The following is a 115,343-nucleotide window of genomic DNA, read 5'->3' on the forward strand; positions in this document are numbered from 1 at the left end:
GTGGGTGGACGTGCTGGACTTTACGTTAACGGAAGCAAAGAAACTGGGCCTCACCTGCGATCTGATCGTAGGCTCCGGATGGCCCTTTGGTGCCGAATACCTCCAGGGCGATGAATGCGCGGATATCATGACCATTGGTGTAAAGAAGGTAACCGGGTTAATGGATTTCGAAGCACCGATACTGGACTTTATCAAAGAAGCCGACCCGGCAACCACAAGCCCCTATGCCCACCGGAAGCTGGAAATGCAAAAGGTATTTATGGTTCCGGATCCTATGAAATCATTGGATGAAGTGGTGGATCTTTCCGATCAAATCGCCTCGGGTTTTATTAAAACAAAAGTTCCCCAGGGCAATTATGCGATCTATGCCCTCCTGAAAACACGGGCATTCCTGGAGGTGATCAACGGCGCTCCGGGCGCAAACGGACAGGTACTGAACCACTTTAATAAAGCGGCGGTGGAAAAGTACCTGAATCATATGAGTGATGCGATCCAGAAAAAGATCGGTCCGTTAAAAAACCGGGTACGTGCACTATTTGTAGACAGCATGGAGCTGGAAGGTGCCAACTGGACGAATGACATGGCGGAAGAATTTAAAAAACGCAGGGGCTACGACATTATGCCCTACCTCCCCCTGATCTTTTCCAGGATCGGTGCCATGGGAAATATATACGACTATAATTATGGCACCCGCTTCACTCCGGAGTTCCAGGATGTCATCGAACGGGTACGCTGCGACTTCGACCGTACAAAAATAGAGCTCTTAAAAGAGCGTTTTGTGGAGCCCTTTCAGCAATGGTGCAAAAGCAACGGAATGCTATCGCGGGCACAGGCTTACGGACGGGGCTATCATCCGCTCGAAGCCAGCATGGGTATGGATCTGCCGGAAGGCGAAACCTGGATCAAATACGGGATCGGGGAAGAAATGCCGGAAACGGATTACCGCATCGGGCGGGGCTATACCATGGTCAACAAATTTGTTTCTTCTGGAGCGCATCTTGCCGGAAAACGGGTGATCTCCTGCGAGGAAGCAACCAATACCGATATGGTGTTTAATGCATCCCTTCAAACCCTGAAGCTGGCCTCGGATCAAAGCCTGATTACAGGAATTACGCATTCCGTTTACCACGGGTTTAATTATTCGCCCAAAAATGCACCCTTCCCCGGCTGGATCCGGTATGGGAATTTTATGAACGAGCGCAATACCTACTGGCCGTTCTTTAAACGGATCAATGACTATAAGGCCCGTGTATCTGCACTCCTGCAGCATGCAGATATGTTTGCTGATATTGCCATACTGCCACCGTTGTTTGATGCCTGGGGTAAATTCGGAGCCCCCAATGAACCCTTCCCCTCACTTACCTATCCGGCCAACCTGTCCCTGATCTGGGAGGCCATACAGCAGCACGGGCATGGATGCGATTATGTATCGGATGCGATCATTAATAAAGCAGTTGTAAAGGAGGGATTCCTGGAGTATGGTCCGCGTAAATATCATACCCTGTTCCTGGTGCACGTGCAAAGCCTGGAACCGGTTACTGCCCGTAAACTGCTGCAGTTTGTGCAATCCGGCGGAAAGGTGATCTGTGTACAGAATATGCCGGATAAATCGGTAGGGCTGCTCAATGCAACAGAGCAAACCAAACTCGTCCTTAGTATTCTTGAGGAACTGAAAACCTTTAAAGACCGGTTTATTTTTACAGAACATCCGGAAGAAAATTATCCGGCCTGGTATAAAGCGCTGCAACAGAAATACCAGATAAAACCCTATGTAAGCATTACGGATGGCAACCCTTTTATTCAGCAGGTGCGGTATACCAACGATACGGTAGATCTGCTGCTGGTGTTCAATTCCAGCGCCAACTATCCTTTTAAAGTAACCTTCCGGCCGGACGCAGCCATTTACGAAGGGCGGTTCGGGCATTACTGGGACGCCGTTACGGGGGATTGTTACCGCCTTGAGAACGACCGGGAGATCACGGTGACCCTTTATCCCGCAGACATGCGGATCTTTGTTTTTGAAAAGGACCAGCGGAAAAAACTTCCCCTGTATAAAGAAGTGCCGGAGTCGGAAGGACAATACCCGGAGATCACCACGCCCTGGAGCGCCGAATTCCGTCATATCGACGGTTCGGTGAAAACAGCCTCGCTTTCCGGCTTAAAAGATCTGAAAGAGCTGCCCGAGTACCAGTATTTTGCAGGTACCGTTATTTACCGGAATACATTTTCAAAAACCGCGAACGGCCCGTCTTACATCGACCTGGGTACCGTACAGGGTATTGCACAATTAACATTAAATGGAAAAGACCTGGGCGTGCGGTGGTTTGGCCGTTACCTGTACCATGTGCAGCCCTGGATGCGGCCGGGTGAAAATACCATCGAGATCGCGGTTACCACCACCATGGGCAACTATATGAAGTCGCTTACGGACAACCCGGTAGCGCAGTACTGGACAAACGGAAAAAGAAAGCCGCAGCCCATGCGTTCTATGGGCTTGCTGGGACCTGTTACTGTATTTTAAAAAATGAATGATGCGAAGAAAAAATGTTTTTTTAGCCATACTCCTTTCCGGCCTTTCATTGATGGCTGCGGCAAAAGATTATAGTGCTGTTAGTTTTGGCGCAAAAAAAGATGGCATGAGCCTGAACAGTGCCATTATACAGGGGGCCATTGACTATATTCACGAGCAGGGCGGCGGCCGGCTGGTATTTGATGAAGGAAAATATCTTACCGGCACCATCTTTTTGAAGTCGAATGTAACCCTTCACCTCAAAAAGGGGGCCGTGCTGCTGGGTTCCGTAAATCCCTTCGACTATGAAAAAAATAAGTACATCGGCTGGACGTCCATGATCTTTGCCATAAAACAGGACAATATCGGCATTACCGGTGAAGGCATGATCGATGGACGTGGCTTTCTTACTGCGGTCAATATGGTAGGCAATATTCAGAAAGGATTGGTAACGGATCCGTTGAAATACGACCGGCCCAATGAAACCAACCGCCCGCAGAACATCTATTTCCGTGAATGCACCAATGTGCGTATTACGGGTGTAACACTGAAAGATCCGGCCAGCTGGAACCAAACCTACGACCAGTGCCGGAACCTGTATGTAGACAGCATTCATGTTGATAGTAAGAGTTACTGGAACAATGACGGCATTGATGTGGTAGACTGTGACAGTGTGGTGATCAAAAACTCTTATTTTGATGCGGCGGATGATGTGATCTGCTTCAAATCGCACGACGCCACAAAGATCTGTCAGAATGTGATCGTGGATAACTGTACCGGCAGGTCCAGTGCAAACGGGCTGAAATTTGGAACGGTTTCCCGTGGCGGGTTCCGGAATTTTAAAGTAACCAACCTGAAGATCATTGACACCTACCGTTCGGCCATTACGTTTGCCGCAGTAGACGGCGGATTTGTAGAAAACATAGAAGTGGATGGTGTGCGTTCGATCAATACCGGTAATGTCATTTACCTCCGCATTGGCGACCGCTGGAGCAACGGCAAACAGCCGTATATGAAAAACGTTCGTATCTCCAATGTATATGCAGAAGTGCCGGCTACCAAACCGGATGCGGGGTATAGCTACGAGGGCCCTATCGAAGACCTGCCGCGGAATATTTCACCGGCCAGCATCATCGGGCTGCCGCAGTATAAGATACAGGATGTAACGCTCAAAAATATCGAAATCGTTTATCCCGGCGGCGGCAACCCGCACTATGCCCGGCGTGGATTAACCAGGGCGGAGCTGGAAAGCATTCCGGAAATGCCCACAGCTTACCCGGAGTTTTCGCAGTTTAAGGAACTGCCGGCCTGGGGATTTTATGTGCGGCATGCCACCGGTATCCGTTTTGAGAATATTACGCTAAGAGCAAAAGAAAGCGATTACCGCCCGGCCATCGTATTTGATGATGTACAGCAGGCCTCTTTTAACAAAGTGAATGTAGCGGAGCCGGCTGCCAAAAGCAAGAAGCAGGTGTTCCTGCACAATACTACAAGATCCAAATAATTTCATTTTTAAAGTTGTTATCATATGCGCGTATTAAAACTGATCCTGTTTACGGCGTTATTACCAGTGTTTGCGGCTGCCAAAGAATATAAAGCTTCCCTGTTCGGCATCCTGTCGGATGGTGTTACCAACAATACCCGTTCGATACAGAAAGCCATCGATTTCATTCATGAGCAAGGCGGCGGTCAGCTGGTGTTCTATGTAGGGCGCTATGTAACCGGGGGCGTGCAGCTCAAATCCAATGTAACCATAAAGCTGGAAGAAGGTGCGGTGCTGGTAGGTGCGCCATCTGTTTATGATTATAACAGCTCCGGCCGTATCAGGGCCATCATCAGCGCCGACGGGCAGCAAAACATCGGTATTTCCGGGAAAGGGGTGATCGAAGGCAATGCCTTAAGCCTAATGGCAAATGTTGCGGTATTACAGCAGAACGGCTATCTGCGTTCACAGGATTTTGTGCGGCCGGCACTTATGGGGTTTACCAATTGCTCCAATATAAAAATCGATTCGGTGAACCTCTGGAACGGTAGCGGAAAAGCCCAGGTATTTGATGCCTGCAGCGATGTGGTGGTGGAAACGGTAAACATCAGTAGTAAGCAGGTTGGCGGTACCGGGGGCATCCGCTTGTTGGCATCAAAAAATGTACTGATAAAGGATACGTTTATTGATGTAGCATTGCAGCCATATATTGAAGGATCAAAAAACAATCAATCCATCCGGGTTGACCGGGCAATTGATCCCGCCGGGAAACTGCTCAGTGTTTCGGAGTAAACCGGATTCAATATACATTCAACAAAATAAACCACATAACTCACGCGTTTTTTTCGGCCTGTAAGGACATAATAAACATACTTATGGTCGCCCTGAACCGTGTCATCCTGGGTTGTTTATTCGCGTTGCAAAATCAATAAGATGAGGACAATCGTTCCCAGGAATCATCCCGAATATATCACCCGGTTCCGGTGTGCCGGAATATTTCAGGGTCTGTATGGACGTCTGTTAATCCAGTTTCTTTAAGAGTCGCACCGCATTTTTATGATACAAGTTGTTTGATGGAACGGCGGTGGCATATTTTTTAGCCAGTTCCTGGTGCCCCGTTTTGTAAGCACACAGGGCCGCAAAAAAATAGCTGTCTTCCTGGTAGGCCGAACTGCTTTGTAACAGTTTTTCAAAAACAGGCAGGGCGGTTCCCGGCTGTTCCGTTTTCAGCAGGCAAACCCCATAATAAAAGGCAGCCATTACATCTTCCGGGTTACCATCCGCCGCGGCTTTTAAATGCGGCAGGGCTGCCTGGTATTGCTGATCGTTAAACAATTGTCCGCCCTCTTTGCCATGATCTGTGGCGCCTCTCACCACAACATTAGGCATAGGTGTTACCGGGTATCGGTCGATACTGGCCGGCGTCAATACAAACAACAACAGTACGGCGGCTACCGCTACGGCGGCAAACACCAGTTTACGCACGCGGCCTGTACGAGGTGCGGCGGCAGCCTTTTCACGGAAATGCTCCCGGGTAAGCGGCTCCAATACGGCTCTTAATTGGGCTGCGCCTGCTGCAGCGGCTTCGTGTTTCTGAACAACGGCCTCCGTATACAGCCAGTCTTCATAAGCCTTCCTTACATCTGGCTCCTGCGCTAGCCGGCGCTCAAAATCGCTGCGTTCTTCCGGTGACAGGGTATCTGAAATATATGCTTCTATTTGTTCGTAAAGATTCATGACTGGTGACGGTTGTGATTGACTAATTCGATTAATTCAGACATACAGATGGATTTCTTTTTCCGCAGGTAGGCATAGCTTACACCCAGCTGTTCCGCCAGTTTCTGCTGCGAATCGCTGAGGTAGGATGCCCGGATGATTTCCCGGCAACGCTCACTGAGCTGTTCCAGCAGTTCCATTACCAGGGCTTCCTGCTCCATTTGCTGCGCATGTGCCGATGCTTCTGCGTCTGTGTTGTCCTTCAGGTATTGATATCCATCATCCAGACTTTTTGTTACCCCCGACCGGGATTTTTTCTTCAGCAGATTGATCCATTTCCGTTTACAAATCAGTAACAGAAAGGCTTCAAAAGGGCAGGTCAGCACAAATTTTCCATCGGCCGCCAGCTTAAAAATATCGATCAGCGATTCCTGGAAAATATCCCCGCATTCTTCGGTATCGGCCCCTTTCGATTTCAGGTAGGCAGTAATGGACGGGGCATATTTACGGTAGATTTCGGAAAGCAGCACTGAATCATTCTTCCGTAATGCTTCAATATATCGTTGGTCTGTATGCAATCTTATAAAAATTAAATAGAATAAACGGTACCTCTTACAGCAGCAGCGTTACCTCCAGGGTTCCCGCTCCCGAATCTCAAAAATATTGAATATATTTACCATAGCGAACATTTTGGATGTATAACATATGGTGCGGGGCACAGATTCATTCCAGCACATGCCGCTTTGCCTTATAAATCAATGACACGGGCATGGCAATGGAATAGACCCGTATTTTTCAGGTAACAATTTTTGCAACCGGCTGATCTGCATATATGGGACAATTAAAACGGAAGCCACTATTTTTTTTAACAGGGTTATTGCTTGCTGCAGTTGCGGCGCATGCCCAGGTGCAAAAAGCGGCATTGGAGGACAGTACGATACAAACCGCTCCGGATAGTGGCGGACTTCGTTTTTCGGCCCCATTGCCCGCGCTGACGCAGATCCCCGGTGCTCCCGAACCCTTCTATACCCATTTATGGGATTTTGGCGATGGGCATTTCAGTACCGAAGCTGCTCCGGTACATAATTATACCGCGGAAAAGGATTACGATGTATACCTCTACGCGGTAAATAACTATGATGACGGCAAAAAGCCCGAACGGAAGAAAATAAAAGTGGCGGCAAAGGGCAATAACAATAATGTGGCATCGGTATCAACCGCTGAAAAAGACTTCTTTAAAGCGAACGGTGTTTTCGAACTAAAGTACAACTGTATGGCTAAACCCAATGATACCATGGTATTGCTGGTGGGCTGGAAAAACACTGGTACACAGGATGACCAGGGGAAGCTGTACCTGTTTTTAAATGAGAAGATTTTTGACCAGACCTGTTTTGAAAGTGCGGGCGATAATAAAGGATTCCGCTTTTTTAACAGCGGAGATAGCCTGGTTGCCGGCCCCCCGGCGTTGATGGCCGGCTTGGAACCGGGCAAACAACTGAAAATTACGGAAAGCGGTAGTCCGCCTTCCTCGGTGGTGCAGGTGCTGAACTATGCGGAGGCGGCCAATACCTTTTCGAGCACCATGCTGCTGTACAAAAACAGCTTTATGATCGAGCTGGGAAATACGGCACCCGGAGCTGCACATTTTGCCCTGGCCGAGTTAAAAGTAACGCCGGAAATGATCAAAGACACCAATGCCACTGTAACGGTTACCGGTGTATATGTTCCAAAGAAAGGAAACCCCGTTCTGCACCGCCTCAATATACCGGTGGTGAATTCGCACGACCCGAATAAAATGAATTTAAAAGGCGGCAGGCTCAGCTACCGTTTTTTAAGCAAGCATAAAGAACTGACCTATAAGGTTCGTTTTCAGAATACGGGTAAGGGGCCCGCACGTAAGATTGCACTGGATGTTGCAACGCCAGGATCCCTCGATCCGCAAACCGTACAGATCAAGGATCTGTCGCCATTTTGTGCGCCCTGTCAGGCAGGTGCAGAGAAGCGGGGCTGCTGGGAGCTGGAAAAAAAAGAAAACGGTCTGTTGTTTACGCTGCACGGGATCTATTTACCCGGCACCAACCAGAAAGGAGTGGATGATAAAGACAGCACCAAGGGGTTTATGGAGTTTTCTATCGTAACAAAGAAAAAGCTGGATCCGGTTCCCTTTAAAGCGCGGACCGCCATTTATTTTGATAAAAATGAACCCATATACACCAATAATGCTACAGGCCGGTTTAAGAAAAGTATCTCGCCCATTGTAATGGCCGGCTTTGAAAAGGCCACAGGTAAGGGAATGGTCAGCGATGGAATTGTAACCGGTTTGGGTCTTGCTCCGCTGGCACCCTACCGCCCTTTTTTCCAGTTTGAGCTGTATTATAAACAAGGGCTCAAAACAAGTGCGGGCAGCTATACGGTAGAGCGGAATGGCTTTATATCCATCGACGGGCGAAAAGAGTTCCCCTACAACAAAATGGATTCCTCGGTAGCCCACACCCTTTCACAGATAAAGCTGATCCCCCTCCAGCTGCGGCATAACTTCGGAAATTATTTTTCGGCAGGTGCAGGTATCAGCGTTACGGCTAACCTGGGCGGCAGTACGGAAACGACCCTAACCTATCACGGTGTTTCTGCCAATGGGGTGGCCGGGCAGATCTATGAACAACCGCTGTCCGAAAAGATAAAGGCCTTTTCCGGTATACGCGTACAACCCTTTATTGATATCCAACTGGGAAAAGTAAAGCTGGGCCCCCAGTTGGGCATCCGGTATTATTATAACGAAAAAAAGAATGGGTATACATTCCTTTATGCGGGATGGAAGTTTTAAGTAAACAAAGATCCCGGGAACAGGCTCTGTTCCGTAGCCATACAGTGCCCGCTGTTTCACTGGCCGGTGACCGGCGGAAAACCGCCTGGCATAAAAAAAAGCCGGCGGGTACCGGTCGCTTGCGGGTGCTGCTGATGGTAATAGCTTTTACCTTTTTCTCAGGTGTGCCGCCAGCCGACCCGCTGGAGAGCCGGTACCGGCACATGAAACAGAACGATTCCCTGGAAGCATGGGCCGATTTTCTTTTTGACCAGCTCGATCTGGATCCGGGGCTGGCCGTAAACCGGGAAGAATTTCTGAAAAAAGCCTTATGGAGGCCACCCCGCACGAGAGAAGAGAAGCTGGCCTGTTACCAGTTTTTTATCAATACCGGCTGGCATTTACTAACGCAGCGGCAGGTTCCGACCTCCATCACCTGGTACGAACAGGCTTATGCGTTTTATGAGCGTAACAAACAGGACACAGCGCTAAAGCAGGAAATGGATTTTGAGGAATATATTGCCAAACCACTGGGAAATAATTATACGAGGGTGGGCGATTTTTCCAAGGCGGTTTACATCCAGCAACGGGCCATTAACGAGGCATTAACCGCGCACCGGAGTGCAATTATTCCCGGCTTGTATTTAAACCTGGCCACCACTTATTTCCGTATGCACGATGATGCGGCACTCCGTAACACCATTGCACTCGGACTTCAGAGTGCCAGGCCCGGAAGTTCCGATGCCCTGCCCCTGTATAATTTAAAAGCAGAAGCTTATTTAGAAGCCGGAAATACCGACAGCGCCGACATCTGGAACCAACGGGCGCTGCTACTGGGCCGGCAACTTGCCGGTGCTTCCAGTGCATTACAAACAACCCTTTTAGCCCGTGCCCGTATATTAAACCTCTCCGGCAAACACCGGGAATCGCTGTATTATCTTGAAGAGATCCGAAAACAGGTAGCCGCAGACAATATTGAACTGAAAGTGGAAACGGCTATTGAAGCGGGAAATGCCTACCTGCTGATGCAGCAGCCGGATAGTGCAGCAGCCTGGCATCAACGGGCTTTGGCGTATTTCAGGAGGGATGCACAGGGCCTGTTCCCCGATTTTAAAGTAACCACCGCGCTCTTTGGTGTGGCCACTGCGTTGTTATATAAAGACCCGGTAGCGGCAGCCCGGTGGTTCGAAAAAGCCGTGCTGAATGATTATTATACGGAGCAGTTATTACCGGCATCCCTCAACAGCAGTACGGCTGCCTATGCCAATAAAAAATATTCAGAAACGGCAATTGCCTTATATCACCAGCTATTTGATCAGCACCAGGATCCGGAATACCTTCTGAAAGCGCTTTGGCTAACAGAATTATCCAAGGGCCGGGTATTGATCAATGAGCAACGGAGAACGGCCTCCTGGAAACAGGATGCGCTGCTTTCCAGCAATAAAAAATGGGTCGATCAGCTGCGCTCCCTGTACGTGCTCCTGGCCGAAACACCCGAGGGTAGTTACCGGCAGCAGATCCGGCAAAATATCCAGCGCCTGGAATTTGAACTGAACTTAAAAGAACGGGAAAGTGTAGCCCTGCTCAGGCTGCCTTCTTATGAAGTGTTCCGCAAATGGGTACAAACGGCCGGCAGGAATAAAGTGTTGCTTAGCTATTACCTGGGAGATAGTTATTCCTATATCATCCAGGTACAGAACGGGCTATTCCGGCACCGGCTCGATACCGCCACAGCAACTCATGTAAAGGAGATCGGCGATTTTATGCACCGGTATTTTTATGCAGGACCGGCTGCTTTTAACAGGGATCCGCGGGCATACTATGCACGTGCAGCCAAATTGCTGTATACCTGGAATCCCTGGTTTTCCGGGCCCGCACCGGCGGTATTGATCTCGCCCGACCGCGAATTGCACAACCTGCCGTTTGAAGCACTTTGCATCGCTGCCGATACCCCGGCATACTGGGGCGCCAGCACATCCATCGGGTATAGTTTTACCTTCTTACAGAATGCGTTTGCCGGAACAGGCAGCAATAATGCCCGGCCTGTAACTGTTTTCAGTTTTGAAAAACCACACCTGGGATTTCCGGGGCTTCCGCAATCTCTAAAAGAAGGATCTTTTCTTGCAAAGCATTTTGTAACGCAGCAATATTCAGCGGCGGGCACGTCCGATTCCGCTTTTATGGCGGCGCTCAATACCGGTAATATCATTCACCTGGCATCGCACGCCGTTGCAGATCCTGCGGAAAAACAACCCTACCTGGTTTTAAAAAATAAACTGTACCTGGGCGAGCTTCAGTATATCACTACGCGATCACCACTGGTTGTGCTGGCGGCCTGCGAAACGGGATCCGGTCTTTTGCAGCAGGGTGAAGGCATGCAGAGCCTGGGCCGCATCCTGCTGAGCAAGGGTGTAGACGGGGTACTGTCTTCCCGTTGGGAGATCGATGATGCAGCTTCCGGTGAACTGATCCGGGAATTCTATCAGGCATTGGCTACCGATCCCGATCCGGCCTCCGCATTAAAAAAAGCGAGGGTCGCCTATCTGAAAAAACATCAAACCGCAGCCGCACAAAACCCGTTGTTCTGGGCCGCCTATTTTTACCAGGGCAACGATACGCCGTTGTGGATCCGGCAAAAGCGCTCTTCTGCGCTGATGCTTTCCCTCTTCTGTATTGCCGGCGCTGTGCTGGTTACCACCCTGTTCTTCCGGTATAAGAAATTACTATAACCGGCAGATCCGTTCCTGTATACAAACAATGCATGATACTTGTGGGGCTAAGGGACTCCCAAATGAATGCGTCAATCATCGGCAGCACCCCGCTATTGAATGAGCAACCCTATCGCTGCAACTGAAAGGGCAATAACGGATGCTTAAAGGAATGCCGCACCAATCCGATCCGACATATATTTTTTGCTTTTTTTTCTCCAACCAGGTAACAAACGATTCCCGCTATTGATATACCGGTAGAATCCTTTTTGTAAAATTTAAAAAACAATGTTTATGAAAAAGAATATTTTACTCCAGACCCTCACGGTATTATCGTTAGCCACGGTTTTTTATGCGTGCAAGAAAGACAATACCCCCATCGATCCGCGAAGTGCCTATCAGAAAGATGTGGAAAAGATGATCCGCTTTTTTAAAGATCATGAACCTGCTGTTGAAAAATTTACGGTGGATGCCGCAGCAGGTAGCACCATTACGTTGCAGAATGGCACAAAGATCACGTTTGGCCCCAATGCTTTTGTAAAACCCGGTGGTACCGTGGTTACCGGCAATGTTAACGTATCAGCCCGGGTTTTTATCAAGGCAAGTGAAATGATCCTGGGCGATAAGCCTACATTGACCAGTGACGGAAAGATCCTCGAAACCTTTGGAGAAGCAATGGTTACGGCTGAACAAAACGGTCAGCAACTGGCGCTGAATCCTCAGCAAAAACCTCCGGGCGTTGTAGCGCCTGTTGGAGTGGCCAATGCAAATGGCGCCAATCGTGATATTGCAATGTGGGACGGCGATACAACGGTGCACACCGAAACCAGCGGATACAACCACGAAAATGCGCTGACCACGATCACCGAAACCTATACCATTAAAAAAGGAATGCAATGGACACAGATTCCGGGCTCCTTTGGTTCTGCGGGCGCAGCTACTACCTATTTCCCGCTGGATAACCTCGGCGATTGGCGGAACTGTGATGCGCTCTATGGCATTGCTGCACCCAAAACCACGGTGCTGGGTTATTTTGGCGATAAGTTCAATATTCAAACCGGTAACAATTATTCCGGCCAGGATCCCACAGAATTGTTCTTTAAAGTGGCCGGCGTAAATACCATGGTGAAACTGTACAATCCTATTTTTCACCCCATCGCCGGAAAAGAAGGATTGCTGAGTTACCAGAACAGCATACCTGTTGGTGCAAACGGAACCTTCCTGGCCATGAGTACCCTGAATGGTAAATTCTATGCAGAAATGCGGGATGTAACCATCACACCTGATGCCGGAAAGAATTTCATGGGCATCACATTCAATCTGCAGGAGGTTTCCGAGGCCCAATTGCTGCAGCTGATTCAACAAATGAATACCAAATAAAGGTCTACAATACCAGGCAACCCTTTCAATAAATACCTCCATCGTTACCGGGAACTGCGTTTGCAGCTTCCCGGTTCTTTTTGAAGTTTTCCGGATCGCTTCCGCAGATGAGTTAACGAATAAGCTCCGTAGCCCATATTTACAGGAATAACTGCAGGCCGGAGCAACGCTTTTCGTAACAGATGACAGGCCCGCTCTATTATGGGTCAGCTACCGCATGCCTGCCGGTAAAGCGAACCGGATTCCCATAAGAAAATTGTTAAGTCAGCCGCAGATCGGCGCCCTGAGGCCAAAAAAAAAGGTCTTTCTGTAGAAACAGACCGACCTCTAACGATTGCTTGCCATATGAAAAAGTTAATGAATAACTTCTAATACAAAGATAGTCATAATTCATGCCACTTTGATATACTGTCATTTTTACAGAAATTCATTTAAACCAAAATGTTTAATGAAGGCTGTAATTTAATTCGGAAATCATTGATGCTTAACAATCAGCATTGAAAATAAATTAATAAACAAGCAAAAAATTTTCAATTTTTGAAAAAAACAGTTGTTAGTTAATTTATTGTTAAGAGAATCCCTTATTTTAGTGTCCAGTAACCATTGAAACAAACTATTATGACCTCTAACGATTGTCTTTGCCAGAAATGAACAAAAGCGGATTTTATAAATTCGCTTTTTTATTGCCCATACCTGAAGGTACCGGAAACAAAAAAGGTCCTTCCGTAGAAACGGACTGACCTCTAACGATTGCTTGCCATATGAAAAAACTTAAAAAACTTCTTCGGTTTGCTGCCTACAGCTTTTGTCTCACTTTTCTTATCCCCTCATTTGTTACACAAAGTTAGGTAGCTTTTATACACTTCAAAACACAATGTACCGGCGATTCTATCATATTCAATGGATGTTTGATCCGCTGAAAGGCTTGTAAATACTGGCTTTTGCAAAAAAATATGCCGGATATCCAACGCCTAAAAGGGGAACGAAAAAAACATTGAAAATTGTATAAATAAAGACCCAAATAATGGGAAAAATCAAAAAGTTTAAAAAAATGTTGACAAAAAGAAGTTCCAATTCAGAAAATACTGTTATTTTAGTTGCCTGTAGTCAATTAACTTTTTATTAACCGGTATAAAGGAGTTGATTGCAGGGTAAATAAAGTTTGTTTTATTTACATGAATATGACCTCTAAGTTTGATTGCCTCTGACGGTTGCTTTCTTTTTTTCTCCGATGAATACACCGAATAGCCCGCATTATAGATTGTAAAAAATTGGCCGCAGCTTGCCGTGGTTTGTAAAGTACTGGAAACAAAAAAGGTCCTTCCGTAGAAACGGACTGACCTCTAACGATTGCTTGCCATATGAAAAAACTTAAAAAACTTCTTCGGTTTGCTGCCTACAGCTTTTGTCTCACTTTCCCTATCTCCTCATTTGTTACACAAAGATAGCTTGTTTTTATAGGGTACTCCAAACCAACTATTGATGGAATATGGTATGTCTAAGCTGTTATAAAAACTTTAAAATGCCCGTCCTTACTGGATTACAGCGTATTTTCGCGGAGATGTCCAAGGGTATTTTGGGCGTTTTTATGTTTTTGGAGGGATAGCATTTAACTTTGTAACTTATGCCGAATAAGCCGGGAGATATATTGTTTCAGTTGATAAAATCGTTGGAAAAGTCTGAGAAACGACATTTTAAGCTCTATATTACACGTAGTTCTGGTAATGAGGATCTTAAGGTGATCAAACTATTTGATGCGCTGGATAAGCTGCAGCAGTACGACGAGAAACTGGTACTGAAAAAACTGAAGGATGTAACCAAACCCCAGCTGTCTAACTTAAAATCGCATTTATATAAGGAAATCCTTGCGGGGCTGCGACTGCTGAAAAGCAGCGAAAGTCTTGATCTTCAATTGAATGAGTTATTCGATTCGGCACATATCCTGTACAAGAAGGGCTTGTTTTACCAGAGCCTGCGGGTGATTGACAAGGCTAAGGAAGTGGCCAAGCTTAACCAGAAATTCTTCTTTTTGCCACAATTGTTGTCGCTGGAAAAGCGCATCGAGGCTCTCAACGTTACGGATAGTTTTGTAAGCCGGATGGATGAACTGGCCGAGGAGTCGAACGAGGTGAACACCAAACTGAACATGATCACGCGGCTATCCAACCTCTCGCTTCAGGTATATGGATTTTATATTGCCAATGGTCATGCCCGGAATGAGGCGGAGGAAGACAAGGTGAAGAAGTTTTTCAAACAAAACCTGCCCTCCGGTTCTGCCCAGCAGGAAGGATTTTATGAGCGGCTTTATTACTATCAAAGCTATACCTGGTTTGCCTTTATACGCCAGGATTTTCTTTTATACTACCGCTATGTGCAAAAATGGGTAGATCTTTTTTATGAAAAGCCCAATATGCAGCGTACGGAAACAGGGCATTTTATTAAGGGCTATCATAACCTGCTGAATGCGCATTTCGACCTGCGGAATTATGAACAATTCAGTGTTGATCTGCAAAAATTTGAGGAATTTAGTCACAGCAAGCGGGTTCAGAGCAACGAGAACTTCCGCGTGCAGTCATTTATATACATTGCCAGCGCCAAAATCAATTACTTTACCATTACCGGGCAAACCACTGCCGGGTTAAAGGAAGTGCCGTTCATTGAAGATAAGCTGGCCGAATATACCTTGTTCCTGGACCGGCACCGGGTGATGGTGATTACCTATAAGATCGCAATGCTGTATTTCCTTTCAGGCGATTACAGCACCTGTATTGATTATCTTCAGAAGATCATCAACGACTCCTCCGGTTTAAGAACGGATCTGCAGTGTTATGCCCGTCTGGTGCATTTGCTGGCACATTACGAACTGGGCAACCTGGAATTGATGGATTCGCTTACGCGTTCGGTATTCCGCTATATGTCGAAAATGAAGAATTTAACCGTGATCGAACAGGAAATATTCCGGTTCTTCCGCGGATCCTTCCGTTTCACCAGCAGGGAGCTGATTCCGGAGTTTGAGCGCTTCCTGGAAAAAGTAAAACACCTGGAGAAAAACCGGTTCGAGACCCGCTCCTTTGCTTACCTGGATATTATATCCTGGCTGGAAAGCAAAGTAGCGCGTAAACCCATGCGGGTGATCATCGAACAAAAATTCCTTCAAAGCAAACGCAGCCGGAACGTGGTTCCGGTGCTTGCCGATCAATAAAACGATTGGGTTAAACGAGGGGGATGACCCGCCGTTCGCGGCTGCTTTCCAGTGCCGCATCAATCACTTTCATTGTAAGGATGGCATCTGAAGCCGGTACCGGGTTGGGCTGGCCATTCCGGATGGCATTGTATACATCCTCGTAATAGTCCATATAATTGCCCATCTCCGAGCGGGTTTGTTTTCTAACATCTTCTCCATTGATAGTAGTATGCAATACCCCGTCAAATCCTTCCGGCGTTGCGATCCAGCTTTCAACAGACGGTACTACGCCTTCCAGCAACTTTGTTTCCTGCAGGTCTGAGCGTTGCTGCAGAAAGGTACCGTTCTCTCCCTGTAAAATAAAGGGGTAGGGCGATTCTTTTGCAAACACAGTGCCCTTGATCCGTACCCGGAACGGACGGGGATAATACAACAGTACTTCAAAGTAGTCGTTTGCTTCCATGTTCTTGCGCATGGTAAATACATCGGCAAAAACGGCCTCAGGAAATCCGAACAGCTGAATGGCCTGGTCGATGAGGTGGGCACCCAGATCATGCAGGTTACCGGCTCCCGGTTTGTTGCCTTCCTTATGATCCTTGCCACTGTGCCCGGTGCGGTAGCGGTCATAACGCAGCTCCACTTCCTTTAACTCGCCCAGCATGTTTTCTGTAACCACATCCCGGATAGCGCGGAAATCGCCGTCGTAACGGCGGTTTTGGTAAACGCAGAGGAACCGGTTCTTTTCTTTGGCCAGGCGGTCCACCGCTTCTGCTTCTGCTGCATTCACCATAAACGGCTTTTCCACTACAATATGTTTGCCGGCTTCCAGCGCTTTTACGGCATATTCAAAATGGGTTTGCACCGGGGTGTTTATGATCACCAGTTCAATTTCCGGGTCGGCGATCAGTTCTTCAAATGAACGGTACAGTTTGGAACCGGAGTAGCGTTCCCGGGAGTCTTCTTTATGCCGCTCTACAATAGCCCTCAGCTCATAATGAGGGTTGGCATTAATAAACGGGGCATGAAACAGCTTGCCGCTCATGCCAAACGATGCGATTCCCGTGATAATTGGTTGACTCATTGTTTTTGATTTTGTTGCGATACTACTTTTTTTGTATATACACTTGTTTTAACTTGTTGTTGAACCAATAGGATACGAGCATTTTTCCATCGGTACAGGGCATTGCCGATTCAAACGAGGGTTCAATTACCCAATGCCCCTGTTTGTTGATATAACCATACAGCGTTGCTCTTTTATTGTTTTTTATAGTGTCGACCGCTGCGGCGGCCACGCCTTCAGAAAAATCACCGGCATCTTTAAACCGGAAACCGATCACCAGGTCGCCCTTTTTATTAATAAACCCTGTTTTATGTTCCTGATTTACTACATACGCCAGTCCTTCATGAAAATCGCCTGCATATTCATAAATCGCCGGCACTATTTCTTTGCCCTCTAAATTAATAAATCCCCATTGATTGCTTTTTTCCGTTTGAAAAGCGCACATGCCCTCCCGCACATCACTCAATACCTCGTACTGTGGCGGCACTATAAATTTTCCCGTTTTATCGATGATGCCCACGCCTCCGTTCCGTTCCCGGCCGGCAATGGCATAGCCTTCATTAAATTCGGCAATACGGTCAAACTCAAGCGGAACCACTATCGCTCCCTTTTTGTTAATAACCCCAAACTTCATATCATCCGAAAGGGTGCTGCCGGTATTATACACCACCGCTACACCGTTCTTAAAAGGTGTAAGGATATCGTATTTATTTGTAAAAGATAATACTTCTTTTCCTTCAATATTGATATAGCCCCAAAAACCATTCCGCCGTACCACGGCCAGTGAATCGGAAAAGGGCCGGGCATCGGTGTAAACGGTATCAATCACCAGCAAACCCTCCGGATCAATATATCCGTATTTCCCGGAGGGCGTATAAACCAGCGCTCTCCCGTTCTCAAAAAAACCGGGATGTTCCGATGTGCGCCTGAATTGAAAGGGGAGTAACGAGCCCTTATCGGTAAGATAGCGATAACGGTCGCCCATCACAACAAGGGCTCTTTGTTCATGAAATGGATAGGCCGTCTCCAATTCAAGCGTACTGAAAAGAACCGTATACGGTGCGCTATTTTGTGAAAAGAGCCCGCAGGGCAAGAAGATGCAAAGCCATAATGTATAACGAAGTATGGATAACATGTTTTGATTACCGCGTTATCGCTGCTGGGCCCGGAACCAGCGGTCGGGAATCTCATCCTGCGAAGCCAGCAGGTAATCTTTATAGCTGCAGGGTACCAGCTGGTTGCCGGGAAGCTGCATCCACCAGCGCCCGGTTTTTTTACTTTGATAGAACGTAGTTTCTATTTCTGAAAAGATCATCTGGTATTCATTAAAGGCTTCTTTGTCGGTAAGTTCGGCTTCTTTTTTCCGGCGGTAGATGCCATCCAATGCGTACCATAACATGTGGCTGATCTGTTTGGCGGTTAGTTCTTCCCGGTCTTTTTTTACATCGTAGCCGTAAATGCCGATGGTATTTACCGCCGTACTCATGCCCGCATACTGCATCAGGATACAGGCTTCTTCCCCGTTAAAACCGTTGGGCGTAAGCTGATTGGCCGGGGCATATGCGTTCGCAACGGCGTTGATGTCAAAAGAGAACAGCTGACTGCTCCGGATAGCCGGTTCAATCTGTTCCATATCTTCTTTTACATGTCCTACCCGGTAGAAATCAAATTTTAGTTTATCCAGGGTTTGCAGCATTCCCGGGTGTACCAGGTAGCTTTGAAAACCGATATGGTTATAATGCCGGATATAATTGGGTTCGCCGGTAAGCATTTCCATCAAAAAATGATCATTGGCAAAGGGCGACTCCATGTCAAGGTCAATTACGGCATCAACAATGGAGGCCTCAATAAGGGTTTGCTGCGTGGCATAAGCGCCATACTGTGCCATGGTAAGATCATGCGACCCGCCCAGGATGATGACGGTTTTTCCCTCTTCGATCAGGGCCGCGATAACGGTTCTCAAAGCCGCTACGGTATCGGTATACGAAGCCCCCTGCCGGATATCGCCAATATCTGCGATCCGGATGCCTTCGTGCCAGAAGAAGAGGGAATAGAAATGCCTGCGGATGGCATCCGGCGCCGCGCTGGGAGCTCCCAGTATGCCATTGCCGCGTTGTTCGCCACAGCCGATCAGCACTACATCGGCCTGTTCCAGATCCGGAAAAAATTCTTCATGAAGATCGATGCTGCTACCCATCTGATTGGGCTTATAACTTTCATCGCCGGCGATTTCCCGGAGGTTAACCGGTAATAAGAATGCTTCAATATTCATGTGGTCTGACATGCCTGCAAGATAATATAAACAGGGAAAGATCCGAAGTACCGCTTATAAAGTTTTTGGGCGGTTTGAAGAAGATGCCTGCCTGAGTTGGCTTCATATAAAAAAGGAACACTTATTTTTGGGGGCAAAATCAATCACTATGAGGAAACTTTTATGGATCGCCCTGCTTTTAAATGCCGGGCTCTGTTTGCACGCACAGGATCAAACCGTAAAGAAACTGCAATCAGATTCCGACCGGAAAATTGCCAAGGATGCTACTGATACGGCACAGATGACCTGGAAAACAGGCGGTGTGTTTAATTTGAATATTGCACAGGGATCGCTGAGCAACTGGTCGGCAGGTGGTGATAAATTTTCGCTGGCACTAAACTCATTGCTAAGCGCGTATGCCTTTTATCAAAAAGGAAAGAATCACTGGGACAATACGCTGGATCTGAACCTGGGCTATATGAATACAACATCGCTTGGTACACGGAAAAACGATGACCGGATCGACCTGGTATCTAAATATGCCTATGACCTGGGCAAAAAATGGGATGCCGGTGTTTTGTTCAATTTCCGTTCACAAATACTGAAGGGATACGACTATACCGATTCTTCAAAAACGCTTACCTCCCAGTTCCTGTCGCCCGCCTACGTATTGCTGAGCCCGGGTGCCACCTACAAGCCCACCAAGAGTTTCTCCATATTTGTTTCACCGGTAACAGCTCGCTGGACCGTTGTAATGAATGATTCGCTTTCTGCCCGGGGCGCATACGGGGTGGATACCGGAAAACATGTAAAAACGGAGTTCGGTGCATTTGCTACCGTAAACTTTTTCAAAGAGTTTTCTAAATCGATCTCTTTTAAAAGTCGCGCCGATTTTTATTCCAATTACCTGAGCAATCCACAGAACATTGATGTATACTGGACCAACCTGCTGAGTATGAAGCTGGGCAAGCTCTTTGCGATCAACTATGCGTTTGATCTCATTTATGATGATGATGCCCGTCTTTTTGGCCCCAACGGTGAATCGGCGCGGCCGCAGATACGATCGATGTTAGGGATCGGACTTTCTTATCGCTTTAGCAACAGATAATGGCACAAAAAAAACTGGTACGTTTTGCAGAATTGGACACATTTAAAAATGTGTTGCAGTTTCCCCAGGACATAAAGGGGAAATGGAAGGATTATTTTAAAAATGAACAGCCCATTACCCTGGAACTCGCCTGTGGAAAAGGTGAATATGCCTTAGGGCTGGGACGCCTGCATCCTGGCCGCAATTTTATCGGTGTGGATATCAAAGGCAACCGGCTATGGGCGGGGGCAAAAAAGGCCACCCGGGAAAACCTGGATAATGTGGCCTTTTTACGGGTGCAGATCGAACAGCTGCATCAATACTTTGCCCCGGGTGAAATAAGCGAAATATGGATCACTTTTCCCGATCCGCAATTGCGGTTTTCAAAAGCCAAAAAAAGGCTTACGCATCCGCGTTTTTTACGGATCTACCAGCAGGTGTTGGCTCCGGGGGGCATCATCCATCTGAAAACGGATAGTCCCAACCTGCACCGGTTTACAAAAGACGTACTGGAAATGTACCAATGCACCGTATTAAACGATACCGATGATCTTTATAAAGAAGCAGCGCTTCCCGAAGAGCTTAAAATAAAAACCTATTACGAAAGCCTGGATATTGCCGAAAGCAACCGGATCCATTACCTGGCTTTCCAGTTGCCACCGGTACTGGCCGGTGAAGAAAAGGACCGGGAATTAAAGGAGGCGATCCGGTATGAGCTTGATTGAAGGGGAAGACTACTATGTAAATGAGGAAGGTAAGATGGTGCTTACGGAGCAATATCATTTACAACGAGGATACTGCTGCAGCAACGGTTGCCGGCATTGTCCGTATAATTATGAAAATGTTCCTGAACCTAAAAAAACGCAATTATTAAATGAGCGTAAAAAAAGGCAGCAGCAACCCGGAGACACTAAAAACGGTGCGCCCTTCGGGTAAAACGGACGATAGCATTTTTGACCTGATCTATGCGATTGCCCGGCAGATCCCCAAAGGAAGAGTAACTTCCTACGGTGCCATTGCAAAAGCCATCGGCTCCGGTAAATCGGCGCGACTGGTAGGCTGGGCTATGAGTGCTGCCGGGAAGGTAAAGCCCAAAGTGCCGGCGCACCGGGTAGTAAACAGTACCGGTTTGCTTTCCGGAAAGCATGCGTTTAAAACACCCACCCAAATGCAGGAGCTGCTGGAAAAAGAAGGCACAAAAATCAAGAACGATAAGGTAGCAGATTTTAAGACCCGGTTCTGGGACCCGTCATCGGAGCTGATTTAGGCGTTCGGTATATGAGGGATTAACTGTCGATATTGAACCACATAGAAACATAGGGTTTATTCGCTTTCGGGGAAGGTTAGATGGAAGTGAAAATGCAATGTTATATGTTGCAATCGTAATCCGAAAGAAACGCCGACCTATATGTCTATGTGGTTTGTTTTGTTGAACGTGCCTTACTTTTAAGATCCTTCCCTAACGATAACGATTTCGAGGTCTGTTCGCGCTACAAGGGGTAAAATACATAAATTCGCTGCTACCTAAACGTGCAGCATATGAATGGCTGTTGTTTACAAAAATGATGGCTGTCTATTTTTTTAAACGAATTGTTTGACAAATTAATTTTCAGGAATGGCTACAACAAGAAGAACTTTTATACAGCAAACCACTTTGGCCACAACCGGTGTGGCGCTGAGCGGATTATTTACAAAGGTGAATGCTTCCAGTTACAACCGCATCATGGGTGCAAACGGTAAAGTAAACCTGGCACATATCGGTATTGGTAACCGGGGAGCAGAGATCATCGGTGATTTTGCAAAAACCGAGCTGGCAAATGTAGTAGCGTTATGCGATGTGGACATGGGTGCCAAACATACACAGGCCACTATTGCTAAATTTCCCAATGCTACCCAGTTCCAGGATTTCCGGAAGATGTATGATAAAATGGCAAAATCCATCGACGCTGTAACCATCGCCGTACCAGATTTTGCGCATTTTCCCATAACGGTGCATTCGATGGCATTGGGCAAACATGTATATGTGGAAAAGCCAATGGCCCGCACCTTTAACGAGGTAGAGCTGATGATCCGGGCTGCAAAAAAGTATCCGAATGTGGTTACGCAAATGGGTAACCAGGGACATTCCGAAGCCAATTATTTCCAGTTTAAAACCTGGGTGGAAGCCGGAATCATTAAAGATGTTACCGCCATTACCGCGCACATGAACAGTCCGCGGCGCTGGCATGGCTGGGACCCGAACATAAAAAAATTCCCTGCTGCAGAACCGGTTCCTGAAACCCTGGATTGGGATACCTGGCTTTCGGCACAGATGTATCACGACTTTAATAAGGATTTTCATTATGGACAGTGGCGCTGCTGGTACGACTTTGGGATGGGCGCACTTGGCGATTGGGGCGCACATATCCTGGATACGGCCCACCAGTTCCTGGATCTTGGTTTGCCGGAAGAAGTAAACCCGCTGAAGCTGGAAGGGCATAACGATTATTTTTACCCGATGTCCAGTACGATTGAGTTTAAGTTTCCCAAACGGAAAAAAATGCCGCCGGTGGTGATCACCTGGTATGATGGTATCAATAACCAACCCAAGCTTCCCGAAGGATTTGGAAAATCGGAACTGGATTCCAGCATTCCTACGGTAAATGGTCAAAAGGCGCAGGCGGTAAAGCTAAATCCTGGTAAAGAAATCTACAGCAAAACGCTCACCTTTAAAGGCGGATCGCATGCCAGCACACTGAGCATCATTCCTTCAGAAAAGGCCAAGGAAATGGAGTCCAAACTTCCGGAAGTGCCTAAGAGCCCTTCCAATCACTTTGCTAATTTTTTACGGTCTTGCCAGGGAATTGAGAAAACCCGTTCACCATTTGAAATTGCCGGTCCGTTGAGCCAGGTATTTTGCCTGGGTGTAATGGCCCAGCGTTTGAATCAGCCGATCAAATTTGACCGGACTACAAAAAGGATCACCAACAATAAATTTGCAGATGCATTTTTAACCGGGGCGCCGCCGCGTAAAGGATGGGAAGATTATTATAAAATATAGCAACCGGGGGACTACAGGTCCCCCGAAGCATTAGTACAAGTGTGGTACCTGTTTCACGCGCCGGTACGAACAAAAGAAACCGTATTTTTACAAATGCAATTTCAGAAAATGACAGGAAAACCGTTTCTGATACTGGCCTTTGTAACGTGCTGCAGTTTTTCGGCTGCAGGGCAGGTAAACGATGCGGGCACTGCTATGAAAAAAGACAGCGTAATTAACCGCGCTCCGCTACTACTCAAAACAGGTGCTTTTTCTGTAAGACCGGTGGCACTTCACACGGCGTACTATAACCAACTGGGATTTATGTGCCGGCAGGAGCTCAAACTGGAAAAGGCAACAAAAACAAGTTTTCGCTTCCGGCTGGGCAGTGTAGACTATACCGACCGTATGGAGGGAAAAACAAAAACGGTATTGCCGCAATAAATAAAAAAAGTCGCAGGTATAAAACGTTACCGGTTTGCTACAGGGCGATCTCCGATGCTGCTGCTGTTTTTAATTGCATTAAAACATTGCTGGCTTCTGCAAGGGTAAAGTTGCCAAATCCCAGCCGCATGGCACTTAGTTCGCGGGTTTGATACAATAGGAACCGGGGAAGCTGTAACCCTTGCGCTGCGCAGGCTTTACTCATCCGTAATAAATTCATGCCCTGTTTCCACTGCGTCCATACGGCAAGCCCTCCGGGTGGTGTGGTAAAAGAAACGCTGTCTCCCAGTTCCGTGCTCAGCATTTTGCAGAAATGGTTGCGCCGTTCATGGTAGATCTTTTGCACTTTCTTTAAATGACGGTGAATCTCGCCTTCGGCGATCAGTTCCCCCAGTACCTGTTCCATAATGGTATCGCCCTGGCGGTCGATGATCGCCTGTACTTTTTCCATTTCATCGATCAGGCTGGCGGGTGCTACCAAAAAACCGGCCCGGAAACCCGGGGCAAGGGTTTTGCCAAAGGAGCCCAGGTATACCACCATACCTTCCGTATCGGCACTGGCCAGCGGAAGGATCGGGCTGCTTTGATAGTGGAAATCATATTCGTAATCGTCTTCCAGGATAATAAAGCCATAGGTAGCGGACAGCTTTAACAATGCTACCCGGCGCTGGGCGCTTAATGTAGCGGTAGTGGGATAATGGTGATGGGGCGTAAGGTACAGCATGCGTACCGCCTGTTTTTTGCAGATGCGCTCCACCGCTTCCACGCTGATCCCGTCCTGGTCTACCGGGATGGTTTTTAACCGTGCTCCCGATTGCTGAAAGGTCATATTGGCGGTGTAATAACCCGGGTTGCCCACCAGGATGGTATCTCCGGGGTTGATGAGGGTTCGGGCAGAAACGTACATCCCCATTTCCACCCCCCTGGTTACCAGGATGTTACGGGGTGTAATATGCAATCCCCGCGTACTGTTGAGAAAGTTCGAAAGCTGGGTTTTAAAAAAAACATTACCAGGCAGGGTATTGTACCCCAGGTGTTTCCGGTTAACTTTTCGTCTTAACGCTGCGGTGTAATAGCGCGCCAGCTGGTCGGTGGGCGATAAACGGTAGTCCGGTTGCCCGTCTGTAACCCTAAGCGGCAGGCCGGGCAGTTCCTCCGGTACATCCAGGATATTGCTCCTTTTAAAATGGAAGCCGGTGGTTGCCGGATACTCCGTCAGCTGCTGCATATCCAGCTTTTTGGTTCTGCGGTTATGAGCAACCGGCTTTATAAAGCTACCCTTGTTGGGCCGACTGGTGATCCACCCCTGGGCATCCAGCTCTTCATAAGCGGCAACCACGGTTTTGCGGTGTACTTCCAGCAACAGGCTCATGGCACGGGTTCCGGGCAATTGCTGCCCCCCGGAAAGGAACCCCCGCTGGATGGCATTAATAACATGGTGCACGATCTGCAGGTAAACAGCCGTGGCACTTTGCCGGTCGATGGGCAGGATGGTTTTATATGGTAATTGAACCGGACTACTCACTATATATAAACCGGACTATCCGGATGATCCGGCAAGGTAATAGTTTTGACCGAAATCAGGAAGAAATGCCTGGACCTCAAGGGTAAAAGGCATCAGGATCTATAAATATGAAGAAGAAAAAAATGAGAAAAGAAATGAAGCCAAAACGGGCAGCAGACGCAAAAAGAGGATTTATATTGTTTTTAACGGCCGGTATCACCCTTATTATACTGGGGGGCACAAAGCGGGCACAGGCACAGGATACGCTGCTGGACCCCGTTACGGTAACCTCATCTGTAATTGAAAAAAGAAGTTCGGAAACCGGGAGAAATATTACGATCATCAGCGGAGCTGCTATTGCCCAGCTGCCGGTACACTCGGTGGATGAGCTGTTAAAGTATATTCCGGGCGTAGAGGCTCAAATGCGGGGACCGCAGGGTGCGCAAACGGATATTTCAATACGGGGTGGTACTTTTCAGCAGGTGTTGGTTATTTTAGACGGACTGCGGCTGAATGATCCGAATACCGGGCACTTCACGGGTTATATTCCCATCAGTCCGGCGGAAATCGACCGGATTGAAGTTCTTAAAGGGGCTTCTTCGGCTGTTTATGGCTCCGATGCGGTGGGCGGAGTGATCAATATCATCACCAAGGCGTTTAATAAAAACAAACAGGCCCGGCAAAAACAGGCGGCTGCCATGGTAAGCGCCGGTGAATATGGATTGCTCAATGCCAGTGCCGGCGGGTTTTATCAGAATGAAAAAATAAACGTCGGCGCGGGATTTTTGACCAATAATGCCAGCGGGGTACAGCAACGCGGCATCCGGGGTTATTTTCATAATACGGCGGCTTCTGCGGGGCTCATGGTCAAATTCAACCCGTACTGGAACCTGGCATTGCGCACGGCCTACGATAACCGGGATTTTTCCGCACAAAATTTTTATACCACGTACGCGTCGGATACGGCATCGGAAACCATCCGCTCCTGGTGGAACCAGGCAAGGCTGCAATACCAGAAAGGAACCACGCAGGTAAGCATCGATGCGGGATATAAAAGTATGGAAGACCGGTATGCATTCAATCCGTCGTCCATCGCCAATAACAACCGGTCGCATTTGCTTCAGGCGCAGGCAGTGTTACAACAACAGTTTTCGGAACAAACCAGCCTGGTGGCGGGGTTCAATTTTCAGAACCGGGATATCCGCTCCAACGACCGGGGCAATCATGATTTGAACACCATGGCACCCTTTGTTTCGGTTATACAGAAATTTGGTCCGCATTTTATGATCAACCCGTCTTTACGGATGGAGGTTTACGGAACCCTGCCGGCCGAATGGGTGCCCCAGTTGACGGCATCGTACAAAACGGGCAATATCCAACTGCGCGCCAGCGGTGGTAAAACCATACGGAACGCCGATTTTACAGAACTGTACAATAACTATAACAAAGCAACGGTAAAGAGCGGAAGTGTGGGCAACCCGGATCTGGCTGCCGAACAGTCCTGGACCTATGAAGCGGGGCTTGACTGGTTTTGCAGATCGAACCTGAAACTGTCGACCGGCTTTTTCCAGCGGTTTCATAGCCAGCTGATCGACTGGGTGAATACACCTTATGCAGATATGCCACGGAAAGATAACCTGGTAGCAGGCAGCAATTATGCACTTGCCAAGAACGTGGCAGAAGTAACCACAACCGGCTGGGAAACGGATGCCGCTTATACGCAGCATTTTAACAGCCGGCAATCGGTAATGTTGAACGGTGGTTTTATCTGGCTGTATAGTAAAAGCAGTGAGCCGAACCCTTCTTTTTATATCTTATCCCATGCGCGGTTTCTGGCCAATGCCAGCGTTACCTACCGCCAGGGGCCGGTATCGCTGGGGTTGACGGGGATCTACAAAACGCGCAATCCTCAAACGGCACCCGGAATTAACGCAGTGATTACAAAGGATTATTTTTTATTGAACGGGAAACTGTCTTATGGATTCTTAAAGAACAAGCTGGGCATTTTTGTACAGGTGGATAATATCTTTGACCGGCAATACAGCGATCTGCTGGGGGCGCCAATGCCAGGCCGCTGGGTACAGGGAGGATTAAGCTGCAACCTATTTTAAAGCCGCATAGGTTTGGCAGGCGTTGCGGATTGTTTCCTCCAACGGGCGGTATTCAAAGCCCGGCAATGCTTTCACCAGTTTTGAGCCGTCAAAAAGCGTTTCGCTATTGGCCACTTTGGCACTTTCCTTTGTAATAAGCGGTTTGGCCCCGGTGAAGAAGGATTTCAAGAGCTCCAGGCGCCAGGCCAGGCCCGAGATAAAGGGAGAAGCTTCCCTGCCGGGCTGTTTTTTACCAAAGGCATCTGCCATGGTATTTAATAACTTCCGGAAGCGCCAGTTGTCATTGCATACGATAAACCGCTCTTCGGTAATGGGTGCATGTGCGAGCAGTACGGCAGCTTTGGCCACGTCTTCCACATCTGTAAAGCCGTTGATGCCATTGGTGTACCAGCCAAATTCCTTGTACACATTTTTAAAGATCGCGCAGCTGCCTTCGTTCCAGTTGCCATAACCCAGTATAGTGGCGGGGTTCAGCACTATGCCCTCAAGGCCTTCTGCAAATCCGCGCCATGCTTCAAGCTCTGCCCGGAATTTGCTGATGGCATAGTGGGTATTGTTTTTATTGTCTTCCCATTTCGCCGTTTCATCCACCGTGCTGCTTTCCTTTTTTCGGCCGAGGGCTGCCACCGAACTGATATGAACCAGCCGCCGGACGCCGGTTTGCAGGGCCATGTTCACTACATTGGCCGTGCCTTCCACATTTACCTGGTACATGTGCCGGCGTTCTTTTTTAGCAAAGGAAACAATTGCGGCACTGTGAATTACCGTATCAATGCCTTCCATGGCTTCTTCCAGTGACAGTACATCCAGAATATCGCCTTCCACCCATTCTACCTTACTGAGTATTTCCGGATCAATAAAAGCGGGGAGTATTGACGCAGACCGTTTTATAGCTCTTACGGGTATACCCTGCAATACCAGGGTTTTGAGGATATAAGCACCCAAAAAGCCCGTGCCGCCGGTAACCAGTATATCTGCCGTTTTTTGTTTAATGTCCTTGACGTTTTGGCGAAAATAGCTATTTATTTTTCAAGAATCCAATTTGCAGCGGCTTCCATATCGGCATCCTTATCTTTTGATGGTGCTACCACCGTATCCGGAGTGATGCGCCCTATATGGTTCTTTTTTTTGCGGTCTGCGGCATAGGTAGTTGCCAGCAACAGGCTGGAACCGTTTGAAAGCTTAAAGGTTGAATTGGCGGTAGTGTATCCTGCTGTGGGCTGACCAAATAACCGGGTATTGGCCTGCCCGATAAAAGAGATGGTGGTAAATTCCCCGCTGCTGGCAGTCATGGGACCAACTAACAACGCGATCTTATTTTTCCGTTGTGTTACCGTGTAGGCGTCGGGCACAACAGCGCTTCCGCTCCACGCTTTGTTGCCCCTTCCTGAAAAGAACCAGGGGTTTTTACTGCGCCCCCGTACAAAATATCCCAGGGGGCCTTTGTCTAAAAAAGAACCCAGGCCGGCAATCATCGGGTACATATTGCCGCCAGTGTTTTTGCGCAAGTCAATGATCCATCCGCGGATCGTATGTTCGGTATCCAGCTTTTTTACCAGGTGCTGGATATTTTGTGCAAACACCGTCATGGCCGAATCGTTCGTTGACCCAAATCCCGGAACGGAAATATAACCGATATCACCTGGCAATAACCGGCCGGTGGCGTCTTCCAGTTTAGCGGCGGGTTGAGCATAATTTTTTGTTGCGCTGGCCGACATCAGAAAGGAGTGATAATCGCCTGCTTTCCGTAACTGCCCTAACAGGTAATGGATCACGGGTTTGGCATCTTCGGTGGTTTTTAACCCGCAGGAGATCACCTCCACCGTTTCATCGATCTGTTTCCAATTCAGTGAATCGGAATAAAGGGCATTTTGGCGAATGATATTTTTTACCTCTTTTATCAGGTCGCTGGCCGGCTTTTCGGCGGGTGCAGAAACCTCTTTAATTGAAAAGTCGTCAAACCATACGGTTCCCGTACCCGACAGCAATCCGCCCAGTACCAGCTTTTTGGCCTCCGGATGAACGGCAAAGCTGAGCGTGTATTCCTTCCAGTTGCTGGTACCGCTAACAGGCTGCCCCTGCAGGGACAGATTGGAAAAGTCAATCTGTTTGGTATCGTCCCAAACCTGGCACCAAATAGAGGCGTTGTTGGTTACCTGATCCGTTTTAAGCAGGGCGCTGATCACGATTTTTTTTATTCCATCGATAGTAACGGGAACCATCTGGGAAAAAGACTGGAAGGCCTTTTTTTCTGTTTCATTGCTGATTTTGAATGACCGTTTTCCGGCGTAATGCCGGGTGGAATCTACCGTATTGGTAAAACCCGCCTGGGGTTGAAAAAACCAGCTAACCGGCCGGTCCTGCTGTATATTTTCAAACCCCCCGTTTTGAACCTGGCAAAAGGATGGGGCCGCACTTACGGCAGCAAGCAGTGTAATGATTATGTGTTTCATATGATGTTATGAATTTGAGTCGATGTCAATAATATCGCCCGGTTTGCAATCCAGCGCTCTGCAAATGGCTTCCAGGGTATCGAAGCGTACGCCTTTGGCCTTTCCGGTTTTCAGGATGGAAAGATTTACGATGGTAACGCCTACTTTTTCCGATAACTCGGTCAGCGACATTTTACGTTTCGCCAGCATTACATCCAGGTTAATGATAATAGGCATAATTAAATGATCGAATCGTTTTCCAGTTTTATTTCACTGGTGTATTGCAGTACGTCGGCGATCAGGAAAATACAAAGGATCAGGAACCAGGAGATCGGTTCGTTGAACAAGGCCCCGAGGAGCGCGCCCTGGTAAAAATTATGATCGGTGAGATGGTTGATTACGGTGTCCTGTTTGGAAAGGATCGTTTCTTTCCAGTTGCCGATGGCCGCATCCATCAGCAGTACCAGCACATTGAGCCAACCGATCCATTTGATCTTTTTATAATAGCCCATATTCCATTTTACACGGCTCATTACATTCCGGATAATACGGAACAGCAGATACCCCATGATCAACAATACCGCGGATTTAACAAATTCGAGCACATTCAATGGCAACACCTGGTTACGGTATTCCTGGATGGACGCAATATTGGAAGAAAGGGAGTTGGTGATCAACATGACCAGGTTTACAATGAAAGCGATGCAAAGAAAACCCAGTGCCATCAGGCTGCTGCCGGTAATTTTAAATTTTGGAGGCATATTTATTAAATTGTTTTTATATTCAGATAAAGGATTCGTTCTCTCTTTGCACGTCTGTGCCAGCTTTAAAAACCAGCGAAAATACGATGATCATCGCCCCAAAAATCGTTTCATAAGATACCAGTCTGAAAGGATAACTGAATGCATAGCCGGAGTCGTTCATGTTGAGACTGCTGACGGTTTTAATAAAAAGGGTATTTTGAATGCTTTTGATCAGGGGGATCAGCATAAAAAGCGAACCGGTTATGAATAGCTTTCGGGTATTGCTTTGTGTAAAGACCTCGTTTCTGGACAGGTTGCCAAAAAACATTTTTAACAGGAATGCCGCCAGTACAATAATCATATAGTAGCTGTAATACGCCAGTTGAAACAAAAGTGCTGTGGGGCTCAGCAGCTCTTTATACGTTTTGAACCTCAAATGAACCAGGGCATCCTGATGGGGTTGCACAATCGTTGTTTTTTTAAACCATTGGTTCAGGGTTTGATTCGGGTCCTGATAGGTAGTATCCGGCTTTTCCAGTGGTTTAACCCTTATATCGTTTACCTTGTAACCCCGGATGCTGTTACTAAGTGCAGGTGCGCCGGAAGAAAAGATGTTCACAAGAAGCACGAGCAGGGCGAATAAAAAAACAGCCCCGGATATCCGGTCCAGTATTTTGATAATTCTTGAATTCCCTATTTTCATATGTTGTGTTTTGGAAAACAAACATAAGAAGGTTTTAAAATAAAACAAAAAATATTTATCGTTTTATTTTAAAAAATTAATGTTTTATTTATTGCATGGGGCGAACGGATCTTTGCAGCACAGGTAGCACCTATGGCCGGTAACGATTTTTATATAAGGAATGAGGATCTTAGATCAGCCGTTTCTGCTTCATGCCCAGCCAGGTTGCCAGCTGTAAAACGGCGATGATAATGAGTACAGGGATCAGGTTCCGGAAGATATCGCCTAAGCGGCCGCCTTCAAGGAACAGGCCATAAAAGGCCTCCAGGCACCAGTAAAGCGGAGAGACCCGCATCACGCCCTGGAAGGAGGCCGGCATGGCAAAGGAGGGCACCAGCAGTCCGCCGATGGCCGCAAACAATACGATACTGATGGCTCCAACACCATTGCTTTGTTCCTGTGTGTTGGCAAACGTGCCGATACAGATGGCAAAGCTGGTGGCACACCATCCGCAGAGAAAGGTTACCAGCAGCAAACCGGCCTTATCCGCCGGGATGTTTAAAGCCGGCAAGCCGATCACCGGAAACAGCCAGCGGCCGATACTGAAGATCACTGCGGCCTGTAACATGGTAATGAGGATGTAGGTGATCTGCTTGGATATAATGGAAACCGAAAGGGAGGTCGGCATGGTTTTCAGCCGTAAAAAGCTGCCGCTTGTTTTTTCCCGCACCAGGCTGCTTCCCAGAGAGATCACAATAAAGAACATCGCAAAAAGGGTCCAGGCCGGTATATTATGCTGGGTGGCATTGGGTACGGGCAAACTATTGTCTTTGGAGGCGGCCAGCTGGTTTACGGGGGTTTCATTGGAAAGGATCTGCTGCTCCAGCGACTGTGGGATGCTGGGCTCGTTATTGATACTGCTGTACAATGCCCGTACAATGTACTTGCTTTGCACGATCTGCAGCACACTGTTGAGCGCGCCGTCGATACCCTGGCGGAACGATTTCTGAAGTACCGGGTGGTAATACAATGTAAGCGCACTTGCCTTTACCGCTGAGGAATCGGTGGAAGTGCTGTCAACCGCAATGGTTTTCAGTGCTTCCCCGGATACCCGTTCCGCTTTGGAAAGCACATCTTGCGTGTATTGTGGCGGAATAATGAGGGCCAGTAGGGCATCTTTATCCTCCATTTTGTTTTTGATATCGTCGGTTGTTGCTGTAAGGGGCAGCTTTTTAAGGGTGAACATGCCGCCTTTTTCCAAAGAAGCAATCAATTCTTTGGAGGCTTCCCCGGTATCCCTGCTTAAAATAAGCAGCGGTACTTTTTTATCATTTACCAGTTCAAAGGTGCTGTTCTGCACCGATGCGATGATGATGGCCAGAATGATGGGCATGAGGAACATCAGCGCCAGTCCTACCTTATCCCGCAACAGGATGCGGCCATCTTTTTTTATGCTTGCCCAAAGTTTGTACATGTTTCTGGTTTGAGGTTTATTGTTTCTGGTTCAAACCATCAACGATAAACAAAAAACAATAAATTACTCAACGCTCCAGCTGATATTACCGTCTTTTTCGTCTTTTAAAAGAATGCCGACGTCTGCCAGCTGGTTGCGGATCTTGTCAGAAGTCACAAAATCTTTCCGGCTGCGGGCCTCTTTGCGGATGTCGATCAGCAGCTGCATAACATCTTTCAGCTTTTCGTTGTCGGCGGCAGAAACGGATGTTAATCCTAAAATGGTTTCCAGGTAGGTGTAAAATTGTTGCTGCAACAATTCAAACGTTGCTTTTGAAATATCCGTTAATGCAAGCGTTTTATCCTTGAAGCTATTGATCACCGGGGCCAGTTCAAACATATTGGCCAGCACCTTTGCGGTATTGAAGTCATCGTTCATGAATTCATCAAACTCCGTTACCAGCTTCCGCAACCGGGCGTCCAGCTCAGGGTCTGCGGCTGTTTCCTGCAGTTCGTTCCCCCGGTCTTTCAGGCGCTTTAAATTTTCATAGGCATCCCAAAGGCGTTTCAACCCTTTTTCGGAAGCCTGCAGGGCTTCATTGCTAAAGTCGAGCGTACTGCGGTAATGGCTTTGCAGAATAAAAAACCGTACCACCATCGGGTGATAGGCCTGGGTTAACAGGGGATGATCGCCGCTAAACAATTCTGTTAATTTGATCACATTGTTATAGCTCTTGCCCATCTTCCGGCCATTAATGGTGATCATATTGTTATGCATCCAGTACTTTACCGGTGCATGACCGTTGCAGATTGTACTTTGGGCAATTTCACTTTCATGGTGCGGGAACTGGAGATCCATACCACCTCCGTGGATATCAAAATGATCGCCCAGGTATTTAGTGGCCATGGCCGAGCACTCAATATGCCAGCCCGGGAATCCTTCACCCCAGGGGCTGTTCCAACGCATAATATGTTTGGGCGGTGCCGCTTTCCATAATGCAAAATCTGCGGAATCCCGTTTCTCCTCCTGTCCTTCCAGGTCGCGGGTGGCTTCCAGCAGGTCATCTATTTTCCGGCCGCTGAGCTTTCCATAATCATGGCCGGCGGCATATTTTTTTACATCAAAATATACAGATCCATTATTTTCATACGCGTAACCGTCTGCAATGATCTTTTTGATCATTTCGATCTGTTCCACAATATGACCGGTTGCGGTAGGTTCGATGGACGGCGGAATGGTATTGAAAAGATTCATGGCCCAGTGAAACAGGTTGGTATACTTCTGCACCAGTTCCATCGGTTCCAGTTTTTCCAGTACGGCCTTGCTGGAGATTTTATCCTCTGCTTCCCGGCCCTCTTCTTCAAAATGCCCTGCATCGGTAATATTACGTACATAGCGTACTTTATAACCCAGGTATTGCAGGTAACGGAATACCACATCAAATGTAATATAAGGACGGGCATGCCCCAGGTGACTCTCACCGCTTACCGTTGGCCCGCAAACATACATTCCTACATAGCCCGGCGTAATCGGTTCAAACACTTCTTTCTGGCGCGAATAGGAATTATGTAGTTTAAGTGTACTCATACCATCTTTTTGTAAGATTACAAATATAAAGGAGGTGGCTGGTATTTAGCCGGGGATGGATAAAAAGAAAAATGCATATGCCCCGGGGCGGGATCTGTTAAACCGGCGCAAATTCATTATCCGGAGCCGTTTATCCGGCCGTTGCCCGGTCAAAAGAGACCCGCTGGAAGCCCTGGTTAACAAAAGAATGCCGGCGTCGCTGCAGCTAATCGGAACCTGGGGTTAACTGCATATCACAAACCATCATGTAATGATCCGAGTAATTGGTCGTTACCCGTTTGATCTGGTCGATCCTGAACCGGTCGTCGGTAAAAATATAATCAATCCGGAGTGTGGGGGAAAGGGAATTATAGGTTCTGCCGATCCCCAATCCCTTTTTAAGGAAAGCGTCGTGCATACTGCCCTTAACCGTGTGGTAGGTATAGGAGTTGGGCACATCGTTGAGGTCTCCGCAAAAGATGGTGGGATTGGGACTGTTCTTTAGTATTTCGGGCATCATATCGGCCTGTATGCTCCGGTGCTGGATGGCGGTCCGCAGCTTCGTAAAGATATAAAACGCATTACTGATAATGTTTCCCCTGGCCTTTTTGAGGGCCTCGATCTTGGAAATATCCTCCTTCCGGAACTGGTTCGATTGAAGATGGGTGGTGTATACCCGGAACAGCTGTGTTCCTTTTTTTATGTCAACAAATAACAGGGCTTCGGGCAATGTAGGCCGCGGATAGCGGATGATGCCGGTGTCGATGATGGGAAACCGGCTGAAAATAACGCTGCCATTGAATAACCGGTCGCCATCCCAATCGTGCGAATAATAAAAGTAGGGATAGCCGAGCCCTTTGCTTACGGCTACGATATTATTATACCAGTCTGGGTTGATGGAAGAACTGAATTCCTGGAAACATAAAATATCTGCGTTCGTAGACTTGATCTGTTGCAGCATTTTATAACGCGTTTGGCTGCCTTTGTTGTTGTTGACCACCATTTCTACAAAGCGTGCCACGTTCCAGGTAACAATGCGGATATGGTCTGCTTTCTTTTCCTGTTGGAAGGGCTTTTTAAGATTAAAGGCAAAAAAGTTGGTGATAGCGCCTCCCCCCAGTATCAATGCTGCTGCGGAGATCAGGGCCCATTGCTTTTTTACAAAGAGCCACCAGCCTAAAAAGGCAAGCACCAGTAACAGTAAAAAAGGAAAACCCAGACTGAAAAGATAAAGCACCGGCCAGTCCATAGGACTGATATAGGCCGCCAGACAAGCCAATAAGAAAAAGAGGACCACCAAAATATTGATGCCCAGTAAAACCTTATTGCTGATTTTTGCAAAAACGCTCATCTACGGATTCTTTCAACCCGAAAGATAATTAAGTTATCTGCAAACTGGTAAAAACCCGGGAACGATTTTACCTATTTACTTCTAAAATCTTCCTGGCTGGCGCGGTTTAAAAAATCTTTTTCTTCTTGTGTAAGCGTTTCATAACCACCGGATTGATTCATCTTGTCTAAAATAGCATCCAGGCGCTGCTGGGTAAGCCGGGCGGTTTTTGTAAAGGGCTCTCCGGATGTTTTATAAAAATAAGTATCCTTTATTTTTTTCCGGTTTTCCGACTTTTCGGGATTAAACAGGTTGATGAACCAGTCGTATACGCGGTTCATCCACTCGCTTCCGTCGTAGCCTTTTCTTAAAAGATAAATGAACAGAAAACCCGTAAGGGCCCCGGTAAGCTGGGAAAAGTAAAGAGCGGGTACGCCGGGAGGAATGGTTGCAAAATCGATCACCGTATAAATCAGCGTGATGATCCACAGCGAAATGCCTCCATTCAGCATGGGCAGCAACTTGTAATTGGGCGAAATGGTTGTTGCAGCGGCTGCAATGGCAAGGATGCAGGCCCCGGATCCGCTGAAATAAGGGAACGCATGTGTTTCGGGGTGCATGGATTTGCAAACAAAAACATATACCAGGCCGGATAATACCGTGGAATAGATAAACAAAGGGATTAGCTTTTTATTACCGGTGATGTCGATGAAAATAAACCCAAAACACCACAGCCACAGCATATTTGCAATAAGTTCCCAAACATTTACCTGTACAAAGGAATACGTGAGGAAGGTCCAGGTTTTAGCCAGGGCCGTGCTCAATTTTGGCGATAAGGCAATGGTGCTCAGGATGTGCTCATTAAAATAACCGGCTACATCTGCACCTTCTTCAAAACGCAGGTAGGTAAGCGCTTTGAAAAAAGCGAGTACCACAAACAGGATCATGCTGATCGCAATGAGTATAACCAATGGATTTACCCGTGTTCCAAAAGACAATCGGTTGTCATAGTTTCTGTCAGAAATACCCATATCAAATACCCAACAAAATTAAAGGGTTAAAAGTTGATTCGTTTTCAACGATAAATTTAGTAAAAATTACGCCGGTTTGTTTTATTCCAGATTTTCAGGAGAATAAAACCGGTGATGGCACCGCCCAGGTGCGCATAATGTGCAATGGTATCACCGGAGGCACTGTACAACCCAAAAAACAGGTCGATGGCGATCAGCCCCAGAATGGCCCATTTTGCCTTTACCGGCACGGGGATGAACATAATATACAGCTCTGTATTCGGAAAGGTCATGGCAAAGGCCACCAATACACCCATTACGGCACCGGAAGCGCCTACGGCAATGCCGCCGGTGTTTGTATAATACTGCACAGCCAGGTGTAGTGCTGCCGAACCTAATCCGCAAATAAAATAAAAGATCAGGAACCGTTTGGCGCCCCATACATTTTCCAGGATGCGCCCGAACATCCAGAGCGTAAACATATTAAAGAGAATGTGGAAAAACATTTGCGAACCGGAGGCCGCATGGGCAAACATATGTGTGATCAGCTGGTAGGGTTTAAAGCCTTCGCCGATGGGCCAGAGGCCGAGCTTGCTGGTAAGAAAACCTTCCGTATCCATGGCCCCGCCGATCATGATCACCGACTGCCCGTACTTATTGTCGAATATCAGCTGCGCTACCCAAACCACCACGTTAATGGCGATGAGGTATTTAATAGCGGGAGGAAACTTTTCGGCGGGTCTTGTAAAGTATGAACTCATGAATGATATTATAATTAAATTAGGCTCAGGACCGGAGTTTTAGTTGCACTACGTTCTCAATATGCAGGGTGTGCGGAAACATATCTACCGGCTGAATTTTTGTAACCTCATATTTTTCGTTCAATAATGCCAGATCTCTTGCCTGGGTTGCGGGGTTGCAGCTCACATACACCACAATGGGGGCGGCCATTTCATTGATCTTCTGCACCAGCTTCTCATGCATGCCCGCCCTGGGCGGATCGGTTACTATAACATCCGGACGCCCGTGTTGTTCAAAAAAAGCATCGGAGCAGATATCGATCACGTCGCCGGCATAAAAATGCGTCTTTTCCAGGCCATTCAACGCCGCGTTTTCACGGGCATCGTCAATGGCGGCTTCAATAACCTCCACTCCGATCACCTTGCCGGCCTTCTGGCTGCAGAAGATGCCAATGCTTCCGGTACCGCAATATAAGTCGTAAAGGGTTTCATTGCCTGTAAGCTCTGCAAACTCCCGGGTTACCCGGTACAGCTCGGTGGCCTGGGCCGTATTGGTTTGAAAAAAGGATTTGGGACCGATCTTAAACCGGTACTGGTCCAATTGCTCGGTTACATAGCCCGGTCCGTACCAGGTCACGGGCTCCAGGTCGTGCAAACTGTCATTCCTTTTGGTATTAATGGTATACAGCAGCGTGGTGATCTGCGGAAATTGCGCCCGGAGGTGGTTTAAGATCTTTTCCCGTTTTTCAGGGTCATCTTCCCCCATTACCAGGTTTACCATCAGTTCCCCGGTGTTACAAAGGCGTACCTGCATGGTTCGTAAAAATCCGGTGTGCTGGCGGAGATCATAAAAAGAATACTGATGTTCCAGAGCAAAGGCTTTTATGGCCAGGCGGATGGCATTGGTAGGTTCTTCCTGTAAATGACAGGTATGAATGTCAACGATCTTATCCCAGAAGCCCTTGGCATGAAAACCGGCAACGCCCTGTTTCCCGTACTCATGTGGGTTGATGCCCTGTTCTTTCAGTGCATGGAATTGTTCCTTGGGCATAAACAGCTCGGTTCCGAAGGTATATTCAATTTTATTGCGGTACCTCCGGGTTTTAGCAGCCCCCAGTATGGGTTGAATTTCCGGGAGGGGGATTTTTCCGATGCGTTGCAGGTTGTCTTTTACCTGCTGGTGCTTATATTGCTGTTGTTTTTCGTAGGGCAGCATCTGCCACTGGCATCCGCCGCAAACGCCAAAATGTTCGCAAAAAGGCTCAGTGCGCTCGGGGGAATAGGATCTGAAGGCAATGGGATGTCCTTCTGCCCAGTCCTTTTTGTTTTTACCCAACCGGATATCGACTACATCACCGGGAACCACCTGTTCCACAAAGATCACTTTCCCCTCCACCCGGGCAATAGACCTTCCTTCGGCGGCATAGTCCTCGATCCGGATATTTTCAAGAACAATATTTTTCTTCTTTTTACGAGCCATTTTATAGTTGTTTTCCCTGAATGAGAACAGCCGACCGGATGGATTGTTCCTTTAAATATAAAAATTCTTTTCGTTCTTCGTCTTCCAGGAAGCTCCTGAAATCATCCTCGGTTTCAAAGGAAACCAGGTGTATTTCATAAGGTGGTTCCGTATTTATTTCTACAAAAGCTTCGTTTTGCGGACGCAGCCGCAACAAAAGCAGGCCATTGTACTTTTTTATTAATGGAATGGCCAGCCGCTCGAAATCATGGAAAACGGCCTCGCTTCCTTCATTGATATAAATGAGTTGTGTAATAAAGATCATCCGGACAATTCAAAAATGGCTTGTTTGCAGCTTCCTGGTTGCTTTCCCGCAGGAATATTACAGCTCCTTTACCACGTTGCTGATGATCTGCGGCCGGCCCAGGGTATAATAATGCAGTACCGGCACTCCATTCTTTTTCAGATCCTTTGATTGCATCAGCAGCCATTCCGTACCTACACGTTCCACATCTTCATTGGTTTTACATTTCATCATTTCCTTTGAAAGATCTGTAGGCAGGTCGATATGAAAGGTTTTGGGAAGTACGTTCAGCTGTTTAAGCGTGTAAACGGGTTTTAATCCCGGTATAATGGGAACGGTGATCCCGGCCTTACGGCAGGCATCTACAAAAGCATAAAACTTGCTGTTGTCAAAAAACATCTGCGTTACAATATAATCGGCGCCCGCGTCCACTTTTGCCTTCAGGTAGGCCATATCGGTTTCCATATTGGGCGCTTCAAAATGCTTTTCCGGATAGGCGGCCACACCAATACAGAAATCTGTTTTCTGTGAATTTTTCAGATCCTCCTCCAGGTAGATCCCGTTATTGAGATCCGCCACCTGCTTTAAAAGGTCAATGGCATACGCATGACCGTCTGCCTGCGGAATAAAAGCCGTTTCATTTTTGGCGGCGTCACCGCGCAGTACCAGCACATTGTCGATACCCAGGTAATTCAGATTGATGAGCGCATCTTCTGTTTCATTAACGCTGAATCCTCCGCAGATCAGGTGCGGAACCGTATCTACATTGTATTTATTCATGATGGCGGCGCAAATGCTTTCGGTTCCCGGCCGCTTACGTACCACTACTTTTTTAAAACTTCCATCGGGGTTCTTTTTAAAGATATGTTCGCTCCGGTGGTAGGTAACATTAATAAAAGCGGGCTTGTATTCCATTAACGGATCCAAATGGTCGTAAAGCGCTTCAATGCCCTTTCCCTTCAACGGGGGCAGTATTTCAAAAGAAATCAGTGTGTCCTTTGCATTCCTGATATGATCGATCACCTTCATAGGCTGCAAAACTAATGGAAAGATACCAGTAATGAGGTTTCAGGTTCAACGTTTCAGGCGCGGTGCCGGTTGCAGACCGTTAAAGGCTTCGGGCTAACGGCCGGCTTCAATATTTAACGGCCCCTCAACACAATAATGTGGAAGCTTTCTTATTTTTGCCACATATGTTGATGAAAATACATACCAAGGACCTGGTAAAGCGTTACGGTGAGCGTACGGTGGTGAACCACGTTTCTTTTGAGGTGAACCAGGGCGAAATTGTGGGATTGCTGGGTCCGAACGGTGCCGGTAAAACCACCTCTTTTTACCAGGTGGTGGGCCTGATCAAGCCGGACGAGGGGGATGTATTTTTAAATGACCAGAATATTACCAAGCTGCCGATGTATAAAAGAGCTCAGATGGGCATCGGTTACCTGCCACAGGAGGCTTCTGTTTTCCGCAAGCTGAGTGTGGAGGACAATATTTCCGCCGTACTGGAAATGACCAAGCTTCCCCGGGCTGAACAAAAGGCAAAACTGGAATCGCTGCTGGCAGAATTCCGGCTGGGCCATGTACGCAAGAGCAACGGCGACGTATTGAGCGGGGGGGAACGGAGAAGAACCGAAATTGCCCGGGCGCTGGCCGTGAACCCGAGATTTATCCTGCTGGATGAGCCCTTTGCGGGGATCGACCCCATTGCCGTGGAAGATATCCAGAGTATTGTGGCCCGCTTAAAATACAAGAATATCGGCATCCTGATCACAGACCATAACGTAAATGAAACCCTTTCGATCTGCGACCGGGCCTATTTGCTAATCGACGGAAAGATATTTGAAAAGGGTACCGCTGAAGCGCTTGCTGCCAACGAACAGGTGCGGCGACTGTACCTGGGCCGTAACTTTGAGCTGAAACGGAAGGATTACCTGCATGAGGAAGCGCAGCTGGATTCGGCTCAGGAATTGAAATCCCGGCCAGAATCCGGAACCGACACTGCCGGTCATTAGCGGTAATTTTTGGGGTCAGGTAGCTGCAGACGGGTCTTCCGGTGCTTCCAGTTTATGTTCCTTTGCAAATTGATGACGGTGCTCCGTAAACCTGCTGATGACTTCAGTTACCTGTTCAATAGATGTATTCACCTGTTCATGTATGTCTGGAAGTGCAAGTTCCAGCACTGATACACCAAGGTTCATATTTTCTGCTTCAATCTGTGCAATCTTTTTCAGTACCGCGGTTTCACTGTTTTTAAGATCTTCCAGCTCCCGCAGGATCTTGTCCATAGCGGTTAATTGTGCACTTTTATCCATATACCTGTTTTTAGAATGAAGAATGATCAACCCAATGGTTGAAACAACCCAACAGGCTCAAATAGTGTGCAAGACTGGGTGCCTGCCATGGCTTTTGCGTTTCTTTTACATATTTCGCCTGCAGTTTAATAATTAGCGGAGGAAATTTTTGGTAAAATGAGTAGCCCCAGGTGGGATTTGTACGCATAAACCAGGCAAACGGGCTAGCTATCTAAAAAGAGATCGGTGTAAAGCGGCCCCCCGGGAGTAATCGCATACGCATCAAGGTTGGTGATGCCGGCTTCCTTCAGCACTTCCTCGTCCAGGAAACAATTGCCCGTACAACGGGCTGCTTCTTTTTGCAAAATATAAAACGCGGCGTCGGCAACGATCTGCGGTGTACGGCTCATATTGGCCAGGGCCTGACCACCCAGCAGGTTACGTACCGCTGCCGTATCGATGGTGGTTTTGGGCCAGAGTGCGTTGGCTGCAATGGGAATATTTTTAAATTCGGCCGCCCATCCAAGTGTAAGCAGGCTCATATTGTATTTGGAAATCGTATAGGCGATATGCGGACCCAGCCATTTGGGGTTGAGATTAATGGGTGGCGACAGTGTAAGGATATGTGCATTGGCCGATTTTTTAAGATAAGGCAGCGCCGCCTGTACCATTAAAAAACTTCCCCGAACATTGATCTCCTGCATCAGGTCGTATCTTTTCTGGGGGGTGGATGCCGTATCCGTTAAAGATATTGCAGAAGCATTGTTAATGAGGATATCGATGCCGCCAAATGCTTCTACTGCAGCTTCCATTACATGCTGTACCTGGGTTTCCTCGCGCACATCGCAGGCTACAGGCAATGCCCTGCCGCCTGCTGCCTGTACCGCTTCGGCGGCTGAATAAATGGTACCGCCCAGTTTTTCATTTTCGGTTACGGACTTGGCGGCAATTACAATATTGGCACCTTCGGAAGCCAGCTTCAGGGCGATGGCTTTTCCAATGCCACGGGTAGCGCCGGAAATAACGGCGGTTTTATCCTTAAAAATCATAAAGTAAATTACGAAAACAAATGCATTCTGCGGAAACGGCGGCTTAAAAAAAGTACAGCGTTCTATTTCGCGGGTGGCGGAGCGGCTGGGGTAGGTGTTGGCGAACCAGTTTTGCCAGAAGCACCTGTTTTACCGGAAGAACCGGTTTGTCCGGTTGTGTTTTTATCGGAGGAAGTATCGGCAGGGGCCGCTGCTCCGGGCTGGCCGGGAAGGCCGGTTTGACCGGGCGATGTCTGACCATGCGTTTGGATGAATGTTACATTTTTCAGATCCTGGGTTGCCTGCAGGCCAAGGTCTCCCTGCAGCCGTTTATCGCTGGAATGGTACCGGGCAGGTTTATTCGTGTAAAACAATTGTTTGTTCTGATCCCACCAGAGATCCTGGCAATAAAGCGTATCTCCTTTTACCGATACTACCCGCACGCTGTCACGCAAATAAATCATGCTGATCGATTCCATGTATTTGCCGTACTTACTGTCGAGTTTGCTTTCGATCTTAGCACTGTCATTGTAGAAATCTACATGTAAGGTTTTAGGAAATTCTGTATAAACCGTATCGGCCTGTACGCGCAGCATCAACGGAGCGGTCAGTTTCGCCTTTACCTTGCCTCCCTGCGACAGGTAACTTTCTACCTTAAGCGCCCTGTCCGTCATGGAAACTTTTTTAGAGAGGGCGTTGATCTCCTCGTCTGTATTTTCACAGGCGAACAAAAGCAGGAGCACTGCTGAAAGTAAAACGTATGTTGAACGCAACTTCAAAAACCGGTTTATTGCAAAAATAATGTAAATCTGCCCATAATACCGGAGCCACTTATCGGTCTCCGTTCCGGCGCTTACCAAACCACATATCCGTGAGGGAGAAGCCGAGCGTTACCCGGTACATATTTTCCTGCAGCGGACTACTGCTGTTGCCCCGTTTAATGTATTCCAGGCCCAGGTTGATCATGGTTGCCTGGCCTCTTGCCTGCTGGTTATAGTTGGCCAGCGGCAATCCTACACCGGCGGTAACACCATACAGCGGCAGTTGTTGTCCGCGCAGCTTGATATAGTCGGGTCCGGTGAAAAAGCCGATCCGGTAGTACATCTGGCTCAGGTAGTTCCTTTTGGTTACAGGACTGAACTCGGCACCTATCTTCAGTTTCCAGTTACTGGCCACGGCGGTATCGGGCAGGTTATTTTCGCGGTAGTTCTGCCAGTTTGTGGTGGTAAAATCAGCGCCCAGCAACCATCCGGCTTCCGTTTGGGTTTGTGCCTTTTGCAGGATGAAGCCCGCAGTAAGGTTGGTAGGATAAGTAAGGGTTGATTTAAATCCGCTGGAATCAATGATCTCCGTTGTACCGGTAGCACTATTGGTTGCACTGGCAGTATATGCCACATTGGTATTGATCTTTTGCTGCCAGTTTCCATAAACCCCGATGCCCAGGAACAGTTTATCGCTCATTTTTCCCTGGTATTGCAAACCGGCATCTGCGTAAATACCGCCCATAGACGTTCTGGAATCCCAGGTGCCCAGGGCATATGCGGTGGAATCGTTGTAAAGGCTGCGGCGACGGGCGTAGTCCTTTGAACCAAAAAGGTAGCCGCCGTTAACGCCCAGGCTGAGGTAATGATTTTTTGCAAGGGCAAATTTAACCCCCGTACCCAATGAAGCCAGATAGGTACCGCCGGATCCTTCAAAAACAGTAGTAGCCGAGTCGATGGCTTCCCCGGTATTTTCATCCCGAAGCGGGCCGCTGGTATTCTGGATTTTATAGCTGATCCTGTTCAAAGGCCGCAGGCCCAGGGCCATACCCCAGTTGCGGCGGAGCGGAATACCCAGGGAGATCCGGTTAAAGATCAGGTTGCTGGAAGTAAAACGCGCCTGTTGTGATTTGTCGATCAGCGTATGGCCGGTTCCTTCAATGCCTATATCCAGTATCGCCCGTCCCTGCAATTGTTTGCGGGTGCCGGGTTCTGTAATGGACAGAAAAAAAGCGTAGGACGCCGGGTTGGCATAGTTTACGGAAGAATAGCTGTTATATGCTGCGGAAACACCGCCCATACCTCTGCTGGTAGCACTGGATGAGGATATTTCGTCTCCCAGGCCGTATCTTGAATAAGGAGAGTTATCCTGCGCGTTTGCAATGAAACCGAAGCCGGTTAAACAAACGGCTGCGGCAATACGTTTTATTACAGACGCGTCCAATTTTCTAAGCGTTGTTAACTTCACTAATAGCATATAGGCCTTTAAATATTAATTCAGGGTCGGCAAATATCCTGCTTTTCAGGTGTGATGCCAAATGTTGCATATCCCCACCGGTTAATACCACGTTAAAGTTGTCGAATTTTTCCTCGTATGCCGCTATAAAACCGTCGAGTTCATAGGCCATTCCAAGGATAATACCGGATAAAATATTTGTTTCTGTATCATATCCCATCAGTGGAACGTCCGCCCTGGGCGCTATCAGGGGCAGCTTTACGGTATAATACTGCAGGGATTTTAACCGCATTTCCAGTCCCGGCGAAATGGAACCTCCAACCAGTTCCCGGTATTTATTTACAAAATTCAGGGTAATGCAGGTGCCCAGCCCAATCAGCAGCAGGTTTTTGCCCGGATAAAAATGTACACCGCCGGCCGCAATCGCTAACCGGTCTGCACCAATGGTTTCTGGTTTGCCTACGGGTGTGGTAATAGGCAGTTTCGACTGGTAATTGAGGAGGTGAAAACGGGTTGTGTCTTTTAAAACGGTTTCTATTTCCGCATTATGGTCAATAACGGAAGATAGAATGGACTTTGCCGGTTTGTAGGTTTCAACCAGCGACCGGATGGTGGCGGTGGCGTCATCCTGCAGTACAAGGGTTTTTATAAGTTCATTGTCCTGAAAAACAGCAACCTTTTTCCTTGTATTTCCAAAGTCGAAACAAAGTGTGGTAGACATAACGTGCAAGTAAATAAAAAATCAGCAACTTTTTCACCCTTTCTTCCGGCGCGCCATAGATCGGTGTAAACCGGCAAAAGTTAATATTTCCGGCCTATTTAAGGTCAAAGCCGCTCAGGTTGCGGAAATGGCCATTCATTTGTATTTTTTGTTTTAACTGGTTCATCTGCTCAAAAACGGGCAGCGTTTTTTCAAAATGCCGTTTCAGGTACTCCTGGCGTTGCCGTTCCTGTGTCAATTGTAAAAACTCGTATTCTTCCTGGATCGTCAATCCGGAATGGTGCGCAATATCATAGGCGGTCAAAAGATCATCCTCTTTCCGGAACTCTTTCTTTACCTGCAGGTAATCGTGCAGGGTGCGCATTTGTTTTACCAGCAGGCGCATAACCTCGGGGTTACCGGTCCGGTTATTTTGGGGGTAATTGACAATTGCCCCGGAATAGAGCTTTTCCGGGATCTCCCGGATCACTTCCAGAATGCGAAACAGATCACCGCCCTTTGTATGAATGTCCATTTCGCCGTTTTCATAAACCTTTACGATCTCTTCCACATGTACCAGTGAACCCCAGTCCTGGAGCTGGTTATTCACGACCACCGGTATCCCAAACGGTTTGCGGCTGCTGGCAGACTCTTGGATCAATTGTTTATACCGCGGTTCAAAAATATGCAGGTTTACCTGTTCACCGGGAAACACAACGATCGACAAAGGGAATATCGGTATGAAATTGGTCATGCCCAAAGGTAAAAAAAGTTTAAGGTCTGTGTTTTTATAAATTTTGATAAGAACCAGAAGATGCCCGGCTTCAGGAATGAAGTCTTCCGGGTTAAAAGAATTTTGGGGCCGCCCTGCCGTTACCAGTTGGCGGAAGATCATCTATGGTTCGGCGGTCGTTAAAAATCGCAGCTTGCGATCCTTTTACACTATAAATCTTCCGTATTTTAGCAATCATTATATGTGGAATCCGCTAATAACCGGGGTGAGGGAGGGCGATACCAAAAGCATCGCCCGGGCCATCAGTCTTGTAGAAAATGAACAGGAGGGATATGCGTCTTTCCTGGAGCAGCTGCAGCCGCATGCCGTTCCGGTAGTGGGCATTACCGGGCCTCCGGGTGCAGGTAAAAGCACGTTAACAGACGCTCTTGTAGGATTTGCCGTAGCTGAAGGTAAAAACGTGGCGGTGATCTGCGTGGATCCTTCTTCCCCCTTTCATTTTGGAGCGCTTTTGGGCGATCGTATCCGCTTAAACCGTTGGTACCTCGATGAACGTGTTTTTATCCGCTCGCTGGCCAGCCGGGGTGCCATGGGCGGATTGAATCCAAAAATCATCGAAATAACCGATTTGCTGAAGGCGGCCCCGTTCGACCTGATCATTGTGGAAACGGTGGGTGTAGGACAAAGTGAAATCGAGATCGCCGGGCTGGCAGACGTAACCATTGTGGTGCTGGTACCGGAGGCGGGTGATGAGGTGCAAACGATGAAAGCGGGGTTAATGGAAATTGCCGACATTTTTGTAGTGAACAAGAGCGACCGCCCGGGTGCGGATCTTTTTATAAAACACCTGAAACAGATGCTGGCGCCTGCATTTTCCAGAACCACGGAGCTGTTGCCGGTAATACCAACAGCGGCACATGAAATGAAAGGGATCGATACGTTGTACGCACTGTTGCTTCAAAAAACAGCGGCTGTTGTGCCCAATGAACGAAAGGGATGGCTGCTGGCGGAGAAAGCATACCAACTCCTGCAAAAAAAGCGCATGCAGGGCATTGATAAACGGGTATTGAAAGCGGCGATAGCCGCGGAAACAGCAGCCGGCGGGTTTAATTTGTACCGGTTTGTAAGAAACCTGGAGCAGCGGTAACAATCCGGTTGTTTAGGAACGTTGCAAATGATCCTGGATGCCTACCGGTGCTGTGATCAGTTTTTCTGAGATCGACTTCTGCAGCAATTCATTATTGGTTAACACACTATTCCGTTCTTTTTCTTTATGATAGATATGAAAAACGATGGCACTGTGCTTTACGACCATTTTTGATATTCCGAAATTGATCAGCCGGGCGGCAATTTCGTTGTCTTCTCTTCCCCAGCCCTGTATTTCTTCGTTATAACCGTTAACCGCCATCAGATCCTTTCTCCAAAAGGCCATATTACAGCCACGCAGGTAAAAAATATCGTCTGCCCGGTGTTTTTTGTAAAGCTTTGTAAGGATGGGAATGCGCAAGCCGTTGTTTTTATTTAATGAGCTCCAGCGGAACAGGGACGCTTTTCCTTTCCGGCGGTGCAGCAGTTTTTTAGAATATGCTTCGCTCAGGATAACCCGGCTGCCCGTTGCAAAACATCCGGGGTTGCTCAAACGGAGGTGGTCTTCTACAAACCGTTTATGAAGGATCAGGTCGCTGTCGATCTGGATAATATACTCACAGTTGGCTTTTGCAATGGCCTTATTGCGGATCCGGGCCAGCTGAAAGCCTTCATCCGGCTGCCATACATGAATGAGCGGAACGGGAAACAGGGCCTGGAATCGCTCGATCAGGCTCCGGGTTTCACGCGTGGACCCGTCATCCGCGATGATCACCTCATTGGGCATCCGGCTTTGCCTTAAAATACTTTTCAGGCAACATTCCAGTGCTTCCGGCCAGTTATAGGTCGAAATAATCAATGAGGAAGTCGGATAGCTTTTGTTAATCATGCTGTGTTAATCTTGAGCGACCCATTACTGCAGCAACTTCTTTTTTTGGTCCTTCACGTTTGAATTCTTTTTTTTGAGACTGTTATCTGATATATTTAATCACTACAACCAATGATCTGTTTTTGTTCCTGTTCCCTGCTGGCTCATTGTGGCCATGGCTTCCTGTGAGTACCTTTGGCCGCCGGGGAAACCTTGATCCAACCCGATTTAGACGCACCACCGGTGACAAAAATAAGGCAGATCTTATTGCCATACAGCGTGTTTTATATACCAAGATCCCTATTTGAACCGGGCAGATTGCTGAACCGGCTGGCCTGCCTGATGAGCTCCGGATGCATTGTTAAAAGAGCGCTGATGCTTTCCCCGAACTGCGTTCATTCATTGCCGTATTGGTCGACAGTTCGTTTTGAGATTACGTAAGACCAGACCGGGCATATTGGCCGGTTTTAGACAAAACGATTGATGCACGGATGAACATTTCGTATTTGCCTGGTTGCCTTATCCTTCTGTTATGGTATCCGGAGATCAATAACAAAATACTGCTTCCAATGCCCTATCTGTTGGAAAATACCATTATACAAAGGTATTGATTCGTAGTATATATTTTGAATATTTAAACCGCCGGAACAAGCAATGCGCCTGCAAATACGGAGCAGATGCTTAAAGCTGCAAAAACGGATCGGGTCAGTCCTGCCGTGGCAGAGCATACTATTTTCGCTTCTGCAGTTGTTGAAGTGTGGCTCTCAGGTCTTTGTGTAAAGGCGCCTCCAGCTCCAGCCAGTGGCCATCGGGAGCCTGAATTTTTAGCTGGGCTGCATGCAGGGCCAGCCGGTTCAGCAAAGGGCGCTCCTCAAGATGCTCTTTCGACAGGTTGAACTTCGATTTGAACGAGGAAAGGTATACCGGTTTGCCATCTCCGTAAAGTGTATCAACAGCCAGCGGATGCCCGATCTCCTTTGCATGGATCCGTATCTGGTGCGTTCGGCCCGTATGGATCCGGAATTCCGTCCAGCTGTAGAGGGTAAAATCATGCAGCACTTTAAAATCTGTAAGCGCCGGTTTACCCCGGCGGTGAATGATCATGGTGCCCCGTTTTACCATATTTTCGGCAATGGGGGCATCAACACTGCCCGATGGTTCCGGTACTGACCCGATGACCAGGCCGTTATAGATCTTTATCGTTTTCCGGGCTTCAAACTGCTGACAAAAATATTTATGCGCCCCGGCATGTTTTCCAAAAATGATCAACCCGCTGGTTTCACGGTCCAGCCGGTGAATGGTAAAAATATCAGGACAGGTATGCTGCAGCAGCTCCTTCAGCGAAGGCTCTTTTCCCTCGCGGTCCGGAATCGAAAGCAAACCGGAGGGCTTGTTCAGGGCCACCAGGTCATCATTTTCAAAAACAATTAAATCCTGAAGCTTCATGTTTGTGTTAAGGTACTGTTTCAATTAACCGGGCATAATCCCGGAGCTGTCAGCAAAAGCAGTCCGTTATTTTTTTCCCTTTCCAAAAAATTTAAGATTGCGCACTTCCTTCTCGGTCAGGAAACGGAACTTTCCACGTTCGATATTCTTTTTAGTAAGCCCGCCAAACATCACGCGGTCCAGGTTCTTTACATCGTATCCTACGGATTCAAAAATGCGGCGTACAATGCGGTTCCGGCCATTGTGTATTTCAATACCGATCTGGGTTTTATCCTTCATATCCGAATAGGCCAGCACATCCACCGGTGCGGGCCCGTCTTCCAGCACCACGCCTTTCAGTATTTTATCAAAGTCCTTCTTTTCAAGCGGTTTGTTCAAGGTGGCGGCGTAAATCTTTTTTATTTCATTGCTGGGATGGGTGAGTTGCTGGGCCAGCTCTCCGTCATTGGTAATCAGCAGTACGCCAGAAGTGTTCCGGTCCAGGCGCCCCACGGGATATACCCGTTCAGTCGTTGCATTTTTGATGAGGTCCAGGACCGTTTTCCGCTTTTGCGGATCGTCTGTGGTGGTAATATAATCCTTGGGTTTGTTCAGCAGGATATAGACCAGGTTTTTAGCCGGCGTTACTTTTTTATTGTTCACGGTGATCACATCCGCCGGTAGCACCTTGTAGCCCGGTTCCAGGGTTACCACCGCATTTACCTTCACTTTTCCGTCTTTAATTAAATCGGCAGCATCCCTTCTGGAGCAAATACCACTGTGTGCCAGGTATTTGTTTAAGGGCATTTGCACTGTTGCAGGGGTTTTCCGTTCAATCTTCGGTGCTGCGCTTTGGGTTGCTTTGGCTGCGGCTTCCGCCTTCTTTTGTTCAAAGAACGCTGCCCGTTCCTTTTTATATTGCCGTTTTTCCTGTTTAAAGGCCTCTTTTATAGCGGCGTTACTTTTTTTGCTTGCAAATTTTGCAAAGCGGGGATCAATTTTTTTCATTGTATGAATTGCTATTTTACAACAGTAAGCCGCAAATATCGTAAAAAAAAGGGCCATCTTAAAAAATAAGATGGCCTCCTGGTAAATATAAAACGATCACTTCTTATTGCTGAGCCTGATTGTTCCCCTGGTTGTTCCGGCCTTTTTCCCGGCGTTCTTTCATTTTTGCCTCCAGTTTTTCCGACTGTTCTTTGGTAAGGATTTTATCACGCGCTTCTTTTTGAGAGGTACGGAGGGCTTTTCCTTTTTCTCGTTTCTGATCATCTGTCAGTGAATTATCTTCCCGGAGCGCCTTCATTTGTTTCCCGTTTTCCTCATACAGGGCTTTCAGCTTGTCTTTTTGGTCTTTTGATAAATTCAGGTCGGGATCATCCCAGTTCATTCCGCCACGGCGGTCATTCATGCCTCTTTCGGCTTTTTCTTTTTTGGGCGCATCCTGCGCAAATGTGGCAGAAACGCTGAACAGGCTCACGATTGCTGCAATTAAGATTGTTTTTTTCATTTTTTGTTTTTTAAGTTTTTAGAGATGCTTGTTTATTTTTTAGAAATATTCTTTCGGTCTTTATCCTTCCACTGCTGCCATTGCTCGTCGGTGAGGACATTCTTTTGCTTTTTCCGGAACTCCTTTTTAAGCCCGTTGATGCGGCTCTTCTTTTCTTCAGCAGACAGCCGGTTATCCTGCCGGATACCCCGTGCCTGTGTTTTAAATGTCTGCTGCAGGTCTTTCATCTTTTGCTGCTGGTCCGCAGAAAGTTTTAACTGCGGGTTGTGCTTATCGCTTGTTTGGGATAGTTGATTATCATCCCTACCCGGGCTTTTGGTGGTATTGCGCCGGTCTACAGTCACCCATTGTTGCTTATCGCCTTTTTGCCCGGATGCCTCCTGTTCCCAGATCTTTTGTTGTTCCGGTGTTAGCAGGGCATTGCGTTTTTGCGCCTGCTGTTGCTGCAGGGCCCGCAATTTTTCCTTCTTTTCTGCCGGCGCTAATGCATCGTCCTTCCTGACGGCCGAAACCGCAGCTTTTCCTTCCTTTTGTAAGGCAATCAGCCGGCTTTTCTGGTCTGCGGTCAGTTTTAACTTCTGATACACATCGTACCGTTCCCGTCTTGTTTCCGTGCGCTGGATCCCTTCATTGGGCCGGGAAGGGATGTCCTGAGCGGTGGCCGTTACCGTAACAAACAGTAATCCGGCAAAAAAGACAGATTTCATATTTAATTGCTGACGCATTTATTTTTTCTTAGATGGGTTTTTGGGAAAATACCTTCTGTGGTCCTGTTAAAATTTTATAAACAGGTTTTGGACGGCATTTTTACACAAAAGTTTAATAGTTCCGGGGTGCTTTTTGAGACGGGGGGTGCTAATTTTGCGGCGCATGAACCGGAGAAAATTTTTGAAATATGGCAGTATCCTGGGAGGCGCCGGGCTTTTCACAGGGCTTTACTCCTGGCAGGTAGAGCCTTTCTGGCTGGAATTTACGCAGGTGCCGATGCAGATCAAAAACCTGCCGCCTGCCCTGGCCGGCAAAACGCTCATGCAGATCAGCGACATCCATATTGGCGAGCGCTCCCGGGATAGTTACCTGAAGAACGCCTTTATAAAAGCCGCCGGCTATCAGCCCGATTTTGTAGCCTATACCGGCGATTTTGTTACCTATAATGAACCCCGTCAGCTGGATCAGCTGCATGACCTGATGCGGCATGCCCCGCATGGCCGTTTGGGCACCGCGGCTATTTTTGGCAACCACGATTACGGCGCTCACTGGCAAGACAGTGTACTGGCAGATAAGATCGAAGACCTGCTCAACAGCCACCGGTTGCCGGTTTTAAGAAATGAGCAGCAGCATTTTTCCGGACTTAATTTTATCGGTATTGACGATAAATGGGGAACCAATTTTCATCCGGCAAAGGCTATGCAGTACTGGAACCGGGAGGAAGCAACCGTGGTTTTATGCCATAACCCGGATGTGCTGGACATGCCGGTTTGGAATGGCTACAATGGTTGGGTGATCAGTGGGCATACACATGGAGGACAATGCAAACCGCCGTTTTTGCCACCACCACTGCTGCCCGTAAGAAATAAACGGTATGCTTCCGGGAAGATTGATTTTGAGGATGGCCGGACGCTCTATATCAACAGGGCCCTGGGTTTTACCTGGCAGGTACGTTTTAATGTACGGCCGGAGATCACGATCTTCCGGCTGGAAACGGCCTGACGAATATAAAGGGCAGCACCCGGTTCAAAAGCTAAAAACTGCTTTACCACTTTTCACAGGTGTTTCAATACCGTTTTTCTGACAATGTTGCCTTTTATGGCACCGTTGCGTTATGATGATAAACAACCCATATGAAAATTAACTGCTGCATTGTACTGCTGCTGTTCTGTATAGCCGGTTTCACACAGGAGCAGGCAAGCCCGGGTATCGGCATAAAGTTCAATGTAACAACGGCCGCGGCTGTTGTTGATTTTCCTACGTTACAACTGGGTGTTGAGAAACGACTGGGGAAGCATCTGGGTGTATTTGCAGAGGCCGGCTACCAGTTGTATACGCTCATTAACCGCGGCGATACCGCTTTTGTAAAGGAAAGGGGGTTCAGAGCAAATATGGAGATACGCCGGTACCTGAAGGAGGAATATCCGGGAAGAAAATTTTACGTGGGCGGGGCATTGTTTTATCGCGGGAATACCGCAAATGACTGGACCTATGACAGCATACTGCTTCACAACGGAAATGAAACGCAACGGAAGGTAGATGCCTTCTGGTTTAAAAAACGGACATTTGGGTGCAACATCATCACAGGGATCGACTTCCTTTTCAAAAAATGGCTGCAGGTAGAACTGTATGCAGGCATTGGAATAAAAAAGGCGGTAACCAGCGACTTTCAATTACAGGCAGATCACCTTACGAACAAAGGAAAAGAAGATGTGATCGGAGCCCTGCTTGCCCAGGATAATATGCGGAACGGCTGGGGACCCAATGCTACGTTGGGGATAAGAATAGGACATTTTTTTAATCCGAGATAGCAATTACATCCAACTGTTTTACACCGGACGCAGGCAGTATATTGCAGGTGCTTCTTGTATATTTACAGACAAACTGTTTAGAAAAAAATACCTGCCTGTTAACCGTATCAGGTTTCGTAGGGCGCCTGGTATCAGGATCGGGTACCAGCTATAGGGGCCGTTAAAAAATGGCTTCCAGTTCCTTTAACGCGTATACCGTATAGGTAGGTTTAAAATCCGGAGATTTGTTTACATGGTTAATATACACCTGGTCCAGGCCTGCATTGGCCGCGCCCATAATATCGGCTTCCAGGTCATCGCCCAGCATGATGCTTTCATCCTTCTGGGCCCCGGTTGCAGCCAGCGCAAAATCAAAGATCTCTTTATTGGGTTTTAAACTGTTGGAGCCTTCGGAAGTAACCACCTTATCAAAATAGTGGTTGATCTTCGAGTTGTTGATCTTATGATGCTGTACGTCTTCAAATCCGTTGGTGATCAGGTGCAGCCGGTAATTTTTTGCCGTAAGGTATTCCAGTATTTCCACCGCATGAGGAAAGAGCATATTGCGGGTGGGCAGCATTTCTAAGAAACGCTGGCTCATTTCCTTCGCCAGTACTTCATCACCTATTTTAAAATCGAGCAACGACAGCTGCATCCGCTTTACCCGGAGCTCCGCCTGTTTGATAAATCCATTCCGGTACCGGGCCCAAAGCCTGGTATTATGCCCCAGGTACTGCCTGTAGAAACGGTCAAAATCATCAACGCCTCTCTCTTCAAGCTTTAATGTCTGATACAGGTCCTGCAAGGTCAGCTTCGCATTGGCATCAAAATCCCACAAGGTATGATCCAGGTCAAAAAAAAGATGTTTGTACTTCATGGCCGCAAGATACGAAAATGAGCATCGCTGTTTGGCGATGAGTTGTTCGCCGAACAGGCATGGAAGCAGCCAGCCGTACATAGATAATATTATTATAACATTAAGGTAATAGTTCTGTTACACGGAAAATGGAAATTTGATAAACATAAATCAGAATGGCCCAACGCCGCATTGAAATAGCTGTTGTATCAGATCTGCATCTGGGCACTTATGCCAGCCGGGCTCGGGAATTTACTGCGTATCTGAAAAGTATTGATCCGCGGGTGCTGATCTTAAACGGAGATATTATTGACGGATGGCAATTCAGCAAACGTTATTTTCCGCCCGATCATATTTCTGCCATAAAGGAAGTGTTTAACAAACTTTCCACGGGCACCCGGGTGATCTATATCACGGGTAATCACGACGACTGCATGCGCCGCTACTCCGACCTGGAGCTGGGCAACTTTTTGCTTACGGATAAAGTGGTGATTGAGATTAACGGGAAAAAAGTATGGATCTTTCATGGCGATGTGTTTGACCATACCACTACCCGGCAGGCCAAGTTCTGGGGGAAGCTCGGGAGCAACGGCTATGCCACACTGCTGGTATTTAACAAATGGATGAATGCGGTGTCGCATTTTTTCGGAAGAGAAAAACTATCGCTTTCCCGCAAGATCATGGAGCAGTTTAATAAACGCATTGTAAACATCGATGCGTTTGAAACCAAAATAGCAGCGCTTGCAATTGAGAAAAAATTCGATACGGTTATTTGCGGTCATATTCACCAGCCGCAAAAAAAAGAAATGCGTACGGACAAAGGAAAGGTCGATTATTTGAACTCCGGCGACTGGATGGAGCATATGACAGCCCTGGAATATTATGATAGCCAGTGGCGGTTATACACCTACGATGAAAAGGAAATGAAAACCGAACGCGCTGTAAAAGAAAAGCCCAGCGCAACGGTACTGACCAACGAGATCGCCTTTTATTTACATGCATTATCCGATACAAACAATGAAAATTTTCTACGCCGTTCAGGCTACCGGTAACGGGCACATCAGCCGCGCAATGGAGCTGCTCCCTTATTTAACCCAATATGGAACGGTTGATATTTTTTTGAGCGGCAATAACAGCAATCTGAAGCTGGATGCCCCGGTTAGATACCGGAGCAAGGGCCTGAGCCTTTACTATACCTGTAACGGCGGGCTCGATTACTGGAAGATTGCCCGGCATGTGAATCCCCTGGCGTTGAAAAAAGAGATCCGCGCACTCCCGGTAGAAGATTACGATTTTGTGATCAACGATTATGAATACATCACCGCTGCGGCCTGCAGGCTGAAGAAGATCCCATCTATAAATTTTGGACACCAGGCCAGCTTTCAAAGCAACAAAGTGCCGCGGCCGGAACTGGTGAGCCGTTCGGGCGAATGGATGCTGAAAAATTACGCCCGGGGAGAACGCTACCTGGGCCTGCATTTTAAATCCTATGACGATTTCATTCTTACACCGGTAATAAAAAAAGACATCCTGGAAAGCAGTCCGGCCGATAAAGGGCATATCACGGTATATCTTCCATCCTATTGTGACCAGGAGCTACGGCAGATCTTTTTAAAATTTAAAGATCACCGCTTCGAAATTTTCAGCCGGCAATCCGGTTCGGAACGGAGTGAGGCAAATCTGCGGTTTCTTCCGGTGAACCGGGTACTATTCAATAAAAGTCTGATCAGTTGCCGGGAGATCATCACCGGCGGTGGTTTTGAAACACCTTCGGAAGCCTTACACCTGGGAAAAAAAATAATGGCCATCCCCATCCGGGGGCAATACGAGCAATGCTGCAATGCTGCTGCACTTAAGGAAATGGGCGTGATGACTCTTCCAAAGATCGGAGCGGATTTTGAACAGCAATTCGAAAAATGGCAACATACCTACAAGCCCATACAGATGGATTACAGCAAAACCATCCCGCAGAGTATGGAACGGTTGTTTGAATGATGGAGTTATTCGTGATGCGTCTCCTGCCTCGTCTTATTACTGGTCGTTCGGATTCGGGTCGCTCGCAGGTTTTTCAGGTGTGTACCGAAGGCTCAATCGCGAGCATGAAATATATATATCTGTGCTAATCTGTGCCCTTAGTGCAACAACCTCCCCGGCTTCAGCAGCCAGCCTGTAGAAAATAAAAAATGTACTGCGGTTTTCTGTAACATTTTTCAGGGTGCTGCGTGTAGTAGATATGCAAACCTTTTCCAGGCCCTCCTATTATAGCCGGGCCGCCTTATTTGTAGTATTATTTTTTTGTGCCTTGAACCTGCATGCACAGAGCGCGATTTCGGGAAAACTTGTAGACTCCACTACCGGCAAACCCTTGTATATGGCCACAGTTACGGTGTTTAATGCATCGGATACGTCTGTAGTTACTTACCGGTTAAGCGGAGAAGACGGAGGCTTTCGCATTCCCGGACTGGCTGCGGAGCAACCTTACCGGATCATTGTTTCTTTTACAGGATACGCCGTATACCGTAAGGAGTTCCGGTTATCTGCCGGATCGGGCCTTAACCTGGGAACGATTGCACTGTTACCGGATGCAAAGGATCTGGATGAAGTGCTGGTTGTTTCGGAACGGCCGCCCATGGTGATCCGGAAAGATACCGTAGAGTTTAATGCCAATGCGTTTAAAACCTTACCCAATGCACTGGTAGAGGACCTGCTGAAAAAACTGCCGGGTGTACAGGTAGATAAGCAGGGCAATATTATGGTAAACGGGAAACGGGTGAACCGGATCCTTGTAGACGGAAAGAACTTTTTTGGCAGCGATCCCAAAATGGCTTCCCGGAACCTGCCTTCCAATGTTATTGATAAGATACAGGTAACGGACGATAAGGATGAATTGCTGGAAAACGGGGATGATAACCTGAACAATGTAGGAAAGGTGATCAATCTTACATTTAAAAAAGGGGTTAAAAAAGGCGTGTTTGGAAAAGCATATGCCGGTGGCGGCGGCGGTATTAACGGAAGCCGGTTTGAAGCAGGCGCCATTGCCAATATCTTCCGTGATACCTTGCAGGTAAGCCTGCTGGGATATAGCAATAACCTCAACCGGCCGGGCTTTGGCTGGAGCGACCTGATGCAGACGGGTGGTTTGCGACGCAACCGCGATGTTTCGGGCGGGGGCAATAATAGCAGTAACAACAGTAACTTCGGCTCAAATATTTCCATTAACGGCATCAACTTCGGCGGGATGTCGCGCCTGGGAGGCGTTACGGCCAGCAATGGTTTGGGCTTTAACCTCAATCATTCGCCCAATAATAAAAAGGCATTTTTTGCGCAATATTACTTCGGACAGGTGCATACGGATGTGGAAACGGATAACAATACCCGGATCTTTAACGGAGATACGGTCATTACCAACAACTCACTTTATAATACGGTACTCCGGGGCAATACACACACGTTTGGTGTGGGAATGAATTTAAAACCAGACACCCTTACCACGATCACCGCAACGGCCAATTATATTATGGGTAATGAAAACAACCAGAGCCGGAACACCCAAAGCGGTGTCAGCAACGTACTGGGCGAGCTAAATAATGGGAATGTAGGCATCAACGGCGATACCCGTAATAATATCCTGCGGGAGAATTTTTCATTAACCCGTTTATCAAAGGCCAAATCCGGACGTCGCCTCTCTTTTGCACAGGGAGTTGTATGGAACCGGAAGGCTGCAGATAACTATACCGATGCGTTGATCCATTATATCTATCCCCAGAAATTCGACAGTCTTACCAATCAGTTAAGAACCGAGCGCATCCCTACCTGGTTTGCCTACGCCGGTATTAACTACCGGGAGCCGCTGGGCAAAAAATGGTTCCTTCGCGCAGGAACACGGTATGAGTATGAGAACCTGAAAAACAACGTAGCTACTTTTGATAAGCAAGGTGCTTTATATGACCGCCCGAATAATGATCTGAGCAGTGAGTTCTTACGTAACAGTAACAAATACCTGGTGAGCACGGGGCTGGAATTTAAACACAACGGCCTTGCCATCACGCCCGGCCTCCGCTATCAGTACCAGCAGTTTGAGAACCGCATATCCTATATGCCCGATCCGCTCATCCAGAAACAGAGTAACGTGTTACCGCAACTGGAGATCACCTATAAAAAATTAACCGTAAACTTTTCCCGTGATGTGCAGCTGCCGGATTATAATTATTTGATCCCGGTTCGCAATAATACCAATCCTTATGTGATAAACCTTGGCAATACGACGCTTTTACCGGCGATCATGAACATGGTTTCAGTGAATCTGAATACCTTTAATCCGAAGAACAACCTCAATGTATGGAGCTGGGGTGAGGCCTTTATTGCCAATAATGATGTGGTGCAAAGCATTACCGTGGATGAAAGCGGTATTCAAACCATTAAGCCGGTAAATGCAAACGGAAGCAAACGGGTGGCCGCAAATTTTGGCCTCAACCAGGATATCAAGTACAAAAACAGCTTTACCTTTTCATGGAACGTGGGTACCTGGACGGAGTACCGGGTAAGTCCGTTCTATTATAACCAGGCGGCCAGTACACAACAGCGGCTAAACAGCAATATCTGGAGCAACCTGGGTTTTAACTGGGATGATAAACTGGAAATAAGGCCGGCCTATTCATTTTCGTATATGAGTGTAAAGAATACCAATCCCCGGTTTACGCCGGCCCGGAGCTTTGATCAAACGATGGGTACCGAACTCGTATTCCGGTATATAAAGCATGTGATCTTTGATACGGAGCTGCGTTACCTGAACAATAATGCCTTTGCGGATCCGCAGTACCGGCGCATGTTTATGTGGAACGCGGGGGTGAATTTTACATTCTTCAAAGATGAGCGTGCGGTATTACGGCTGTATGGCAATGACCTGCTGAACCAGACCCGTAACACGGATATCATTCCTTACCAGAATACCGTACGTACCACATACAGCAATATCCTGGGGCAATATTTCCTGGCAACCTTTACCTATAACCTGCGCCCGGCGGGTGCTAAAAAGAAAGTAGGAGGCGGATGGTCGTTGTGGTAGTGTTGGAGATTAATATCCGGTTCAGAACACGAAGGTGATGATTGGGTTTAGCCGGGGCGATGAAGTTTCAACGAAAGCGCCAGGGTTTGCCGAAAGGTCTCTGATATATTCAACGCGTGAAACGCGAGACCCCGGTCCGGTTCATATTCAAAGGGCCGTTGATGATTTTAAATGTATAAAGGGACTGTCTCCGGAGAGCAGTCCCTTTATACATTCATGTTTTTAAATCCTATTTGATTTCAAAAACCGTATTTACGGTAAAGCTTAACTTGATCTTTTTAAAATCCAGGTCGGCATCGCCTCCGGCCATATCAGCAGCTTCGGCCTTCATGGCATAATTGCGGTACATCACAGGTTGCATCGGGCTATCGCCGCCATCCTGTATTTCCAGTACATTCCCCAGTGTTCCGCCCAGGGCCTCCACCATATAAGTGGCTTTTTCTTTTGCCGCTTTCAGGGCTTTTACTTTCAGTTCTTTTTTCAGCTCCTCCATTTTTGAATAATCATAGCTCTGGATTCCGGTGCTTTGAATGCCTTTGGAGTCAACACTGCCCAGGATTTGATCCAGTTTATTCAGGTCGCTTACTTTTAAAAGATACTGACGGCTGGCCAGGAAATCGGGGTTCTTCTTCTTGCCAGTGGTATTGGCCCAGCTGTTCAGGTTGCTGATGGTTAAATGCTCTTTTGAGAAGCCTGCTTTTTGTACGGCAGCAAACAATTGGTTTTCCAGTGTGGAAATATCGACTCTTTTTTTGCTATTGCCGTTTTCAAGATACTCTTTCAGGGAGATACTTACGTAAATGATGTCCGGTGTAATCTCTGTTTCGGCAGTACCACTTACAGTGATTTTTCTTCTCAGGTCAACAGTTTGTGCACTTACCGTTCCAAAAGCAACCATTGACAATAATGCGAATGCGAATAATTTTTTCATGTGTTTAAATTTTAATGAATCAATCAATGAATAAGGTTTTTAAATCATCTTAATGATGCAACATGTTTTTGCGTTACACAAGGTGTTCTTTCCTTTAACGTTCTTTTTACAACTAAGTTGATGCCGGTCAATCAGAATTTTTCAATAACGCCCAATCCGAATAACGCAAAATCATATTTAACCGGGTCGTCCGGGTCCAGCATCCGTAACTGCTCCGATAATTCCAGGGCTGCCTGCCAGTCGTTATTCGGGCGGTGTAACAGATTAAAATGACGGGCCACCCGGGCTACATGCAGGTCTAGCGGGCATACGAGCTGTGCCGGGCGGATCTTTTTCCATAATCCAAAATCCACGCCTCTTTTATTGCTGCGTACCATCCAGCGCAAATACATGTTCAGCCGTTTGCAGGCGGATTTGCGTTCAGGCGTGGCAATATGTTTTTGTGTACGTACCGGGTAATGCGGGAAAATTTTACCATCAAAAAAAGACCGCCGGAAACCCACAAGCGCCTTTTCCACGGTGGCATCTTCCGGTTGCAGGTGCTTACTGAATGCGGTTTGCAGCGAGCCCTGTTTTTGTATTTTATAATGATGTTGCAGAACGTCGAAGAAGTGGAACAGGTCCGTTGCATTAAACGTGCGGTGTACGAAATGCACAAAAGGCTTCAGGTCGGCCTCCTCAAAATGCATGATAAAATCATAGGGTGCCTGATCCATTAACTGCAATAAACGCTTACAGGAGTTGATGATACTTTTCCGGTTGCCCCAGGCGAGTATTGCAGCAAAGAAGCCGGCGATCTCGATATCCTGCGGAGCGGAGAACGAATGCGGAATCGAGATGGGGTCATCTGCAATAAAATCCGGCTGCTCATACAGGGCCGCCTTGGTGTTCAGAAAGTTTGCCAGGTTATCCTTGAGCGTGTTTTTCATGCATCAGTTGTTCAAAGGAGTCGCCTTTTACAAAGGCATATGTTTTCTTATTCAGGTGATAAAATTTCAACCAGCCGTTTTCGGTTAGTGCGGTAAGATCGGTACGTGCGGTTTCTTTTGATACGCCGAAACCGGACCGCAGTTCGCGTATCGTAACAATCTTTTCCGGATCTTCTTTTATCCATTGAAGGGCTGTTGCCTGCCGGATGTTTAGTCCATCGATCTTTACAAAGGGGTTGCTTTCTCTTTCTTTATTGGTACGTTGCAGGCTTTCTTTTAAGGACCGGTCTGCCATGCGCAATGCCTGGATCGTAAAGTGAATAAAATAACCCATATCTGCCTCTGCCTGTACCTGGAGAAAAGATTTTTGATATTGGGTTCTTAATTTGACAATAACATTGGAAACAGATGTATACTGCAACGCCCAGTATCCCTTCCGCAGCAGGTACCAGTAGAGGAGCAGGCGTGACATACGCCCGTTTCCGTCTTTGAACGGACGGATATAGGTAACAAAATATGCGATCATACAGGCTTTGATCACGGGGTGTATGTAGAATGGCTTTTTGTCTTCATTCATAAAAGACTCCAGCCATTGCATCCAGGACCCGATGGCCTTTGCGTCTACCGCCTTACAGGCAGCAGCATCTTCTATATTTGAAACGTCATATTTGTTATTGGTGCGGTACCGGCCGATACCCTTGAGCTTGATGGTGTCTTTTGTCAGGAGCTGATGCAGTTCCAGCAGCTTCTCTGCCGTAATGGATTCCTGCTCCCATTCTTTAACTTTCTGCAGGCACCTGTAAATATTTACAATCACCTGCTCTGTTTCGTCGGCGGTCGTTTTCTTCTTTAACAACAGCTCTTTCACCATTTTTTTTGTAACAGGATAGCCGGCCAGCTGGGCAGATGCCATGGCCTCGTCCAGCGATGCATTTACCAGGTAGCGGTGATCGTTTTTCTGATCCATCACCGCTGCAATGTCTTTACCCCCGGCCAGATGTACATCCAGATCGTGTAACACCGCTTCCATATCATTGGAAACAGACCAGGTGAAAACGGTATCGTTGATGACCAGGTTGCGGGTAAACCCCTGGTTCCTGGCCTCCCGGGCCGCTTCCCATATTTCAGGATTGGAAAGGGTTTCCGGCTTCAGGGACATATGCTGTACTTTTTCCCAATCGAGGTAACTGTTGTTGATCTGAAGGATGGTTTGCAATAGCGCTGTTTGTTCTGCTTCCGGTAATTCCCTGTTCATAAAATGATCTTTAATTGACCAATTGGCTGCAAGATAGTTGGTTTACAGGAGAGAATATTAATTTTTAGATGATCTGAATGAAAAATTAATATGCCGGCGTATTTCACCGGTTCGGCAGCAAGTGCTATTGAATTTAATATACCGCAGGAAATGTTCCCGGGTGCCGGCAGCAAACCGGTACCATATCGGTACTCAACGTATTTAATGCAGTTCCGTATGTAAAAACTGCTGATCCGCCCTGGCAGATCAGCAGTATAACGATCATATATATGTTTATACAACCGTAAATGTGTTCAATAATCCTTCCGGAAAAAGATCAGGCGTACCAGCTATGAACCAATGGCCTGACGCAGGTCTTCAATCAGATCATCCACATCTTCAATACCTACACTCAGCCGGATCAGGGAATCGCTCAGTCCGTTCCTGATCCGTTCTTCGCGGGGAATGGAAGCGTGTGTCATGGTGGCCGGATGGTTGATCAGCGACTCTACACCTCCCAGGCTCTCTGCCAGTGCAAACACTTTTGTAGAGGTAAGTACCTTTGTGGCCGCTTCCATGGAATCGTCTTTTAATTCAAAACTCATCATACCGCCGAAGTCGCGCATTTGCTTTTTTGCAACCGCATAACCTGGCTGGTCTTCAAAACCGCACCAGTAAACCTTCTTTACCTTTTCATGACGGGCCAGGAACCCGGCTATCTTCCGTCCGTTTTCACAATGGCGCTGCAACCGTACGTGCAGGGTCTTAATACCCCGGAGTACGAGGAAGCAATCCATCGGCCCGGGTACGGCGCCGCTGCTTTTCTGGATAAAGAATAATCGCTCCCGCAGTGCATCACTGTTGAACATCAATGTACCCATTACCACATCGCTGTGCCCGCCCAGGTATTTTGTGGCCGAATGCATAACAATGTCGGCTCCCATGTCTATGGGGTTTTGCAGGTAGGGAGAAGCAAAGGTATTGTCCACACAAAGCAGGGCGCCGGCTTTTTTTGCGATGGCTGCTACCGCGGCAATATCCGTAATGTTCATCAGGGGGTTGGTAGGCGTTTCGATCCAGATCAGCTTCGTATTGCTGGTAACAGCACGGGCTACCTGCTCTGTTTGAGTGGTGTCGATGTATATGAATTTAATGCCAAAGTCTTCCCAGATCTTTGAAAACAACCGGTAAGTACCGCCATACATATCATTAGCGGCAATCACCTCATCCCCCGGTCTTAAAAGTTTGATCACGCTTTCGGTGGCAGCTACCCCGCTGCTGAAGGCCAGGCCATGTTGTGCATTTTCCAGCGCGGCCAGCGATTTTTCCAGCGCTGTACGGGTAGGATTTCCTGCTCTTGAATAATCGTAACCCTGGTGCTGGTTCGGACCGGATTGTACAAACGTGGACGTTTGAAAAATAGGGGTCATAATTGCACCTGTGGAAGGGTCCGGTTCTACACCTGCGTGGATGATCTTTGTATTCAGCTTCATAGTTGATCTTTTATGGGTCACAAAGGTAGGCATTGCCGCGGGTGAAACCATATGGGGGAAGTTCCGACCGTTGCTTAAAACTACGGAACGTTCGTAAATGGCCGCCCTGCCTAATTAAGAAAGACTTAACATTTTTTTTATGTACCAACTGTAACATCTGGCTGACTCTTGCGATTTATATATAGGAACGCGTTTTAATGATTCCGGAAGGGGTCGAAAAAAGTTAAGAATGAATTACGGGCACGAGAAAATTGGAGGTTTTACCCGGAGAAATCCGCCATTCACCCCGTTTCTTTGGTATTCTGCCACATACTGCTTGCAGCAGGTGCAACCCGATACTATTTTTGACTAAACAAACCAATAAAAGAACTTAAACCACCTCCAAGAGGTATAAAAATTTTAAAAAATGAAACTCTTTATTCTTACTGCCGCGCTTTCCCTGGGTTTAAACGCAATGGCTGCCGTTACAGTAAATCCAACTGTAAATGATAAAGTATTAAAAACATTTAAAGAAGTATTCTCCAATGCCCGCGACGTGCAGTGGAGTACTACAGCCGATTACAACGAAGCCAGTTTCCGTTCGGGCTCTATATCTACCCGCGCGGTGATCGACAACAACGGCGCCCTGATCCGTACCATCCGTTACTATAAGGAAAACAACCTGCCTTCAAATATTCTTTACAAGATCAAAAAGAAATATGATGGCAAGGAAATATATGGTGTTACCGAAGTAACCAACAATGAAGGAACCAATTATCATATTATAGTGCGTGATAGCCGGAGCATCTATAGTGTTACCGCTGACAATAACGGAAGCGTTATGCAAACAGCAAAATATAAGAGGGGCGATATTTAACCCCTCTTCCCAGCTTTAACATTTCTCATGTATAATACGGAGTGGAACATTCTTGTTCTCTCCCTTTTTTTTTATATAGGGGATGCTTCCCCCGCTTGCAGGTATCTTTTCGCCTTTTGATAAGGGAACGTGGGGCAGACAACCGGAAAAGGCCGCAGGTTTGTAACGGAGCCGGGATCTCGGCCGGATGCATTGCAGTCGGCAAAACCGCACATCGGAAGCCCGCGCTGTAATTACCAGAAGAGCAGTTGTTGCTATCGCCTGTAACCGCCTTGCGCAGACCAGATTCGAAAGGAACACTGTATGATAAGCGGGAACTCCTGATCCGCTCAAGTTGAATGAACCTGGCAATGATCCGTATATCCCTATGGTACCGGCGACGCCGGCAACTGCTGTGGTTCTCCTGAAGCTATTACGGCATATTTAAAAGATGCGCCGGCAACAAGATTTATCAGGATGCGTTTGAAGATATTGTTGCTCGTGTTGCCACTAAAAATGGTTTAGCTGCAAAGAACGATACACAATGCTTTATTGGATTCTGTTTTTACTACGGGTTAGCCTAACGGACAGTCAACACGCATTTATAGCGTACCGCTGATAAAGCAGGCACCGGTAAAACTTCCGGAAGGTTTTTCATCCGCAAAAAACAGCCGTTCACCCCCTTTTCTTTTGCCATCAGCCGTAACCCGCTTGACCCGGGGCAGGGTTTGACGCTATTTTTGTTTCAACAAAGCAATAAAAACATAAACCGCCATAACCGGCATAAAACTAAAAAAAATGAAACTCTTTATTCTTACCGCTGCACTTTCTCTTGGTTTAAACGCAATGGCCGCTGTACCTACCAATCCTACTGTTAACGAAAAAGTGATCAAAACATTTAACCAGGTGTTTTCCGAGGCACAGAACGTACAATGGTCCACCACCGCTACGTATAGCCAGGCCAGCTTTCAATCAGGAGCCGTAGCTACCCGTGTTATGATCGACAATAACGGAGCACTGATCCGCACGATCCGTTACTATAAAGAAAATGAACTGCCTTCTCATGTGTTGTACCAGATCCGGAAGAAATATGAGGGCAAGGAGATTGCAGGGGTTACAGAAATCAGCAATAACGAAGGTACCAGCTATCATATCATTGTAAATGATAACCGCAATATGTATAAAGTAACCGTTGATAACAGCGGAAGCCTTACACAGGATGCAAAATACAAAAGAGCCGATCGTTGATGCCGGCCCTTTAACCGGATGATCCGGTTTTATAAAGTAAAAGAGCAGAACAACCGTTCTGCTCTTTTTTTATTTTATGACGAAGGGAAGTGTCACCAGTGTTTCACCCCAGGCAATAACCAGGTTTGCCCCGGTATCTGCCTGCCGGAACACCATGGTAAAGTATTCTACCATCGGGTTGTTGCTTGTAGAGGGCACTTCTACCCTTAAAAGATCCTGGGTACTGTCCTGCCGGAGCCCCCAGGTGTCCAGGTTGTTATTCAGCGCGATTGTCCAGCTCTTTTCGTGTGGGATGCTGTAAAGGGTGTACCGTCCGGGTTCAATTTTTTTATTGTTCAGATAAACGGGGCGGAACACATCCAGCTCGGTTGCTTCATTGGCGCCCATCCGCCATGGCTGATCATATTTGAGAACCGAACCAAACAGGGAACGTCCCTGGAGATGCGGCCGGCTGTAAATAACACGCATTACCGGCTTTTCTGTGGTGCTGCCGCTCATTTTCTGCAGGGGATAGTGTACCGGGTAATAACTCATATCCAGCGGCGACACGTCTACAGGCTCATAAGGATTGGTGGCATTTATCGGCTGCAAGGCCCCCGGAGGAGCTACGTTTGGTGCCGTTTGTGTTGTCTTTGTTTCGGGCTTCTGATTACAGGCCACCAGTAATGCGAAGCCGGCAAGCAGGTACCATCTGCCCTTGATACAGTTCATTCGTTATAGTTAAAAATTAATAGGCAGGGACGCTTTCTTCTGATCCCATTCAATGGCCAAGTTAACGGTTGATCCGCTTTTTTCAAAATCAATGGTCAGGAATTCTATCGGATCCTTCAATTCTTCCACGGGTGCAGACACTCGAACCACATCTTTTGTTGCATCATAGTTAAAAGCGCCCCAGGCATCCGTATCCTTGTTAAGGATAAAGGTCCATTCCTTTTCGGTAGGGATGCAATAAACGGTATACCGGCCGGCGGGTACTTTTTTGCCACCGATTACCGCAGGGGTAAAAAACTGGATCTCCGTTGCCTCGTTGGCTCCCAGGCGCCAAACCTTGCCATACGGCACAATGTCGGAATTAAATATCTTACGGTTGTTTTTTGCGGGCCGGCTGTAAATAACCCGCATACGCAGGGGCTCACTGGTACCCCTGATTTTTTTTGAGGGATAATCAACCGGGAAATAGATCTGGTCCATAGGCGATTTATCAACCGGTATCCAGGATTGGCTGTTGGCGGCTATATGAAAAAAGAAGCTCATTGCAGCCATTAATACATATTTTATCATAACGGATCGCATTTTAATTTATCAGCTTTTTAAATTGTTCCTGTGCAAAGGGTTTCAGGTCTGTCCAAAACAGACGGTAGTTTTCCTCCAAACGTTTAACGTTGGCGGCAAATATTTTTTCGGCCGGCTGGCTGTTATTTAAATATTTTGCCCGGCGTACCAGCCCGGCAAAGCTTTTGTAAATACCCTGGGGTTCCCGGTAGTTGAATAACCAGTTTTGCTGTTTCATATAGTAAAACAATTGCCGGAAGGCCTCCGGCAGCTGTTCAAAATAGTTATCCAGGGTTTGATAGGTATCCCGTGCAAAGATCTCAAGAGACCCGGGGGGAAACTCCCGGGTGTCGTTTGCGAGAAAATAATCATATACAACATCCATGAAGGCACCGCTGTACAACCGGTATTCGCTCCGGAAAACCTGTTTGGCGGCAAGAGTGGCCGGGTGGCTATCGGTAAATGTATCAATTTCCCGGTGCAGCCGGATACCGGCCTGAATGCCCGGAGCATAGTCCTGCGGGCGGTTTCCTTTCACAAAATCGCTGATCATATTGCCTACAAGAACATCCGGGTTATGGAATGAAAGGTATGCATGTGCCAGGAAATTCATGCCACAAATGTAATAATAAAGGAAAGATCCGCGTTGGGTCGGTTAGCGATGGGCTGCCAGTAAAGCGCCTACTTCCTGTTGGATACCGTTGCTCTTATCGCTGTTATAAACCTGCTGAAGTGCGATTTTCGTTTCCTCAAAACCGGCTTTTTTCTCTTTTAAGGCATCATATACCGCTTTTGCTGCGGCAGGCCTGGGGCCCCAGTGAAACAGGTCGTTGCCGTTTTCGTCGCGTACGATCAAAACAGGAATGGACCGGGTGCCGTTGGTCAGGTATTTTTCAATCTCGGAACCCGAATCTCTTAACTGCAGCTTAAAGTCGATGTGTTCATTTAACCGGCTCATCAGGTAAAGAATGGGCACAATATGGGCGGCATCTCCGCACCAGGGTTCGGTGATCACCACCCAGTGTTGCTTCCGGGTGATAGCAGCTACAATGGCCTTTGTTTCTTCGGTAACCGGGTTTTCCTTGAGCCAGCGGTTCATGCGCGAGCCATTCATTTTTGTATATTGAAAGTAGTCGGCGTTATCATAAGGCGGAGCCGGTTTCTCCGCTGCCAGGATGGTATTTACAACATCCAAGTATTCCTGAAAATTCATCATGGGGTAAAATTTGGTTTTCCGGGGCGGGGCCCGGACACTATTAAAACAAGCAACTTTTAAAAAAGTTCCATATTTTAACAGCAATTTGCTGCTGTGGGCATCTTGTTCCGGAACTATGGCATAATTTTTTGAGAAGAGTAAGTATTCATTAACTGTATAAAACATATTCGAACATGAACAAGAATACAAGAAACGGGCTTCTGGCCCTGGGCCTGGCCGCTGCAGCCGCCTGGTATAAAATGACCCCGGAACAAAAGTCAACTGTAAAAGCTAAGGTGTCCGACCTGGGAAACAAAGTAAAAGATGGCCTTGCAAACCTTAAAAAGCAGGCCAGTCCGAACAATCTGCAGTCCGCGTCTTAAGCTCCGTTAGAACAACCGTCCTTTAATACTATTGAAAGGCTCCGCAAGGAGCCTTTTTATGTTACACCGGGGCATTCAGTAACAGGTGCTGACTTGCAGTAAACATATCACGGAACACCTGGTTGAGCTCTGTACCGTTTTGAGTGGCATTTACGCCGCAGTAAGGATACAGGGTTGCGACCATTTTCCTTGAAAACAATGCCAGTAACCGGCTTTGCCGAGAAACCTTTGCCAACAGTTCCTCCGGAACTGTTCCCTGCTTTGACAAGTGCTCCCAGGAATCATCAACAACAGTATAAAAGCGGCTGCGCAGTGTTTGCAGATAGTGACCGGACTGCTCCCATTTTTGGCGGACCTGGTTCACAGAAGCGGCAAGCCGCCCCTCCTGAAGGAGTTTGGGTTGCATCCATTTTTCTACAGCCTCTAAAAAATGCAGGGCCATTCCCAGGCTGTTAACGGCCAGGGTGGCTTCGGCAAATTGCAGGAAGGGGTACTGGTAAACGATCCCCGGTAATGTGGCCGCCGAGGGGTGGATCGTAAAACTCCGTTCCCGCGGAACCCATACGTCCGTTACACTAAAACGTTCACTGGCGGTAGCTCTTAGTCCCATAGTATCCCAGTCTTTCTGAACAGATACTTCCTCCCTGGTAAATAAAAAAGACCGGTAAACCGGGGCCCCTATTTCATCGGTGAGTGGTTGTCCGTCCTTTTCAATGGTACAGTTTGCGGTAAAATGGGTGCAATAAGGTGCGCCCGTGGCATATTTCCAGGAACCATTTATAATATATCCGTCTGAAGTTTCCTTTGCAACGCCCGTTAATGCCCCGCTGCCTCCAAAGCAAACGGCCGGATCTTTAAAAATGGTATCGGTAAGAGAAGGCGGCAGGTACCCGGTAAATTGCGTGGCGCCGCTGCAAAGCGTAACTGTCCAGCCCAGGCTGCCGTCGATTTTTGCCAGGGTCTCTTCAATTCTTAGTCCTTCAGGCAGACTGAGCTCCAGTCCGTTTTGTGACCGGGGAACAAAAAGCCGGAACCATTTTTCCCGGTAAATGATATCTAATTGTTCGGGCGTAAGAAGGGCCTGCCGGTCGGCTTCCTGTATAAAATGCGCCAATTGTCCGGCGGTTTGTTCATCCATCATGATTCAATTTTTTCAAGGGTGCGTTTCCACTCTAAAAAGCCGAAGATCGCAACGATAAATAAGAAGAGGGTTAATAGGGCATATAGCGGAAGCTGTTTGTAAAACAACAGCGGAATGGCCACTGCGTTACTGATATTGAGCAGGATCCAGTTTTCCAGTTTCCGTTTTGCCAGCAACCACATTCCTGCCCAGGCCGTGGCGCTTACAAATGCATCCATCACAGGTACGGTAGAATCTGTAAGGTACCGGAGCACGAAATAAAGCACAATGAATCCGCCCAATGCGATCCAAAGGGTGGTCTGCCATTCTTTTTTAGTAGCCCTGGTAACCGGCAGCGGTACCACCGATCGTTTGAACACCCAGAACCACCATCCATAAATGCTCATGACCAGGTAATACAGGTTTAATGCACTTTCCGCATACAACCCCTCTGTAATAAATATATAAATGCTGATGAGGACAGAAAGAATACCCGCCGGGTACAGCCATACCTTATTGGCTTTTGCCAGCAACACTTCTGTGGCGCCAAAACCTGCACCCAGCCATTCAAGAAGACTTGTGTTCCTGATCTGTTCAATAAACACACTGATCCAGTTTGCCATAACTAAAAATAAAATACAGGGGCAGGCTGAAAGCTGCTGTTTCCTACGCCGGCATTACCCGGATCAGGTTCCTGGACCGGCAGTTGACCGATCCAATGGGTATATTCTCAGCCTTGATTTCATTCCGCCACCGGCGGAAAAGGCACCCCGTATGGCCGTGAAGGTAAGCAAAAAGCGCGAGGTAAGCAGGAAGTTTATACGAGGGCTGCTCACAGATTTTGTGGATGTGCACAGATGAGTTGGAATGGGCGCTGAATAAAATATCCGTCTGTGCCAATCCGTGGCATCTGTGAGAGCCACCTCTGCGAAGCATAACCCGTTCGGAAAATAATTTTTCCCTTGTTTTATACTTTCGCAATGATTTGTGATATATTCGCTCCGCTTAATTTTTTTACATGCCATCGTCGAAGCGTTTATTTGTGAAAACTTCTACCCTTCCCAATGCCGGTAAGGGATTGTTTGCAAAAGTTGCCATAGCAAAAAAGGAAATTGTTACCGAATATACCGGAGATCTGCTGACCTGGAAACAGGTAGAAGATGATGCCGATAACGGGTATATATTTCATATTAATGATGATGCGGTTATTGATGCCAGCAAGCATCCAAAATCTTTTGGGCGCTATGCCAACGACGCTGCAGGCCTGAAACGCGTAAAGGGCATCCGGAACAATGCAGAGTATGTGGAAGAGGGTAACCGGGTATTCCTGGTAGCCAAAACCGATATTCCTGCCGGCAGCGAAATCTTTGTATCCTACGGACCTCAATACTGGCAACAGGTACGGGAGAATATACGGTTTGATCGCGAAGCGAAAAAGGGGAAGCCTAAACGATAAAGGCCGCTCGTTTAAAGAGACAGGTTGAAACGGCTATCCGCAGGTGATTACAACGCACCATCCGGCCGTTTTTGATTTCCGGTATCTATTTTGATTCCCGACTTCTAAGGGAATGCAGTTATCTTTGTTTACAGAATAATGGAAAAGAGCAATTTTGTAGACCAGATACGGATATTTTGCCGCAGCGGACATGGCGGTGCGGGCATCAAGCATTTTTTGCGGGATAAATTTACTTCCAAAGGCGGCCCGGACGGGGGCGACGGTGGAAGAGGTGCCCATATTATTTTAAAGGGAAACCGCAACCTGTGGACCCTTTTGCATTTGCGCTATTATAAAAATATACTGGCAGAGAATGGCGAAAACGGCGGGCATAATAATTGCACCGGCCGCAGCGGAAAAGATGTAATCATCGAAGTGCCGCTGGGTACCATCGCCATGGATGAGGAAACCGGCGAAAAAGAAGTGGAGATCCTGGAAGATGGCCAGGAGATCATCTGGATGCCTGGTGGTAAAGGCGGGCTGGGAAATGCCAATTTTGCCACACCTACAAACCAGGCACCGGATTATGCGCAGCCCGGGTTACCCGGACTTGAAGGCTGGAAAGTACTGGAGCTGAAAGTACTGGCGGATGTAGGTTTGGTGGGCTTTCCCAATGCCGGGAAGTCGACCCTGCTTTCGGTGATCACCGCGGCAAAACCCAAGATCGGCAACTATGCCTTTACAACCATTACCCCCAACCTGGGTATTGTGGAATACCGCGACGGCCGTAGCTTTTGCATGGCCGATATGCCCGGAATCATTGAAGGGGCTGCGGAAGGCCGTGGACTGGGACATCGCTTCCTGCGGCATATTGAGCGTAACCCCGTGTTGCTGTTTTTAATTCCAGCCGACAGTGCCGATCACCGCAAGGAGTTCGATATATTGATGAATGAGCTGGAGCAATACAATCCAGAACTTTTACATAAACAATTCTTAATCGCTATTTCAAAAAGCGATATGCTGGATGATGAGCTCAAAGCGGCCATCAGTGCCGAAATGCCGGATCATATTCCCCACCTGTTTATCTCTTCCGTAGCGCAACAGGGCCTCACGGAATTAAAGGATAAGCTCTGGGAAATATTAAATACTTCCCCGGCACCTGAACAATAAGCCCGGTTTCAGGACTGTGCAGGACAGTTCACCAGTCATTTCATTGTATTTTCGGAGCAACGATGTTATTGATAAACAATTACAAAGCTTGCTCATGAATAAAAAATTGCTGGTGCTTGCCGTTAGTGCCTGTGCCTGTGCCTGTGCGCTTACTGCAACGGCGCAGTCTGAAGTAAAGAACTTACGTACAGAAAACAGGATCGACCCCCTTGGACTGGATGTATTACAGCCCCGCTTTAGCTGGCAGCTGGAAAGTGGCAAACGGAATGTGGTGCAAACTGCCTACGAGATCCGGGTAGTACATCATAAAAACAATGTATGGAGCAGCGGGAAAGTATTCTCCGACTCTTCCGTGCACGTTGCATATAAAGGTGCGGCATTACAAAGTGGTGAAAAATATCAATGGCAGGTAAGGGCTTGGGACAATAGTGGAAAACCCTCTGCGTGGAGCCATCCCGCCGGCTTTCAAATGGCGCTTTTGCAGCCATCCGACTGGCAGGCGAGCTGGATCACCCCGGGTTATGAGGAAGACGCCACCATGCGGCCCAGCCCGATGATGCGCCGGGAATTCAGCATTGCAAAAAAAATTGCCCGGGCCACGGCGTATATTACCGCACACGGGATGTATGAAGCAGCGTTTAATGGAAACCGCGTAGGCGATGCTCATTTTACGCCGGGCTGGACCTCCTACAAAAAAAGACTGCAATACCAGACCTATGATGTTACGAGCCTGCTACAGCAAGGCCGCAATGCATTGGCTGTTACCCTGGGCAGTGGCTGGTATCGCGGTACCATCGGCTATACAAACCATAACAACTTTTATGGAAAGGACATTGCATTATTGCTGCAGCTTCAAATCGATTATACGGATGGCACAAAAGAAGTAATAGTTTCCGACGGCTCCTGGAAATCCTCAACCGGCGCCATTACCTATTCGGAAATCTATAACGGGGAAACCATTGATGCTCGTAAAGACAAAACCGGGTGGACGCAGGCAGGGTACAACGATGCCGGCTGGAGTGCTGTAAAAACGGCTTCCTTCGACAATGCAAATCTGCTGGCTACTTATAATGAAACGATTACTGCGCACGAAGTATTCAAACCCGTAAAGATCCTGAAAACGCCTGCCGGTGAAACCGTGCTGGATTTTGGGCAAAACCTGGTTGGCTGGGTACGTGTAAAGGCAAAGGGAAATGCCGGGGATTCTATAAAACTGCTGCATGCAGAGGTATTAACCAAGGCCGGCAATTTTTATACAGAAAACCTGAGAGCCGCAAAGGCTCAGAATATTTATGTGCTGAAAGGCGGAGCAACGGAAACCTTTCATCCGCATTTTACCTGGCAGGGATTCCGGTATGTAAAAGTAGAAGGCTACCCGGGTACAGTGACGCCCGAAAATTTTGAGGCCGTTGCATTTTACTCCGATATGGAGCCAACCGGAACCTTTACCACCTCCAATCAGCTGATCAACCAGCTGCAGCACAATATCCAATGGGGGCAGAAAGGAAACTTTTTAGATGTGCCTACGGACTGTCCGCAACGCGACGAGCGGTTGGGCTGGACGGGCGATGCGCAGGCCTTCTTCCGTACGGCTTCCTTTAATATGGGGGTAAATAATTTTTTTACAAAATGGCTGAAAGATCTCGAAGCCGACCAGATCGATGGCCGGGTGCCGCATGTGATCCCCAATGTACTGGGCAATAATGCCAACAGTGCCGGCTGGGCCGATGTGGCTACCATTGTTCCCTGGCAGCTATACCTGGCTTATGGTGATAAACGCACGCTGGCGGCGCAGTACAGCAGTATGAAGCATTATGTGGAAAGCATTCGTAAAACCAGCAGGAACGATCTTTGGAACACGGGTTTCCACTTTGGAGACTGGTTGTTTTATCGTCCCGGTGATGATAACGATGGCCGGTCTGCAGTAACCGATAAGTACCTGATCGCACAGTGTTTTTATGCGCATTCCGTGCAGCTGCTGGCCAATGCAGCCACGGTGTTAGGCAATACTGCCGATGCCGCTGTTTATACGCAATTATTACAGAACATAAAAGCCGCCTTTGTAAAGGAATACCTGACACCTTCCGGCAGGTTGGTATCCAGTACGCAAACCGCGTATGTGCTGGCGCTTCATTTTGATATGCTGCCCGAGGCACTGAGGAAACAGGCGGCAGAACGGTTGGTGGAAAATATCAAAAGTTATAACAACCACCTCACGACCGGATTTTTGGGAACGCCCTACCTCTGTCATGTACTCACCCGCTTTGGTTATACGGATATGGCGTATAACCTGCTGTTGCAGGAAACCTATCCTTCCTGGTTATACCCGGTAAAGATGGGCGCCACTACCATCTGGGAGCGCTGGGATGGCATCAAGCCGGATGGCAGTTTTCAAACCCCCTCTATGAACTCCTATAATCATTATGCATACGGGGCTATTGGCGACTGGATGTACCGGAAAATGGTGGGATTGGATACCGAAGAGGACGGTGTTGGCTATAAACATATAAAAGTGAAACCCTATATCGGAGGACATTTCACGCATGCAGCAGCTTCTTTAAAAACCTATTATGGTCTTACAAAGGCCGGCTGGGCAATAGCCGATGGTAAAATTACAATGGATATAGAGGTGCCCGCCAATACCAGGGCAACGGTCTATCTTCCGGTTAAAGATGCTGCGGGTGTTACAGAATCCGGTAAACCGCTGTCTTCAATAAAGGAGATCAAAACACTTGGATCCGAGGACGGATATCTGAAAATCGAAACCGGATCGGGTAAGTACCGGTTTGGCTTTCCGGAGAAATAATATGCTTATTGATCAATTCGATAATGTAAAATGCTCATTAATGGCTCCAGAATGGAGCCCCTTCAATCTACCAGGTAAATGATCCGCGTGGTTGAGTCCTTACTGTTATACTGCTCTATAACCGGCGTTTTTACTTTGAGCTGTTTGGTCGCTACATAATTGTCGAGGGCTTTATAGGCCAGGTCTTTTATGGCCTGGTCGCCTTTAAAAGGCGCTTCAACGGTTTTGGATGCGGGCAGGCTGATCCGTTCTTCGGGTGTTTGCAGCTGGGGATGAAAACCGGCAGGGATTTCAACTGCGGCTGCTACATCGCTCTGCAATTCTTTTTGATCCGTTTTATAGAAAAGACCCACGCGCAGCGGCGAGGTGACGCTGTCTTTCAGCGTATAATGTTCCAGGTGGTGAAAATGCGTGGTAAAAAAACTGGGAAGGTCTGCCCAAAGCACCCGTTGTTTAATGGCCACATAATTGGTAAGCTGAAAATAACCCGTGGTAACCTGGGGGGCATTCCGGTCCCTGATCGGCGATTTTTCAATGATCAGCTTCAGGGCCTGCAGTCCTCTTTCAAACTCAGCACCTTTTTCTTTTTCCAAACTGTAAAATATATTGAACACATTCCACGGCTTTTTTGAAGGAAGGGTAAAGGTCCAGGTAACCACCGTCGTATGAGCATCCTGCTGTTTTAGATCGAACCGGGAATCGGCCTCAAATTTCTGTGGCTCCAGCAGGCTGATGTGGTGGGTGATCTGTTTTTCGGGGAGGAGGCCGGTTAACGCAATTTTCCCTTTCCCGGACAGCAGTGCATTTCCTTCCCACATAACCGTAGTGCCCACCTGGCCGTCCGGCAGTTGATTCGTGGTATAACGGATGGTGGAATCGGATTGGCCCCAAACGGACCAGTTATTGAAATTTTGCAGCAGCACCATCTGGTCATACACTTTTTTTACCGGTGCCTGGATCACAACCGATTTTACCACCTCCTGTTTATCCGGTGCAAAAAAAGAAAGGGCAAATAATGAGATCACCACAAAAACCAGGAACAGGAGGATGCCTCTGATAAACTTCATGTGTATGCGTTTTGCATACAAAAATAGTTACTAACCTGTTGTGGTTGATCGTTTGTATAAAGTAAACTTTGTGCGGAACTGCATAGGCGTATTATTGCTTTTTATACTCCGCCGCCGCTTTTTGGGCTTTTTCAAAATCCAGGATCACCCCGTTAATGCAATAACGCAGGCCTGTAGGAGGAGGGCCGTCTTCAAAAACATGTCCCAGGTGCGCTTTGCAGCGTCCGCATTCTACCTCGGTTCGAACCATACCATGAGAGCGGTCTTCCAGGTAAATCACACTGGTTTTGCTGATGGGTTCATAAAAGCTGGGCCAGCCGCATCCGCTTTCAAACTTGGTATCGCTTTTAAATAACGGGTTGCCGCAGGCCGCACAATAGTAGGTGCCAATTTCTTTGGACGTTTCATATTTGCTGGTCCAGGGACGCTCGGTTCCTTTTTGCCGGGCGATATAATATACTTCTGCCGGCAGTATTTTTTTCCATTCGTCTTCGGTCAGGTTGATCTTCGAGCTATCGGAACGGGAGTATACGGGGTTGTTATCTTTTTTCATATTTATTGAATCCGGTTTGGAGCCGGGTTTGGATTGGGAATAGCCGCAATGCTGAAATAACAGGCTGATGGTAATCAATAATACCGGTACATATTTCATGGCGACGTTTATTATTGAAACAAAGATACAACGCAAAATGTTTCGGGCACCGGGTTCACGGGCAGTGTCCCTGTCTGCCGTGCCGGCTGACCAGTTACAGAAAAAGCCGCTGCAGCTTCTGTAGCCGGCCTGCCGGAAAACCGATACCCAGCAATAAAAGAGGGCCGGTTTTTATAAAAAAAAGCTATCTTAACTTTTTAAAAAGATAACAAAAAACCGGTCGGTATTTTTTTACATGGGTATACCCTTTGCAGATCGTGTTTAAAATAATGATAACCAAAGTATCATGCTTTAGTTGTAAATGTTGGACGTGAATACGGTGCATATGCAGGAATGGCTTGAGTTGATTGCAGAAGGCAATGAAAATGCTTTCCGGCAGCTATTTGATGCATACAGGCCCCGGATTTATACCTTCCTGCTCCGGGTTACCGGCTCGGCAGATGTTGCCGAGGATGCCGTTCAGGATATCTTTTTAAAGCTATGGAAAGACCGCACAAAGCTTGTTCAGATCGAAAATTTTAATGCCTATCTCCACCGGATGGCCCAGAATCATGCCTACAGCCGCTTTCGCAGCCTGGCAAAAGAAGCGCTGATCCTTGCAGAACTAAAGGATAATACGTTCAGCCCCCAGCATCCCGAGCATGCGCTGGTATTTAAAGAAGTGCGGGAGCAGATCCTCGACCTGGTAAACCAGTTAAGCCCCCAGCAACGTTCCGTTTTTCTACTCAGCCGGGAGGCAGGGCTCAGGCATGAAGAAATTGCCCGGAAAATGGGGATCACCGTACTTACGGTTAAGAAACATATGTCTGTGGCACTGCGTACGTTACGTAAAGAAATTGCAAACCGTTACAGCCTCCTGATCCTGCTATTATTAAAATATTAAAAAAAGTTAAGAAACCACTACTCCCTCCCCTCCGTTCCCGCGTCATAGTATAGATCAACCAATTAAAAAATGACATCTGCAGCGGGAAGATTGACCGAGCTATTTCACAAACAGCTTGAAGGAACCTTAACGGAAGCCGAACGGCAGGAACTTTTTTCGTATGCTATGCGGGAGGAGCTGCAACCGGTTTTGCGTAAACTGGTGCATGCCGCCTGGCACAAAACGGGCGATGCTGCAGACCTTCCGCCGGAAAAAGCGGCAAAGATGCTGGAGCAGATCCTGGCTGGTTCCGGAAAGCCGGCTCTTGCACGCCGCGGCAGAACGGTTTGGATGAAATGGACAGCGGTTGCCGCCGCTTTTATACTCGTTATTTTCAGTGCCATTTTTTGGTATAGCCGCAACCAGAAAGCCGTGGATTCCGCCGCAAGCCCGGTGGCGCTCCAGGATGTAAAGCCCGGGACCAACGGCGCAATGCTCACTTTATCGGACGGTCGCCAGGTGGCTTTGGACAGCCTGGGAAGCCATGTGATTGAAGACGGAAGTGGTGCCGAAGCCGTATTGAAGAATGGCCGGTTGCAATATGAGGGCCAAGCGGCCGGCGCGCCGGTTCGGCATACGGTATCCACACCCCGCGGAAAGCAATTCGAACTGGTATTACCCGATGGATCAAAAGCATGGTTAAACAGTGCCTCGTCTATTTCCTACCCCACTGCTTTTACCGGCCCGTTGCGGGAAGTAAGCATCAGCGGAGAAGTTTATTTTGAGGTAACCAAACAATCATCGGGCACTCCATTCATTGTTTCCTGTAATCATCAGAAGGTAACGGTGCTGGGTACCCATTTTAATGTGAACAGCTACCCGGATAATGCGGAAGTAAAAACCACCCTGCTGGAAGGAAAGGTACGGGTACAATCGGATCAGCATCCGTCTGAAAAAATACTAAACCCCGGCCAGCAGTCGATCGTTGCCGCCAACGCTCCCATACAGGTTCAGGATGCCGATATAGACCAGGTAATGGCCTGGAAAATGGGCTATTTTAATTTCTCCAACACACCGTTTCCCGAAATCATGCAACAGCTGTCGCGCTGGTATGATATCGATGTAAAATATGAAGGAAAAGTACCCCGGGTAGAGTTTGAAGGAAAGCTGAACCGCGCGGTGAATTTATCCCGTGTGCTGGAATTTTTTAAAGACTCCGGGATCCGTTTCCGGATGGAAAATAAAACGCTTGTTATCTATTAATCTAAATATAAAAAAACCATGACATAAGAATTGCCCCGTACAAGAGCTATAAAATAAAATGCTGTCCCCGCACCACCAGGGACAGCCAGCAATGATTACCAACAGAACAGATAGGCGTATCATGTTTCTTATTGTATAACCATAACGATACAAATGTATGAGTTTTAATTTTTCTCCACGGAGTCGCATCCGGCGACCCCTTATTTTCAAAACGATTCTTATAATGAAATTGACGGTCTTTCTTCTTTTTATCGCCTGTTTGGAAGTAGGAGCCAGCGGGTATTCCCAAACCGTTACGTTCAATGGGCAGCGGCAAACATTGCGTAAGCTGTTTATCACTATTGAGAAGCAAACGGGCTATTCCGTTCTTTATAAAAAGGAAGTGATAGACCGGGCGGTTCCTGTTTCCATAAACGCCCGGGACATGCCGCTTGCAGAGCTGCTGAACCGTGTGTTCCATGATCAGCCGTTAAAGTACTCCATCGAAAACCGGACCATCTTTATTACGGCGAAGCCCGAAAATGAAACCACGGAAATTACACGCCGTACGGCTCCCGTTGTAGCGGAGACGCCGGTCATTGTTAGTAATGTAGACGTACGGGGTACGGTGAAAAGTACGGATGGTACTCCCATCACAGGCGCCAGTGTTGTCATACGCGGCACCAGCAGGGGAACCACTACCAATGAAGAGGGCGCTTTTTCTTTAAGTAACGTGGCCATTGGCGCTGTTTTGGAAATATCGGCAACCGGGTTTAAAACAACGGATCATAAAGTTACCGCGGCCGGTTTTGTAACCGTAACCCTCGAAAAGCAGGTAAAAGACATGGACGAGGTAAAGATTGTAACCACGGGATATCAAAACCTGGACCGTAAACTGTTTACAGGCTCCAGCAGTAAATTACTGGCAAAAGACGCCGAACGCAGCGGTGTTCCCGATATTACGCGTATGCTGGAAGGACAGGTGGCAGGTGTGTCTGTTCAAAACGTATCCGGTACATTTGGTGCAGCGCCAAAACTCCGTATCCGGGGTGCTACTTCATTATCCGGCGATAACAAACCCCTGTGGGTGGTGGATGGGATCATCCTCGAAGATGTGGTAAACATCTCCAATGAAGCATTATCTACCGGCGATGCCAATACATTGATCGGTTCTTCCGTAGCAGGATTAAACCCGGATGATATTGAATCATTCACCATATTAAAAGATGCGGCCGCCACGGCGCTCTATGGTGCAAGGGCGATGAATGGGGTGATCGTCGTAACCACAAAAAAAGGTAAGAATACCGAGGGCAAGGCCAATATTAACTATTCCTCCACGTTCACCACGTATATAAAGCCAAACTACAGCCAGTTTGATATTATGAATTCGGCGGAACAGATGTCGGTACTGCTGGAAATGGAGAACAAAGGCTTTTTCAACCACAGCCAGGTATCACGCAGTAAGGACGGGGGCATTTTTTATAAAATGTATAACCAGATGTATGATTATGATGAAAACTCCGGCACATTTGCGCTCAAAAATACCCTGGACGACCGGCTGAACTTTTTGCAGCGGTATGCCCGCGCAAATACGGACTGGTTTGACGTGTTGTTTAAAAATTCTCTTTTACAGGAACATTCATTGAGTGTTACTTCCGGATCGGCACGTTCGCAAAACTACTTTTCCACCAGTTTTATGAATGATAATGGTCAAACCATTGCCGACCGTGTAAAACGCTATACGGCAAATTTCCGGAACAACTTCCGGGTGAATAATAAGCTAAGTTTTGAATTTATTGCGAATGCTTCTATCCGTGACCAGCGGGCACCCGGCACCCTTACCCGTCAATCGGACCCGGTAAATGGTAAATATTCAAGAGATTTTGATATTAACCCTTATTCCTATGCGCTGAATACAAGCCGGCTGATCACGCCCTATGATGCGAATGGCGATCTCGAATATTTTGTACTGAATTATGCGCCGTTCAATATCATCAATGAAATGAGTAAGAATTACCTGGAACTGACCATGCTGGATCTGAAAGTGCAGGGAGGTATCCGGTATAAGATCATTCCCCAGTTAACCTATTCGCTGGATGCATCCTACCGCTATGCTACCACCAGCAGGAAGCACTACATTAGGGAGGGATCAAATATGGCAGAATCGTTCCGGGCTAATGGAGACGCATCCGTTGCGGATAATAATAATCAGCTGTATAAAGATCCGGATAATCCGAATGCATTGCCTGTAGTGGTTTTGCCGGAAGGTGGTTTCTATAATCTTACGGAAAACGGCATCAAGAATTATTATTTGAGGAATAACCTGGAGTACAATGCTACTTTTAATACCATTCATAAGTTAAACCTGTTCGGTTCTATGGAGATCCGTTACACCGACCGGCAGAACAGCAATTTTATGGGGGTAGCGTATCAATATGAGAACGGCGGCCTGGTAAATCCCAACTATCGCTTCTTTAAAAAGATGATCGAAGGTGGTGATGCTTACTTTGGCATGGATTATAAATATGACCGTTTTGTGGCCGGTATGTTCCGGGGGGCCTACTCCCTCAAGGACCGGTACAGTATCAACGCTACAGCGCGTTACGACGGTTCTAATTTAATGGGGCGTAGTACGGTGGCCCGCTGGCTGCCTACATGGAACGTTTCCGGTGCCTGGGATATTGACCAGGAGGATTTTTTCAATCAGGGCAATCCGATCCTGTCGGCCGCCCGTTTGAGGGCTACTTACGGCCTGGTGGCCAGCATGGGAAATGCGTCGAACTCTTCGGCCGTTTACTACAACCGAATCACGTATCGTCCGTATGAAACAGAAAAAGAAGCGGCGATCTATATCAACAGTTTGGAAAATTCGCAGCTTACCTGGGAGAAACTGTATGAGCTGAACGTAGGAACCGATCTCTCCTTTTTCAAAAACCGGATCGACCTGACGTTAGATGTATACAAGCGCCATATTTTTGATCTGATCGGCACGATCCGTACGTCCGGCATCGGCGGACAGTTTACAAAGTCGGCAAATTATGGAAAAATGGAGGCGCATGGCGTGGAACTTACGCTGGGCGGATACCCTGTAAGTATAACGGATGGCTTTAAATGGCGCACGCAGTTCAACTTTGGTATAAACAAAAATAAGATCACCAAGCTTGAGGTGAACCCGAATATCTGGACGATGGTACGTGCAGAAGGAGGTACAAAAGAAGGCTATGCACAGCGGGGATTGTACTCGATACAGTTTGACGGGCTGGATCATCAATACGGATACCCGACTTTCATAGGAACCGATGGGAAAAAGGATACCTACATTTACCTGCAAAGCACCGATGTGGATTACCTGAAGTATCACGGCCCGGTAGATCCGGTTTTTACGGGAGGCTTCTTTAACCAGTTCTCGTATAAGGGAATCACGTTGTCGGCATTGTTCACGTTTGCCACAGGAAACTATATCCGTTTACAGCCGGCTTATTCCATAACATATGATGATATGTCCTCTATGTCGAAAGACGTGGTAAACCGGTGGATTATGCCCGGGGATGAGATAAAGACCAGTATCCCGGCATTGCTGGATCGCTTTACGATGGATAACCGGATCTTAAAGGCTGATGGCAGTACGGTAGATGCGATATATCCATACAATGCCTATAACTATTCTACAGAACGTGTGGCAAAAGGCGATTTTATAAGGGTTAAGAATGTTTCCCTGGCGTATATGCTGCCACAAACACTGGTAAAGCGCTGGGGCTTTAACACCCTGCAACTGGCCCTGGTAGGAAATAATATCGCCCTTTTATATTCCGATAAAAAATTGAATGGAGCCGACCCTGAGTTCTTTAACAATGGTGGGGTGGCCATGCCGATTCCGAAACAATATACCCTCTCTTTTAAGGTGGGCTTCTAAACGTATTATTGTAGCAATATAAAAAGAAATAAATGAAAAGAATCCTATATACATTAGTGCTTATATTGATGATTGCGCTGGTGTCCTGTAAAAAATTCTTAGATAAGGATCCCGACCTGCGCACGCAGATCAATACCCTTGATAAGGTGGCGCAGTTGCTGGTTACGGCCTATCCTGAGCGGCATTACCTGGCTTTTGCCGAAACCGCATCCGATAACGCGGAAGATAAATCTGCGGCACTGGCGGCTTATAATAATGAACCCTTTCCCAGTTTATATAACTGGAACGAAATGACCGATGATATCAACGGATCGCCTACCAAGTACTGGAATGCGGCTTACGCGGCCATCGCCAGTGCCAACCAGGCCCTGGCTGCCATTGAGGAAAACCAATTTGGAACGGCGGCCAACCAGTATAAAGGTGAGGCCCTGGTTGCAAGAGCGTATGCCCATTTTATGCTGGTTACCTTTTTTGCAAAAGCCTATGTTCCGGGAGGTACCAATAATACGCCGGGCATTCCTTATGTAAAGGAACCCGAAACGGTAGCAGTTAAATTATACGAGCGCGGTACGGTGGCATCAGTATACGAAGATCTGGAAAAAGATCTTACCGAAGGTCTTCCCTTGCTGAGTGGCGGTCAGTGGCAGGTTCCCAAATACCATTTCAACCCGCAGGCGGCAAATGCTTTTGCTGCCCGGTTTTATTTGTTCAAGGGCGATTGGGATAAGGTGATCCAGCATGTATCGGCTATTTTACCGGAAAATAATTTTAAAGAAAATATCCGGCAGTACAACGGATCCCTGTATAATCTTACGTATACGGAGCATCGCATCGAATATACGAAGGCGGATAAATCCTGGAACCTGCTGCTGGCCAATACCTACTCTAATTTCCAGAGAGGCTCGTCTTCCATTGAAGCGGCGGGTGGCGCACGTTACAGTTTTGGAGAAACAAAGAAGAACCTGTACAATAAGGTTACGGTATTTGGAGCGCCTTTCAGAAACCGGTATGGCGTTTATACGGCGCCCAACTATACTACCAACAAGTATAACGAGTATTTCTATTATACAAACGTGGCTGCGGGCATCGGGTATCCCTATATCATGATGCCGTTGTTAACCATGGATGAGGCCCTGCTGAACAGAGCGGAGGCGTATATCCAAAAAGGGCAGTTTGCCCAGGGAATTGCCGATTTGAGCACGTTTGCCAGTACCCGCATTGTTAATTATAACAGCACAACACATGCGCTTACGGTGGAAAAAGCAAAAGCCTTCTTTAATACAGCGGATGATAAAGAGGCCCTGATTAAGGCATTACTGGAAACCAAGCAGATCGCATTTATGCAGGAAGGCATCCGGTGGATGGATATCCTGCGGCACCGGCTTACGGTATCGCACAATTTTATTGCATCGGATGGCACGGAAACCTTCAAAACGCTGGGGCCGGACGATAACCGGAGAATGTTTCAAATACCTCCGGACGCTAAATTATCAGGTGTAGCAGCCAATCCCCGATAAAAACTGAAAACAATGAAAAAATTATATTATCTGTTTCTTTTAAGTCTGCTTTTTTCGGCCTGCCGCAAGAGCGATGAAAACCTGGATATTGATCTTACCAAATACAACGCCGATACCTATGTAGGAGATCCGGTGATTGACAAATGGCTGATGGATAGCCTTACCAACCCGTATAATATTCAGACGGTGTACCGGTTTGAGCGCAATCTTACCGATTACAGTCTGGACATTGCACCCATCGACCTGGGAAAAGTATTGCCTACAATGCAGGCCGTAAGACGTATCTTTTTGACACCCTACGGAAAAGTCGCCGGGGAAACGTTCATCAAAAAAATGACACCCAAACAATTTGTATTGTATGGCTCTCCCTCTTACAACAGTAACGGAAGCATTACACTGGGAACGGCAGATGGCGGCCGGCGCGTGGTGCTGTATGAATTGAATAACATCAACTTCTCCAACGGGGAGCAGGTACGCAGGAAGATACGCACCATTCACCACGAATTCACGCATATCCTGAACCAGAATATATTGATACCGCCGGATTTTGAACAGGTAACCAAGGCCGACTATGATGCCGACTGGACCAATAGTGCCAATACCGACTCCGTTGCCAAATCCCTGGGCTTTGTGTCCCGCTACTCCCGGAGCGATTATAAAGAAGATTTTGCTGAAATGGTAGCGCACTTACTGGTGGAAGGCCAGGTGTGGTTTAATAACTATGTAAACACCGCTTCCCTGGAGGCAAAAACAAAACTGCAAAACAAGGAACGGTTGGTGAAGAATTATTTAAAAACCTATTTCAATATCGATTTTAACGAATTGCAGGCCGAAGTGCAAAAAGCGTTGAAGGAAACCTATAATGTTAAGGATCCGGAAGACCTTACCCAAACATTGCCCATCTGGCTGTCGGATAATAAGGTAAGCAGTATCACGTATGATCCTGCGGCAAGCCACTATACAACGTATGGTAGTTCCGCCGCATTTACAACGGTGTATAATAATTATAAAAACACCTTGTTCTCCCTGGGTAGCCGGACCTTGAAAAGTATCCAGTTCGTGTTTGTGGATGCGTCCAATATGATCTTCCGGGCCAATTACACCAACAGTGCGGGTACGGCTTTTTCTGCAGACTATAATTTCAAGATGACAATAAAACCGCTTACCGGGGAAGTGATATTTACGAAAGCGATACCCGAGGGTACAACCGGCTCGCATGGTAACGGTCAAAACTCGCAGGTATTGCCCGCGTTTGAGCAATACATATTGCCGTACCTCACCAACCGCACGTTTGTTGCAGCCTGGCTGCCAACAACCCTCCCATCATCCAGCCCGTTATACCGGACCTTTGGTGGATTTTATGTAAGCGGAGCGGCGTCGAATTATATATACGGACCAATTGTTTTAAAATAAATCTTTATGGCGGGTTTGCCCGGGCAGGCCCGCCGGTAATAAAATAAACTTTAACAGATGAATAAGATCGTTATTATTCTACTGATGGCAGCAATGATGGCTGGCTGCCGGAAAAATGAGGTACCACTCGTAAACGGAGGGTTACCCGAAGAGCGGATAATGGAGCGTTTGGCCGAACTGCGGGGTAAATTAACCGGGGCTGAAAACGGCTGGATGGCATCGCTTACTACTACGGCCGGTGGCGGTTATGGATTTTATATGAAGTTTGGTGCCGATGAAAAGGTATCCATGATGGGCGACTTAAGCGAAGATGCCGCCACGCAATCGCAAACCTCCACTTACCGGGTGAAATGGGTAATGAACGCTGCCCTTCTTTTTGATACGTACAATTATATCACTTTATTGCAGGACCCCGATCCGAAGGTAAGTGGCGGTAAAGCCGGCAGCGGGTTAAAGAGTGATATTGAGTTTGAGTACATCCGCTCAAGCGGTGATTCGGTGATTTTGCAGGGAAAAAAATACCAGAACTACCTGTATCTTGTAAAAGCAACAGCCGCGCAGGCAACCGATTACCAGCAGGGAACGGTGGTAGACCGGATGGAAGCTATACAGGACTATTTTGAAGATCATTTTAATAATTATATTAATATAGATGGGCTTCCCAATAAAATATCGTTCATCGTCAATGACGACAAACGTCTTTCCTTTCAATATGCCGATGCCAAGGACAGCATTATAACAATCGATGGAAAATTCAATTTTGATGTAAGTGGGATAAATTTTTCGGAAGGCCTGGTGGTGAACGGTATTCAATTTAAGAAAGGAGCATTGACCGGAAGCACGTTGAAGCTGTACGACGCAGGCGGAAAAGAATATACCGTGTCTCAGAACCCAACGCCTGTTATTCCCCTTAAGTTATTGTTTGCCTATAACAAAACCTATAATACAATACTGATTGGCAGCGCTACGCTTCCAGCCGGCGTAACCTCCGGCTTTAACAGTGTATTTAACGGAATGGTCAGCCGCTTTGTTGCTTCATCAAGATCGATTGATTCAGTCAGGATCGTTTTCTCAAACAGTACGCAGGGGCTTTTGGAGATCCGGTACAAGTCGGGAACCACCGCTTTCCAGGCAGCTTTATCGTTTAGTTATGTATTAAAAGATGGCGTTTTAACGCTTGCCGACTATGCGCCGGTATTGAACGGAACAAGCAGTAACTGGACATCCAGGATTGACCAGATTGGAAGTTTTGATCAATGGATCCGCAGCGGCCCTTTCAAAATAGATTGGGTGGCGAGTGCAGGCTCTGGAGGCAAAATCCTGGGAGGTCTGTATAAGGTATCGGACCCGTCAGATTTTTATTATGGAGATCTCCGGAAGCGATAATCAGGCGGAAAATCGCTTGTGGTCATCGGATGATCAATGAGCGAAGGGCCCGGATAGATGCAACTATCCGGGCCCTTTTTATGAATGGCGGAAGCGGATTTGTTTGCTGTTGGCGACCTGCGCTTATCGGCTAACCGGGGGCTTAAAGCAATAAAGAGACATATCTATAGCTCCGGTTGTGGCAATAATCGTTTGATTATGAATATCTATAATGTGATGCTGTATAAAAGGCCACCTTTTGAACGGTGTATTGTACTCCTAAAATAGGTGAATAGGAGTTTAAACAATTTTTAATAAATTTCCCCAATACGCCGTTTTTGCCCAAGCTTTGTTATATTTGTTGGCAACACTTTAAAAGAAAAGCGTAAATGTTTAATTTAATCTTATTCGGTCCTCCCGGTAGCGGTAAAGGAACACAATCTGACCTGTTGGTGTCAAAGTACGGTTTGGTACATCTTTCTACCGGAAACCTGCTGCGTTCAGAGATCGCCGATAAAACCCCCCTGGGTATTGAGGCGAAGAATTTTATGGACAAGGGACAGCTGGTGCCGGATGAAGTAGTGATCGGTATGATCGATAACTGCCTGGAGCTCCATAAAGATGCGGGTGGCTTTTTGTTTGACGGTTTTCCGCGTACGGCCAACCAGGCCAAGGCCCTGGATAAATTGCTGGAACTGAAACGTACCGCTATTCATAGTGTACTGGCGCTGGAAGTAACGGAAGAAGAACTGGTGAAACGCCTGCTGGAAAGAGGCAAAACCTCCGGCCGTTCGGATGATACCAATGAAGCAGTGATCCGCAACCGCTTTGCTGTTTACCAAAATGAAACAGCTCCTGTTGCAGAACATTACAAAGCACAACATAAATTTAAGGCCATCCCCGGCGAAGGCACGGTAGCGGATATTTCGGCTGCCCTGGGCGAGCAGATCGACAAGGTGCTGGAGCGGCAACGCAAAGAGCAGGAAGCCTTCGAGTAAAAGATATAGAGGTCCGGTTTAGCCGGACCTTTTTTTATTTGCTGCCTAATACACCCTCGGCCTTGCTGATACTGTTGAGTACCGCATCCTTCATCACATCCACCTTTGCTTTCTGATCCTGCAGGTATCTGATACGTTCGGGCTCATTATCTTTCAGCGAATCATATCTGAACCCATTCATCCAATCATGCATGGTTTTATCGGCGTTGGTAAGATCTGCCAGTGCATCTTCCAGTTTTGTTTTTAAAGCGGCCTGTTGTTTTTGGGCGGCCGGCGGCAATTTGCCAAGAGAGTCGATGGCGGCCTTTGATTCGTTCATCAGCCGTTCCAGCTTTTTCATTTTTGGCATCGCTACATCATGCCCGTCAATAACGGCCTGTAAAAGACTGTCGGCCTGTGTTTGTGGTCCGTCGCCCGCTTCAGCAGCAGTACGGTTTCCTTCTCCACAGGCTACCAGCAGTACGGTTGCAACTGAGAAAAACAGCAATTTCATGGGATAAAAAAATTTTAAGGCCAAAGGTACGGATAGTTGCCGGACCCGCCGGTAGTGCAGGAGCAATTAAAAGGAATGCGGCTGCTGCGCCAAATTTTTATTCCTATGGTTGATTTCATTATAAAAGGTTCATTACAGGCTGTTGTTGTGTTCAGGAATGATTCTTGTATATTAGCTAACGGAATAGTTACCTGGGCGCTCGCTGCTGAAATCAGCATGCCTGTGGATTTTTTTCAACAAAAAGTAAGCAACATGAAAAAACAACATGTGATGATGGCTGCGGCTTTGGCAATAGTAGTGGCATGTAATAACAATCCTTCCGCAGAAAGCACAACGACACCGCCAGCGGGCGATTCGCAAACACTTCCCTCCATGACACCGATTACAAATCCTGCAGATAGCGTAGTTGTTAATACGGCAAATGTAGACAGCAGTGGTACAGCGGCACCGGGGGTGGACAAAAACGAAAAAAAGTACACCAACGATAAGGGCGAAACCATTACTGCCGTTTACCACGATTCGGGAAATATGGGTGTGGCGGAGCTAACGATCAATGGGGAAACCATTAAGCTGATGAAGGGTGAAAAAGAAAAAGGCGCTACTACCTATACAAACGGCAAACTTACCTGGAAGGTAAAGACCGATGAGGCTACGTTGGAAAAGGATAACGTGGTAACCGTATATAAAGAAGCGAAATAAGGAGCTAAATCAATAACATTACGGGGGATGTGTGCCTAAGCCTTCCTGGTACCGGGTGGTGTTTTAAGGGAACTTCGTACGTATTACAACAGGGCCGCAAGGAGCCATATGTACGCAAAAGGATTCCGGCCCGGTTTTTAAAATGCGCCGGATTTTTTTGATACCGGTTAACGCACCATAACCAGGGCGTTTTAGGGCATTCAGGCTTTTTATTTTTTTTAGCAACCGGGCATTGGAAAAATGCCGGTAACGATCTATTTTAGCGGATAACAGCCTACTGCTGCAACAATGAATATGGGAAAAACACAAACACACATACTAGAAGCGGCTGCATTTTTTACCAACAACGACACCGTACCCGGTTTCCGGAAACTGATGGACCTGGCCATGGATACACAGGATATGGCGATTTACCGGGAGGCCATCGCGCTTACTGACTGGAACGAGCAACAGGATGGGGCGCAGGAACTGTTTATACAGAAATGCCGCCAGTTGCTGGATACGATCAGCCGGATCCCCATAACCGAGTACGAAGCGGCCGAGCCGGTAGTGGAGGCAACGGAGATCCGGAAAAATTACGGCCGAGGAACCTTTGCGCTGGGGCCCGTTTCATTGAGTATCCGGAAAGGAGCGGTATACGGGCTGGTAGGAGAGAACGGAAACGGAAAGACCACCTTATTGCGGATCCTGGCAAAGGACCTTGCCTGCAACAGCGGCAGCCTCCGGTTTCATTTCCGGCACCCGGCCGGGAGTGCTTATGACCTGCGTACCAAACTGGTGTATATACCACAGCGTACCCAACGCTGGTATGGAAGCCTTAAAGACAATCTTAAACTGGTATTAACGGCTTATGGGGTGCCGGCTTCAGAAAATGAAACAAGGGTGCTGATGATGATCGCACGGCTGGGTTTGTGGAAATATCGCCACCTTAAATGGAATGAACTGTCCTCGGGGTATAAAATGCGCTTTGAGCTGGCCCGCACCTTGCTGCGAAAGCCCGAGCTGCTGTTGCTGGATGAACCACTGGCCAACCTGGACATTGTAGCCCAGCAGGTGATCCTGGAAGATCTTAGATCCATAGCCAACTCTGTTAGTCATCCCATTGCACTGATCCTTAGCTCCCAGCAATTGTACGAGGTGGAAAAAGTATCGAACCGGGTGATTTTTCTGCGCAATGGTGTGCCGGTGGAGACCCAAGGCCCCGAAACCGGAGCTGACCCGGCAGATGCCGCACTGGTTGTGGAAATGGATTGCAACAGCCCCAGGGCCACCTTGCAGGCGGTACTGGAAACCTTGCCGCTGGACCGGCTGCATTATAATGGCGGTGTGTACATCGCTTATTTTAAACCCGGAACCTCTTTTTTGAGCGTGCTGGAGACATTGGGAAAAAGCCAGTGCCAGCTGGTTTACATCCGCGATATTTCTTCTTCTACCCGCCGGCTTTTTATGTCCTGAGCCGGAACAGCAATCCTGCGATAAAATACAACAAATGAAAAATTTTATACAACGTGTGAATCATTATTTCCTGGAGCGTTATCCCCTGCTCTGGAATACAAGGCTATACTGGATGCTCATCAGTTGTGCCCTGGTGCACGGCTGTTTTTACCTGTTTGGGTACTATACATTCCGGAATACGGAATTATTTAAGCGGTACAATGCACCGGAGCTCTTTATCGAAAACGGGGCATTGCTTTTAAGCATCGTTATTTCTGTATTAATACTGGTGGTTTGGTTGCTGGTATTGTTCCGCAACAATGTGTTCAAGAATTTTTACCCTACCCGGAAAAGACATTTGTTTGGAAGTTTTTTTATCTACTTCCTGGTGTTTGCTGTTGCCACCACGTTCTACATTTCTTACATTGCAGGATACAAACAATTTGTAGCGCAGCATTACCCGACCTCCTGGTTAAAAACAAAGCGGGAACAGGCCAACCTGGCCGCGGCCTTCCTTCCTTTTAGCATGGATGCCTACACCATTAACAATAAGCGGTATCCTGCTCCTTTTGATACGCTTTACTGCGAAACGGATGAGCGGAACATCGACTTTTCGAAACCCTATCTTACACGTGATAAGGATGAATACCAGTTTTACTCAATTGGGAAAAAAGTGATCCGGCAGCTGGATGCGGCGCCAGCGGATGAACGTGAGATCAACCGGGAACTACTGGCGGATAGCCTGCTGACCATATATTACAAGGACGCGGTAGCGGATGTTTCGGGCCTGGTAAATACGGTACCGTCTTTTTACAACTATAGCCGGCGGCATTTTGGCGGGGATATTACCCGTTACCCGGGTGAAGAAGCGCCTGCCTACGATGAAGAAGGTCGTTGGAGGGATATTAATAAAAACGTATATGATTTGTTGCAAAGAAACCGCCCGGAAGAAATTAAAAAACTATTGAGCGGTTTCCTGGAATTTTCCAGGGTATTTAAGATCAGCACCAACCTTACCGCCAGTAGATGGTTTGAGCTGATGTATCATCCGCAGGATTTTAAAGTCACTTATTTTATCAGCAATTCCAGCGTGGAGGCGTTCTCCCCGAACCCGTCGGATACCGCGGTGGCCACCGCAGTTGCTGTTGATGCAGCCACAGCGGTGGCAGGCGGGGACAGCGATCCGTATTATATAAAGCATAAAATTAACTACTGCTTTGATGCATATGATCTGAGCCGGTTGTTTACGGGAATTGAACGGGTGCTTGATTTTTCGGTATTTGATTTGATTATATATGTGGCCATTTGGGTGGCTTTTGCGCTGGCCTGCATTCTTTTTGCTTTCCGCATCACCAATCTGCGCCTGCTGTTGTTTTCGGGTATTACGGCTGCTGTGATCGGCATCCTCATTGCGCTGATCATTTTAATGCTGGGACTGGCCAATGGCCGGGAGGGAGAAAAAACAATTGCGTACCTGGTGTTTGTGGTGGGCACGATGATCCTGTTGGGCAGTGTACCCATATTCCGGCTCCGAAGAAAATCCATACAGGGGATCCTGATCAACATATCCCTGGTGGGCATTGTTCCTTATTTCCTGCTGATCCTGCTGATCATTTCATTACACCAGCGGGATTATTACCACAGCATGTCTGCGAACGGGTACAGCGGATCTCGGGATACTATTTTAGAAGTATTGGGCGTATACTGGAACTATGTGCTGCTGGCACTGGGATTTCTTTTTATGATGGTGTATACGGCGGTAATCCGGAGGTGGCGGGCCTTGCCGGAGTGGTAGCGGTGGGCATTCAGCCTTCAGCTTTTGGCCTTCAGCTTTTAGCATTTAGCTTTCAGCATTTTATCCGTTCCTGTTCCACCGGCGTGGCAAGTGATGATTAACATCTTTTTTAGGGTTTCCAAAATTATATTTGGAAAAAAATGGCCAAAACATCGCTGTTGCTGTTTTTAATCCTGATGACCAGTTCTTTGTTGGGACAGCAGATACTTACAAAAAAATATACTCCTGAGCAATGTATCCGCATGATACAGGAAGCTGCCGATGCGCTCCGGTCTTTTCAGCCCGGCGTTTACCGATATCATACCCGCGAGGACTTTGACCGGTATCTGGATTCCATTAAGGCTACCGTACAGGCGCCATTGACCGAGCTGGAACTGTATCGGAAGCTTAAGCCATTGGTAAGCCGCATCGGATGCCTGCATACAGACCTTGTTACGGCTGTAAATTATAAGGGGCTCCTGAATAAAACGCCCAACCTGCTGCCCCTTCAGGTATACGGTACGGGAGAACGGGCATTTGTGGTAAAGAATTATACAACGAACAACGGAATTGTTGCGGGGGATGAAATCATGGCGATCAATGGCCGGCCTATGCCGGATGTGCTGCGGCAGCTGCTTGCCGCAATACCTTCAGACGGGTACAATCAAACCATGAAATACCTGGCACTATACCACATGTTTCCATTGTGGTACCGGTCCATTATTGAAGTGGCGGATACTTTTACCGTAACTATTAAACATAACGGTATTCCTTCGGTTTATGTTCTTCCCGCAGCCCAGAAAAAAAATATAGAGCAGGATGGTTTTCTCCGGGAACTGCATTATCCCAGGCAGCTTGAATTTAATATAACCGGTAACACGGGTGTGCTTACCATACATACGTTTGCAAATTCACTGATACGGAAAGGGGATCAAAATTTTAAGGTGTTTATTGACAGAGCCTTTGCGGCATTAAACGCAAAAGGCATCCCGGATCTGATTGTTGACCTGCGTTACAATACCGGCGGATCAGATGCCAATGCTGCGTATTTTACCCGGTTCTTTTTTGACAAACCTTACCGGTACTGGTACCGGATAGAGGTAACGGAAAAGGTGGCGGGTAAGATCCGCGGACTGGCGGGCATCTGGTACCGGAAGCCGGTAAAAAAAGACAGTACCTGGCTGTGGCAGAAGGGCAAGCGGGTGCGGGATTTTGATTTTTATGAACAGCAATATCCATCTGAAAACGCGTATAAAGGAAACGTGTATGTACTGATCAATGGATTCTGTATGTCGTCCTGCGCAGATGTTGCCAGTGTATTAAGTTATAACAGGAAGGCTGTTTTTGTGGGGACGGAAACCGGTGGCGGGTTCCAGGGAAACAACAGTGGTATTATGCCGGGCATCAACCTCCGCCCTTCAAAAATGGTGCTCACTGTGCCGTTGCAGCAATACTTTACAGCGGTGGATCCGGAAATGAACGTTGGAAAGGGAACGCTGCCGGATCTACCGGTAATAATGACCATAGATGAACTGGCCAGGGGTATAGACAAACCGATGGAAGCAGCGATGGACCTGATCCGCAGCCGTCAGTGATTAGCTACCAGTTACCAGCTGTCAGCTTTCAGATGTCAGACGTCAGCGATCAGCTTTCAGACAGGTCTTTGACAGAAGGCACTGGCTGCTGAGCGCTGATAGCTGAAGGCTGAAGCCTGAATGCCGATAGCTATCCGCTAATCCGTATCCATTTCCTGCGTGCCGCCGCCGTCCTGCCAGTTAAAGGCTTCACTTCTTCTTCCCAGCTCCCAGTAAAACCGGCTTCGCGGATGGTTGTAGTTACCGATCTCATTCATGGTTCCGGTATCATATAAGCGTCCGTTTACCATTACATATTTTATCGATTCGGTATTGCGGATATTTTCCAGCGGGTTGGCATCCATGATCACCAGGTCGGCCAGTTTTCCTGCCTGCAGCGATCCGATCCAATCATCCAGGCCAAGGCTCCGGGCGGAGTTAATGGTTGCCGTTTGCAGCGCCTGCAGCGGGGTCATACCACCCTGGGCCATCATCCATATTTCCCAATGCGCACCAATACCCTGGATTTGCCCGTGAGCGCCCATATTAACAGTTACACCGGCGTCGTTGAGCTTCTTAACACTTTTGGAGGTAAGGATATGCCCGTTCTCATATTCTTCTTCCGGCAGCATGGTGCGGTGCCGGCTGCGCTGATCAATAACCGCGCGGGGTGTGTATTTGAGCAGTTTTTCATTTTCCCATACAGGGGTATGCTGGTACCAGTAATACTCACCGGAAACAGAACCATAGTTTACGATCAACGTGGGTGTGTATGCGGTGCCGGCGCGTTTCCACAACTGGATCACATCATCCTGTAATACGGCAATGGGAAGGTTGTGCTCAATGGTGGTATGCCCATCGTTGATCATGGCCATATTGTGGTAGAAGAAGGAACCACCCTCCGGTACCACCAGTACCCCCAGTTCTTTTGCCGCCGCAATAATTTGCTGGTTTTGCTCCCGGCGGGGCTGGTTATAGCTTTTTACAGAAAATGCCCCAAAGGCCTTTGTTCTGCGAATGGCACTGCGGGCATCATCCAGCGAATTGATCACGGCCTTAAAGCTTCCGTCGGCACCATACAATACCGTTCCGGTACTAAACACCCGTGGCCCCACCATTTTGCCGGCTTTTTGCATTTCGCTTTGGGCAAATACCAGCTCGCTGTTGGCAGAGGGGTCGTGCATGGTGGTTACGCCAAAGGCAAGGTTGGTATAATAGGGCCAGTGCTTTTGTGGCGTAATGCCGCTGCGGAAATGATTTCCATGAGCATGGGCATCTACAAAACCGGGCAGGATGGTTTTGCCGGCACAATCAATGACTTTTGCGCCCGCAGGAATGGTTACTTCGTTACCGGCACCCACGGCTTTTAATAAATTGCCTTCCACCAGTACGGTTCCTTTTTCAATAATGGCGTTGCCATTCATGGTAATGATGCGCGCGTTGGTAAAAGCAATCAGCCCTTTAGGTTTATCGGTAGTATAGGAAACCCCCACTGCAATGCCTTTTGCCACCGCCGGCACGGTGCTGGTATCTTTTTCATTCAGGAATTTAAAATACTGTTGTAGCGGAATGGTAAAATATTCATTGCCCAGGTTATAATGCAGCTCCCGGCTATTGGCATTCCAGTGCAGGTTGTACCCGGCATCTTTGGCTACCAGCTGTACCGGCACGGTATTGGAACCACCGGCAATTTCCAGTGTTTTTCCTGTTTTGGGAAAAGCGGCGATATACACTTTATGCAGGTCTACAAAGGCCAGCCAGTTGCCATCCGGCGACAGGATATACTGGCTGCCGTAGTTGCTGGTAGCTGCTGTTTTTTCTTCGGTACCATCTTTTTTACAGGTAACCAGGTTCTTGCCTCTTTGAAAATAGATATGGTCCCCGGTGGCATCAAAGTAAGGCGCACTGCCGCTTTCAACAATGCGTACCGGCTGTGTGGCACCGGCTGCATCTACGGTATAGATACCGGTGTTGGTATTAAAGGCGTTGCCCAGTACATTATCCCCGCCTTCTTTGGTATATATAATGGTCTTTGCATCGGGACTAAAAGCGGGCGCTGAGTAAATGCCTTTTTCAATATTCAGTTTGCGAGAGCTACCTTTTGTAAGATCCATGATATAAATGCTTCCCATGGAGCTGTCGTTCCAGCTGATATAGGTGAGCCAGCGGCCGTCTTTTGAAAAAGCAGGCTGATCTTCGATATCATCCGATTTGGTGAGACGGGTGGCCTTGCCGCCGGGCAGGTCCTGTTTCCACAATGATCCCAGTGCATTGTACACAATAAATTTACCATTGGGGGCTGTAACCAGGTTCCGGAGCACATGGGTGGAGTCCTGGTCTTTATTGAGGTTTTGTTTGATGCGAACGGCGTCTGTAACTTTTTGTGTCACATTGCAGGTAAACGGTATTTCAGTGGCGGTATTGCTACCGCTTACCGGTACCCGGTTCAGCTTGCCGTTGGCCCAGATCACAATTTCTTTTCCATCCGGCATCCATGCAAAACCGGTGTATACACCAAAGATGGCCCAGGCTTCCTGCTGATCCTTGCTGAGCTTGTCATAAACCGGCCATTCCTCGCCGGTGCTGATGTTACGCAGGTACAATACGGTTCTGGTGCGTACCCTTCTGACAAAGGCCAGTGTTTTGCCGTCGGGTGATACCTGGGGGCGGAAGGCGCTGCCACCACCACCGGTGATGGTTTCCGTTTCGCCTTTTTCGCGGTCATAGCGGTTGATCACATAGATCTGGTTGTTGGGGTCTTTATTGTATTGAAAATAACCGCCGGGATACATGTCCTCACTATAATAGATATAGCGCCCGTCCGGCGAAACCGAGGGCTCATTCACATCCTGCTGGTCGTTCTTGCGTTTGGTGAGCTGGATGCCATCGCCGCCGTTGATGTGGTACATCCATATTTCTCCGGCTCCCAGCGAGCGGCCTGCTGTAAAATGCTTGCGGGCGATCAGGTAATTGCCTTCCGGCGACCATACGGCATTGTTCAGCAGCCGGAAATTTTCCTTGGTCACCTGCCGGACATTGCGGCCGTCGCGGTCCATTACCCAGATATTGTCGCCTCCGCCCGCATCAGACGTAAAAAGAATCTTTTTGCCATCGGGGCTAAAACGCGGCTGTACTTCGTAGGCAAGTCCCTGACGAAGCACCCGGGCCGTTCCGCCTTTTATGGGCATGCTGTAAATATCGCCCAGCAGGTCAAATACGATCTCATCTCCTTTGGGAGATACATCCAGGTTCATCCAGGTACCTTCGCTTACAGAAAAAGATACCTCCTTATAGGATTGTCCGGGAGGATTGTTTACGTCCCATTTGGCAGAAGCCGGCTTTGTGGAATCTTTTTTGGGCTGGGCTGCAATGGCGGAGCCGATAAAACAAAGACCGATAAAAAGTAAAGACCGCATGTATTGGAATATTTATAAAACAGAAAGAATGTATAAACGCCGAAAGTAGCAAATTCACCGCAAACTTAGATTGTTGTTATGGGTGGCCGCTTTTGGGTAGTGGGCAAACTGTGGTAACGATTTTCCATTGCGGATGCCTGTATGCTGTTGCGGCTGCAATGGTCACCGCGCCCGCTGCACAAAAGCTGAAGGGCTGCGCCGCTTAGGCGCAAATCCTTTGCCGGCCCGGCCGTGCAGCCCTGCGCAAAGATTGAAGCCGGGCGGCGGACTGCAGCTGACGGATGTAACACCGCCGGGAGCCCCGGAAAAAAATTATTTCAACAGCTGATAAACGATAAAGCTAAGACCATAAGCCAGTCCGGTCATATAGGCCAGCTGGATGAGGGGCCATTTCCAGGAACCGGTTTCGCGTTTTACGATGGCGAGGGTACTCATGCAAAGCATGGCGAATACATAAAAGATGAGCAGGGACACTCCTGTTGCCACTGTAAAAACCTTTGTTCCGTCTTCAAAAGTGGCTTTATCCATTTTGTCACGCAGGGCCATATTGGCGCCGCCGTCATCTTCCACGCTGTACAGGGTGGCCATGGTGCCTACAAACACCTCGCGGGCAGCAAAGGAAGTTACCAGGGCAATACCGATCTTCCAGTCGAAGCCCAGCGGGTGAATCACCGGTTCAATGGTTTTACCCATAATGCCGGCATAGGAGTTTTCCAGCTTGGCGGCTGCCCGGGTTTCTTCCACCAGTACGGTATCCGCATTGGGTTTGGCCAGGGCGGTTTCGTATTCCTGCTGTACTGCATGCATGCGTTCCTTGGGCCCGAAGGAACTGAGGAACCAGAGGATGATGCTGATGATCATGATGATCTTCCCGGCCTGCACCACAAAGATCCTGGCTTTTTCGATCATGGTTTCCAGGGCGTTCTTCCAGCGCGGAGCTCTGTATACGGGTAGCTCCAGGATGAAATAGCTCTTCTCCTTATTTTTTATAAAGAACTTGGCCACATAGGATACCAGCAGGGCAAATACGACGCCCAGAAGGTAGAGGCCCATCATCATCAACCCCTGAAGACTGATGAATCCCAGGAAATAGGTTTTGGGAATGACCAGGCCTACCAGGATAACGTATACCGGCAGCCGGGCGGAGCAGCTCATGAGCGGGGTAATTAAAATGGTGAGCAGCCGTTCCTTGCGGTTCTCAATAGCGCGGGCGCTCATAATGGCAGGTACCGCGCAGGCAAAACCGCTGATCATGGGCATTACGCTTTTACCGTTGAGCCCCACACTGCGCATAACCCGGTCCGTTAAAAAACTGATGCGGGCCATATAGCCGGTATCTTCCAGCAGGGTAATGAGGCCAAAGAGGATCATGATCTGGGGCACAAAGATGACGATGCCCCCCAAACCGGCAATGATCCCGTTGATTAAAAGGTCGGAGAAATTGTTTTCCGGGAGTATATTGCTCAGCCAGCCGCTGAAGGCAGCAGTGCCGGATTCGATCCAGTCCATCGGGTAGGATGCGATGAGGAATACGCACTGGAACATCAGGAACAACACCGCTAATAAGATAAAATAGCCCCAAACGCGGTGGAGGAAGATATTGTCCAGTTTATCGGTAAGGATCGATTTTTTATTGGGATCCGGCAGGGTAACCGATCCGTTCATCACCATCCCAATGCGTTGGTACCGTTGCAGTATTTCTTCGGCCTGGGTTTTGGTGGGATTGAAATGATGGTCGATCTCCGTTTGCTCAATCTGTTCCTGCAGGGCATCCGGCAGGGTGAAGGTTTCGTGGTTGATGAGGTAATGCACGCCTTCGTAGGAACTGATGCCGGGCACCAGCTGCTGCACACCGGCAATGGCCTGGGGGGCCAGCGCTTCCACATCAATAAAATTATGTACCGGGGCCTTAAAGAGGTTGCCGGAAACCAGTTCGATGGCTTTTTTAAGGTGGTCGATCCCCTTGTTTTTGCGCGGATTTACCGCCACGATGGGAATCCCCAGCTCCCGTTCCATTTCATTGATATTGATGTGAATGCCTTTTTTACGGGCAAGATCCATCATTGTAAGCGCCATCACAACAGGGCGCTTCAGGTCAATGATCTGACTGCAAAACAATAAATTACGTTTGAGGTTGCTGGCATCGGCCACCACTACGATCACGTCGGCCTTCAGGTCTTTATCCTGGTTGAGGATCACTTTATAGGCCACTTCTTCATCCAGCCGGCGGGGGTATAAACTGTAGGTTCCGGGAAGATCGATGATTTTGGCAGTAGATTGACCAATTTTAGAAGTTCCTGTCTTTTTATCTACGGTTACACCCGGAAAGTTTCCCACTTTTTGGCTTAACCCCGTAAGCGAATTGAACAAGGAGCTTTTCCCGCTGTTGGGATTGCCCACCAATGCTATATGTAGCTGCTTATTTTCCAAAATCCTGAAGAGCCGCAAATTTACGGATCCTTGGCCGATGATCATTTACGAATTCCGATGTTTGTGGGGCGGCTCAGAGATTTCGTGGATAAATATGGCTGGAGGTATGACACGCTAATGCCGCGGATTGCACAGAAGGGTTTTGTTTTTTGTACCTGTCGGTAACTCCGTGAGGACCCTCAACGTTTTTGTGAATAAATATGGTGGAGAAATGACGCGCCGATGCCGCGGATTGCATAGAAGTTTTAAGAATCTGTACCTGTCTGTGAATCTGTGGCCAAAAATTACCCTGCAGCAGAAAGCGATTCCACGGGCACTTTTTCTTCTTCACCTGTTTTTTTGAACCCCGTAATTTCTTCAGCCAGTTTGTTCAGGTCGCCGGAGGCCCGGCTGATCAGCAAAAACTGGTCAATGATGGGCTTTAATTCATTAAGGGTGATCTTGGTTTCGGTGTCCAGCAAGCCCTGCTGAATTTCATGCCTCCGTTTTTCCAGGAGTTCTTTTACAGCAGTTTTCAGTGATTGGGTGTCCATATGGGCCGCGGGTTGAGTTACGTCTTCATCTGAAAGCATGCCGGCGGTGTTTTCCAGTTCATGGATGGTGTTTTCGATGATGGGCAGGAAATTGTAGGAGCGGTATTTGGCCGCAAACTGGCGGGAGTAATGGGCCAGGGTGGCAATATGCGAGTTGATGGTAAAGATCATCACTACAAACTGGTGAATGGTCTTAATATTCTTTTGCTTGCTTTTGGGCTCGCTGAGCATCCGCGAAAACGTGCCCGAAAGGTTGGCCTGGGCTACAAATGCTTCCTTGCGGCTGAGCTTGTAGTCGGATGTGGGCTCGTTTTTTACATAGGCGCTGGAAACGGTTTCAAAGTAAATGCGGGTTTTTTCCAGGGCGGCCGCCATATAGCTTTTTACCTGTTTTTTCTCCCAGGAGGGGATGATGTATGTGGTAAGAAAAGCGAGTACGGAGCCAATGAGGGTATCCAGAATCCGCTGCTCGATCACCACATGAAAGTTGCGGCTGTCCAGCAAAAAGAACATGATCAGCACATAAGCGGTCATAAACGTAACGCTTACCAGGTAGCGGGTACGCATAAAGCTGTAGGTAGCAATCATTAAAAGGATCATGGCGGCAAACCGGCCGGTGCCCGTCTGGATCAGGAAAAGCAGCCCGATGCCTCCCATGGCACCGATGATGGTACCCAGTACCCGCTGGTAGTTGCGCTGTTTGGTAACACTATAAGTGGGCTTTAAGATCACGAGGGTGGTGAGCAGGATCCAGTAGCTGTATTCGAGCTTTAAAAGATGCGCAGTAATATACCCCAGGGTCATGGCCAGGCTCAGGCGCAAGGCATGCCGGAAGGTATTGGACTGCAGGGAAAGGTTTTCCCGGATCAGGTCGCTGTCGAGATCCGTTTTTTCCAGGAAGGATTCGTAGTTGTCAGAAAGGCGGTATTCTTTTACCTTCTTCCGGTCGTACCGGGTATAATGATGCAGGGTATAGATACGGAGGATCATGTCTTCGATCGACTGCATGATCTTGCGCATATTGATCAGGGCTTCCAGGTTTTCGGCATTGCGATGGGTGGCCACAAAGCGTTCAAAATGTTGCTTCAGGTTTCGTAGTTCATCATTCAGACTTTTAGATACCCGGGAGCGCCGGCCTTCCTGTACCGAAACACCTATTTCGTAGAGCTCGTCTACCATACCGAGGATCACTTTCTGGAAATGCGGCAGGATATTGGCGCCATCAAACCGCTTGTGCATGGACTCGTAATTGTAAAACGTGGCATTGGCCTTTTCAAAAAGGTCTACCGATTCTACAAAGATCACCAGCAGGCCGCGGCCGGTAAGGGTGGTAGATTTTACGATGTTGCGGCTTTTAAACAGCATTTCCCGTACCAGGATCTGTTTATCCTGTACTTTTTGCTGCTGCTGCATCAGGTTTTTATAGGTTTTATCGTAATTAACGCCTTCGGTATAAAAATAAGAGCGGGTTTTAAGGTAATCAGCTATGGAAACGATGGAGTCGCCCAGCGCCTGCTGAATTACTTTATAAGGACGTACGCCATGCAGGGCCAAACTTAAACCAATATACCAAAGACCGCCGCATAAAAGGTAGATGCCGTCCAGTACCACGTTCCAGCCCGTGGCTTTGTGGTAAAGGGTAAGCACCATAATAAGCAACCCGGCAAAGCCGATGGCATTGGTGCGGGCGTTGTATACGCCCAGCATGCCGAGGGAAAAGCTAAACGACAGGATAACGAAGGCCGTAATAAAAGGGTTTATATGGGCAAAGCCGGTGATGAGGTCTACCAGGAAGATCAGTGCCAGGGCGGCTAACATGCCGTTGCGCCGCTCCCGGATAGGACCGGGAATATCCGCGGCACTCACTGCCATGGCTCCCAGCGAGGCGATGAGGCCGATTTCCAGCATCCCGAAAAAGTTCAGGATAACGGAGGGAAGGGTGATGCCCACAGTGATCCGTACCGCCTCGTTGAAATAGTAGCTGCTTACAAATTGCCGGTATTCTTTTATGTAATCCATGCCCTACAAATTTACAAACAAGAAAGAGTTTAAGGAAATGAGGCTGCTGTGCCCTCCTGAAGCGGCGTGTTGCCAGTAAAGCAAATGGCCTTTGGAGCAGCCGTTTCCGTGCAAAATGTAGCAGGGCCGCGCATTTGGAAAAAAATTGTTACAATTTTGCAGCACTGTTTTTTGTAGAAAAAAAAGTTGCTACATATTTTTTGGCTGCCGGGCAATTCGGGCGGCGTTCGTTTCCGGTGGCACCGGAAGTCGTTGTTTTCGTTTATACGTGCTACCGGGCAACGGGTCTCCTCCTGCTGCCGGCCAGGGGCAACGCAACAGGAGGTATCCTGCCGGATTTATCAAAAACCGGCGAAAAACGAAAAATTCGCCCCAAAAAATGCCAATTCCGTAACAATTGTAAATATCCAATGCCGCATCTGTATTAATCTTGTATTATGAAAGCAAGAAGTATTTTTCAGAAAATAGAGGTCCTGATCGCCACCCTGGTAGCGGGCCTTTTTATCTTCATCATCGCCACCAACCGGAACTATTCATATGACCGGCATCAGTTTACGGAAAATCACATCTCCTATAGTTTTTATACCAATTACCTGCAGCCCCTGATAGCGATCGTACTCATCAGCTACGTCGTTTTTTTATTCCTTACCCAATATGTGGAAGTAAAAGCACGGGGTTTTTTTAAAATTACGCTATTGGTCTGTACCTATCTCCTGCTGGCCATAGGCCTGTCCGTTTGCTTTACCTATGTTTTTGCCTGGAGGTATGGCGATGATTCTTATCCGACCGAAAGGGATGTGACCGCTACTTTTTTCGTACAAGGATTTGCCGCGGCGGCCATCGGCTACCTTTTTTACCTGATTTATTATGGATTGAAAGAGCTGGTATTCAGTCCGCGGCTGCGGCGGAAACTAAAGGAAAAAAATGGCTCCCGGTTTCTTTTTATCGGCATGAGTGTTTTGGCATGGTTCATTATCCTGATCATGCTTACGGCCAATAACGCCGCCCCCTTTGCGGTGATCCTGTGGGCGGTGGTGTTGCCTTATGCGCTGCTGGTGCTGTACATTCATATTTACGTGCTTATTCCCGGGATGCCAGTGAAAAACCCCCGGAGCGGGTATTATTTATCGCGCGTTGTACCTGTCATTCTCCTGGTCAACTTCATTGCAACGGTATTTTGTAAAGCTATAAGTGATGGTGGTATGCCTTTTCCGGGGGTTTACATATTGTTGCTATTATGGACCATACTCCTGGTGGTTCCGCTGGCATGGTGGATCTATAAAAACCAGAAAGAAAAGCTGGGACTGAAAACCGCGCTTGGTTCTTCCCAGGCCAACGTAAGCTTTCTGCGGTCGCAGATCAACCCCCATTTCCTCTTCAATGCGCTCAATACCCTGTATGGAACAGCCCTGCAGGAGCATGCCGACCGTACCGGCGAGGGCATTCAGAAGCTGGGCGATATGATGCGGTTCATGCTGCATGAAAATGTACAGGACAAGATCTTACTGGTACGCGAGGTAGAATACCTGAAAAATTATATCGACCTGCAAAAATTACGTACCGTTAACTCTCCGGATATCCTCATCCAGGTAAAGATCGATGAACCGGCATCCGGTCTTCAGATCTCCCCGATGCTGCTGATCCCCTTCGTGGAAAATGCATTCAAGCACGGCATCAGCCTGAAAGAGCATTCTTATATCACCATTGCGCTTCATACACAGGATAACCTGTTGTACTTCGACGTACAGAACAGCATTCACCTGAAGCCGGACGGCGACCCGGAAAAATTAAAGAGCGGTATCGGGCTGCCCAATGTGAAAGAACGCCTGCAACTGGAATACCCGGACCGGCACGAGCTGGTGATCCGCCAGACAGCCAAAGACTTTTTTGTACACCTGACCATCAATTTATAATAAGAATCATGAAGTTTATTAAAGTGGTATTGCTGGTGCTGATCCTGGTGCCGGCCCGGGCACAGTTTCGCCTGAGCGGACGGATTGAGGGACTGAAAAAGCCGGAGATAACAATACAGGTGCCGTTTGTGTATGATTTTTTTGCACAGGAACGGGCGGTACCGGTAAAAGCAGATGGCCGTTTTGATATCCGGTTTCCGCTGGATAAGGAAAAACTGGTACGGATAGCCTATGACCAGAAAGCGGTATTGGTGTATGCGCGGCCCGGGCAATCGCTGCAGATCGGTAACCGGAAGGCCGGTGACGCTGTAACACCGGTGGGTGGTACGCTGCTTAAAGAGAACCAGGTATTGTTTGGCGCCGATGTAATGGAGTATCCGGGTTTTTTAACGGCTCCGCCGCCCCGGGACTCCCTGTTGGAAATTGCTCCGGATGAAATTTATAATACCTATATCCGGCCCTGGATGCAGCGCGTACAGGAAAAAACAGCGGTCATTGAAAAAACAGCCCTCTCACCACGCTTAAAACAACTGTTTATCCAGGAAACCCGCTCCGCCGCTTACTGCCGGTCCGTAGAGTTTGCACGGGATTTTATGAACATGAAGCAGTTGACCGGGTTTTTCAAATTACTGTATCAGCAGGTTTCCCCGGTATCTGCTGTTGCACAACCCGGTCCGTTTTATTACTGGTTTGTGAACGATTATAACGGGTATCTCGAATCCGATGCCATGAGCCATTTGAAAGCTTCCGGCAATAAAACAAATGAACCGCTCCGATATTACCATATCAGCCTGGATAGCGGAACGGTGTTGATCCGGAAGATAGGAAAAACCTATATCAACTGGCTGGCCGTAAAAAATACCAATAGCGCCGCAGTGGCCGAGGCCTACCTGGCGCAGCAGGTATTTACGGCCACCGCCGATAAAGACCTGAAGTATGCCGGTGGATTACTGGAGGCATTGAAAAAAACCTATCCAGCCAGCACCTATTATCCCCTGTTAAAAAATAAAATAGGAAAACTGGAGGAATTGCTGGAACAGAACCGGAATAATAGGGCAATACAGATCCTGGCCAACTACGATACCCTATCTTCCATTTACCCGGTTATTGATGCGCTGAAAGGAAAGGTCGTTTACCTGGATGTATGGGGCACCTGGTGCGGACCCTGTAAGCGCGAACTGAAATTTACGCCCCAGTTAAAGGCACATTTCAAGGACAAGGCAGTGGCCTTTGTGTACCTGGATATGGATGAAGCGGAAAGGGACGCCACATGGAAAGAATTTATTAAAGTGAATGCGCTAACCGGCACCCATTTGAGGAAGAACCGGGCGCAAATGGCGCCTTTTTGGAAAGAGCTGCTTGAAAATGCGGAAGACAAAAGCGAATATTATCCCCAATATTTTATTTTTGATAAAGAAGGAAAGCTGGTAGTAGCAAAAGCCAAACAACCGAGTGATAAAGAAGCGCTTTATAAGCAGATCGAATCGGTTTTAAATCAATAATAACACGCCGGTGCACATGCTCCTGGTAAACCGGCAATAAAACAAGCACATTTCCCGTGAATGCAATTGCAATAGATGACGAACCCATGGCATTGGAGGTGATCAAAAACCTGGCAACCAAAGTGCCTTTTATAAATCTGGAAGGCTGCTTTACCAATGCATTTGAGGCGATTGATTACCTGCAGAAAAATAAAATAGATTTAATCTTCCTGGATATTAAAATGCCGGATATCAGCGGTATTGAACTGTCTAAAAGCCTGGCCAACCCACCCATGATCATTTTTACCACGGCTTATACCGAGCATGCGGTAGAGGGTTTCGAAGTAAATGCCGTAGACTACCTGCTAAAGCCCTTTTCCCTGGCGCGGTTTATAAAGGCCTGTACCAAGGCGCAGGAATTGTTTTCACTGAAGAATAATAAAAACCAGGAAATAGATGCCCTATTTTTAAAGGATGGTTATGAGCAGGTACGGGTGATGTTGAATGAAATCCTTTATATAGAGGCTGCGGGCAATTACCTGAACGTGGTTTTGAAGAATAAAAAAATCATGAGCCGCATTACCATCAATGAAATCATGCAGCTGCTGCCGGCCGATAAATTTACACGGATCCATCGCAGCTATATCGTGGCCAGGGATAAGGTAACCAAATTCAATAAACAGTCGGTGTTTATCGACCTGCTGGAATTTCCTATTGGTAGTAATTATACATTTGGCTCTTAAACCGGAGATGATATCTTTGTATAAAGTGGCAATGCCTGCTTTAATTACGAATCAATCTTATGAGTTACCAACCTGTTGCTTTTGTATTAAAAAAAGCTGACCGTATTTTAATTTGGCCGTTTTTTATCTTTTTTGGAGGCATTGCGCTCCTGATCTTTTTGGCGGAGAAATATCAATTGCCAGACGGATGGGCCATTGCTGGTGTGCTGGTACTGTTGATTGCTGCAATACTGATCGGATCGTACAAATTCAATAAGTGGCGGCTATGGGCCTACGGGGAGGTGGACGACCTGGAAGAGTTATTGCGGCGGGGCCGGAAAAAATTAATATTCGGGAAAAATGAACTGCCGGGAAAATGGACCTGGATGTCGGGCAGCGACCGCGAACAACTAAAAAATATTCTGGAAAGCAGAAAGAACAGCCGAAACCTGGTAGTGGAAACGGGAGATGATCCGGGTATTCCACCGGAGGTAACGGTGTCCGGATCAAAGCTTAATTATATGATTCAGTTTGTTGTTTTTGCATTGGCCATACCTGTATGGTGGTATTTTCAAAAAGAGAAAAATCCTGCTGCACCTTCTGTTTCGCTCCAGCTTGTTGCGGTACTGTTTGCCGGTATTGCGTTATACGAGCTGTATAAGTTTTTTAAACCAACGGAGTTTTTTACCGTTGCGGAAGCCGGATACCAGGATAAAACAAACGGGCGCATTCCGTGGAACCGGGTAACACAAATTTACCTGGAGGATGGAGATGTGTTTGAGAGCAGGAAAGGAAAACAGGAATATCTTGTTATGGATTATTGGGATGGAAATATCGGTCGCTCCATACAGAAGCCACTCCGGAACACATCTGTAAAAAGTACCGATTTGGAAAAGGCCATTAAAGTATACCTGGCCCGGCATAATAAAAATGCGATAACCAAACTGGCGTTTGGGAAAAAGGCCGTTTAGTTTTTTGCATAATAATATAAAGTGCTGCTGTTTTCCTCCCGGAAGATCTTTTGCGCGGTTTCCTGGATGGCTTGTGTGGTAACGGCATTGTACCGCTCCAGCTCCGTATTCATCATGCCGGCATCGCCCAGTAGCTCGTAAAAAGCCAGGCTGTTGGCACGGTTCAGGAGGCTCATGTCTTCAAAAGCCATCATACTTTCCGTTTTGTTCTTTACCTTCTGTAGTTCTGTTTCCTGGATGGGCGTTTCTTTTATCTGCCGCAGTATGGTTTCCACGGCAGCTTCTGCTGCCTTCATATCAATTCCTTTTACCAGTTTTCCCTCGATGCAGATGATGCCCGGGTCGATGCTGCCCATATGATAGCACTGGATGTTTACAAAAAGCTGCTGCTCTTTTACCAGTTTTTCAAACAGGCGGGAAGATTCTCCGCCACCCAAAATATCGGTGAGCAGGTCGGCTACGTAATATTCCGGGCTCAGGCGGTCGCCAATATGCCAGCATTTATAAAAGGCATCCAGCGGCACATCGGCGGTAACCGTTTCTTTTCTTGCTTCCGTTTGAGGCTGCTCCGCCGGAAGTTCCCGTTTTTTGGGGGCTCCCGCCGGGATGTCGCCAAACCATTCTTCGGCCAGGGCTTTTACTTCTTCCGTGGTAATATTACCGGCAACAACCATTACCGCATTGTTGGGGCGGTAGTGTTTAAAAAAGAAATTTTTTACGTCATCCAGTTGTGCATTTTCAATATGGGACAGTTCTTTACCAATGGTCATCCAGCGATAGGGGTGCTGTTTATAAGCCAGTTCGCGCAGCTTAAACCATACATCACCATAGGGCTTTTCCAGGTAATGTTCCTTAAATTCTTCACATACCACTTTGCGTTGCACTTCCAGGCTTTTTTCGCTGAACGCCAGGGAAAGCATCCGGTCGCTTTCGAGCCAAAAGGCGGTTGCAATATTTTCTTTGGGGATCTGGATGTAATAATTCGTAAGATCGTTGGAGGTATATGCATTGTTCTCGCCCCCGGCCAGTTGCAGGGGTTCGTCGTATTCGGGGATGTTTACCGATCCGCCAAACATCAGGTGCTCAAACAGGTGGGCAAAACCCGTTTGCTCCGGCACTTCGTCCCGTGCGCCCACATCGTATAAAATATTCATTACCACAGTGGGGGTTGCCGTATCCTGGTGCACGATCACGCGCAGTTCGTTTGCTAAAGTAAATCTGTCAAACCGTATCATTTGGCAAATGTAAGGTGAATGCTGTTTCCGGGGTAAAGAAAACGGGCGGCAACAACACGTATCATTGCTGTAAATGAAGCTATATCCAAAAAAAGCCGCCTCCTTTTGGGGAGACGGCAGTCTTCAGGGTTTACATATAATTATTTTTTCAACAATCTTACAGAGGTCCTGCGGTCGGCCGCCCGGGCTTCATCCGGAGCGTTTTCATCCACTTTGGCCAGTGTTTCACCATAGCCTTCCGCCTGGGGAACCTGGGCCCCCACGCCGGCGGCTTTTAACGCTGCCTGTACGGCTTTGGCCCGGCCATCGGACAATTTGAGGTTTGCGGCATCGTCGCCTTTTTTATCGGTATAGCCACCCACCTTGATCTTTACATCCGGGAAGGCTTTCAAAATGGCGGCGATATTGTCCAGCTGTCGTTTGGATGAATCGGTAAGTTTTGTGGTACCGAATTCAAAGTTCAGATCATCGAAGTTGAACCATTTTTCTTTCAGGGTACTGTCAGTTGCGTTCTTGTATTCGTCCGACTGGATAAACTGTATCAGCTGGTCTTCAATACCACCCGGGTATGCCTGCAGTTTTGTACCGTTGGGTAACGTAACTTCTGCAAGCGTTTTCACAGCCGGGGCCGGAGGTGTTTGGGGTACGGTGGTAAGGGTATCTGTAGGCGCAACGGCTGTGGTGTCGGCTCCGGTGCTGGTGGCAGTGTTGTTGTTACAGCCTTTTCCAAGGAAATACCAAAGCGCCAGCGCAATAACGGCCAGCAGCAACAGCGGCAACAGCCATTTAGCGCCGCCGCCCGCGTTCTGGGCGGTTTCACGCGCATAGTTATAGGCTGGTGCGGCAGTTTCCTGAACATTGGAAACCGTTTGCTGCACACCGTCCCTGATAGAACTCAGGCCCAATACAGTACCCAGCGAACCCAGCCCGGAGGGGAGTGCACTGAGGATATTGCTTTTCTGGGAGCCCATAAAACTGGAAAAGGCACTTGCATTCAGGTTATTGTCTGTTGCATGTTTTCCAAGCAATCCCAGTACCAGGGGTACAACCATACTGATCAGCGATCCGGAAGAAGAAGATTTGATGCCTGCAAAATTTGCAATGCTGTCGATAATAGAATTTGTTTTGTCGCCCAGCAATCCTTTAAACAGACTGCTGCCTTTTGATAAAAGATCGGCGTTGCCGAAAAGCGTATCGGCACTATTGAGGACGCCGCTGTTAGAAAACCCTTTGGCGGTATCGAGCACTTCGGCAGCTCCCTGCTCGCTGGAAGATGCTTTGGAGGCAAATAGCCCCAGTACCGCGGGAATGATGCCCGAAACGGCGTTGGAAACGTTTCCTTCACTTTCGTTGAGGAACGATCCGGCCTTTGCAATCAAATCCTGTGGGACGTAGTTCTTAACAAGATCTACAATGTTGATTGACATAGTTTGAGTTTTTAGTTTGATTAAAAGACAGCGCCTTTGGTTTGCGCTATCCAATTCTATCTAAAAATATGCCATTTTTAGAAAATGCCCCGGCGGCGCAGGCTCAGGCCCGGATATCAGATATGGAAAACCCCGGTTTCGCTGTCTTTAATAGAGTACGGGAAAAGGAAACCGTATCTTTCAGGGATTAAATGTATTACAATGCGAAAACGCTTCTTTTGGATACCGGCATTTGCCCTGCTCATGGCATTGAGCCCTGCGCCTCAAAACCGGCTGACCGGCATTTGGGAGCTGCAGATGGATGGCGCTTCAACCGGCTTATTAAAAATGTACAATGCGGATGGCAGCACCACAAATATCGGGCTGGCCGATGAAGGATTCGGCATCTCTATGGAAGGCACATTCGTATTGCAGTCGGACGGCAGTTATCTCGAAAAAACCGTTCGCTCCTCCTTCCCCGAGCAGGTGGGCGCAGAAAAGCTCGTTCAGTTTAAGCTTACCGGCGACAGTTTGCTGCATCTTTCTTACAAGGTAGCCGGCGAAACCTTTACGGAGGATTATAAAAAGCTCAAACTGATCAGGGGGCAATAGCTGTACTGCTGCCGGCCCGGGTTGGTTATTGTATATCTTCTAAAAGGAAAAAGCCCGCAATAGGCAGGCTTTTTCAAAACAGATAACTTGTATTTTATACCACCAGGTTTACCATCTTGTTTTTTACATAAATGATCTTTTTCGGCGGTTTTCCGTCGAGCCATTTCTGCACCGTTTCATTCGCCAGTACCAACTGTTCTACTTCGGGCTGCGAGGCTTCCAGCGAAAGGACCATCGTGGTACGCATTTTTCCGTTAACGGAAATAGGATATTCCTTTTCAGATTCCTTTGTATAGGTTGCTTCATACACCGGGAACGGTGCGTCCAGCACACTGGAGCTGTTGCCCAATGCATGCCATAGTTCTTCAGCAATATGCGGTGCATAGGAAGAAAGCATAACCAGCACCGGCTCCAGCACCTGCTTTTTATGGCATTTCAGATCTGTAAGTTCATTTACAAGGATCATGAAGGCACTCACACCGGTATTAAAGCTGAACCGCTCATTATCGTCTTCAATTTTTTTGATGCTCTTGTGCAGCACTTTCAGTTCGGCCGCAGTAGGTGCATCGTTTGTCCAGATGGTGGCAAAGCTGCCGTCCGTATTTTCCTTATAAAACAGGCGCCATAATTTTTTCAGGAAACGGTGTACGCCCTCAATGCCCTTGGTATCCCAGGGCTTGCTCATTTCCACCGGTCCCAGGAACATTTCGTACATCCGGAAGGTGTCGGCTCCATACTTGTTTACCAGGTCGTCCGGGTTTACGGTATTGAACTTTGACTTGGACATCTTTTCTACTTCTGCCCCGCAGATGTATTTACCATCTTCCAGAATAAATGTTGCACCGGCAAATTCGTTGTTGCGCCATTTTGCAAAAGCTTCCTGGTCCAGCACGGTGCCGTCCACAATATTTACATCCACATGAATTTTATCCAGTACCTGGCCGTTATAAGTGTCATCAGGGGCAATCAGTCCCTGCGAAACAAATTCATTGGTACCATTGATGCGGTACACAAAGCGGCTGCTTCCCTGGATCATACCCTGGTTTACCAGCCGTTTAAACGGCTCATCAAAACCAATATAACCGAGGTCATACAGGGCTTTTGTCCACATGCGGCTGTACAGCAGGTGTCCTACAGCATGCTCGGTGCCGCCGATATAAAGATCTACCTGGTTCCAGTAATCGGTAGCGGCGCGGCCGGCAAACTCCTGGTCGTTTTGGGGATCCATATAACGCAGGAAGTACCAGCTGGATCCGGCATAGCCGGGCATGGTATTGGTTTCCAGCTCCCGGGCCACCCATTCCGGGATATTGGCCAGGGGTCCTTCTCCTTCTGGTCCGGGTTTATAGTTATCTACTTCCGGCAGCTCCAGCGGCAGGGTTGCCGCGTCCATCGGGTAGGCGGTGCCTTTTTTCCATTGAATGGGGAAGGGTTCGCCCCAGTAGCGCTGGCGGCTGAAAGCCGCATCCCGCATTTTATAATTGACTTTCCGGGTTCCGATCCCTTTTTCCTCGATGGCTTTAATCACCAGCTCCATGGCTTCCCGCATGGGTACACCGTTTAAGAAGCCGGAGTTTTCCAGCAAGGCGTCCTTGGTTGCGTTGGCGTCTTCACCGTTAAAATGGCTGCCGATGATGTTGGTAATGGGAATATTGAAATGCTTGGCAAATTTAAAGTCGCGCTCATCGCCGCAGGGTACCGCCATGATGGCTCCTGTACCATAGCCGGCCAGTACGTATTCACTGATCCAGATGGGAATTTCGCGGCCATCGAACGGGTTGATAGCATAGGCGCCGGTAAACACACCGGTGATCTTTTTTTCTGCCATACGTTCCCGCTCGCTCCGGCTTTTTACATAAGCGATGTACGCATCTACAGCGGCTGCCTGCTCCGGGGTTTTGATCTGGTCTACCAGTTCCAGCTCCGGGGCAATTACCATAAAGTCCACGCCAAAAATGGTGTCCGGGCGGGTGGTGTACACCGTAAGTGTATGAGCTGAATGCTGAATGCTGAAGGTGATTTCAGCTCCGCTGGATTTTCCGATCCAGTTGCTTTGCATTTCCTTCATGGCCTCGCTGAAGTCTACCTGCTGCAAGCCCTCCAGCAGGCGGTCTGCATATTCGGTGATGCGCAGGTACCATTGACGTAATTTCTTTTTCACCACCGGATAGCCGCCGCGTTCACTTACGCCATTTACAACCTCGTCATTTGCCAGCACCGTACCCAATGCCTCGCACCAGTTCACCTCGCCATAGCCGCAATAAGCCAGGCGGTATTCCATCAGGATATCCAGCTGCTGCGCTTCTCCATAAGACTTCCATTCATCGGCCGTAAAGCTGAATGAGGAGGACTTAACACCGGGTACTGCGGAGCCATGTTGCTCAAATAAAGCCACCAGGTTGCGGATGGGAACGGCTTTTTGCTGCTGCCGGTCGAAATAGCTTTCAAACAATTGCAGGAAGATCCATTGTGTCCATTTGTAATAACGCGGATCGCTGGTGCGTACTTCCCGGCTCCAGTCGAAGCAGAAACCGATATTGTCCAGCTGTTTCCGGAAAGTGGAAATATTCTTTTCCGTTGAAACGGCCGGGTGAATGCCGTTTTCGATGGCATATTGTTCTGCCGGCAGGCCAAACGCGTCATAACCCATGGGATGCAGCACGTTAAATCCTTTCAGGCGTTTGTAGCGGGCATAGATATCACTGGCAATATAACCCAGGGGATGCCCTACATGCAGCCCTGCCCCGCTGGGGTAGGGAAACATGTCCAGTACATAATATTTGGGTTTTTCGCTTTCATTCGAAACGGTGTAGGTACCGTTTTCCGCCCAGAAGTGTTGCCACTTTTTCTCTATTTCATTAAAGTTATACTCCATAAATCTTGTATTGATCCCGTTCCCTTTCTTTGGCATGTGAAAAGGATTGATGCTTCATTTTCAACAAAAAAATCAGGAAACCGGACTTGGGGGGCAAATTTAAGCATTGTATTTGCAAAAAGGCAGGTCTGGTGGGTATTTTGAGCGTAAAAGCCGCAGATTCGCAGATTGGGTTTAGGGGTTGGGGCAGCCAGGCAGGTGATGGAAGTCGCGGGCAAATGACGGCTATTGGCGGTTTTTGTAAAAAATCATTAAATGACGGGGCATTTTGCCCCGGGAACTCGGTCATTGCTTATAATATATTATATTGCAACCCTAAAATTGTCAGTATATGGCTACTTCAACAAATAGCGCCCCCACGATGTTTTCAAAATCCAATTACACCTGGATGCTGATCGGGGCAATTGTGATTGCTTTGGGCATGTTTTTACTGTCGGGCGGAAAAAGCAACAATCCGGCTGTTTTCAACCGGGATGAAGTATACAGCACCACTCGTATTACTATTGCACCTATCATTATTTTCATTGGCCTGGCCATTGAAGTGTATGCTATTTTTAAAAAATCAGCTCCCGAAAAAAAGTAAAAAAACTTCAATAAGAAATTTTAAGGCGACTACTTTTGTGTCGCCTTATTTTTTAAAGATACTTTATGAGCATTATCCAGGCGATTATTATTGCGATCGTAGAAGGTATTACCGAATACCTTCCCATTTCCTCTACCGGTCATATGATCATTGCAAGCTCTTTTATGGGCATAGAAAAAGAGGAGTTTACCAAACTGTTTGAAGTAGCCATCCAGCTGGGTGCCATTCTTGCGGTGGTGGTATTGTACTGGCGCCGTTTTTTTCCTTCAAAGGCGGAAGGGGGTATTAACTGGTCGTTTTATTTTAAACTCATTGTTGGGGTAATTCCCGCCCTGGTGCTGGGGTATCTGTTCTCCGATAAAATTGATGAACTGCTGGAAAGCCCCACGGTAGTGGCCACAACCTTGCTGATCGGCGGCTTTGTATTGTTGTTTATCGACAAAATGTTCAACCACCCGACGGTTAAAACGGTGGATCAGATATCGTATCCCAAGGCGTTTGTTACCGGCTTATGGCAGGTAGTGGCCATGGTTCCCGGTGTGAGCCGCAGCGCGGCTTCTATTATCGGTGGTATGCAGCAGAAGATGACCCGCAATATCGCTGCCGAATTTTCTTTTTTCCTGGCGGTACCTACTATGGCGGCCGCAACCCTCTATTCGCTCTTCCTGAAAAAATGGAACCAGGGGGGCGTTACCCAAAAAGGATATGAGCTGATCCTGGCCTCCAAAGAAAATACCATTGCTTTTATCGTGGGCAATGTAGTGGCCTTTGTGGTGGCGATCCTTGCGATCAAATTTTTTATCGATTTCCTGAAAAAATACGGATTCAAAGCTTTCGG

The 115,343-nt window shown here is 47.7% G+C and carries 95 protein-coding genes (2 of these 95 running past the window's edge); 45 read left to right on the top strand and 50 right to left on the bottom strand.

From position 1 onward, the window contains the following. The 3 genes in view from LQ567_RS17300 to LQ567_RS17310 are tightly spaced (at most 24 nt apart) and all read left to right on the top strand, a layout consistent with a single transcriptional unit that may run on beyond the window. A protein-coding gene (locus LQ567_RS17300; protein ID WP_231006661.1) for a glycosyl hydrolase crosses the window boundary here: on the top strand, window positions 1–2,521 show its 3' portion. Its footprint begins 326 nt before the window's first position; only the last 2,521 of its 2,847 coding nucleotides appear in the window; its start codon lies beyond the left edge, outside the window; its stop codon occupies window positions 2,519–2,521. Between the two features lie 7 nt (window positions 2,522–2,528). Beyond that, entirely contained in the window at window positions 2,529–4,013 is a 1,485-nt protein-coding gene (locus LQ567_RS17305; RefSeq protein ID WP_231006662.1) for a glycoside hydrolase family 28 protein, read from the top strand. 24 nt (window positions 4,014–4,037) lie between these two features. Next, a complete protein-coding gene (locus tag LQ567_RS17310; protein WP_231006663.1) occupies window positions 4,038–4,784 on the top strand; it encodes a glycosyl hydrolase family 28 protein in 747 nt (248 codons plus the stop codon). 228 nt (window positions 4,785–5,012) lie between these two features. On the opposite strand, the gene LQ567_RS17315 is transcribed toward LQ567_RS17310, so the two are convergent. Together LQ567_RS17315 and LQ567_RS17320 are read right to left on the bottom strand one after the other, a co-directional pair. Beyond that, a complete protein-coding gene (locus LQ567_RS17315; protein ID WP_231006664.1) occupies window positions 5,013–5,729 on the bottom strand; it encodes a hypothetical protein in 717 nt (238 codons plus the stop codon). After that, entirely contained in the window at window positions 5,726–6,286 is a 561-nt protein-coding gene (locus tag LQ567_RS17320; RefSeq protein WP_231006665.1) for an RNA polymerase sigma factor, read from the bottom strand. Before LQ567_RS17320 ends, LQ567_RS17315 begins: the two co-directional genes overlap by 4 nt. 254 nt (window positions 6,287–6,540) lie before the next feature. Here LQ567_RS17320 and LQ567_RS17325 point away from each other — a divergent pair, with 254 nt between their 5' ends. The 4 genes from LQ567_RS17325 (at window position 6,541) to LQ567_RS17340 (ending at window position 15,801) form a co-directional block, all read left to right on the top strand. Then, window positions 6,541–8,532: a PKD domain-containing protein gene (locus tag LQ567_RS17325; protein WP_231006666.1), complete on the top strand. Its 1,992-nt coding sequence runs from the start codon at window positions 6,541–6,543 to the stop codon at window positions 8,530–8,532. Beyond that, complete coding sequence (locus LQ567_RS17330) at window positions 8,520–11,240, top strand: CHAT domain-containing protein (RefSeq protein ID WP_231006667.1); 2,721 nt, start codon at window positions 8,520–8,522, stop codon at window positions 11,238–11,240. The genes LQ567_RS17325 and LQ567_RS17330 overlap by 13 nt, the downstream gene beginning before the upstream one ends. A gap of 273 nt (window positions 11,241–11,513) precedes the next feature. Further along, complete coding sequence (locus LQ567_RS17335) at window positions 11,514–12,599, top strand: hypothetical protein (RefSeq protein WP_231006668.1); 1,086 nt, start codon at window positions 11,514–11,516, stop codon at window positions 12,597–12,599. Window positions 12,600–14,223: 1,624 nt separating this feature from the next. After that, window positions 14,224–15,801, top strand: a complete 1,578-nt coding sequence (locus tag LQ567_RS17340; RefSeq protein ID WP_231006669.1) for a hypothetical protein — start codon at window positions 14,224–14,226, stop codon at window positions 15,799–15,801. Between the two features lie 10 nt (window positions 15,802–15,811). On the opposite strand, the gene LQ567_RS17345 is transcribed toward LQ567_RS17340, so the two are convergent. Genes LQ567_RS17345 through LQ567_RS17355 form a run of 3 tightly spaced genes read right to left on the bottom strand, consistent with a single transcriptional unit; the run spans window position 15,812 to window position 19,127 of the window. Further along, window positions 15,812–16,864, bottom strand: a complete 1,053-nt coding sequence (locus LQ567_RS17345) for a Gfo/Idh/MocA family oxidoreductase (RefSeq protein WP_231006670.1) — start codon at window positions 16,862–16,864, stop codon at window positions 15,812–15,814. A 22-nt stretch (window positions 16,865–16,886) separates the two neighbouring features. Further along, complete coding sequence (locus LQ567_RS17350; RefSeq protein ID WP_231006671.1) at window positions 16,887–17,978, bottom strand: WG repeat-containing protein; 1,092 nt, start codon at window positions 17,976–17,978, stop codon at window positions 16,887–16,889. A 15-nt stretch (window positions 17,979–17,993) separates the two neighbouring features. Beyond that, window positions 17,994–19,127 carry an arginase family protein gene (locus tag LQ567_RS17355; RefSeq protein WP_231006672.1) on the bottom strand — a complete coding sequence of 378 codons (1,134 nt, stop codon included), beginning with the start codon at window positions 19,125–19,127 and terminating at the stop codon, window positions 17,994–17,996. Window positions 19,128–19,263: 136 nt separating this feature from the next. On the opposite strand from LQ567_RS17355, the gene LQ567_RS17360 reads away from it, so the two are divergent. From LQ567_RS17360 to LQ567_RS17385, 6 genes are all read left to right on the top strand, one after another. Then, a complete protein-coding gene (locus tag LQ567_RS17360; RefSeq protein WP_231006673.1) occupies window positions 19,264–20,202 on the top strand; it encodes a DUF3078 domain-containing protein in 939 nt (312 codons plus the stop codon). Then, window positions 20,202–20,906, top strand: a complete 705-nt coding sequence (trmB, locus tag LQ567_RS17365; RefSeq protein WP_231006674.1) for a tRNA (guanosine(46)-N7)-methyltransferase TrmB — start codon at window positions 20,202–20,204, stop codon at window positions 20,904–20,906. The genes LQ567_RS17360 and trmB overlap by 1 nt, the downstream gene beginning before the upstream one ends. 34 nt (window positions 20,907–20,940) lie before the next feature. Continuing rightward, window positions 20,941–21,117 (top strand): DUF5522 domain-containing protein, encoded by a 177-nt coding sequence (locus tag LQ567_RS17370; RefSeq protein WP_231007329.1) that lies wholly within the window; start codon window positions 20,941–20,943, stop codon window positions 21,115–21,117. Continuing rightward, window positions 21,056–21,448 carry an MGMT family protein gene (locus tag LQ567_RS17375; protein WP_231006675.1) on the top strand — a complete coding sequence of 131 codons (393 nt, stop codon included), beginning with the start codon at window positions 21,056–21,058 and terminating at the stop codon, window positions 21,446–21,448. The genes LQ567_RS17370 and LQ567_RS17375 overlap by 62 nt, the downstream gene beginning before the upstream one ends. Before the next feature lie 348 nt (window positions 21,449–21,796). After that, window positions 21,797–23,221 carry a Gfo/Idh/MocA family oxidoreductase gene (locus LQ567_RS17380; protein WP_231006676.1) on the top strand — a complete coding sequence of 475 codons (1,425 nt, stop codon included), beginning with the start codon at window positions 21,797–21,799 and terminating at the stop codon, window positions 23,219–23,221. 108 nt (window positions 23,222–23,329) lie between these two features. After that, window positions 23,330–23,644 (top strand): hypothetical protein, encoded by a 315-nt coding sequence (locus LQ567_RS17385; protein ID WP_231006677.1) that lies wholly within the window; start codon window positions 23,330–23,332, stop codon window positions 23,642–23,644. Window positions 23,645–23,681: 37 nt separating this feature from the next. On the opposite strand, the gene LQ567_RS17390 is transcribed toward LQ567_RS17385, so the two are convergent. Then, window positions 23,682–25,169, bottom strand: coding sequence for an aminotransferase-like domain-containing protein (locus LQ567_RS17390; protein WP_231006678.1), 1,488 nt, complete (start codon window positions 25,167–25,169; stop codon window positions 23,682–23,684). A gap of 107 nt (window positions 25,170–25,276) precedes the next feature. Between LQ567_RS17390 and LQ567_RS17395 the strand changes: the two genes are divergently transcribed. Continuing rightward, window positions 25,277–27,259, top strand: coding sequence for a TonB-dependent receptor plug domain-containing protein (locus tag LQ567_RS17395; protein WP_231006679.1), 1,983 nt, complete (start codon window positions 25,277–25,279; stop codon window positions 27,257–27,259). Here LQ567_RS17395 and LQ567_RS17400 read toward each other — a convergent pair. From LQ567_RS17400 to metF, 13 genes are all read right to left on the bottom strand, one after another. Beyond that, entirely contained in the window at window positions 27,251–28,285 is a 1,035-nt protein-coding gene (locus LQ567_RS17400; RefSeq protein WP_317206843.1) for an NAD-dependent epimerase/dehydratase family protein, read from the bottom strand. The genes LQ567_RS17395 and LQ567_RS17400 overlap by 9 nt on opposite strands. Next, complete coding sequence (locus tag LQ567_RS17405) at window positions 28,282–29,712, bottom strand: S41 family peptidase (RefSeq protein ID WP_231006681.1); 1,431 nt, start codon at window positions 29,710–29,712, stop codon at window positions 28,282–28,284. Before LQ567_RS17405 ends, LQ567_RS17400 begins: the two co-directional genes overlap by 4 nt. A gap of 6 nt (window positions 29,713–29,718) precedes the next feature. After that, window positions 29,719–29,928 carry a helix-turn-helix domain-containing protein gene (locus LQ567_RS17410; protein ID WP_231006682.1) on the bottom strand — a complete coding sequence of 70 codons (210 nt, stop codon included), beginning with the start codon at window positions 29,926–29,928 and terminating at the stop codon, window positions 29,719–29,721. A gap of 2 nt (window positions 29,929–29,930) precedes the next feature. Further along, window positions 29,931–30,452 carry a DUF4456 domain-containing protein gene (locus LQ567_RS17415; protein WP_231006683.1) on the bottom strand — a complete coding sequence of 174 codons (522 nt, stop codon included), beginning with the start codon at window positions 30,450–30,452 and terminating at the stop codon, window positions 29,931–29,933. A 22-nt stretch (window positions 30,453–30,474) separates the two neighbouring features. Next, the gene (locus tag LQ567_RS17420) at window positions 30,475–31,137 is read right to left on the bottom strand and encodes a DUF2975 domain-containing protein (protein WP_231006684.1); all 663 of its coding nucleotides are present in this window, start codon (window positions 31,135–31,137) and stop codon (window positions 30,475–30,477) included. 169 nt (window positions 31,138–31,306) lie between these two features. Continuing rightward, complete coding sequence (locus LQ567_RS17425; RefSeq protein WP_231006685.1) at window positions 31,307–32,590, bottom strand: ABC transporter permease; 1,284 nt, start codon at window positions 32,588–32,590, stop codon at window positions 31,307–31,309. A gap of 63 nt (window positions 32,591–32,653) precedes the next feature. After that, window positions 32,654–34,156 carry a cysteine--tRNA ligase gene (gene cysS, locus LQ567_RS17430; protein ID WP_231006686.1) on the bottom strand — a complete coding sequence of 501 codons (1,503 nt, stop codon included), beginning with the start codon at window positions 34,154–34,156 and terminating at the stop codon, window positions 32,654–32,656. Window positions 34,157–34,361: 205 nt separating this feature from the next. Continuing rightward, the gene (locus LQ567_RS17435; protein ID WP_231006687.1) at window positions 34,362–35,486 is read right to left on the bottom strand and encodes an endonuclease/exonuclease/phosphatase family protein; all 1,125 of its coding nucleotides are present in this window, start codon (window positions 35,484–35,486) and stop codon (window positions 34,362–34,364) included. Between the two features lie 71 nt (window positions 35,487–35,557). Then, a complete protein-coding gene (locus LQ567_RS17440) occupies window positions 35,558–36,463 on the bottom strand; it encodes a rhomboid family intramembrane serine protease (RefSeq protein WP_231006688.1) in 906 nt (301 codons plus the stop codon). 89 nt (window positions 36,464–36,552) lie between these two features. After that, window positions 36,553–37,236, bottom strand: a complete 684-nt coding sequence (locus LQ567_RS17445; protein ID WP_231006689.1) for a rhomboid family intramembrane serine protease — start codon at window positions 37,234–37,236, stop codon at window positions 36,553–36,555. A 25-nt stretch (window positions 37,237–37,261) separates the two neighbouring features. Then, the gene (gene rlmD / locus LQ567_RS17450) at window positions 37,262–38,695 is read right to left on the bottom strand and encodes a 23S rRNA (uracil(1939)-C(5))-methyltransferase RlmD (RefSeq protein ID WP_231006690.1); all 1,434 of its coding nucleotides are present in this window, start codon (window positions 38,693–38,695) and stop codon (window positions 37,262–37,264) included. A gap of 1 nt (window position 38,696) precedes the next feature. Then, window positions 38,697–38,999 carry a DUF1330 domain-containing protein gene (locus tag LQ567_RS17455; protein ID WP_231006691.1) on the bottom strand — a complete coding sequence of 101 codons (303 nt, stop codon included), beginning with the start codon at window positions 38,997–38,999 and terminating at the stop codon, window positions 38,697–38,699. Window positions 39,000–39,056: 57 nt separating this feature from the next. Then, window positions 39,057–40,007, bottom strand: a complete 951-nt coding sequence (gene metF, locus LQ567_RS17460; protein WP_231006692.1) for a methylenetetrahydrofolate reductase [NAD(P)H] — start codon at window positions 40,005–40,007, stop codon at window positions 39,057–39,059. A gap of 164 nt (window positions 40,008–40,171) precedes the next feature. On the opposite strand from metF, the gene lptB reads away from it, so the two are divergent. Next, window positions 40,172–40,990, top strand: coding sequence for an LPS export ABC transporter ATP-binding protein (gene lptB / locus LQ567_RS17465; protein WP_231006693.1), 819 nt, complete (start codon window positions 40,172–40,174; stop codon window positions 40,988–40,990). A 15-nt stretch (window positions 40,991–41,005) separates the two neighbouring features. On the opposite strand, the gene LQ567_RS17470 is transcribed toward lptB, so the two are convergent. The 6 genes from LQ567_RS17470 to LQ567_RS17495 form a co-directional block, all read right to left on the bottom strand. Continuing rightward, window positions 41,006–41,290, bottom strand: a complete 285-nt coding sequence (locus tag LQ567_RS17470; protein WP_231006694.1) for a hypothetical protein — start codon at window positions 41,288–41,290, stop codon at window positions 41,006–41,008. Window positions 41,291–41,493: 203 nt separating this feature from the next. Next, window positions 41,494–42,318: an SDR family oxidoreductase gene (locus tag LQ567_RS17475; protein ID WP_231006695.1), complete on the bottom strand. Its 825-nt coding sequence runs from the start codon at window positions 42,316–42,318 to the stop codon at window positions 41,494–41,496. Window positions 42,319–42,380: 62 nt separating this feature from the next. After that, a complete protein-coding gene (lptC, locus tag LQ567_RS17480) occupies window positions 42,381–43,070 on the bottom strand; it encodes an LPS export ABC transporter periplasmic protein LptC (RefSeq protein WP_231006696.1) in 690 nt (229 codons plus the stop codon). A gap of 58 nt (window positions 43,071–43,128) precedes the next feature. Further along, window positions 43,129–44,535 (bottom strand): hypothetical protein, encoded by a 1,407-nt coding sequence (locus tag LQ567_RS17485; RefSeq protein WP_231006697.1) that lies wholly within the window; start codon window positions 44,533–44,535, stop codon window positions 43,129–43,131. Further along, the gene (locus LQ567_RS17490) at window positions 44,507–45,235 is read right to left on the bottom strand and encodes a type III pantothenate kinase (RefSeq protein WP_231006698.1); all 729 of its coding nucleotides are present in this window, start codon (window positions 45,233–45,235) and stop codon (window positions 44,507–44,509) included. The genes LQ567_RS17485 and LQ567_RS17490 overlap by 29 nt, the downstream gene beginning before the upstream one ends. Window positions 45,236–45,329: 94 nt before the next feature. Beyond that, window positions 45,330–45,968, bottom strand: coding sequence for an LON peptidase substrate-binding domain-containing protein (locus LQ567_RS17495; RefSeq protein WP_231006699.1), 639 nt, complete (start codon window positions 45,966–45,968; stop codon window positions 45,330–45,332). Window positions 45,969–46,188: 220 nt separating this feature from the next. Here LQ567_RS17495 and meaB point away from each other — a divergent pair, with 220 nt between their 5' ends. After that, complete coding sequence (gene meaB / locus LQ567_RS17500; protein WP_231006700.1) at window positions 46,189–47,094, top strand: methylmalonyl Co-A mutase-associated GTPase MeaB; 906 nt, start codon at window positions 46,189–46,191, stop codon at window positions 47,092–47,094. Window positions 47,095–47,106: 12 nt separating this feature from the next. On the opposite strand, the gene LQ567_RS17505 is transcribed toward meaB, so the two are convergent. From LQ567_RS17505 to LQ567_RS17525, 5 genes are all read right to left on the bottom strand, one after another. Continuing rightward, entirely contained in the window at window positions 47,107–47,922 is an 816-nt protein-coding gene (locus LQ567_RS17505; RefSeq protein ID WP_231006701.1) for a glycosyltransferase family 2 protein, read from the bottom strand. Window positions 47,923–48,630: 708 nt separating this feature from the next. Further along, window positions 48,631–49,347: an RluA family pseudouridine synthase gene (locus LQ567_RS17510; RefSeq protein WP_231006702.1), complete on the bottom strand. Its 717-nt coding sequence runs from the start codon at window positions 49,345–49,347 to the stop codon at window positions 48,631–48,633. Between the two features lie 66 nt (window positions 49,348–49,413). Continuing rightward, window positions 49,414–50,334 (bottom strand): pseudouridine synthase, encoded by a 921-nt coding sequence (locus LQ567_RS17515; RefSeq protein ID WP_231006703.1) that lies wholly within the window; start codon window positions 50,332–50,334, stop codon window positions 49,414–49,416. A gap of 103 nt (window positions 50,335–50,437) precedes the next feature. Then, entirely contained in the window at window positions 50,438–50,836 is a 399-nt protein-coding gene (locus LQ567_RS17520) for a Spy/CpxP family protein refolding chaperone (protein WP_231006704.1), read from the bottom strand. A 32-nt stretch (window positions 50,837–50,868) separates the two neighbouring features. Then, window positions 50,869–51,543, bottom strand: coding sequence for a hypothetical protein (locus tag LQ567_RS17525; protein ID WP_231006705.1), 675 nt, complete (start codon window positions 51,541–51,543; stop codon window positions 50,869–50,871). Between the two features lie 163 nt (window positions 51,544–51,706). On the opposite strand from LQ567_RS17525, the gene LQ567_RS17530 reads away from it, so the two are divergent. Together LQ567_RS17530 and LQ567_RS17535 are read left to right on the top strand one after the other, a co-directional pair. Beyond that, window positions 51,707–52,546 carry a metallophosphoesterase gene (locus LQ567_RS17530; RefSeq protein WP_231006706.1) on the top strand — a complete coding sequence of 280 codons (840 nt, stop codon included), beginning with the start codon at window positions 51,707–51,709 and terminating at the stop codon, window positions 52,544–52,546. 131 nt (window positions 52,547–52,677) lie between these two features. Next, the gene (locus tag LQ567_RS17535) at window positions 52,678–53,355 is read left to right on the top strand and encodes a DUF3575 domain-containing protein (RefSeq protein ID WP_231006707.1); all 678 of its coding nucleotides are present in this window, start codon (window positions 52,678–52,680) and stop codon (window positions 53,353–53,355) included. A gap of 160 nt (window positions 53,356–53,515) precedes the next feature. On the opposite strand, the gene LQ567_RS17540 is transcribed toward LQ567_RS17535, so the two are convergent. Next, complete coding sequence (locus LQ567_RS17540) at window positions 53,516–54,211, bottom strand: YjjG family noncanonical pyrimidine nucleotidase (RefSeq protein ID WP_231006708.1); 696 nt, start codon at window positions 54,209–54,211, stop codon at window positions 53,516–53,518. A 155-nt stretch (window positions 54,212–54,366) separates the two neighbouring features. Between LQ567_RS17540 and LQ567_RS17545 the strand changes: the two genes are divergently transcribed. The 3 genes from LQ567_RS17545 to LQ567_RS17555 all read left to right on the top strand — a co-directional run bounded on the left by LQ567_RS17545 (window position 54,367) and on the right by LQ567_RS17555 (window position 59,255). After that, the gene (locus LQ567_RS17545) at window positions 54,367–55,242 is read left to right on the top strand and encodes a UDP-2,3-diacylglucosamine diphosphatase (protein WP_231006709.1); all 876 of its coding nucleotides are present in this window, start codon (window positions 54,367–54,369) and stop codon (window positions 55,240–55,242) included. Next, the gene (locus LQ567_RS17550; RefSeq protein WP_231006710.1) at window positions 55,208–56,185 is read left to right on the top strand and encodes a glycosyltransferase family protein; all 978 of its coding nucleotides are present in this window, start codon (window positions 55,208–55,210) and stop codon (window positions 56,183–56,185) included. The genes LQ567_RS17545 and LQ567_RS17550 overlap by 35 nt, the downstream gene beginning before the upstream one ends. 238 nt (window positions 56,186–56,423) lie before the next feature. Next, complete coding sequence (locus tag LQ567_RS17555; RefSeq protein WP_262909672.1) at window positions 56,424–59,255, top strand: TonB-dependent receptor family protein; 2,832 nt, start codon at window positions 56,424–56,426, stop codon at window positions 59,253–59,255. Window positions 59,256–59,484: 229 nt separating this feature from the next. On the opposite strand, the gene LQ567_RS17560 is transcribed toward LQ567_RS17555, so the two are convergent. The 4 genes from LQ567_RS17560 to LQ567_RS17575 form a co-directional block, all read right to left on the bottom strand. Further along, the gene (locus LQ567_RS17560) at window positions 59,485–60,186 is read right to left on the bottom strand and encodes an SIMPL domain-containing protein (RefSeq protein ID WP_231006712.1); all 702 of its coding nucleotides are present in this window, start codon (window positions 60,184–60,186) and stop codon (window positions 59,485–59,487) included. A gap of 131 nt (window positions 60,187–60,317) precedes the next feature. Continuing rightward, complete coding sequence (locus LQ567_RS17565; RefSeq protein ID WP_231006713.1) at window positions 60,318–61,115, bottom strand: TIGR02757 family protein; 798 nt, start codon at window positions 61,113–61,115, stop codon at window positions 60,318–60,320. After that, complete coding sequence (locus LQ567_RS17570) at window positions 61,093–62,370, bottom strand: Fic family protein (RefSeq protein ID WP_231006714.1); 1,278 nt, start codon at window positions 62,368–62,370, stop codon at window positions 61,093–61,095. Before LQ567_RS17570 ends, LQ567_RS17565 begins: the two co-directional genes overlap by 23 nt. A gap of 329 nt (window positions 62,371–62,699) precedes the next feature. Then, window positions 62,700–63,842 (bottom strand): cystathionine gamma-synthase, encoded by a 1,143-nt coding sequence (locus LQ567_RS17575; protein WP_231006715.1) that lies wholly within the window; start codon window positions 63,840–63,842, stop codon window positions 62,700–62,702. A gap of 406 nt (window positions 63,843–64,248) precedes the next feature. On the opposite strand from LQ567_RS17575, the gene LQ567_RS17580 reads away from it, so the two are divergent. Together LQ567_RS17580 and LQ567_RS17585 are read left to right on the top strand one after the other, a co-directional pair. Further along, window positions 64,249–64,698, top strand: a complete 450-nt coding sequence (locus LQ567_RS17580; protein ID WP_231006716.1) for a hypothetical protein — start codon at window positions 64,249–64,251, stop codon at window positions 64,696–64,698. A 777-nt stretch (window positions 64,699–65,475) separates the two neighbouring features. After that, window positions 65,476–65,925, top strand: a complete 450-nt coding sequence (locus LQ567_RS17585) for a hypothetical protein (protein ID WP_231006717.1) — start codon at window positions 65,476–65,478, stop codon at window positions 65,923–65,925. 69 nt (window positions 65,926–65,994) lie between these two features. Here the strand turns inward: LQ567_RS17585 and LQ567_RS17590 are convergent, their stop codons facing one another. Genes LQ567_RS17590 through LQ567_RS17605 form a run of 4 tightly spaced genes read right to left on the bottom strand, consistent with a single transcriptional unit; the run spans window position 65,995 to window position 68,413 of the window. Continuing rightward, window positions 65,995–66,636 carry a DUF2911 domain-containing protein gene (locus LQ567_RS17590; RefSeq protein WP_231006718.1) on the bottom strand — a complete coding sequence of 214 codons (642 nt, stop codon included), beginning with the start codon at window positions 66,634–66,636 and terminating at the stop codon, window positions 65,995–65,997. A 9-nt stretch (window positions 66,637–66,645) separates the two neighbouring features. After that, the gene (locus LQ567_RS17595) at window positions 66,646–67,206 is read right to left on the bottom strand and encodes a DUF2911 domain-containing protein (protein WP_231006719.1); all 561 of its coding nucleotides are present in this window, start codon (window positions 67,204–67,206) and stop codon (window positions 66,646–66,648) included. 13 nt (window positions 67,207–67,219) lie between these two features. Continuing rightward, on the bottom strand, window positions 67,220–67,810 hold the full coding sequence (locus tag LQ567_RS17600; RefSeq protein WP_231006720.1) for an acyl carrier protein phosphodiesterase: 591 nt from the start codon (window positions 67,808–67,810) through the stop codon (window positions 67,220–67,222). A 42-nt stretch (window positions 67,811–67,852) separates the two neighbouring features. Then, on the bottom strand, window positions 67,853–68,413 hold the full coding sequence (locus tag LQ567_RS17605) for a thioredoxin family protein (protein ID WP_231006721.1): 561 nt from the start codon (window positions 68,411–68,413) through the stop codon (window positions 67,853–67,855). Window positions 68,414–68,586: 173 nt separating this feature from the next. Here LQ567_RS17605 and LQ567_RS17610 point away from each other — a divergent pair, with 173 nt between their 5' ends. Next, window positions 68,587–68,775 (top strand): hypothetical protein, encoded by a 189-nt coding sequence (locus LQ567_RS17610; protein ID WP_231006722.1) that lies wholly within the window; start codon window positions 68,587–68,589, stop codon window positions 68,773–68,775. Window positions 68,776–68,836: 61 nt separating this feature from the next. On the opposite strand, the gene LQ567_RS17615 is transcribed toward LQ567_RS17610, so the two are convergent. Beyond that, complete coding sequence (locus tag LQ567_RS17615; protein WP_231006723.1) at window positions 68,837–69,916, bottom strand: acyl-CoA dehydrogenase family protein; 1,080 nt, start codon at window positions 69,914–69,916, stop codon at window positions 68,837–68,839. Then, window positions 69,913–70,518: a nicotinamide riboside transporter PnuC gene (pnuC, locus tag LQ567_RS17620; protein WP_231006724.1), complete on the bottom strand. Its 606-nt coding sequence runs from the start codon at window positions 70,516–70,518 to the stop codon at window positions 69,913–69,915. Before pnuC ends, LQ567_RS17615 begins: the two co-directional genes overlap by 4 nt. Window positions 70,519–70,913: 395 nt before the next feature. Here pnuC and LQ567_RS17625 point away from each other — a divergent pair, with 395 nt between their 5' ends. The 3 genes from LQ567_RS17625 (at window position 70,914) to LQ567_RS17635 (ending at window position 75,306) form a co-directional block, all read left to right on the top strand. After that, complete coding sequence (locus LQ567_RS17625; protein WP_231006725.1) at window positions 70,914–71,351, top strand: SET domain-containing protein; 438 nt, start codon at window positions 70,914–70,916, stop codon at window positions 71,349–71,351. Window positions 71,352–71,489: 138 nt separating this feature from the next. Beyond that, a complete protein-coding gene (gene obgE, locus LQ567_RS17630; protein WP_231006730.1) occupies window positions 71,490–72,500 on the top strand; it encodes a GTPase ObgE in 1,011 nt (336 codons plus the stop codon). 94 nt (window positions 72,501–72,594) lie between these two features. Next, entirely contained in the window at window positions 72,595–75,306 is a 2,712-nt protein-coding gene (locus tag LQ567_RS17635) for an alpha-L-rhamnosidase (RefSeq protein ID WP_231006737.1), read from the top strand. Window positions 75,307–75,368: 62 nt separating this feature from the next. Here LQ567_RS17635 and LQ567_RS17640 read toward each other — a convergent pair whose 3' ends face one another. Continuing rightward, window positions 75,369–76,373 carry an SRPBCC family protein gene (locus LQ567_RS17640; protein ID WP_231006739.1) on the bottom strand — a complete coding sequence of 335 codons (1,005 nt, stop codon included), beginning with the start codon at window positions 76,371–76,373 and terminating at the stop codon, window positions 75,369–75,371. A gap of 91 nt (window positions 76,374–76,464) precedes the next feature. After that, window positions 76,465–77,025 (bottom strand): peptide-methionine (R)-S-oxide reductase MsrB, encoded by a 561-nt coding sequence (msrB, locus tag LQ567_RS17645; protein ID WP_231006747.1) that lies wholly within the window; start codon window positions 77,023–77,025, stop codon window positions 76,465–76,467. Between the two features lie 325 nt (window positions 77,026–77,350). Between msrB and LQ567_RS17650 the strand changes: the two genes are divergently transcribed. From LQ567_RS17650 to LQ567_RS17680, 7 genes are all read left to right on the top strand, one after another. Beyond that, entirely contained in the window at window positions 77,351–77,908 is a 558-nt protein-coding gene (locus LQ567_RS17650; protein WP_231006755.1) for an RNA polymerase sigma-70 factor, read from the top strand. A gap of 69 nt (window positions 77,909–77,977) precedes the next feature. Further along, window positions 77,978–79,150: a FecR family protein gene (locus LQ567_RS17655; RefSeq protein ID WP_231006756.1), complete on the top strand. Its 1,173-nt coding sequence runs from the start codon at window positions 77,978–77,980 to the stop codon at window positions 79,148–79,150. A 223-nt stretch (window positions 79,151–79,373) separates the two neighbouring features. Then, the gene (locus LQ567_RS17660; protein ID WP_231006765.1) at window positions 79,374–83,042 is read left to right on the top strand and encodes a SusC/RagA family TonB-linked outer membrane protein; all 3,669 of its coding nucleotides are present in this window, start codon (window positions 79,374–79,376) and stop codon (window positions 83,040–83,042) included. Window positions 83,043–83,074: 32 nt separating this feature from the next. Further along, the gene (locus tag LQ567_RS17665) at window positions 83,075–84,559 is read left to right on the top strand and encodes a RagB/SusD family nutrient uptake outer membrane protein (RefSeq protein WP_231006767.1); all 1,485 of its coding nucleotides are present in this window, start codon (window positions 83,075–83,077) and stop codon (window positions 84,557–84,559) included. A 12-nt stretch (window positions 84,560–84,571) separates the two neighbouring features. Next, window positions 84,572–85,972 (top strand): substrate import-associated zinc metallohydrolase lipoprotein, encoded by a 1,401-nt coding sequence (locus tag LQ567_RS17670; protein WP_231006770.1) that lies wholly within the window; start codon window positions 84,572–84,574, stop codon window positions 85,970–85,972. A 57-nt stretch (window positions 85,973–86,029) separates the two neighbouring features. Then, window positions 86,030–87,358, top strand: coding sequence for a DUF4302 domain-containing protein (locus tag LQ567_RS17675; protein ID WP_231006772.1), 1,329 nt, complete (start codon window positions 86,030–86,032; stop codon window positions 87,356–87,358). A gap of 368 nt (window positions 87,359–87,726) precedes the next feature. Next, entirely contained in the window at window positions 87,727–88,335 is a 609-nt protein-coding gene (locus tag LQ567_RS17680) for an adenylate kinase (RefSeq protein ID WP_231006773.1), read from the top strand. Between the two features lie 34 nt (window positions 88,336–88,369). Here the strand turns inward: LQ567_RS17680 and LQ567_RS17685 are convergent, their stop codons facing one another. Beyond that, on the bottom strand, window positions 88,370–88,828 hold the full coding sequence (locus tag LQ567_RS17685) for a viral A-type inclusion protein (protein ID WP_231006775.1): 459 nt from the start codon (window positions 88,826–88,828) through the stop codon (window positions 88,370–88,372). A gap of 252 nt (window positions 88,829–89,080) precedes the next feature. Between LQ567_RS17685 and LQ567_RS17690 the strand changes: the two genes are divergently transcribed. From LQ567_RS17690 to LQ567_RS17705, 4 genes are all read left to right on the top strand, one after another. Continuing rightward, window positions 89,081–89,527, top strand: coding sequence for an MliC family protein (locus tag LQ567_RS17690; protein WP_231006777.1), 447 nt, complete (start codon window positions 89,081–89,083; stop codon window positions 89,525–89,527). 294 nt (window positions 89,528–89,821) lie between these two features. Further along, window positions 89,822–90,982, top strand: coding sequence for an ATP-binding cassette domain-containing protein (locus LQ567_RS17695; RefSeq protein WP_231006787.1), 1,161 nt, complete (start codon window positions 89,822–89,824; stop codon window positions 90,980–90,982). A 34-nt stretch (window positions 90,983–91,016) separates the two neighbouring features. Further along, on the top strand, window positions 91,017–92,756 hold the full coding sequence (locus tag LQ567_RS17700; RefSeq protein WP_231006789.1) for a hypothetical protein: 1,740 nt from the start codon (window positions 91,017–91,019) through the stop codon (window positions 92,754–92,756). 140 nt (window positions 92,757–92,896) lie between these two features. Further along, a complete protein-coding gene (locus LQ567_RS17705) occupies window positions 92,897–94,330 on the top strand; it encodes a S41 family peptidase (RefSeq protein WP_231006791.1) in 1,434 nt (477 codons plus the stop codon). A 137-nt stretch (window positions 94,331–94,467) separates the two neighbouring features. Here the strand turns inward: LQ567_RS17705 and LQ567_RS17710 are convergent, their stop codons facing one another. The 3 genes from LQ567_RS17710 to LQ567_RS17720 all read right to left on the bottom strand — a co-directional run bounded on the left by LQ567_RS17710 (window position 94,468) and on the right by LQ567_RS17720 (window position 102,707). Then, window positions 94,468–97,725: an amidohydrolase family protein gene (locus LQ567_RS17710; RefSeq protein ID WP_231006805.1), complete on the bottom strand. Its 3,258-nt coding sequence runs from the start codon at window positions 97,723–97,725 to the stop codon at window positions 94,468–94,470. A gap of 312 nt (window positions 97,726–98,037) precedes the next feature. Next, entirely contained in the window at window positions 98,038–100,200 is a 2,163-nt protein-coding gene (feoB, locus tag LQ567_RS17715) for a ferrous iron transport protein B (RefSeq protein ID WP_231006814.1), read from the bottom strand. A gap of 239 nt (window positions 100,201–100,439) precedes the next feature. Then, window positions 100,440–102,707 carry an FUSC family protein gene (locus LQ567_RS17720; protein ID WP_231006822.1) on the bottom strand — a complete coding sequence of 756 codons (2,268 nt, stop codon included), beginning with the start codon at window positions 102,705–102,707 and terminating at the stop codon, window positions 100,440–100,442. 437 nt (window positions 102,708–103,144) lie between these two features. On the opposite strand from LQ567_RS17720, the gene LQ567_RS17725 reads away from it, so the two are divergent. From LQ567_RS17725 to LQ567_RS17740, 4 genes are read left to right on the top strand one after another with little or no spacing between them, the layout of a single operon-like run. Continuing rightward, window positions 103,145–104,620: a sensor histidine kinase gene (locus tag LQ567_RS17725; protein WP_231006832.1), complete on the top strand. Its 1,476-nt coding sequence runs from the start codon at window positions 103,145–103,147 to the stop codon at window positions 104,618–104,620. Window positions 104,621–104,628: 8 nt separating this feature from the next. Then, a complete protein-coding gene (locus LQ567_RS17730) occupies window positions 104,629–106,122 on the top strand; it encodes a TlpA family protein disulfide reductase (RefSeq protein ID WP_231006833.1) in 1,494 nt (497 codons plus the stop codon). A 56-nt stretch (window positions 106,123–106,178) separates the two neighbouring features. Next, on the top strand, window positions 106,179–106,844 hold the full coding sequence (locus tag LQ567_RS26210; RefSeq protein ID WP_231006835.1) for a LytR/AlgR family response regulator transcription factor: 666 nt from the start codon (window positions 106,179–106,181) through the stop codon (window positions 106,842–106,844). A gap of 59 nt (window positions 106,845–106,903) precedes the next feature. Continuing rightward, the gene (locus LQ567_RS17740; RefSeq protein WP_231006837.1) at window positions 106,904–107,794 is read left to right on the top strand and encodes a hypothetical protein; all 891 of its coding nucleotides are present in this window, start codon (window positions 106,904–106,906) and stop codon (window positions 107,792–107,794) included. On the opposite strand, the gene LQ567_RS17745 is transcribed toward LQ567_RS17740, so the two are convergent. After that, window positions 107,791–109,029 carry a M16 family metallopeptidase gene (locus LQ567_RS17745; RefSeq protein ID WP_231006839.1) on the bottom strand — a complete coding sequence of 413 codons (1,239 nt, stop codon included), beginning with the start codon at window positions 109,027–109,029 and terminating at the stop codon, window positions 107,791–107,793. The genes LQ567_RS17740 and LQ567_RS17745 overlap by 4 nt on opposite strands. 140 nt (window positions 109,030–109,169) lie before the next feature. After that, window positions 109,170–110,456 carry an OmpA family protein gene (locus tag LQ567_RS17750; protein WP_231006841.1) on the bottom strand — a complete coding sequence of 429 codons (1,287 nt, stop codon included), beginning with the start codon at window positions 110,454–110,456 and terminating at the stop codon, window positions 109,170–109,172. Window positions 110,457–110,657: 201 nt separating this feature from the next. Between LQ567_RS17750 and LQ567_RS17755 the strand changes: the two genes are divergently transcribed. After that, window positions 110,658–111,047 carry a DUF4488 domain-containing protein gene (locus LQ567_RS17755; RefSeq protein WP_231006843.1) on the top strand — a complete coding sequence of 130 codons (390 nt, stop codon included), beginning with the start codon at window positions 110,658–110,660 and terminating at the stop codon, window positions 111,045–111,047. A gap of 94 nt (window positions 111,048–111,141) precedes the next feature. Here the strand turns inward: LQ567_RS17755 and leuS are convergent, their stop codons facing one another. Beyond that, window positions 111,142–113,958 (bottom strand): leucine--tRNA ligase, encoded by a 2,817-nt coding sequence (gene leuS, locus LQ567_RS17760; RefSeq protein WP_449586063.1) that lies wholly within the window; start codon window positions 113,956–113,958, stop codon window positions 111,142–111,144. A 295-nt stretch (window positions 113,959–114,253) separates the two neighbouring features. Here leuS and LQ567_RS17765 point away from each other — a divergent pair, with 295 nt between their 5' ends. Further along, window positions 114,254–114,505, top strand: coding sequence for a DUF3098 domain-containing protein (locus LQ567_RS17765; protein ID WP_231006844.1), 252 nt, complete (start codon window positions 114,254–114,256; stop codon window positions 114,503–114,505). Window positions 114,506–114,570: 65 nt separating this feature from the next. Continuing rightward, window positions 114,571–115,343 carry the 5' portion of an undecaprenyl-diphosphate phosphatase gene (locus LQ567_RS17770; RefSeq protein ID WP_231006845.1) on the top strand. Its footprint extends 64 nt past the window's final position, so 773 of the gene's 837 nt are visible here — the first part of the coding sequence; its start codon is at window positions 114,571–114,573; its stop codon lies off the right edge, out of view.

It is taken from the genome of Niabella pedocola, assembly GCF_021044425.1.
In the GTDB taxonomy this organism is placed as follows: domain Bacteria; phylum Bacteroidota; class Bacteroidia; order Chitinophagales; family Chitinophagaceae; genus Niabella; species Niabella pedocola.

What these genes read in the sequence shown, in the direction of transcription:
- obgE (WP_231006730.1), top strand. Translation starts at nt 71,490, where the DNA reads ATGGAAAAGAGCAATTTTGTAGACCAGATACGGATATTTTGCCGCAGC.
- LQ567_RS17755 (WP_231006843.1), top strand. Translation starts at nt 110,658, where the DNA reads ATGCGAAAACGCTTCTTTTGGATACCGGCATTTGCCCTGCTCATGGCA.
- LQ567_RS17730 (WP_231006833.1), top strand. Translation starts at nt 104,629, where the DNA reads ATGAAGTTTATTAAAGTGGTATTGCTGGTGCTGATCCTGGTGCCGGCC.
- LQ567_RS17315 (WP_231006664.1), bottom strand. Translation starts at nt 5,729, where the DNA reads ATGAATCTTTACGAACAAATAGAAGCATATATTTCAGATACCCTGTCA.
- LQ567_RS17410 (WP_231006682.1), bottom strand. Translation starts at nt 29,928, where the DNA reads ATGCCTATTATCATTAACCTGGATGTAATGCTGGCGAAACGTAAAATG.
- LQ567_RS17525 (WP_231006705.1), bottom strand. Translation starts at nt 51,543, where the DNA reads ATGAAATCTGTCTTTTTTGCCGGATTACTGTTTGTTACGGTAACGGCC.
- LQ567_RS17745 (WP_231006839.1), bottom strand. Translation starts at nt 109,029, where the DNA reads ATGATACGGTTTGACAGATTTACTTTAGCAAACGAACTGCGCGTGATC.
- meaB (WP_231006700.1), top strand. Translation starts at nt 46,189, where the DNA reads ATGTGGAATCCGCTAATAACCGGGGTGAGGGAGGGCGATACCAAAAGC.
- LQ567_RS17375 (WP_231006675.1), top strand. Translation starts at nt 21,056, where the DNA reads ATGAGCGTAAAAAAAGGCAGCAGCAACCCGGAGACACTAAAAACGGTG.
- LQ567_RS17370 (WP_231007329.1), top strand. Translation starts at nt 20,941, where the DNA reads ATGGTGCTTACGGAGCAATATCATTTACAACGAGGATACTGCTGCAGC.
- rlmD (WP_231006690.1), bottom strand. Translation starts at nt 38,695, where the DNA reads ATGGCTCGTAAAAAGAAGAAAAATATTGTTCTTGAAAATATCCGGATC.
- LQ567_RS17510 (WP_231006702.1), bottom strand. Translation starts at nt 49,347, where the DNA reads ATGAAGCTTCAGGATTTAATTGTTTTTGAAAATGATGACCTGGTGGCC.
- LQ567_RS17595 (WP_231006719.1), bottom strand. Translation starts at nt 67,206, where the DNA reads ATGATAAAATATGTATTAATGGCTGCAATGAGCTTCTTTTTTCATATA.
- LQ567_RS17720 (WP_231006822.1), bottom strand. Translation starts at nt 102,707, where the DNA reads ATGGATTACATAAAAGAATACCGGCAATTTGTAAGCAGCTACTATTTC.
- LQ567_RS17520 (WP_231006704.1), bottom strand. Translation starts at nt 50,836, where the DNA reads ATGAAAAAAACAATCTTAATTGCAGCAATCGTGAGCCTGTTCAGCGTT.
- LQ567_RS17305 (WP_231006662.1), top strand. Translation starts at nt 2,529, where the DNA reads ATGATGCGAAGAAAAAATGTTTTTTTAGCCATACTCCTTTCCGGCCTT.
- LQ567_RS17705 (WP_231006791.1), top strand. Translation starts at nt 92,897, where the DNA reads ATGGCCAAAACATCGCTGTTGCTGTTTTTAATCCTGATGACCAGTTCT.
- LQ567_RS17385 (WP_231006677.1), top strand. Translation starts at nt 23,330, where the DNA reads ATGACAGGAAAACCGTTTCTGATACTGGCCTTTGTAACGTGCTGCAGT.
- LQ567_RS17600 (WP_231006720.1), bottom strand. Translation starts at nt 67,810, where the DNA reads ATGAATTTCCTGGCACATGCATACCTTTCATTCCATAACCCGGATGTT.
- LQ567_RS17405 (WP_231006681.1), bottom strand. Translation starts at nt 29,712, where the DNA reads ATGAAACACATAATCATTACACTGCTTGCTGCCGTAAGTGCGGCCCCA.
- LQ567_RS17640 (WP_231006739.1), bottom strand. Translation starts at nt 76,373, where the DNA reads ATGAAGTTTATCAGAGGCATCCTCCTGTTCCTGGTTTTTGTGGTGATC.
- LQ567_RS17670 (WP_231006770.1), top strand. Translation starts at nt 84,572, where the DNA reads ATGAAAAAATTATATTATCTGTTTCTTTTAAGTCTGCTTTTTTCGGCC.
- LQ567_RS17690 (WP_231006777.1), top strand. Translation starts at nt 89,081, where the DNA reads ATGAAAAAACAACATGTGATGATGGCTGCGGCTTTGGCAATAGTAGTG.
- LQ567_RS17380 (WP_231006676.1), top strand. Translation starts at nt 21,797, where the DNA reads ATGGCTACAACAAGAAGAACTTTTATACAGCAAACCACTTTGGCCACA.
- LQ567_RS17330 (WP_231006667.1), top strand. Translation starts at nt 8,520, where the DNA reads ATGGAAGTTTTAAGTAAACAAAGATCCCGGGAACAGGCTCTGTTCCGT.
- trmB (WP_231006674.1), top strand. Translation starts at nt 20,202, where the DNA reads ATGGCACAAAAAAAACTGGTACGTTTTGCAGAATTGGACACATTTAAA.
- LQ567_RS17560 (WP_231006712.1), bottom strand. Translation starts at nt 60,186, where the DNA reads ATGAAAAAATTATTCGCATTCGCATTATTGTCAATGGTTGCTTTTGGA.
- LQ567_RS17615 (WP_231006723.1), bottom strand. Translation starts at nt 69,916, where the DNA reads ATGATGGATGAACAAACCGCCGGACAATTGGCGCATTTTATACAGGAA.
- LQ567_RS17310 (WP_231006663.1), top strand. Translation starts at nt 4,038, where the DNA reads ATGCGCGTATTAAAACTGATCCTGTTTACGGCGTTATTACCAGTGTTT.
- LQ567_RS17360 (WP_231006673.1), top strand. Translation starts at nt 19,264, where the DNA reads ATGAGGAAACTTTTATGGATCGCCCTGCTTTTAAATGCCGGGCTCTGT.
- LQ567_RS17565 (WP_231006713.1), bottom strand. Translation starts at nt 61,115, where the DNA reads ATGAAAAACACGCTCAAGGATAACCTGGCAAACTTTCTGAACACCAAG.
- LQ567_RS17765 (WP_231006844.1), top strand. Translation starts at nt 114,254, where the DNA reads ATGGCTACTTCAACAAATAGCGCCCCCACGATGTTTTCAAAATCCAAT.
- LQ567_RS17660 (WP_231006765.1), top strand. Translation starts at nt 79,374, where the DNA reads ATGAAATTGACGGTCTTTCTTCTTTTTATCGCCTGTTTGGAAGTAGGA.
- LQ567_RS17345 (WP_231006670.1), bottom strand. Translation starts at nt 16,864, where the DNA reads ATGAGTCAACCAATTATCACGGGAATCGCATCGTTTGGCATGAGCGGC.
- LQ567_RS17590 (WP_231006718.1), bottom strand. Translation starts at nt 66,636, where the DNA reads ATGAACTGTATCAAGGGCAGATGGTACCTGCTTGCCGGCTTCGCATTA.
- lptB (WP_231006693.1), top strand. Translation starts at nt 40,172, where the DNA reads ATGTTGATGAAAATACATACCAAGGACCTGGTAAAGCGTTACGGTGAG.
- pnuC (WP_231006724.1), bottom strand. Translation starts at nt 70,518, where the DNA reads ATGGCAAACTGGATCAGTGTGTTTATTGAACAGATCAGGAACACAAGT.
- LQ567_RS17540 (WP_231006708.1), bottom strand. Translation starts at nt 54,211, where the DNA reads ATGAAGTACAAACATCTTTTTTTTGACCTGGATCATACCTTGTGGGAT.
- LQ567_RS17635 (WP_231006737.1), top strand. Translation starts at nt 72,595, where the DNA reads ATGAATAAAAAATTGCTGGTGCTTGCCGTTAGTGCCTGTGCCTGTGCC.
- LQ567_RS17685 (WP_231006775.1), bottom strand. Translation starts at nt 88,828, where the DNA reads ATGAAATTGCTGTTTTTCTCAGTTGCAACCGTACTGCTGGTAGCCTGT.
- LQ567_RS17495 (WP_231006699.1), bottom strand. Translation starts at nt 45,968, where the DNA reads ATGACCAATTTCATACCGATATTCCCTTTGTCGATCGTTGTGTTTCCC.
- LQ567_RS17335 (WP_231006668.1), top strand. Translation starts at nt 11,514, where the DNA reads ATGAAAAAGAATATTTTACTCCAGACCCTCACGGTATTATCGTTAGCC.
- LQ567_RS17415 (WP_231006683.1), bottom strand. Translation starts at nt 30,452, where the DNA reads ATGCCTCCAAAATTTAAAATTACCGGCAGCAGCCTGATGGCACTGGGT.
- LQ567_RS17425 (WP_231006685.1), bottom strand. Translation starts at nt 32,590, where the DNA reads ATGTACAAACTTTGGGCAAGCATAAAAAAAGATGGCCGCATCCTGTTG.
- LQ567_RS17655 (WP_231006756.1), top strand. Translation starts at nt 77,978, where the DNA reads ATGACATCTGCAGCGGGAAGATTGACCGAGCTATTTCACAAACAGCTT.
- LQ567_RS17325 (WP_231006666.1), top strand. Translation starts at nt 6,541, where the DNA reads ATGGGACAATTAAAACGGAAGCCACTATTTTTTTTAACAGGGTTATTG.
- LQ567_RS17350 (WP_231006671.1), bottom strand. Translation starts at nt 17,978, where the DNA reads ATGTTATCCATACTTCGTTATACATTATGGCTTTGCATCTTCTTGCCC.
- LQ567_RS17605 (WP_231006721.1), bottom strand. Translation starts at nt 68,413, where the DNA reads ATGATGAATTTTCAGGAATACTTGGATGTTGTAAATACCATCCTGGCA.
- LQ567_RS17505 (WP_231006701.1), bottom strand. Translation starts at nt 47,922, where the DNA reads ATGATTAACAAAAGCTATCCGACTTCCTCATTGATTATTTCGACCTAT.
- cysS (WP_231006686.1), bottom strand. Translation starts at nt 34,156, where the DNA reads ATGAGTACACTTAAACTACATAATTCCTATTCGCGCCAGAAAGAAGTG.
- LQ567_RS17470 (WP_231006694.1), bottom strand. Translation starts at nt 41,290, where the DNA reads ATGGATAAAAGTGCACAATTAACCGCTATGGACAAGATCCTGCGGGAG.
- LQ567_RS17485 (WP_231006697.1), bottom strand. Translation starts at nt 44,535, where the DNA reads ATGCTATTAGTGAAGTTAACAACGCTTAGAAAATTGGACGCGTCTGTA.
- feoB (WP_231006814.1), bottom strand. Translation starts at nt 100,200, where the DNA reads ATGATCATCGGCCAAGGATCCGTAAATTTGCGGCTCTTCAGGATTTTG.
- LQ567_RS17550 (WP_231006710.1), top strand. Translation starts at nt 55,208, where the DNA reads ATGAAAATTTTCTACGCCGTTCAGGCTACCGGTAACGGGCACATCAGC.
- LQ567_RS17700 (WP_231006789.1), top strand. Translation starts at nt 91,017, where the DNA reads ATGAAAAATTTTATACAACGTGTGAATCATTATTTCCTGGAGCGTTAT.
- leuS (WP_449586063.1), bottom strand. Translation starts at nt 113,958, where the DNA reads ATGCCAAAGAAAGGGAACGGGATCAATACAAGATTTATGGAGTATAAC.
- LQ567_RS17545 (WP_231006709.1), top strand. Translation starts at nt 54,367, where the DNA reads ATGGCCCAACGCCGCATTGAAATAGCTGTTGTATCAGATCTGCATCTG.
- LQ567_RS17515 (WP_231006703.1), bottom strand. Translation starts at nt 50,334, where the DNA reads ATGAAAAAAATTGATCCCCGCTTTGCAAAATTTGCAAGCAAAAAAAGT.
- LQ567_RS17695 (WP_231006787.1), top strand. Translation starts at nt 89,822, where the DNA reads ATGGGAAAAACACAAACACACATACTAGAAGCGGCTGCATTTTTTACC.
- LQ567_RS17740 (WP_231006837.1), top strand. Translation starts at nt 106,904, where the DNA reads ATGAGTTACCAACCTGTTGCTTTTGTATTAAAAAAAGCTGACCGTATT.
- LQ567_RS17490 (WP_231006698.1), bottom strand. Translation starts at nt 45,235, where the DNA reads ATGTCTACCACACTTTGTTTCGACTTTGGAAATACAAGGAAAAAGGTT.
- LQ567_RS17530 (WP_231006706.1), top strand. Translation starts at nt 51,707, where the DNA reads ATGAACCGGAGAAAATTTTTGAAATATGGCAGTATCCTGGGAGGCGCC.
- LQ567_RS17625 (WP_231006725.1), top strand. Translation starts at nt 70,914, where the DNA reads ATGCCATCGTCGAAGCGTTTATTTGTGAAAACTTCTACCCTTCCCAAT.
- LQ567_RS17680 (WP_231006773.1), top strand. Translation starts at nt 87,727, where the DNA reads ATGTTTAATTTAATCTTATTCGGTCCTCCCGGTAGCGGTAAAGGAACA.
- LQ567_RS17555 (WP_262909672.1), top strand. Translation starts at nt 56,424, where the DNA reads ATGCAAACCTTTTCCAGGCCCTCCTATTATAGCCGGGCCGCCTTATTT.
- LQ567_RS17435 (WP_231006687.1), bottom strand. Translation starts at nt 35,486, where the DNA reads ATGAGCGTTTTTGCAAAAATCAGCAATAAGGTTTTACTGGGCATCAAT.
- LQ567_RS17585 (WP_231006717.1), top strand. Translation starts at nt 65,476, where the DNA reads ATGAAACTCTTTATTCTTACCGCTGCACTTTCTCTTGGTTTAAACGCA.
- LQ567_RS17665 (WP_231006767.1), top strand. Translation starts at nt 83,075, where the DNA reads ATGAAAAGAATCCTATATACATTAGTGCTTATATTGATGATTGCGCTG.
- LQ567_RS17445 (WP_231006689.1), bottom strand. Translation starts at nt 37,236, where the DNA reads ATGAGTTCATACTTTACAAGACCCGCCGAAAAGTTTCCTCCCGCTATT.
- LQ567_RS17570 (WP_231006714.1), bottom strand. Translation starts at nt 62,370, where the DNA reads ATGAACAGGGAATTACCGGAAGCAGAACAAACAGCGCTATTGCAAACC.
- LQ567_RS17710 (WP_231006805.1), bottom strand. Translation starts at nt 97,725, where the DNA reads ATGCGGTCTTTACTTTTTATCGGTCTTTGTTTTATCGGCTCCGCCATT.
- LQ567_RS17650 (WP_231006755.1), top strand. Translation starts at nt 77,351, where the DNA reads ATGCAGGAATGGCTTGAGTTGATTGCAGAAGGCAATGAAAATGCTTTC.
- LQ567_RS17355 (WP_231006672.1), bottom strand. Translation starts at nt 19,127, where the DNA reads ATGTCAGACCACATGAATATTGAAGCATTCTTATTACCGGTTAACCTC.
- msrB (WP_231006747.1), bottom strand. Translation starts at nt 77,025, where the DNA reads ATGAAATATGTACCGGTATTATTGATTACCATCAGCCTGTTATTTCAG.
- LQ567_RS17575 (WP_231006715.1), bottom strand. Translation starts at nt 63,842, where the DNA reads ATGAAGCTGAATACAAAGATCATCCACGCAGGTGTAGAACCGGACCCT.
- LQ567_RS17580 (WP_231006716.1), top strand. Translation starts at nt 64,249, where the DNA reads ATGAAACTCTTTATTCTTACTGCCGCGCTTTCCCTGGGTTTAAACGCA.
- LQ567_RS17750 (WP_231006841.1), bottom strand. Translation starts at nt 110,456, where the DNA reads ATGTCAATCAACATTGTAGATCTTGTTAAGAACTACGTCCCACAGGAT.
- LQ567_RS17725 (WP_231006832.1), top strand. Translation starts at nt 103,145, where the DNA reads ATGAAAGCAAGAAGTATTTTTCAGAAAATAGAGGTCCTGATCGCCACC.
- LQ567_RS17675 (WP_231006772.1), top strand. Translation starts at nt 86,030, where the DNA reads ATGAATAAGATCGTTATTATTCTACTGATGGCAGCAATGATGGCTGGC.
- LQ567_RS17535 (WP_231006707.1), top strand. Translation starts at nt 52,678, where the DNA reads ATGAAAATTAACTGCTGCATTGTACTGCTGCTGTTCTGTATAGCCGGT.
- LQ567_RS17610 (WP_231006722.1), top strand. Translation starts at nt 68,587, where the DNA reads ATGAACAAGAATACAAGAAACGGGCTTCTGGCCCTGGGCCTGGCCGCT.
- LQ567_RS17455 (WP_231006691.1), bottom strand. Translation starts at nt 38,999, where the DNA reads ATGATCTTTATTACACAACTCATTTATATCAATGAAGGAAGCGAGGCC.
- LQ567_RS17340 (WP_231006669.1), top strand. Translation starts at nt 14,224, where the DNA reads ATGCCGAATAAGCCGGGAGATATATTGTTTCAGTTGATAAAATCGTTG.
- LQ567_RS17420 (WP_231006684.1), bottom strand. Translation starts at nt 31,137, where the DNA reads ATGAAAATAGGGAATTCAAGAATTATCAAAATACTGGACCGGATATCC.
- LQ567_RS17475 (WP_231006695.1), bottom strand. Translation starts at nt 42,318, where the DNA reads ATGATTTTTAAGGATAAAACCGCCGTTATTTCCGGCGCTACCCGTGGC.
- LQ567_RS17395 (WP_231006679.1), top strand. Translation starts at nt 25,277, where the DNA reads ATGAAGAAGAAAAAAATGAGAAAAGAAATGAAGCCAAAACGGGCAGCA.
- metF (WP_231006692.1), bottom strand. Translation starts at nt 40,007, where the DNA reads ATGAAGGTGATCGATCATATCAGGAATGCAAAGGACACACTGATTTCT.